The sequence below is a fragment of the Herbaspirillum sp. 1173 genome, assembly GCF_031455335.1.
In the GTDB taxonomy this organism is placed as follows: domain Bacteria; phylum Pseudomonadota; class Gammaproteobacteria; order Burkholderiales; family Burkholderiaceae_D; genus Herbaspirillum; species Herbaspirillum huttiense.
This window is the reverse complement of the sequence record NZ_JAVDSP010000014.1, coordinates 1-85,493: the sequence shown is the minus strand read 5'-3', so window position 1 is coordinate 85,493 and position 85,493 is coordinate 1. Positions and strand designations below refer to the sequence as shown.

The 85,493-nt window shown below is 59.5% G+C and carries 65 protein-coding genes, 1 tRNA gene and 2 pseudogenes; 31 read left to right on the top strand and 37 right to left on the bottom strand.

From position 1 onward, the window contains the following. Nucleotides 1-586: 586 nt before the first annotated feature. From J2X56_RS26290 to J2X56_RS26270, 5 genes are read left to right on the top strand one after another with little or no spacing between them, the layout of a single operon-like run. Entirely contained in the window at nucleotides 587-778 is a 192-nt protein-coding gene (locus J2X56_RS26290) for a hypothetical protein (RefSeq protein ID WP_310164068.1), read from the top strand. Continuing rightward, entirely contained in the window at nucleotides 775-3,171 is a 2,397-nt protein-coding gene (gene hsdR / locus J2X56_RS26285) for an EcoAI/FtnUII family type I restriction enzme subunit R (RefSeq protein ID WP_310164065.1), read from the top strand. The genes J2X56_RS26290 and hsdR overlap by 4 nt, the downstream gene beginning before the upstream one ends. A 23-nt stretch (nucleotides 3,172-3,194) precedes the next feature. Then, nucleotides 3,195-4,667 carry a class I SAM-dependent DNA methyltransferase gene (locus J2X56_RS26280; RefSeq protein ID WP_310164063.1) on the top strand — a complete coding sequence of 491 codons (1,473 nt, stop codon included), beginning with the start codon at nucleotides 3,195-3,197 and terminating at the stop codon, nucleotides 4,665-4,667. Continuing rightward, nucleotides 4,664-6,367 (top strand): restriction endonuclease subunit S, encoded by a 1,704-nt coding sequence (locus J2X56_RS26275; RefSeq protein WP_310164061.1) that lies wholly within the window; start codon nucleotides 4,664-4,666, stop codon nucleotides 6,365-6,367. Before J2X56_RS26280 ends, J2X56_RS26275 begins: the two co-directional genes overlap by 4 nt. A 9-nt stretch (nucleotides 6,368-6,376) precedes the next feature. Beyond that, nucleotides 6,377-8,263 carry an AAA family ATPase gene (locus J2X56_RS26270; RefSeq protein ID WP_310164059.1) on the top strand — a complete coding sequence of 629 codons (1,887 nt, stop codon included), beginning with the start codon at nucleotides 6,377-6,379 and terminating at the stop codon, nucleotides 8,261-8,263. A gap of 136 nt (nucleotides 8,264-8,399) precedes the next feature. Here J2X56_RS26270 and J2X56_RS26265 read toward each other — a convergent pair. The 11 genes and pseudogenes from J2X56_RS26265 to J2X56_RS26215 form a co-directional block, all read right to left on the bottom strand. Beyond that, a pseudogene (locus J2X56_RS26265) lies at nucleotides 8,400-8,531 on the bottom strand (IS3 family transposase); the annotation flags it as partial. An 841-nt stretch (nucleotides 8,532-9,372) separates the two neighbouring features. Then, entirely contained in the window at nucleotides 9,373-11,106 is a 1,734-nt protein-coding gene (locus J2X56_RS26260) for an ATP-dependent helicase (RefSeq protein WP_310164057.1), read from the bottom strand. Next, entirely contained in the window at nucleotides 11,103-12,917 is a 1,815-nt protein-coding gene (locus tag J2X56_RS26255) for an AAA family ATPase (protein WP_310164056.1), read from the bottom strand. The genes J2X56_RS26260 and J2X56_RS26255 overlap by 4 nt, the downstream gene beginning before the upstream one ends. Before the next feature lie 373 nt (nucleotides 12,918-13,290). Further along, nucleotides 13,291-14,652 carry a hypothetical protein gene (locus J2X56_RS26250; RefSeq protein ID WP_310164054.1) on the bottom strand — a complete coding sequence of 454 codons (1,362 nt, stop codon included), beginning with the start codon at nucleotides 14,650-14,652 and terminating at the stop codon, nucleotides 13,291-13,293. A 447-nt stretch (nucleotides 14,653-15,099) separates the two neighbouring features. Next, nucleotides 15,100-15,570 carry a DUF6527 family protein gene (locus J2X56_RS26245; protein WP_310164052.1) on the bottom strand — a complete coding sequence of 157 codons (471 nt, stop codon included), beginning with the start codon at nucleotides 15,568-15,570 and terminating at the stop codon, nucleotides 15,100-15,102. Next, the gene (locus tag J2X56_RS26240; protein ID WP_310164049.1) at nucleotides 15,570-16,739 is read right to left on the bottom strand and encodes a ThiF family adenylyltransferase; all 1,170 of its coding nucleotides are present in this window, start codon (nucleotides 16,737-16,739) and stop codon (nucleotides 15,570-15,572) included. The genes J2X56_RS26245 and J2X56_RS26240 overlap by 1 nt, the downstream gene beginning before the upstream one ends. Further along, nucleotides 16,714-17,430, bottom strand: a complete 717-nt coding sequence (locus J2X56_RS26235; RefSeq protein WP_310164046.1) for a multiubiquitin domain-containing protein — start codon at nucleotides 17,428-17,430, stop codon at nucleotides 16,714-16,716. Before J2X56_RS26235 ends, J2X56_RS26240 begins: the two co-directional genes overlap by 26 nt. A 129-nt stretch (nucleotides 17,431-17,559) precedes the next feature. Continuing rightward, on the bottom strand, nucleotides 17,560-18,099 hold the full coding sequence (locus J2X56_RS26230) for a helix-turn-helix domain-containing protein (RefSeq protein WP_310164043.1): 540 nt from the start codon (nucleotides 18,097-18,099) through the stop codon (nucleotides 17,560-17,562). 45 nt (nucleotides 18,100-18,144) lie between these two features. Then, the gene (locus J2X56_RS26225; RefSeq protein WP_310164042.1) at nucleotides 18,145-19,239 is read right to left on the bottom strand and encodes a hypothetical protein; all 1,095 of its coding nucleotides are present in this window, start codon (nucleotides 19,237-19,239) and stop codon (nucleotides 18,145-18,147) included. Nucleotides 19,240-19,374: 135 nt separating this feature from the next. Beyond that, nucleotides 19,375-20,079: a hypothetical protein gene (locus tag J2X56_RS26220; protein WP_310164039.1), complete on the bottom strand. Its 705-nt coding sequence runs from the start codon at nucleotides 20,077-20,079 to the stop codon at nucleotides 19,375-19,377. 628 nt (nucleotides 20,080-20,707) lie between these two features. Beyond that, nucleotides 20,708-21,055, bottom strand: a complete 348-nt coding sequence (locus J2X56_RS26215) for a helix-turn-helix transcriptional regulator (protein ID WP_310164035.1) — start codon at nucleotides 21,053-21,055, stop codon at nucleotides 20,708-20,710. 1,200 nt (nucleotides 21,056-22,255) lie between these two features. On the opposite strand from J2X56_RS26215, the gene J2X56_RS26210 reads away from it, so the two are divergent. The 5 genes and pseudogenes from J2X56_RS26210 (at nucleotide 22,256) to J2X56_RS26190 (ending at nucleotide 28,719) form a co-directional block, all read left to right on the top strand. Further along, a complete protein-coding gene (locus J2X56_RS26210) occupies nucleotides 22,256-23,563 on the top strand; it encodes a HipA domain-containing protein (RefSeq protein WP_310164033.1) in 1,308 nt (435 codons plus the stop codon). Nucleotides 23,564-24,015: 452 nt separating this feature from the next. Continuing rightward, nucleotides 24,016-24,360, top strand: a pseudogene (locus J2X56_RS26205) (type IV pilus secretin PilQ); the annotation flags it as partial. A 199-nt stretch (nucleotides 24,361-24,559) separates the two neighbouring features. Next, nucleotides 24,560-26,359 (top strand): bifunctional shikimate kinase/3-dehydroquinate synthase AroKB, encoded by a 1,800-nt coding sequence (gene aroKB, locus J2X56_RS26200; RefSeq protein WP_121040532.1) that lies wholly within the window; start codon nucleotides 24,560-24,562, stop codon nucleotides 26,357-26,359. Between the two features lies 1 nt (nucleotide 26,360). Beyond that, nucleotides 26,361-27,512, top strand: coding sequence for a deoxyguanosinetriphosphate triphosphohydrolase (locus tag J2X56_RS26195; RefSeq protein WP_121040534.1), 1,152 nt, complete (start codon nucleotides 26,361-26,363; stop codon nucleotides 27,510-27,512). Between the two features lie 451 nt (nucleotides 27,513-27,963). Continuing rightward, complete coding sequence (locus J2X56_RS26190; RefSeq protein ID WP_121040536.1) at nucleotides 27,964-28,719, top strand: DUF5610 domain-containing protein; 756 nt, start codon at nucleotides 27,964-27,966, stop codon at nucleotides 28,717-28,719. A gap of 161 nt (nucleotides 28,720-28,880) precedes the next feature. Here the strand turns inward: J2X56_RS26190 and J2X56_RS26185 are convergent, their stop codons facing one another. Further along, entirely contained in the window at nucleotides 28,881-31,232 is a 2,352-nt protein-coding gene (locus J2X56_RS26185) for a Tex family protein (RefSeq protein ID WP_034331269.1), read from the bottom strand. A gap of 242 nt (nucleotides 31,233-31,474) precedes the next feature. Between J2X56_RS26185 and pth the strand changes: the two genes are divergently transcribed. Further along, on the top strand, nucleotides 31,475-32,053 hold the full coding sequence (gene pth, locus J2X56_RS26180; protein ID WP_034331266.1) for an aminoacyl-tRNA hydrolase: 579 nt from the start codon (nucleotides 31,475-31,477) through the stop codon (nucleotides 32,051-32,053). Between the two features lie 74 nt (nucleotides 32,054-32,127). On the opposite strand, the gene J2X56_RS26175 is transcribed toward pth, so the two are convergent. Continuing rightward, a complete protein-coding gene (locus J2X56_RS26175) occupies nucleotides 32,128-32,895 on the bottom strand; it encodes a DsbC family protein (RefSeq protein ID WP_121040538.1) in 768 nt (255 codons plus the stop codon). Between the two features lie 181 nt (nucleotides 32,896-33,076). Further along, nucleotides 33,077-34,309 carry a UbiH/UbiF family hydroxylase gene (locus J2X56_RS26170; RefSeq protein ID WP_310164027.1) on the bottom strand — a complete coding sequence of 411 codons (1,233 nt, stop codon included), beginning with the start codon at nucleotides 34,307-34,309 and terminating at the stop codon, nucleotides 33,077-33,079. 85 nt (nucleotides 34,310-34,394) lie between these two features. Here J2X56_RS26170 and J2X56_RS26165 point away from each other — a divergent pair. The 3 genes from J2X56_RS26165 to J2X56_RS26155 all read left to right on the top strand — a co-directional run bounded on the left by J2X56_RS26165 (nucleotide 34,395) and on the right by J2X56_RS26155 (nucleotide 35,572). Next, nucleotides 34,395-34,470, top strand: a tRNA-Phe gene (locus J2X56_RS26165). A 302-nt stretch (nucleotides 34,471-34,772) separates the two neighbouring features. Then, a complete protein-coding gene (locus J2X56_RS26160) occupies nucleotides 34,773-35,204 on the top strand; it encodes an STM2901 family protein (protein ID WP_310164025.1) in 432 nt (143 codons plus the stop codon). 23 nt (nucleotides 35,205-35,227) lie between these two features. Beyond that, nucleotides 35,228-35,572 carry a DUF1493 family protein gene (locus J2X56_RS26155; protein ID WP_310164022.1) on the top strand — a complete coding sequence of 115 codons (345 nt, stop codon included), beginning with the start codon at nucleotides 35,228-35,230 and terminating at the stop codon, nucleotides 35,570-35,572. A gap of 90 nt (nucleotides 35,573-35,662) precedes the next feature. Here J2X56_RS26155 and J2X56_RS26150 read toward each other — a convergent pair whose 3' ends face one another. Next, on the bottom strand, nucleotides 35,663-36,427 hold the full coding sequence (locus tag J2X56_RS26150) for an OmpA family protein (protein WP_310164019.1): 765 nt from the start codon (nucleotides 36,425-36,427) through the stop codon (nucleotides 35,663-35,665). A 7-nt stretch (nucleotides 36,428-36,434) separates the two neighbouring features. Next, on the bottom strand, nucleotides 36,435-37,130 hold the full coding sequence (locus tag J2X56_RS26145; RefSeq protein ID WP_310164017.1) for a hypothetical protein: 696 nt from the start codon (nucleotides 37,128-37,130) through the stop codon (nucleotides 36,435-36,437). 204 nt (nucleotides 37,131-37,334) lie between these two features. Between J2X56_RS26145 and J2X56_RS26140 the strand changes: the two genes are divergently transcribed. Both J2X56_RS26140 and J2X56_RS26135 read left to right on the top strand, forming a co-directional pair. Next, on the top strand, nucleotides 37,335-40,691 hold the full coding sequence (locus tag J2X56_RS26140) for an autotransporter domain-containing protein (RefSeq protein WP_310164013.1): 3,357 nt from the start codon (nucleotides 37,335-37,337) through the stop codon (nucleotides 40,689-40,691). A 73-nt stretch (nucleotides 40,692-40,764) separates the two neighbouring features. Then, nucleotides 40,765-41,625: an alpha/beta hydrolase gene (locus J2X56_RS26135; protein WP_209569367.1), complete on the top strand. Its 861-nt coding sequence runs from the start codon at nucleotides 40,765-40,767 to the stop codon at nucleotides 41,623-41,625. Between the two features lie 101 nt (nucleotides 41,626-41,726). Here the strand turns inward: J2X56_RS26135 and mqo are convergent, their stop codons facing one another. Then, on the bottom strand, nucleotides 41,727-43,376 hold the full coding sequence (mqo, locus tag J2X56_RS26130; RefSeq protein WP_034341505.1) for a malate dehydrogenase (quinone): 1,650 nt from the start codon (nucleotides 43,374-43,376) through the stop codon (nucleotides 41,727-41,729). Nucleotides 43,377-43,878: 502 nt separating this feature from the next. Between mqo and cheD the strand changes: the two genes are divergently transcribed. Both cheD and J2X56_RS26120 read left to right on the top strand, forming a co-directional pair. Further along, on the top strand, nucleotides 43,879-44,490 hold the full coding sequence (gene cheD, locus J2X56_RS26125; RefSeq protein WP_310164006.1) for a chemoreceptor glutamine deamidase CheD: 612 nt from the start codon (nucleotides 43,879-43,881) through the stop codon (nucleotides 44,488-44,490). 132 nt (nucleotides 44,491-44,622) lie between these two features. Then, nucleotides 44,623-45,105: an addiction module antidote protein gene (locus J2X56_RS26120; protein ID WP_310164004.1), complete on the top strand. Its 483-nt coding sequence runs from the start codon at nucleotides 44,623-44,625 to the stop codon at nucleotides 45,103-45,105. A 91-nt stretch (nucleotides 45,106-45,196) separates the two neighbouring features. Here the strand turns inward: J2X56_RS26120 and otnI are convergent, their stop codons facing one another. The 6 genes from otnI to J2X56_RS26090 form a co-directional block, all read right to left on the bottom strand. Beyond that, a complete protein-coding gene (gene otnI, locus J2X56_RS26115) occupies nucleotides 45,197-46,000 on the bottom strand; it encodes a 2-oxo-tetronate isomerase (protein WP_008332711.1) in 804 nt (267 codons plus the stop codon). 129 nt (nucleotides 46,001-46,129) lie between these two features. Continuing rightward, nucleotides 46,130-47,443 carry an MFS transporter gene (locus tag J2X56_RS26110; RefSeq protein WP_204726991.1) on the bottom strand — a complete coding sequence of 438 codons (1,314 nt, stop codon included), beginning with the start codon at nucleotides 47,441-47,443 and terminating at the stop codon, nucleotides 46,130-46,132. Nucleotides 47,444-47,727: 284 nt separating this feature from the next. Next, nucleotides 47,728-48,375: an aldolase gene (locus J2X56_RS26105; protein ID WP_008332714.1), complete on the bottom strand. Its 648-nt coding sequence runs from the start codon at nucleotides 48,373-48,375 to the stop codon at nucleotides 47,728-47,730. Further along, nucleotides 48,372-49,658 carry a 3-oxo-tetronate kinase gene (otnK, locus tag J2X56_RS26100; RefSeq protein ID WP_121040561.1) on the bottom strand — a complete coding sequence of 429 codons (1,287 nt, stop codon included), beginning with the start codon at nucleotides 49,656-49,658 and terminating at the stop codon, nucleotides 48,372-48,374. The genes J2X56_RS26105 and otnK overlap by 4 nt, the downstream gene beginning before the upstream one ends. A 37-nt stretch (nucleotides 49,659-49,695) precedes the next feature. Then, on the bottom strand, nucleotides 49,696-50,592 hold the full coding sequence (gene ltnD / locus J2X56_RS26095; protein ID WP_121040563.1) for an L-threonate dehydrogenase: 897 nt from the start codon (nucleotides 50,590-50,592) through the stop codon (nucleotides 49,696-49,698). Nucleotides 50,593-50,772: 180 nt separating this feature from the next. Beyond that, nucleotides 50,773-51,474, bottom strand: coding sequence for a FadR/GntR family transcriptional regulator (locus tag J2X56_RS26090; RefSeq protein ID WP_121040565.1), 702 nt, complete (start codon nucleotides 51,472-51,474; stop codon nucleotides 50,773-50,775). A 250-nt stretch (nucleotides 51,475-51,724) separates the two neighbouring features. Between J2X56_RS26090 and J2X56_RS26085 the strand changes: the two genes are divergently transcribed. Then, nucleotides 51,725-52,666: a 5'-nucleotidase gene (locus J2X56_RS26085; RefSeq protein WP_121040567.1), complete on the top strand. Its 942-nt coding sequence runs from the start codon at nucleotides 51,725-51,727 to the stop codon at nucleotides 52,664-52,666. A gap of 240 nt (nucleotides 52,667-52,906) precedes the next feature. Here J2X56_RS26085 and J2X56_RS26080 read toward each other — a convergent pair whose 3' ends face one another. From J2X56_RS26080 to J2X56_RS26055, 6 genes are all read right to left on the bottom strand, one after another. Beyond that, complete coding sequence (locus J2X56_RS26080; RefSeq protein ID WP_310163994.1) at nucleotides 52,907-53,341, bottom strand: hypothetical protein; 435 nt, start codon at nucleotides 53,339-53,341, stop codon at nucleotides 52,907-52,909. Further along, nucleotides 53,338-54,306: a methyl-accepting chemotaxis protein gene (locus J2X56_RS26075; RefSeq protein ID WP_310163991.1), complete on the bottom strand. Its 969-nt coding sequence runs from the start codon at nucleotides 54,304-54,306 to the stop codon at nucleotides 53,338-53,340. The genes J2X56_RS26080 and J2X56_RS26075 overlap by 4 nt, the downstream gene beginning before the upstream one ends. Then, the gene (locus J2X56_RS26070) at nucleotides 54,303-54,932 is read right to left on the bottom strand and encodes an MCP four helix bundle domain-containing protein (RefSeq protein ID WP_310163989.1); all 630 of its coding nucleotides are present in this window, start codon (nucleotides 54,930-54,932) and stop codon (nucleotides 54,303-54,305) included. Before J2X56_RS26070 ends, J2X56_RS26075 begins: the two co-directional genes overlap by 4 nt. 319 nt (nucleotides 54,933-55,251) lie before the next feature. After that, nucleotides 55,252-56,226, bottom strand: coding sequence for a helix-turn-helix domain-containing protein (locus J2X56_RS26065; protein WP_134136975.1), 975 nt, complete (start codon nucleotides 56,224-56,226; stop codon nucleotides 55,252-55,254). 104 nt (nucleotides 56,227-56,330) lie between these two features. Further along, nucleotides 56,331-56,996, bottom strand: a complete 666-nt coding sequence (locus J2X56_RS26060; protein ID WP_310163984.1) for a ceramidase domain-containing protein — start codon at nucleotides 56,994-56,996, stop codon at nucleotides 56,331-56,333. 120 nt (nucleotides 56,997-57,116) lie between these two features. Then, nucleotides 57,117-58,316, bottom strand: a complete 1,200-nt coding sequence (locus J2X56_RS26055; protein WP_310163981.1) for an MFS transporter — start codon at nucleotides 58,314-58,316, stop codon at nucleotides 57,117-57,119. 122 nt (nucleotides 58,317-58,438) lie between these two features. Between J2X56_RS26055 and J2X56_RS26050 the strand changes: the two genes are divergently transcribed. Next, nucleotides 58,439-59,320, top strand: coding sequence for a helix-turn-helix transcriptional regulator (locus tag J2X56_RS26050; protein WP_310163978.1), 882 nt, complete (start codon nucleotides 58,439-58,441; stop codon nucleotides 59,318-59,320). Beyond that, nucleotides 59,305-60,861: a CYTH and CHAD domain-containing protein gene (locus J2X56_RS26045; RefSeq protein WP_134136981.1), complete on the top strand. Its 1,557-nt coding sequence runs from the start codon at nucleotides 59,305-59,307 to the stop codon at nucleotides 60,859-60,861. Before J2X56_RS26050 ends, J2X56_RS26045 begins: the two co-directional genes overlap by 16 nt. Nucleotides 60,862-60,894: 33 nt before the next feature. Here the strand turns inward: J2X56_RS26045 and pelG are convergent, their stop codons facing one another. From pelG to J2X56_RS26010, 7 genes are all read right to left on the bottom strand, one after another. Then, nucleotides 60,895-62,265 (bottom strand): exopolysaccharide Pel transporter PelG, encoded by a 1,371-nt coding sequence (gene pelG / locus J2X56_RS26040; RefSeq protein ID WP_134136983.1) that lies wholly within the window; start codon nucleotides 62,263-62,265, stop codon nucleotides 60,895-60,897. A gap of 11 nt (nucleotides 62,266-62,276) precedes the next feature. Next, nucleotides 62,277-63,902 carry a GT4 family glycosyltransferase PelF gene (gene pelF / locus J2X56_RS26035; RefSeq protein ID WP_409025232.1) on the bottom strand — a complete coding sequence of 542 codons (1,626 nt, stop codon included), beginning with the start codon at nucleotides 63,900-63,902 and terminating at the stop codon, nucleotides 62,277-62,279. Then, nucleotides 63,899-64,963 carry a hypothetical protein gene (locus J2X56_RS26030; protein ID WP_121040586.1) on the bottom strand — a complete coding sequence of 355 codons (1,065 nt, stop codon included), beginning with the start codon at nucleotides 64,961-64,963 and terminating at the stop codon, nucleotides 63,899-63,901. The genes pelF and J2X56_RS26030 overlap by 4 nt, the downstream gene beginning before the upstream one ends. Next, nucleotides 64,953-66,443, bottom strand: a complete 1,491-nt coding sequence (locus J2X56_RS26025) for a PelD GGDEF domain-containing protein (RefSeq protein WP_310163972.1) — start codon at nucleotides 66,441-66,443, stop codon at nucleotides 64,953-64,955. Before J2X56_RS26025 ends, J2X56_RS26030 begins: the two co-directional genes overlap by 11 nt. An 11-nt stretch (nucleotides 66,444-66,454) precedes the next feature. After that, nucleotides 66,455-67,084, bottom strand: coding sequence for a penicillin-binding protein activator LpoB (locus J2X56_RS26020; protein ID WP_227022773.1), 630 nt, complete (start codon nucleotides 67,082-67,084; stop codon nucleotides 66,455-66,457). Between the two features lie 140 nt (nucleotides 67,085-67,224). Further along, on the bottom strand, nucleotides 67,225-71,319 hold the full coding sequence (locus J2X56_RS26015) for a tetratricopeptide repeat protein (protein ID WP_310163968.1): 4,095 nt from the start codon (nucleotides 71,317-71,319) through the stop codon (nucleotides 67,225-67,227). Beyond that, complete coding sequence (locus J2X56_RS26010; protein ID WP_134136987.1) at nucleotides 71,249-74,233, bottom strand: bifunctional glycoside hydrolase 114/ polysaccharide deacetylase family protein; 2,985 nt, start codon at nucleotides 74,231-74,233, stop codon at nucleotides 71,249-71,251. The genes J2X56_RS26015 and J2X56_RS26010 overlap by 71 nt, the downstream gene beginning before the upstream one ends. Before the next feature lie 543 nt (nucleotides 74,234-74,776). On the opposite strand from J2X56_RS26010, the gene J2X56_RS26005 reads away from it, so the two are divergent. The 5 genes from J2X56_RS26005 (at nucleotide 74,777) to J2X56_RS25985 (ending at nucleotide 78,615) form a co-directional block, all read left to right on the top strand. Next, a complete protein-coding gene (locus J2X56_RS26005; protein ID WP_034334379.1) occupies nucleotides 74,777-75,523 on the top strand; it encodes a GntR family transcriptional regulator in 747 nt (248 codons plus the stop codon). 65 nt (nucleotides 75,524-75,588) lie between these two features. Beyond that, nucleotides 75,589-76,371, top strand: a complete 783-nt coding sequence (locus tag J2X56_RS26000; RefSeq protein WP_121040592.1) for a transporter substrate-binding domain-containing protein — start codon at nucleotides 75,589-75,591, stop codon at nucleotides 76,369-76,371. A 204-nt stretch (nucleotides 76,372-76,575) separates the two neighbouring features. Then, nucleotides 76,576-77,247 carry an amino acid ABC transporter permease gene (locus J2X56_RS25995; protein WP_034334375.1) on the top strand — a complete coding sequence of 224 codons (672 nt, stop codon included), beginning with the start codon at nucleotides 76,576-76,578 and terminating at the stop codon, nucleotides 77,245-77,247. Next, nucleotides 77,244-77,900: an amino acid ABC transporter permease gene (locus J2X56_RS25990; protein WP_034334373.1), complete on the top strand. Its 657-nt coding sequence runs from the start codon at nucleotides 77,244-77,246 to the stop codon at nucleotides 77,898-77,900. The genes J2X56_RS25995 and J2X56_RS25990 overlap by 4 nt, the downstream gene beginning before the upstream one ends. After that, nucleotides 77,881-78,615 (top strand): amino acid ABC transporter ATP-binding protein, encoded by a 735-nt coding sequence (locus J2X56_RS25985; protein WP_088755038.1) that lies wholly within the window; start codon nucleotides 77,881-77,883, stop codon nucleotides 78,613-78,615. The genes J2X56_RS25990 and J2X56_RS25985 overlap by 20 nt, the downstream gene beginning before the upstream one ends. A gap of 115 nt (nucleotides 78,616-78,730) precedes the next feature. Here the strand turns inward: J2X56_RS25985 and J2X56_RS25980 are convergent, their stop codons facing one another. After that, a complete protein-coding gene (locus J2X56_RS25980) occupies nucleotides 78,731-79,276 on the bottom strand; it encodes a hypothetical protein (protein ID WP_209569373.1) in 546 nt (181 codons plus the stop codon). A gap of 301 nt (nucleotides 79,277-79,577) precedes the next feature. Between J2X56_RS25980 and J2X56_RS25975 the strand changes: the two genes are divergently transcribed. The 5 genes from J2X56_RS25975 to puuE all read left to right on the top strand — a co-directional run bounded on the left by J2X56_RS25975 (nucleotide 79,578) and on the right by puuE (nucleotide 85,265). Further along, complete coding sequence (locus J2X56_RS25975; protein ID WP_134136988.1) at nucleotides 79,578-80,636, top strand: adenosine deaminase; 1,059 nt, start codon at nucleotides 79,578-79,580, stop codon at nucleotides 80,634-80,636. A gap of 442 nt (nucleotides 80,637-81,078) precedes the next feature. Then, on the top strand, nucleotides 81,079-81,819 hold the full coding sequence (locus J2X56_RS25970) for a GntR family transcriptional regulator (protein ID WP_034334381.1): 741 nt from the start codon (nucleotides 81,079-81,081) through the stop codon (nucleotides 81,817-81,819). A 223-nt stretch (nucleotides 81,820-82,042) separates the two neighbouring features. Beyond that, entirely contained in the window at nucleotides 82,043-83,494 is a 1,452-nt protein-coding gene (locus tag J2X56_RS25965) for an NCS1 family nucleobase:cation symporter-1 (RefSeq protein ID WP_121040597.1), read from the top strand. A gap of 39 nt (nucleotides 83,495-83,533) precedes the next feature. Next, a complete protein-coding gene (locus J2X56_RS25960; RefSeq protein WP_121040599.1) occupies nucleotides 83,534-84,268 on the top strand; it encodes an aspartate/glutamate racemase family protein in 735 nt (244 codons plus the stop codon). 64 nt (nucleotides 84,269-84,332) lie between these two features. Continuing rightward, nucleotides 84,333-85,265 carry an allantoinase PuuE gene (gene puuE / locus J2X56_RS25955; RefSeq protein WP_121040601.1) on the top strand — a complete coding sequence of 311 codons (933 nt, stop codon included), beginning with the start codon at nucleotides 84,333-84,335 and terminating at the stop codon, nucleotides 85,263-85,265. The last annotated feature ends 228 nt before the right edge of the window (nucleotides 85,266-85,493 follow it).

Genomic DNA, 85,493 nt, shown 5'->3' with positions numbered 1-85,493 from the left:
GCTCGCTGTCATGAGCAGGATTGTGGTCTAAACATGGGTCAACTTAGGATGCAAATTTCCTGAGAAAGTGGGTCAGATTTCAATGCAATTCAACACTTTACGCGTCCTTTTCTCACCTTGTTGACGAATTTAGTACTCGTACTCGCGCGGCTAGGCAAGAAAAAAAGGCAGTAACCATAGCTTCCCTGAAGAAGGAGCTTAAAGAACTTAGAAACTGGAATGCGCTACTCGCCCGTTCATGCATAGAACTAAAGCTTGCATTAACTCTACTTCAATCCAAATATCAACGTGACACGAAGCCCAAACGGAAGAGCGGCAAGAGTAAGTAGCAGTCCCTTAACTGACCTGCCACCGGAAGTTGGACAGTCTAGCGCCAGAGACGAGCGCTTCCGCCCCGCTTTTCTATACTTCTATAATGCCTGTAAACCAGTTCATTTATTTGTTCAGAATTGCCTTAGACAGCCCTGTAACATACTTTAGCTAGCAAAATTTCTGCTACGGCGTGGGTGCCCCTAGCTAGCCCGATCTCTATCATTTTTGTGCAAAATGCAGTACATTTGCAGCACATCATTGACGAGACGATGCCATGTCACGCTTGAAGGACGAAACCCTGTCTATCCGTACCTCTGCCGAGATCAAGCAGCTATTGCGCTTGGCGGCAGATCGCGAGCGCCGTTCGGTGGCTTCGATGATCGAAATCTTGGTGTTGGAGTACGCGCGAGTTCACGATTTGAAGGCCAGTTCCGCTGAGCACAAGCCGGAAGGAAATGGCGCATGAACAAGAAAGAGCTGTCAGAGCGCGACATCTGCACCAAGTTCATCACCCCCGCACTCGAGCAGGCGGGCTGGGATATTGCTACTCAGGTACGTGAAGAGTTTCCGCTCACCAAGGGGCGCATCATCGTCCGAGGCAAGCTGCACACTCGTGCTCAAAACAAACGCGCCGACTACGTCTTGTTCCACAAGCCCAACATGCCTATCGCAGTCATCGAGGCAAAGGACAACAAACACTCGATGGGCGATGGAATGCAACAGGGGCTGGGATATGCCGAAATGCTGCAAGTGCCCTTCGTTTTCAGTAGCAATGGTGACGGTTTTCTATTTCACAATAAAATTGCCAAAGACGGCGTCATCGAGCGCGAGTTGGCTCTGAACGAATTGCCGGGGCCGGATTTGCTTTGGCAATGGTGGGCAGAACACCTAGGCCTAAACCCAGCACAAAGCGAACTGGTTTCGCAGGACTATTACAGCGACGGCAGCAACAAAACACCGCGCTACTACCAGTTGCTGGCCATCAACAAGACCATTGAAGCCATCGCTCGCGGCCAGAACCGCCTGCTGTTGGTCATGGCCACCGGTACCGGCAAAACCTACACCGCCTTCCAGATCATTTGGCGCTTGTGGAAATCCAAAGCCAAAAAACGCATATTGTTCCTGGCCGACCGCAATATCCTGGTCGATCAGACCATGACCAACGATTTCAAGCCCTTCGGGTCGGCCATGACGAAAATCCAAAAGCGTCAGGCCAACAAGTCGTATGAAATCTATCTGTCGCTATATCAGGCCGTCACTGGCACGGAAGAAGAACGCAACATCTACAAACAGTTCAGCCGTGACTTCTTCGACTTGATCGTCATCGACGAGTGTCATCGTGGCAGCGCGGCAGCCGACTCGGCCTGGCGGGAGATTCTGGAATACTTCTCGTCGGCCACACAGATCGGCTTGACAGCCACCCCGAAGGAAACAAAAGAAGTATCCAACATCGATTACTTCGGTGAGCCGATTTACACCTACTCCCTGCGGCAGGGTATCGACGACGGCTTTCTTGCCCCCTACAAGGTGGTACGCATTGACCTGGATAAAGACCTCACCGGCTGGCGCCCCGACAAAGGCATGGTCGATAAACACGGCAATGAAATTGAGGATCGCATCTACAACCAGCGGGATTTTGATAAAAAACTCGTCCTGGAAAAGCGCACTACACTGGTTGCCAAAAAAATCAGTGACTTCCTAAAGCAAACCAATCGCTTCGATAAAACGATCGTTTTCTGCGACAACATCGATCACGCCGAGCGCATGCGCCAAGCCTTGGTCAACGAGAACGCCGATCTCGTTGCACAGAACAGCAAGTACGTGATGCGCATCACCGGCGACAACGAAGAGGGCAAGGCAGAGCTCGACAACTTCATCTTCCCGGAGTCTAGGTACCCCGTTATTGCCACCACCTCAAAGTTGATGACCACGGGTGTGGATGCGCAGACCTGCAAACTCATCGTTCTGGACCAGCGCATCCAGTCCATGACCGAGTTCAAGCAGATCATCGGTCGCGGCACGCGAATCAATGAGGATTACGACAAGTACTACTTCACTATCATTGATTTCAAGAAGGCAACGGAGCTATTTGCCGATCCTGATTTCGATGGCGACCCGGTGCAAATCTATGAGCCCAAGGGCGATGACTCGCCTGTACCGCCGGATGAGGGCGAGGGGTTACCGGCCCAAGATGGTTTCACCTATCCGCCGACAGAAGAGTCGCCGTGGTCGGGCGTCGCCGAACCTCGGCCCGGCGAGGAGGGCAGTAGCATCCGTCGCTACGTTGTCGCCAATGTAGAAGTCAAAGTGGCGTCCGAGCGGGTGCAGTATTTCGATGCCGCTGGCCGCCTGATCACAGAGTCACTGAAAGACTACACGCGCAAGGCGCTCGCCAGGGAGTTCAGGTCGCTCGATGATTTCTTGCGTCGCTGGAATGATGCTGAGAAAAAGCAAGTCATCATTGATGAGTTAGCCAACGAAGGCGTGTTCTTTGACGCGCTTGCCGAAGAAATCGGCCGCCAGTCAGGCAAGGACTTCGACCCTTTCGATCTGGTCTGCCACGTAGCCTGGGACCAGCCGCCGCTCACCCGAAAAGAGCGCGCCGAGCAGGTCAAAAAGCGCGACTACTTCACCCGCTATGGCGAGCAAGCGCAGCGCGTGCTGCAAGCCCTGCTGGACAAGTACGCTGATGAAGGCGTTGGCCCCATTGAGGAAACCCAGATCCTCACCATTGCCCCTTTCACCAGCTTCGGCACACCCATAGAGATCATCCGCGCTTTCGGCGGGCTGGATAGATACCAACGTGCCATTCACGAACTCGAACAAGCGCTCTACGGCTCATCACAGCTGCGCGCATAACAAAAAACACGGAATCCACAATCATGTCCATCGGTACCCTGATCAAAACCATCCAAGACATCATGCGCAAGGACGTCGGCGTAGATGGCGACGCCCAGCGCATCAGCCAGATCGTCTGGCTGCTGTTCCTCAAAATCTTCGACGACAAAGAGCAGGAATGGCAGCTCACTATTCCCGGCTACAAGTCGCCGCTGCAAAGTCGATTCCGCTGGAGCAACTGGGCCAAAGATGCCGAGGGCATCACTGGAGAAGAGCTGATTGACTTCGTCAACAACGAGCTCTTCCCATCGCTGAAAAGGCTGGCCAACTCCGCTGGCGTAACGCCGCACGGCAAAGTCGTTGGTTCGGTGTTCGAGGATGCCTACAATTACATGAAGTCCGGCACCCTGCTGCGGCAGGTCATCAACACGATTGAAGATGATGTCGATTTCAACTCATCCACCGACCGGCACCTGTTCAACGACATCTACGAAAAAATCCTGGCCGATCTGCAATCGGCAGGCAACGCGGGCGAGTACTACACGCCACGCGCCGTCACTCAGTTCATGGTGGACATACTCAACCCGCAGTTGGGCGAAAGCGTGCTGGACCCGGCCTGCGGCACTGGTGGCTTTTTGACCTGCACCATCGAACACCTGAAAGCACAAGTCAAAACAGCGGCAGACCGCATCACGCTGCAAGACAGCATCCATGGCGTAGAGAAAAAGCCGCTGCCCCATATGCTGGCCATGACCAACCTGATGCTGCACGGCATCGATGTGCCCAGCAACATCCGCCACGACAACACTCTGAGCCGTCCGCTGAAAGATTACGGCCCGAAAGACCGTGTCGACATCATCCTCACCAACCCGCCCTTTGGCGGCATGGAAGAAGACGGCATCGAGAACAACTTTCCGCGCAAGTATCAAACCCGCGAAACCGCCGATCTGTTCATGGCGCTGATCATGCACCTGCTCAAGCAGGACACAGGTCGCGCCGCCGTCGTGCTGCCGGATGGTTTCCTGTTCGGTGAAGGTGCCAAGACTACGCTCAAACGCGAACTACTCGAAGAGTTCAACCTGCACACCATCGTGCGCCTGCCCAAGGGTGTTTTTGCGCCCTACACCAGCATCGCCACCAATGTGCTGTTCTTCGAAAAGGGCGCGCCGACCAAGGACGTCTGGTTCTTTGAACACCAGTACCCGGATGGCTACAAGAGCTATTCACGCTCCAAGCCACTGACCATCGAGGAATTCGATCTCGAAAAAGCCTGGTGGGGTGGCCCTAGCCGCAAGGGTCGCAAGATAACGCAATACGCATGGAAAGTTTCTGCAAAAGAGATAGCCGACAAAAATTACAACCTGGATGCCGTTGGCAAGAACCCGCACTTGGTAGAAGTAGAGCATGGCAAGCCAGAAGACTTGATGCGCGAATATCAGGGAATCGTCGCCCAGCTCGAAACAGCGCAGGCTGCTTTGAAAGCCGAGCTGATGGCGTGTCTCGGGGGCAAGGCATGACTGACGCGACCCGCGATCTGCTCGAACAGCATTTCGACACTGCCTTTGCCGCGCTCGATGGCATTGCCAAGCTGCGCGAACTGATCTTGACGCTAGCCATGCAAGGCAAGCTTGTAGAACAAGACCCTACCGATCAGCCTGCCTCGGAATTGCTGAAAGACATCGACGCCGAAAAACAGCGGCTAGTGAAGGCGGGCAAAATCAAAGCGCCCAAACCGCTGCCGCCCATCAAGTCGGAAGAGGTGCCTTACGCATTGCCGCACGGGTGGGAGTGGGTGAGGCTGGGTGAGATAGGCGTTTGGAAATCCGGCTCCACTCCTAGCAGAACCAACTGCAATTATTACGGCGGGAATATCCCGTGGGTTAAATCGGGAGAGGTTAAACAAGGGCGAATTACCCAGACGGAAGAGACGATCACCGAGCTGGCACTGAACGAATGCTCTCTATCTTTGAATCCAAAAGGTTCGGTGCTAGTCGCCATGTATGGCGCCAACATCGGTGAAGTCGGAATTTTGGAGATCGATGCCACTACCAACCAAGCGATATGTGCATGTCAGACATTCACTGCATTTGATGAGCGATACCTTCTCAATCTTATTTCATCACTTAAGCCGTATTTCATCTCTCAAGGGGCCGGGGCTGCTCAGCCAAACATATCGAGGGAAAAGATCATTGCAACACCTTTCCCGTTGCCGCCAATTGTCGAACAACACCGAATCGTCGCCCGCATCGATCAGTTGATGGCGCGTTGTGATGCACTGGAAACCCTGCGTAAAGAACGGGAAGAAAAGCGGCTGGCCGTGCACGCCGCCGCCATCCAGCAACTGCTCTCCGCACCGAGCGGTTCGGCCTGGGACTTTATCCAGCAGCACTTCGGCGAGCTCTACAGCGTCAAGGCAAACGTCGCCGAACTGCGCAAAGCCATCCTCCAGCTCGCCGTGATGGGCCGTCTCGTGCCGCAAGACCCCACCGATCAACCGGCCTCGGAACTGTTGAAAGAAATCGACGCCGAGAAGCAGCGGTTGGTGAAGGCAGGCAAGATCAAACCGCACAAGCCTTTGCCGACTATCAAACCGGAGGAAGTGCCTTACCAACTGCCGCAGGGCTGGGAGTGGGTGAGGTTGGGCAATGTCGCCCTGTCAAGCGAGTCCGGCTGGAGTCCGCAGTGCAATTCTGAGCCTCGCACAGGCAATCAATGGGGCGTGCTCAAAGTCAGCGCTGTTTCATGGGGAGCCTTTAATCCCAATGAAAACAAAGCTCTTCCCATCTTGGCGCAGCCTCGGCCTGAATGTGAGGTCCAAAGCGGCGATTTCTTGATTTCTCGTGCGAACACAGATGAGCTTGTTGCTCGGAGTGTAATCGTTGGAAATACACCTCCACGCCTCATGTTGAGCGACAAAATTGTTCGATTCAATCTGAGCAGCCACGTCAACAAGTTTTTTATTAATCATGTCAATGGCGCAAATACTTCGCGCGCTCATTACACAAAAAATGCATCTGGCACTAGCAGCTCTATGAAAAATGTCAGCCGCGAAACAATGAGCTTGCTACCGATCCCGCTAGCACCAATTGCCGAACAATGCCGCATCGTCGCCCGCATCGACCAGTTGATGGCCCTGTGCGACACGCTGGAGCAGAAGATCAACGACGCGACGGACAAGCAGACCGAATTACTCAATGCCGTGATGGCGCAGGTGTAGGGAACTGCCATGCGCCTGAAATCACTCACCATCAGCCAGTACAAAAACCTCCGGGACTTCTCTCTGAGCTTCGACGGCAGCAGTTTTATCGACGTATTCGTTGGCAAGAACGGCAGCGGTAAATCCAATCTGTTCGAGGCCCTGCTTGAGATATTCCGTCACCTAGATCAACTTGGTCGCCCCGCCAATGACATCGCCTTTGATTACCTCCTGACTTACGAAATAGAAGGGAAAGAGACCGAGATTGAATGGACGGCGGGCAAGTTACGAATCAACAAAGACGAAGATCGTAAAACGCTTGGGCAAACACCATTTCCCGACAACGTCTTGATCTATTACTCTGGCCACAACACCACTGTTACCGACCTAGTTGTCGATTACGAACAGAAGTTTCGTGGACGTATTAAAGGTGCAAATCTCGACGAAAGCCGCCGCTTTGTCGGCGTTGGCCCAGAGTACAAGGCTCTGCTGCTATCCGTATTGCTGACACAGCCAGAGGGCGTCAAGGCGCGGCAGTTCGTGTGCCAGAAACTGGGAATACAAAGTATTGGCGCTGATCTGCAACTGGTGTTGCAGCGGCCGTCATATGCAGACGGGGCCCTTAAGAAGCTTGGCGTAGACAACATCGAGAACTTCGACCCTCGCACCCACTATTGGGGGGCAGATGGTATCACGCGTGATTTTCTGGACGAATTGGTCACATGCGTCAAGGGCGAGTTTAATCATGGCAATGTGTTTGATGGGGAGAAAGACCGCTATCAAATACCCGTCAACATCGAACTGTTTCAACAGCGCTTTGCTGATCAGTCGCTATCGGACATCTTCCGCCAATTCGATAACCTGAAGACACTGGGCATGCTGGCGGATGTATCGATCCCGCTCACGCTGACCAGTGGCCTGAATGCCACCATCGCTCACTTCAGCGACGGTCAATTCCAGTCGGTCTACATCTACTCGATCGTCGAACTCTTCAAAGACCGCAATTGCCTGATCCTGCTGGATGAGCCGGATGCTTTTCTTCATCCAGAATGGCAGTTTGATTTTTTGCGGCAGGTTTTCGATATCACGGATGCGGCAGCGAAAACCAGCCACGTTTTGATGAGCAGCCACAGCGCTGTGACGCTCATTCCCCACGACAAGAAAAAGATCAAGTTCTTTGACATCAAGAACAATCAGGCAAATTGCTACGATTTGCCGAAAGCGATAGCAATCAAGAAGCTGAGCTCGGATTTAATAAAGTATTCAGAACAGGAGCAGCTGCTCAGCATTATCAATGCAGTCCAGATCGAAAAGAAGCCCGTTCTTTTTACGGAGGGCAGCACCGACCCGATCATACTCAAGGAGGCTTGGTACAAGCTTTATGACGAGGAGATGCCCTTCATCCCGTTCTATGCCTTCAGCTGCACTTACATCAATCAGTTGCTGACCGACAACCGAATTCACGGCGAGATGGGCGGACTGCCTATTTTCGCCTTATTCGATTTTGATAAGGCGTATGACCAATGGAATGGCCTCAACGGAGAGGTGACAGCCAACGATCCATTCAAAGGCTTGATTAAGAAATGGGCCCATGGCGAGTCTTATGCAGTCATGCTGCCGGTCCCTGCCCATGCCGATATTCAGAAGCAGGTTATCCGAAACCCGGCAACTGGCGAAACCTTTGGCGGTGAGTCGTGCTGTGAAATCGAGCACCTTTTTTATGGGCAAGCGCCAACAGCAGACTATTACCATCAAGAACCCTGTGTTGGCGGCACCAAGGTTGTTTTCAAATCAGATAGAGATAAGACTGCTTTCGCCAAAGAGGTCGTGCCAACGCTCGATAAGTCATCCTTTGAGCCTTTCAAGCCAGTTTTTGAGTTCATCAAAGCAAAGTGCAACCCGGTTGCCGCTGCATGAATTGGCGTAGTAGACGACGCCCTCCACTTATAGGATTTACCAAGTGAGTTACCCCAAGCCCTGGAAGAGCTACTCGGACCAACTGGATCAGTTGATTGACCGAGGCATGGCCGTCTCCTATCCTGCGGGCTTACCACTTTCGGCCGAGCACATCCTTTAGCGCAGCGTTGTCCAGCAGGCTTTCTGCCAGCAGTTTCTTGAGCTTGGCATTCTCGGCCTCCAGCGCCTTTAGCCGCTGGGCCTCGGATACCTTGTGTTCGCCTCGCTTGCCTGCGCATTCGGACCATTCGTGAAAATGTGAACAGGCCCTAGACTTGGCTTGTTCAAACATGACCAAATCCGGAACGATGAACAAGTGGCCGGCGCGGTCTCTTGCAAGAATTTCTAACTCTGGTCTGCGCAAGTAATTTGAGTCAACAGTTAGAATTCTCTGCATCCTATTCTCCCAACATTGACAACCAGCATCACGTTCTCCTCCGCCGATGAGAATCATGTGTAAAGTATCTAGGAAGCCTTCCTGTCTAGCGGACAGCATGTTCAGGCTCCGTGCCCTTTAGAATAACCCGTTGGACGCATTACTTTGCACCGTTGCCCGTTTATCTTATCCGCCGAGTCTTGGTGCGACCGCTTAGTTAGAGGTTCCGAGTCACCGTCAAAGTATCAACCTCCTATTAGCCTTTTTTCTTTTCCGGAGCTATTTCCTATGCACGAGAGACAGGTAATCCAATTCGCACCCAAATGCGACAGGCAGTCCGTAAGTACAGTGATCTTGAGCAAGAAATCGGGGACCACATTGCCACGCGATTGGATTTAATTGGCGGCATATCGATCGGTGGCATTTTGGCGCCTTCCGTGGCGAGAGAATTACCAGCTCAGCGAATGGTGAATCTCTTCGAGATGCACGGAGAAGAGATTTTTATGCGCTGATTTAATCTGCTTAGCATCCTGCGCGCGCCAAACCATTTTGAAGCACAATTCTCTCAGCAAGCGGCTTAGTTTCTCGCTCAAGCTTGGTCCAGCCCGAGGGGTTTACTGCAGCTTTGACTCAACTACGCGTGCTAGTTGAGTCATAGGCCATAGATAGGGCACGGTCGGCTGCTGTAGTCTTCTCAAACTCCACCGCCGGCCTGTTGGAAACCAATTTCGTGAAGTCTCTTCTTAACCGCCTGGGTCAAAGTGCCATTTGGAATGGCGACCCATAGTAGGTCTCGCGCGCGAGTTACCGCTACATATCCAACTCGACCATCTTCCGTATCTACGCCATTTATCATTGCTTTAGCAGCCGCAGCTCCAGCGATATAAAGCACGGCATCGATACTTTCCCCTTTGACCTGGTGCACCGTCTCCGCCCGAATTCTCGGACCGTTCTGTGCTGCAAGATCTAGGCCGGCGTTCAGAGCCGCTTCTTTCAATTCTTTTACAGCCAAGCGACGGCCAACATTGTCCGCAATTTCATAATCGGTCTCTTCGCCGATCTCAGCCAGCACTCTCTTTGCGTTTATAACCATTTGTGGATGCCATGTGTTGCGTGCATTTAGCGCGCTATTAGGAAGACCTTTATTCGGATCCCGAACAAATTCCCAGACCTTTCGTCTTAGGACGCGAATGCTGTCATCATCACTAGCATTGGACAGTTTAGAAAGCAGGCCATTCGGAGCATTTGTGAGCAAGCTCACGATTACACGACACACTAAGCGATATGCTCCGAGATAATCTGCTTTTCCGTCTCTCAGTACCGCTGCACTCGCCATGGCTTTCGTAAGGCCGAGACCTCCGGCCTCTGCGGAGCCTGCAATTTTTGCTGTGTGCTTATTCGAACGGCACAAGATAGCAGCATTGCTATGATTGATTTTCTGTCTCACCACCTCAGCATGAAACATGTCCACCAGCTTGGGAATTTCGGCTTCGTCGTAACCGATGTAGTACGCACCCTTTGGAGCAGGCTCGGCGCCGCGTTTGGCCGTATCTCCTCGGCCGGATAGCGCATTCGCGATTGATACGATCACAGGGAGAGAGCGATAATTGGTGGTCAACGGTAGTTCTTTCACTCCTTCGCGCGCCTTGTAGGTTGCAAGGAATTGACCGTCAGCACCTGCAAATTCATATATGCCTTGATGAGGATCTCCAATCAGGGACACTTCAGCGCCGGCCTGAATGAGTAGTTCCAAGATCAGTTGATGCATCTGGCCGATGTCTTGGGCTTCATCTACCAGAATGTGTGGGTAGCGTCGGACAAGTGCTTTTAGTATCAGCTTCTGGGTGGCCAAGACACGGAAACACCAATATCGCCCTAAATCGTAGGTGTATGCACCTGTCTCGCCTAACCTTTCAATGCAGCTCTTTGCCTTACCTTCGTTCAATATTATTCGTGTGTTTTGAAATGAACGAAAGAATTCGAATTTGTCTCCGTTGATTCCAACTTTAATCTCACTGACTCCAATTGGGTATTCGCCGTTATTGCCCTTGTACGAATAATTTGCCAGAAAATCTTCATCACCAGTTACAAGGAAAGCGGAGCGCTTACTCTTCATGGTCCGATGAGCATGCGGTCTCAGAATGTGGGTAGCAATGAAGCCATCCAATGTATCGATATCCACTCGCTCGCGCGCGGGGCCTTGCGGCAATGTCTGTGAATGGACCCGGTAACCCTCCCGAAACGTATTCACCGCAACGTTGGAAAATGAAAGCAGCGCGACTCTTCCTCGTGCATCACCAAGATCCTTCCGCATTTTAACGACACGTCGTATTGCCGTTGCCGTCTTGCCGCTACCTGCACAGGCAATGACAGAGAGAGGTTTCAATGGAGCATCAATGATTGCGTTCTGCTCTATAGAGGGCGTCATTTTTCCTCCGCATCCGCTGCTGCAGCATCGGCAGCAGGTGCGACCTCGGGTGCCGGCTTTGGATCTGGACCCGCATCGGGACAAACATGTTTGATTGCTTGCTCAATGTAGGCTGGCACGGTGCATTTGTTGTTTTTTCGGATCAGGTAGGCCAGGGTCTGCCCGAAGCGCCCCTTCTGAACATTTGTACGTCCTGCAGGGCGCTCAAACATGCCGCTGAACAGCGTTCGTGCTTTTTCTTCCTCGCCCGCACCGTCGACGTCCTTTCCCAATGCCTCCGCGATTTTTGGATGCATTTCCTTCAAGGCTTCCAGCATTGCAGTTCGATTGTCAGCATGAAGCGCTAAATCATATTCGAGCGTTTTCATCCCGCAGAAAACCTTGATGTATTCATCTTCCAGTTTTTTCAGCGCCTGAGCATTGGCTGAAAGTGCAACTTTATCCACCAGAGCCGGATAAACGGGGACCTTCGGCCCGTCTTCTTCGTCCTCAGCTGCGGCTGGGTCTGCATCTGTCAGGACCGCTACGGGTATCTTCAGCGCATTCTTGCCGAACAATGGGAGAAAGCAGTCAAAGTTCAAGCCCTCTACGCTGATAAGACTTACGCCATGATCTCGAAGGTCACGTTCCATGTGCTTGGCCAGTGCATCAACCAACATGAGCTCGGCGGCACCTTCCACAAAAATAACGCGTTTGGCAAAGAAGAGCTCCGCTTTAGTGACATCGAGATAGCGTTCAAGCTTTTCCTTTTTTGTATCTTCGAATTTGGCTTCCCGTGGAAAAAAGGCTTGCACATGGCCTTCGTCTTCAAAGAGACAGGTCAAGGCATCAAGGTTGGCTGTGCTTGCAAAGTTGGGCGAGTGACTCGTCACAAAAAGCTGCACCGGCTTTTCTTCGCCGGCGGCGTGCAAGCTCGCCAAGTACTTGAGTAGGACGGCCTGCAACTGGGGATGTAAATGTGCCTCCGGCTCCTCAACGATAAGACCGCGATAGGCCGCGTCCGGATTTTTGGAAAGTTCGCTAAGCACAACCGCCATGAAAATGAGGTTGTTAAATCCAAGGCCATTTTGTTCGATCTCGAATTTGTCGACTTCGAGCGAGAGTCGAGAGGATAATTTTTGGAAATCGTTGCCCGCGAATCCAATTTCTAGGATTTGCTTGAACTGGTTGCCGAGCATGGCATCATGTCGAACGTCGATTGTCGATTGCGTATCGGCAATGCTAGGCAGTTTTTTTAATTCATCGTCCAGTTGGGCCAACTTGTCATCGATTCGCTGTCTTCCGTCCTTATCGGTTAGACGGTGTAGCAGTCGAGACAATTGACTGTTCCGACTTGGTCGCAGGCTCTGTGAGGCATCTCGTAGCGGTTGCAGATACACACCGCGCAAGTTCTCCATCATGTCAGATGTCAGGGGGACGTCATTGTGGTCTCCGCTCCAACGCTTCACCTTAAAGCGGCCAGTGTTGTCAGGCTCGACGTACTCCACGTGAATATGGGCTTCCAACTTGCCATCCGCTCCCGGCTTTAACGCTGCCAAGAAGTCAGCTTCATCATCTAGCTTTAGATCTCGGAAGACATAATGAAAGCTGATGTCGCCTTCAGGTTTTCCGCCTTTCGGGCTGTGCCGGTCCTCGATCGCAAGCCTCGGATAGGGTTCATCGTGGCCGGCCAAGAGGGCTCGTAGTGCATCGACGACAGCGCTCTTTCCAACATTGTTTGCACCAACCAATACATTGAGTCCAGGTTGGAACTTGAGCGTCACCTCACGCAATTTACGGAAATTTCGGATGGTCAGTTCGGCCAGATACATTTTCTCCCCGTTTAATTTTTTAATTCATTCCGATGTCCGCCTGCGCATTTTCGTCTTTGCTTGTGCGTAGCGATGCTGTTGCCTTCGACGCAACGCGACCAGCTGCGAATTTCCCAGGATTGCCCCCTCAGGCAACGGCTATTGTTGATTACTTTACATGACTATTTGATTTTTGCTCAAGTAGGTTCCGGCGCAAACAGCGCAACTCATGTCATCCAAACATTTAGACACTGGCATCCGCAGCGGGCTTGTCAGGCTATACCAAGGAAGATCTCACACACCGCCGGAACAATTCGCACACTAATCAGGTGGCTATTGTTGTTCTAAACTTCACTCACAAGCCCCACCCAAATCAGGAATCGGACAGCATAGATCACACGTCAGCAGGACAGACTGCAGCTCCAGTGTTAGCTACACGTAAAAACTCTGCTTCAAGTTTCACTACGATCCCCGGCAAAGACGCCTTCGCCGACTCTGTCATCTCGTAACGTCGCTCCACTTCCGATGGGTGTAAGTACTTCGAGACGAAATTATCGTCGTCGCCCTGAGCCACCTCCTTTACCCAATCGAGAGCAGCAAACGGGAATAACTCAGACGAATCGGTTTTGTAAGCGTACGATTTCAGAGGGTAAATATCGACAATCTCGATCAGTTTTTTGTCGCAAGTAAGAAACGACGGGAAAAAATAGCGTGCATGCGTTCGGTCTTCTTGGGGTAATTTTTCATCTATGGTAACCATAGCCTCAACGGATCTGATATGCCAAAAGTCCCAGGCCATACCCTTCAATTTTCCGAGCTTGTCAGGCAATTTCTCTGCGGTAGTCTTTTGGATCGCACCGAAGAATTTGAGGTCTTGACCACGGGTGAAGTATTCCTTCGCAACGATTGTTTCTCGTGCACAAATTGTATGAAGCTCTTTATCTTGGAACTCCATAAACTCAACTAGCTTCGACTTCAAGCTTCTTTTCGGATTCGCGAGCTGGATGATGGCCATCTTCAAAAGCAAGCAATACATTATGTGGATACGTTGGGTTAGACCCGTCATCAATTCAATCTGAGTCGAATTGCGAAGCATGCGTTCTAGATGTCCATTCACACTGTCCAGAAATGCGACATCATCAAGTTGCGAACGTACTTTTCCAGTTTCCTTAAAGTATTTGCAGTCGAGCGTGCGAAGCCGCTCGTATCCAATCAATTTCTTTTTAATTGCCTCGACATTTTCCTTATTCTGAATGTTGGGCAGGTTTTCCAACATGTATGGCAACGCATCCACAAAGACATCGTCTCTGGCGATAAACGAAAATATCTCGTGAATATCCTTGGGTAATTTCGTTAGATTTCCTTCAAGATAAGGCGCCAAGTAGCTGGTCATTTGGGTATCTAGCGATATGGAATAGTCTGTTGCAAAGGTTGAAGATCCCATCGTATTCATCTCATTGAGAACTTGAGGATCAAGAACAAAAATTCGCTCGGTCGCAAATAGCCCTCGGACTACAGATCCATCGCTGAATTCACGATGAACCGACAATCCCGGACTCGCACCCTTCGCGGAAGCAAACACAAATTTCCAATCTGGTACCAAGGCATAGCAATGCTCATAGGCGAACTTTGCTTCCTCCACTGTATCTGCGTTCGCGATGCAAGCGACCACCATCTTTTCCATTTTTGGGAACGAAGATTGTGCCTTGGCCATATTGAGCATCTCAGGATACCTTCTTGTGATCTGCGCGATCATGAATATCTCCTGTCCCAATTTCTCAATCAACTTTTCCAACATCTATATCTCCGCAAAATAAAGTGATATCTAGACATTCATCCAGCCGCTCTAAATGTCTAGCGCTAGGCAGTAGTAAGCGGTATTGCTCAGAGGCTGGTATCTAGCCTATGTCAGCTATTTCTTGGGCACTTGCTCTGTTATGCGTTGCCTGCACGAGCGCTGAGAATGCGGTCGCTGTATATTTAACGTGAGTGTCCCGGTACGTGCTCAACACAATTTGCACGTCCTATCAGCGATATCGCTACCAGCAGGACGGCACCGATCACGGTGTCTTAGTCGCAGCTGGCTTGGTCTTGTTGAGCAGGACGTTGGCAGATTTAATCAATGTACTGTCTGCCATACCCGCATTGATACGGATCTACTACGACAACGCAACAAGGAAGCAATCAAATACCATTGTCGATCCTAATATTTGCCATTTAGCCAATTAAGAATTTTGGTTAGCAGCGATGGCGGCGTTGCAGTAGGTGCCTTAATTGAACTTGTCCGCGGATCACTAACAGGCTTTGTATGGTCTCGAGATTTAGTTTCAGACTGATAATATGTTCGCTTACGCTCTTGCTCATTTTTTACGGCGGCCTTTATCTGAGAATTGTTCCATGGCCCCGCTTCGATCGCCTGATTTGCCTTGATGATGTAATGCGAACGGCATGGTAAATTCCAATTTCCTACTGACGGCCAAAGTGATGCACTCACGCCGTTGTAGGTTATTGTCCAATCGTTTGGTGTGAGCGGCGTCACAACCTCATGGCCACACCCACAGCAGCAGCTGTGGACAACTGTGCCGTATTCCATAGATACGTAGAGAATTCCCTTTTCAAGCTCTCTAGGAATGCCTTTGACAAATCGCGGCTCTAAGGTGATATGTTGCAACATCACATCTCCCCATTCACCAACATATTTCCATCAGTGGTGTAGGAACTGTGATGTTCCTTTTCCAAGTCACGATAGAAGTCGCGATATTTTTTCCACTTAATCACCGCTAGGCATGCGTTTAACGCGTTGAGATCTGCCACTTGGATATTGGATGCATAGAGGTCATTGACACCTTGAGCATCGAAAGGAATCTTGGAGCGTGCAGTAGCCCTATTTTCAGGCGAACTGAACGTGACACGCAAAATGCCCCCCAGTGATCCATGAGTGAGTTCTAAACCCATCCCCACATCGATAAAAGGAATTCCGCGGCCTTCGAGTTCGCTCACAGCCAATTCCTTTTCTCCCCCCGCATCCATACAGAGGAAGGCGAACGTAATTCCCTCAAGGAGATGGAGTTGGTCTGGGCCAAACTTCACTTCATGACCAGCGATATGGCGATGCATTTTCGAATAGATTCTCGAAAAGTAGCTAACCTTCTTAGGAACATCGCGGAGCTCCTCAATTGACGGTGCACCAGGTGCACGAAATGCGTTGTGCTGTAAAAAATCATCATCATCCACAAGGCGAATTTCTGCGACGGGTGTTTTGGACACCAGATCGAGGACATATCCACCTGTGCCACCAGTACCCAGAATAAGGACACGTTCATCAGAAAACTTCGCGCTGAGCGCACCGATACCGGCCCTATCCGATGCAGTCTCGATATAGTTGAAGACGCACGGTTCGTCATCTGATGGCGCCCAGACCTTACGTGGGCTTGTACCCGGCTCGACCACGCTTGCCGGCCCCGAAATGATAGTCGCGTAGGTTGACATTTTTTGGAAGTAGTCAGCGTAGCCCTGATCATTGGGCTTGCTCGATAGCATGTAGCTGCTAATTGCCATCGGATCCGGTGGATTAGCATTTCCAGCCGAAATGCTAAGGAGTACCTTTCCGTTTGCATCGCAGGGGAAGCTCCCCTCGAAATGCACGACATGCGTGTCAGGCTTTAAAGTTGTATCGCCGGCCAAGCAAAGGCTGGAACGAATTCTTCCACGGCGAACCTCCCCTCGCGCATTTACATACGGGACATCAAGCATCACCAGAGAGCCCGCCTCCACTTTGACTATGTAGCCACCCTCTCGAAGTTGCTTAAGATCAGAATTACGACTGAACAGTGCGGCCGACATTGAATACGCTCCCATTTTGAATTTCAACGAAGCCGCCGGCACCGAGTTCACCCTGGTGCGGGAGCGAAGCGACCTTGCGATACGTAATCGAATAAGTGATGTTTGGCGTCGGTTCATCACCAGGGTAGGCCAGCTTCACCAGATCTTCGAACGTCAGCTGCTTCTGATGGACAACGGTTTCATGGCCATTAATGACAATCTCATATGTGTGATCACGCTTCGGCGCATTCTCAAAGCGCTCAACTCCTGGCGCGGACAGGTCTACGTCTGCTTCGATCAAAATCTCACGATCTTCGCCACCACGAATGACTAGAAATACCGCCTCATCAGTAGTAGGCTTAGCAAGAGAGTAGAGATCGCGCCCCGAAATTGTCTGTTTCCCCCAAGTTACCTGGGCACCGTTTACCACCAGCTTGAAAAGGCGGTCTGCGGAGAAAGCGACGAATTTTTTTGGCACGCTGCCACGCAAGTCGACGGTTTCGTCTTGGCGGATGTCTTCGAAGTCACCGTTGGCAAGAATGTTGAATAAGCTGTAGTCCTTGTTCGGATTCAGTCCTGCTGTGATCAAAAGCTGGCGTCCCGTATCGATAGGATCTGCAATCTTCAGCTCGGTAAAGTCGAGATTTTCGAAAGCAAAAAGTACGCGGAGGAGCGGTTCGCAATCCAGCTCGGGAGAGATGCGGGTATTCATAAAGAAGATTCCATAAAATATTTTATCTGCTTAAATTATTCCGTTTAACATGGGATGGAATTATCCGTCGCAGACTTGATTTGAATTTTACGGACCGATTCTGATTAAATCAAGCTGTTTATTCAGAAATTATTGTATTGCCGAATAGACATATTCAAGACCGCCGGTGTCCGCAGTTTGTTCTTTCCTTAAGAGATAGCCCTCAGCGACCAGTCTCTTCAAGCGGGTGCTTGCATTCGGAACCGAAATAGAAAGATCGGCGGCTACCTGTACCGTGCTAACTTGACGTTTTGATAAAACGTAGTTGAGAAGTTCTGCCGCGGACTCAGTCATTTCCGGACCGATGACCTCGTATGAGCCATCGTCATTCCAGATAACTAGCGGCTGCTCCTTCGCCATAGCAGCGTACTTCCAATTGTCGATTAGATCTCGGTTGGTAATTTTCGACAAAAAGAAATGGTATTGACCACGGTAGTAACGAGCAGCCGATATCACACTTTCCCGCGGGAAAGACGCATCGGTTGCAACGATACCTTCGAGGGAGATATTAAATACGGTGGTGTCTTTTGCAGCTTCAACAATCTCACAAAGCTGAAGGAAGACTTTCTTGCCTTGAAGATTACCGAACGGGCGGTTGTCGTCGGTTAAATCGTTAAGACAGATGGTCATAGGAGATCCTGTCTGATTCATCGGCGTAATTTAACGAGAATAGCATCAGTTGGTCAAGAACATATGAAAACATATGTGAGTGCCGAGAAGTTTATGCAGGTTAAGACGATGTGCGAACGTGATACGGTCAGAGTGCAGATGTATCGTTACTTCGAACGTATCCTGACGAACAGTGATACTCCCATTTACGTTACTGTTCAATTTGTTGGCAAGATCACCAGCTCTCTTTAGACCGAGTCCGCGTCCCTGGTTGCTCGTGTTTAGGCGGCTCAATTTCCCATGAGAGAAAATTCTCTCGATGAGCGCCACGCGTAAATCTTTCTCGCTATTTCGGATTTCATCTAGCTGTTCTCGGCTTAGCGTTGGCATTAGCGTTCCAACGATGCCTGCACCACTATCCGAAAAAACCGTCCGAATAGAAGGCTTACGTCCCTTCACGTAAGTTTGTAGAGCTGCAAAGCCAGGAATCGGGGAGCTGGAGTGCTCATGTATGTTATCGAAAAGTTCGCCAAGAATCGTATTTGCGCGGACGTAGTGTTCGATATCTATGACGCACTCAAATCGGTCCCGTAAGTTTTTAAGAATGGCATCATCTCGCTGGTCAAGATTGATCGCAACAACTTCCACCATCGTATCGCTATTATTGCGGTGAACTGATGCCGAAGACGTTGAGGGACGGCGCGGAAATACCCTTACTTCAGCGTCGAGGTGCTCAAAAAAACCTACCCTATCTAGGTAGGTGCGAGTTGATCGGCAATCGGACAGATCCAGCACCACATCTTTTCCTGCAGCGATTAGCTGATTGCATAACGCGAGAAGGCGCGCGATGGTATCGATCAGAAGCGATGTTTGTTGCCCAAACTGGAAAAGGATGAGCGAATGGCCAGAATCAAGAGGTGAGTCATCGGCACTGAGTGTCGTTTCAAACTGGCTCGTGGTAAGCCATTGCTGATCAGGCAAGTGCACCGTCAGCATCTGGTCTTTGAGATACCACCGATGCTGGTTGTCTTTCTCAAATTGAGCTTTTCTTGCGTGTAGTAGCGCGCTGACTCGTTCTCTCTCGACGCCTAACTTGGAAGCGATGTCCTTTGCTTTAAGCGGCTGCTCCCTATCGAGTAATTGTTTTATTTGATCTTCCATAGGTACAACTTAAACTCTGTTTCCGCCACAATTAATTGCTGAACATGCAAATATTATAAGCGACAAGCAATCGTAAAATTACGCAAATAGTACGTCGTGAATGACAATAAAGATGTACCAGCCATCGCAGGGGGGCTACTCCCATTTTTCGTGGTAGTCATAATACGGATAGTGACTCAGTTTTCGTTCAGAGGGCATTAGCAAGAAGTAGATTGTAGCCACCGTTCCGAGGACGTTTGCGAAGAAATCTGGGAAGGTTGAATCAAACGAACCTTCATGCATGAATTCGTTCCGAACCCGTTTAATTTCTATCAACCTTTTTGCCGCGTATGCAGGAACACCAGAACCCGGACGATTGAAAGGCTTGGCGAAACCAATGCGTGCCGCGTTGACAGTCGCCCTGTCCTTGGGATTCATGTCGCCATAAACTTTGTGATGCCAAGCTTGGCGCGCGGTAAGGTACGTTGGATTCACGATCTTAACAAGCTCGTCCCCGTAGCCTTCAAGCAGCGTGAAAATGTATGCCGCCGAGGCTGCCTCATATGGAAACGCTTGGAGTTCTTGGGGAACGTCTCCTGGATTAAGATCTTCTTCCGAATAGATAAAACCACCGTCACCTTCGTCAAAATGGACAAGATTGCTGCGTGTCGCCTTAATGCCAACACCCTTCAGCGGGTAGGTGATGTGTAGCAATGCCTCCAACTCTCTCCACTTGATGACGGCATCATCATGGATGAATTTCTGCGCACTGAACGAAACATGAAAACGCAGCAACACGTCCAATAGGTTAGTAGTTTTTTGGTGAATAGCATTGCGTTGTTCTGAGGTTAGTCTAGGCATGTTGACCTGCGTAGGTAATTTGTAGCCAATCAAGCAGTGAGTCGGTTGTCGATCATAGTCGATTCCAACCAGGCTCGACGGACCGTGGCTGGAGGTTGGTACCGATGTGCGCTGTGCGTGTATATTTCGTCCCCTCGTGGACACCGGTCTGAGCTGGACATTCACTTCGGAATTAACTGAACAGCGTGCCGGCGAGCTGGACACGCTGCAGGTAACGCGACAGTCCGATCAAGTCTTTGATTCAGGTTCAAGGCAGCAGGCACTCACGGGCGAATAAACATTAGCTCAGAGATTCATCTGAAGCCAGTCGAACGTTGACCCCTGATTTGGCGCCAAGCGCTCCCACTGACAGGCGAAGATCCTTCAGACTACCGCTCTTCAATGTTCTGTGCGTCGGGGGCATATCGATAGTTCACGATCTCACCATTGATCAGCATGTTGGTTGCTGCTTCAATGAAGCCATCGATGGCTTTTGCTCGCCAGGAGCTGGTATCCTGCAATGGCAAAATGACCGTCAAAGGCGCCTTGGGATAGAGTCAGGGCGTGCGCATATCTAAGAATATTTACGCATATCATGGAATTTCACACATGAAAAATCCAATCACGCGAACAAAAATCTCCTGAAATGTCAGTCTGATTGCAGATCGCCTCTTTCTCCGAGAGCCTCTCTCAAATATGAGGTCAATTTTTTCAAATCATCCTTCGTAAGCCTCGCGGCTAAGAGAATAAATTCGGCCAATTGTTCATTTGGCTCGAAAAGGTAACTGAGCGGCACATTCAAGGCCTTCGCTAAGCGGAGGGAGGTTCCCTGATCAGGTATATGAACTCCCCGCTCGTACTGATTGATCCTCGGGCTTGCAGAATACTCATCTATACCAGCCGACACTCCCAAACCAAATTGGGTGAGACCAGCAGCCTGCCTAGCGCTCTTAAGCCGCCGCGGAAAAACGCCAGAATTGTCTTTTCTCGAACTCATCCTAAGAGTGTCTTAGGATGCTATTGACGTTGTACTAAGACTTACTTAGTATCCGTTCTTCCATTCTTCCATGAAGAATATAGAGCGTCCTGATTTTCCTGTGACTCCCAGTTAGCCATATTGTCTGATTACTGTACCCAATGAACGTCTGTGATATTCGGCCACTTTCAACTTACATCGGAGTTGGCGGTGCCTCTAAGAAAGTTAAATCCATCTCTATGAAGGTCGATGGTAGTTTGACGGTGGAGTGGCGTCGAGCACCTGGAAACCGAAACAATCGCAACATTCCGCTGCGAGGAAGTGAACCAATAGAGCAATTTGCGCATTGGGCAAAATTGCTAATTGACACATGGTCTCATGACTTGGAGCATTACCTTTTTGAATCTGCCATGGCTACTCCGCATCGGATCATTGGGGATGTGACAACAGAATTCGCAATTCCTCCCTCCTTGTCTGTGACCGAGCTTTGAGCACTATTGCCATTGACGTCGATGGAGTCCTGCTGAACTATAGCGCCGCGTACGCTGTTGCTTGGCAGCGTGCATTCGGTGTCCTCCCAGATCTAAAAAATCCTGATGCCTATTGGCCCAGAGAGCGGTGGCGTGTAGAACATCTTACCGGCTCCAGCTTGGAGTATTTTCGTTCATATTTCGATGAATCATTTTGGAGTTCTTTGCCGGCCTGTGATGGTGCAATCGATGCATGTTTGCGATTAAAAAATGCAGGATTCAACCTAGTCTGTGTGAGCGCCATAGATCCCTGCTTTAGACAAGCCCGGGAAAGAAACCTACATGACCTAGGTTTTCCTATTGATCGAGTATTCTGCACCGAGGGAATTGATGGCCCAGTTAGTCCAAAAGCTTCAGCGCTAAATGAAATAGCACCTGTAGCTTTCGTTGACGACTATTTGCCCTTCCTGCGGGGAATTCCATCGCAGATTCATACTGCCTTAATTTCACGTGATTCTTCAGGCAGCCCAAACGTCGGTGACGATCTAGGTCTAGTGGATTCGAAGCATGCGTGTTTTGCCGAATTTGCTGATTGGTGGTTAGCACGTCGCATCTATCTTTAGAGATAGCTAATGTGGCTGGCACTGATACCGCCATCGACTCCGGCCACATTGTTTAATATAGACATCAAAATCTCAATCTGCATGCTGTTCTTTCAGGGCCTCATCAGATTCAAATTTCCGGATTCACGTTGATTAAGACACTATCGCCTCGCTATCTGGAGATATGGCTTCAAAGTGTGCATGTTGGTTGGCTCTGCGAGCTTGAGGGAGCTTGCAGATTCATCGCCACCGAGGAATATTTGGATGACAGGCATCGAGCCACCTTATCAGCGTCTATCGTAATGCCTGGTGATGACGCACTTTCTCGTGGCTCAGTATATAGCCATGCGGATCCAACCCTATATCGCGAACGTAAGCAAATGCCTCCCTTTTTCGCAGGGTTAATGTCCGAGGGGGCATTGCGTTTTAGGCTAGCAGCAACGCGTAGGGAGGATAGAGACAAAGATGACTTTGGAATATTGGCCGCCGCAGGTCAAGACTTGCCGGGAGCGGTAATCGCAGGCCCAGCAGATCTCACTAAGCTGCCGCCATCAATCTCAAAAATGGAAATTGATGGCTACTCCAATGTATGGGCCCCGATCGCTCCGGAGGGCGCTACTGCTGGAGGAGCCTTGCTTTCTGGAGTTCAAGATAAGCTTGCACTTTTCTACTCTCACGATGACCAGCTTTATCGAATGCCTCGGACAGGAGAACTTTCGAACGTTGTCGCGAAGTTACCAAAGGTTGAAGACGATTCGCAGGTAAGAAACGAGTATCTGTGCATGACATTGGCTCGTTTAGCAGAAATAAACGTCGCCCAATGCCGACTGGTTCCCATGAGCAAAATAGTCGGATTGCCTGATTTGGTCCGGCAACTTGGACCGAATACGCATTTCCTTGCAGTGGACCGTTTTGATCGTAGCCCGGAAGGACCGGTGCATATCGAAGATGCGTGTCAATTCCTTGGAATGATGCCTGGTCAGAAGTATGCAGGTGTCAAAAAATTTGTTCTGTTCCTTCAGATGCTAAATCGACTCGGCACAAAAGGTATCTTCGATATTCAGCAGTTCTTTATGCGTCAGGCCGTCAACACGCTCATTGGAAATTCTGACGCACATTTGAAAAACCATAGCGTTCTATATCGACACGGTATTTTTCCAGAACTCTCTCCGGCCTACGACATTGTTTGCTTATCTGCCCTTCCAAATTTCAGGTCGCTACACACTAACGTTGCGATAGACAAATTTCAACGCGAGGAAACGTTGGATTTATATTGTGCCATAGCTCAAGAGGCCGGAATCGCTCAATTGGCTGTGAAGGTAGCGGTAAAGCGCGCAGTGGAGTTGGCGCTCGATCGCTGGCCCACGGCGCTTCAAACTTCGGGTGTTCCAGATAGGCTCAGAAATGAGATTCTCGCCCGCTTGCGCACATTGCCATTGGCTCTCAGCCTCAATTAACCAAAGGTGGGACGGGCGGATGGCATCTGCGAATTTTCGAGATGCGGAAATTGCATATTTCGAAGTCTCGTGGACTCAGTTCGGCCTAAGTTGAACATTCGGATCGGAACATCCTGCACAGCGCAACTGCAAACATACCTCAACGGATTAGGCGCAAATAGTTCGCGCACAAAAATCTGGACACGCTCCGATCTCAATACGTTCGCTATCCGCGAATTGACTATTTCGATTGCGTCACGAAGTTTCTCATAAGCAATTTTTCAAACGATCGTAGATGCGACTTATGTAAGCACGCTCAGAGCTTCACTTCAAAAACTCTACTCTTCGCTTGAAATTTCAGAACCATAAGTAGCCCCAAAACATTTTAAAAGATTAGCGGGAAACTGACTTCAAATGGCTCCGGGTACTCGAAAAAACTTCATTTGTAGACAAAGTTATTGACTCCTAACAGCAAGAAGGCCAACCTCAAGCTGGAGGTCACGCCCCAGATCACCCCGGACGGCAACGTGATCCTCGACGTCGACGTCAACAAGGACAGCCGGGGCAGCGTCACGCCGGGCGGGCTGGCCATCAACACCAAGCACATCAAGACCAAGGTCCAGGTCGAGGATGGCGGCACGGTGGTCATCGGCGGCATCTACACCCAGACCGACAACGACCACGAGACGCGGGTACCGCTGCTGGGCGACCTCCCGGTCCTGGGGGCGCTGTTTCGCAGCCAGAGCAAGGTGCGGGACAAGACCGAGCTGCTGATCTTCCTGACCCCGCGCATCGTCGCCGGGCCGCGCCCGTATTGAGCCGGAAGGCCCCGGCCACGGGATTTTTCCCCGGTGGCGGGCCAAAGAACGGTAAAATCGCTGTTCCAGGCCCGCTGCGCCGGGCGCAAGCCCGCCAGCGGCGGGCAACACAGCCGTCCACCGGGCGGCAGGCGACCGTGCCGGCAGACGTGCGGCGCCATGACATTGGCCAGTAGCGCAAAGCGCAGAATTCTTAGATATGACGGGAAGCATTTTCCTTGTCGGCCTGATGGGAGCCGGCAAGACCACCATAGGCCGGGCCCTGGCCAAAAAGCTGAACAAGCGCTTCGTCGATTCGGACCACGAGATCGAAGCGCGGACCGGTGCCACCATCCCGGTGATCTTCGAGATCGAGGGCGAGGAGAACTTCCGTCGCCGCGAAGCCGAGATCATCCGCGAGCTCGCGGCCCAGCCCGACATCGTGCTGGCCACCGGCGGCGGCGCCGTCCTGCGTGCCGAGAATCGCGAGAACCTCAAGAAGGGCGGCACCGTCGTCTACCTGCGCGCCAGCATCAACCAGATCCTGCAACGTACCGGCCGCGACAAGAACCGCCCGCTGCTGCAGACCGCCGATCCGCGCCGCAAGCTCGAAGAGCTGTCGCGCCAGCGCGATCCGCTGTATCGCGAAGTGGCCGATTTCGTGGTCGAGACCAACCGGCCCAACGTGCAATTCCTGGTGCAGACCATCATCAGCCATCTGGAACTCTCGCCCAAGGACGGTTCCTGGCTGGCCGAACCGGAACCTGACGAAACCGTCGTATTCGAGAGTCACAGCGCGGTCCTGACGCAAGGCGCGGACGGCAGCACCACGCTGTCCCGCAGTCATTCCACCCAGATCTTCCATGGTGCCGCCAGCACCGAACCGAATCTTCGCAGCATGAACCAGAACATCGCTCCCGCCGCTACCACGATTGCCTCGCTGACCCTCAACGTCGACCTCGGCGAACGCAGCTATCCCATCCACATCGGCCGCGGCCTGCTGGATGACGCCACGCTTTTGCCGCAATACGTCAAGGGCAAGCGCGTGGCCATCGTCACCAATGACAAGGTCGGTCCGCTCTACCTCGACAAGGTGGCGCAAGCGCTACGCGCGGCAGGCAAGCAGGTCACCGAGATCGTGCTGCCCGATGGCGAGGAAGAGAAGAACTGGGCCAGCCTGATGAAGATCTTCGATCGTCTGCTGGCCGACAAGTGCGACCGCAAGACCACCCTCATCGCCCTGGGCGGCGGCGTGATCGGCGACCTGACCGGCTTTGCGGCCGCCTCCTACATGCGCGGTGTGCCCTTCGTGCAAGTGCCCACGACCTTGCTGTCGCAGGTGGATTCCTCGGTGGGCGGCAAGACCGGCATCAACCATCCGCTGGGCAAGAACATGATCGGCGCCTTCTACCAGCCGCAGGCCGTGATCGCCGATACCGCTACCCTGCACACCCTGCCCCCGCGCGAACTGGCGGCCGGCATTGCCGAAGTCATCAAGCACGGTGCCATCATTGATGCACCCTTCTTCGACTGGATCGAAACCAATATGGCGCGCCTGGTCTCCAAGGATGACGCCGCCCTGGCTTATGCCATCCAGCGCTCCTGCGAGATCAAGGCCGAGGTGGTGCGCCAGGACGAACGCGAAGGTGGCCTGCGCGCCATCCTCAACTTCGGCCACACCTTCGGCCATGCGATCGAGAATGGCCTGGGCTACGGCCAGTGGCTGCATGGCGAGGCCGTCGGTTGCGGCATGGTGATGGCGGCCGATTTGTCGCAGCGCCTGGGCTATATCGATGGCGCCACGCGCGAGCGCATCCGCGCCGTGACCGCCGCGGCCGGCCTGCCGACGGTGGCTCCGAATCTGGGCACCGAACGCTGGCTGGACCTGATGGAAGTGGACAAGAAAAACGAAGGCGGTGCGATCAAGTTCATCCTGATCAAGCCGCTGGGCAGTCCCCTGATTACCAACGCGCCGCAGGAACTGCTCCTGCAAACCCTGGCGGCCTGTACCGGAGAATGACATGCACACTGAAGCGCCCGACCATCTCGCCCCCTATGCCGCCCACTCGGCAAGTTCGCGAGGCCGGCGCTTCAGTGAAACGCCACCGGGCTCGCGCAGCGAATTCCAGCGCGACCGTGACCGCATCGTCCACTCCACCGCCTTCCGCCGTCTCGAATACAAGACGCAGGTCTTCGTCAATCATGAAGGCGACCTGTTCCGCACCCGCCTGACCCACAGCATCGAAGTCGCCCAGATCGCCCGCTCCTGCGCGCGCAACCTGCAACTGAACGAAGACCTGGTGGAAGCCATCTCGCTGGCCCACGACCTCGGCCACACGCCTTTCGGCCATGCCGGGCAGGACGAGCTCAACCACTGCATGAAGCATCACGGCGGCTTCGAACACAACCTGCAGAGCCTGCGCGTGGTCGATGAGCTGGAGCAGCACTACGCTGCCTTCGATGGCCTCAATCTCACCTTCGAGACGCGCGAAGGCATCCTCAAGCACTGCTCCCTGCACAATGCGCGCCAGTTGGGCGAGATCGGCGTGCGCTTCCTGGAAAAGAAGCAGCCCTCGCTGGAAGCGCAGCTGGCCAACCTGGCCGATGAGATCGCCTACAACAATCACGACATCGACGATGGCCTGCGCTCCGGCCTGTTGACCATGGAGCTGATGAGCGAAGTCGATTTCTTCGCACGCCATCTGCGCGAAGTCGAACAGGCCTATCCCGGCATCACCGGACGCCGCGTCATCCATGAGACCGTGCGCCGCATGATCAATGCGCTCATCGTCGACCTGAACCAGACCTCGCGCAGCCGCATCGCCGAGATCGCCCCGCGCGACATCGAGGATGTGCGCAATGCGCCGCAGCTCATCGCCTTCTCCGATGCGATGGCCGCCGAAGCCGCGATACTGAAAAAATTCCTGCGCGAGAAGCTCTACCGCCACTATCAGGTCAATCGCATGACGGCCAAGGCACGCCGCATCATCGCCGAGATGTTCGAGGCCTTCACCTCTCAGCCCAGCCTGCTGCCGCCGGACTATCAGGTCAAGGGCATCACGGACGAAACCCAGCGTCTCGACAAGCAGGCGCGCAAAGTCGCCGACTACATCGCCGGCATGACCGATCGCTATGCCATTCGCGAGCATCGGCGCTTGTTCGTGATGGAGTGAGGATTGATGGAGCGGGTGCAACGCCCGCGTTGAACGCCGCGTATCGATACGCGGCGTTTTCATTCAGCGCATCCGTGCGCCCTCATTGTCGTGCTGCCAGCGCGATTTCATTACCCCAATGCAATTGAAATCCCGCTGCCAGCATCTCGCGCACATTTCGTTACATTTTTTCTTGATCGCCTGCGTCCGTCGCGGTCAGCCCGACGGCACGCACGGTATCGCCGCAAACCCGCTTCCAGCAAGGCTTTTCCAAAGATTGCGCGGGTGCAATGCAGACTTGTCAACGAAGTCCCCCAGAAACTGACAGGTGTAAATTTCTGTCAATATCAAGTCCGCTTTGAACAGGCCGTTATGCAGGAATGGAGTGGATGCGCATGGTGCGCAGTTTCGCCTCCGTGGATCCGTCTCCCCCTCTGATGCCCGGATCCCCTTTCATTTTCAGGAGACCGTCATGGCTATCGGCAACACCAGCGGCGTGGACAACAAGTCCCTGCTGCCCGTCACCCCTTCTTCCACTTCGTCGACCTCTGCCGCAGCGTCAGACAACGACAAGCTGCCCGCCACCGCCGGCGACAGCAGCGGCGGCGACAAGATCGCCCAGGCCAAGCAAGCCAACCTGCTCACCGTGAGCGGCGCCAAGGCCCAGTTCAATCTCTCCATCGTGCAATCCTCGCTGGAGGTATCGCTGCAGACGCAGAACGATCCGCTGTCGCTGGTCTACAAGACCGCCATCGAGAACATCAACGATATCCTGCGTCCGCAGCTGGGCGACAACGCCATCCAGACCGCATCGACCCAGGACAATTCGCCGGAGGCAACGGCCGGCCGTATCGTCTCCTTCATCACCAACATGTTCGAGCTCTACAAGCAGAACAATCCGGACAAGGAAGATGCCAGCAACATCGACGACTACATGAACCTGATCTTCAAGGGTGTCGACCAGGGCTTCAAGGAAGCACGCGGCATCCTGGAGAGCCTGAACGTGCTGCAAGGCGATATTGCCAGCAACATCGACAAGACCTATGACCTGGTGCAGAAGGCGCTGGGCGACTTCATCAACAAGGTCAAGGGCGGCAAGCAGGAGGGTGAGGACGGATCGGGCAGCGAAGGCAATGCGGATGGCCAGGGCGGTACGCTGGTGGCCAGCGAGACGACTGTCAGTATTTCAGTGTCGGTGAGCCAGACGCGGATCAGCACCAGTGCGTAATCGCACCTTGCAGTCGCGCTGAGCTGCAAAAGCCAATTCGCAAAAACTAATAAAAAAGAGGCTGTCTCTCTTGGGAGACAGCCTCTTTTTACTTATTTTTCATGACATCGAAAGGCGTGAGAAAGACCGCCCTCGACATCACAAACCATCACAAAAAAACATCACCCACGCAACTTCGCAAACGCCGCCGCCATCGCATTGTTGGCCGGTGCCTGCTCACGGCCGCGCTGGTTCTGGTGTTGCGACAAACGGCGCGAATCGGTACGGTCACCGCGCTGTTCATTGCGCGCACCCGGGGCCGGGGCTGTGTCGTTCAGGCGCATGGTCAGGGCGATGCGCTTGCGCTTCTCGTCCACTTCCAGCACCTTGACCTTGACCACCTGGCCGGCCTTGACCACGGTGTGCGGATCCTTCACATAGCTGTTGGACAGCGCCGAAATGTGGACCAAGCCATCCTGGTGCACGCCGATGTCGACGAAGGCACCGAAGGCCGCCACGTTGGTGACCACGCCTTCGAGGATCATGTCCACGCGCAGGTCCTTGATCTCTTCCACGCCTTCCTTGAAGGTGGCGGTGGTGAACTCGGGACGCGGGTCACGGCCTGGCTTGTCGAGTTCCTTCAAGATGTCGGTGACGGTGGGCACACCGAACTTCTCATCGGCATACTTGGCCGGCGACAGGCCCTTCAACAGCGAGGTCTGGCCCAGCACGCTCTTCACATCCTTCTTGATGTCGGCCAGGATCTTTTCCACCAGCGGATAGGATTCCGGGTGCACCGCCGAGGCATCCAGCGGGTTCTCACCATTCATCACGCGCAGGAAGCCGGCGGCTTGCTCGAAGGTCTTGTCGCCCAGGCGCGGCACCTCACGCAGCGCTGCGCGGGAATTGAACATACCCTTCATATCCCGGTAGGACACGATGCTCTGCGCCACGCTGGCGTTGAGCCCGGAGACGCGCGCCAGCAGCGGTGCGGAAGCGGTGTTCACATCGACCCCCACCGCGTTGACGCAGTCCTCGACCACGGCATCCAGCGAGCGCGCCAGTTGCGACTGGCTCACATCGTGCTGGTACTGGCCCACGCCGATGGACTTGGGATCGATCTTGACCAGCTCGGCCAGCGGGTCCTGCAGGCGGCGCGCAATCGAGACCGCGCCGCGCAGCGACACGTCCAGATCCGGCAATTCCTTGGAAGCGAATTCGGAGGCCGAATACACCGACGCGCCCGCTTCGGAGACCACGATCTTGGTGAGCTTGAGTTCGGGACGCAGTTTGATGAGGTCCTGGGCCAGCTTGTCAGTCTCACGCGAGGCGGTGCCGTTGCCAATCGAGATCAGCGAGACATTGTGCTTCTCGGCCAGTTGCGAGAGGGTATGCAGCGAACCGTTCCAGTCATTGCGCGGCTGGTGAGGATAGATGGTATCGGTGGCGACGACCTTGCCGGTGGCGTCCACGATGGCGACCTTCACGCCGGTACGCAGGCCCGGATCCAGGCCCATGGTGGCACGCGGGCCGGCCGGTGCCGCCAGCAGCAGGTCCTTCAGGTTGCGGGCGAAGACGTTGATGGCTTCAGCCTCGGCCTTCTCGCGCAGGTTGGTCATCAGCTCGGTTTCGAGGTGCATGAAGACTTTCACGCGCCAGGCCCAGCGCACCGTGTCGGAGAGCCACTTGTCGGCCGGACGGCCCTTGTTGGACACACCGAAACGTGAAGCAATGCGACCTTCGCAGGGATTGTGCGGGGCATCCCACTTCGGCTTCTCTTCTTCGGTATCCAGGCGCAGGATGACGTTCAACATCTCTTCGCGGCGGCCACGGAACAGTGCCAGGGCGCGGTGCGAGGGAATGGTGGAATAGGTTTCGGAGTAATCGAAATAGTCGGCGAATTTTTCACCGGCATCCTGCTTGCCCTCGATCACCTTGGATTCGACCACGCCGTGCTCGGTGAGGTATTCGCGCAGGCTCTGCAGCAGCTCGGCATCTTCCGAGAAACGCTCCATGAGGATCTGGCGCGCGCCATCCAGGGCGGCCTTGGTATCGGGCACGCCGGGGTTGTCGCCGTTGTCGGTGGTGAAGGCGGGCTTGATGAACTTGGCCGCTTCTTCTTCCGGGTTCAAGGCCGGGTCATTCAGGAGCGCATCGGCCAGCTCGGTCAGGCCGGCTTCGGCGGCGATCTGGGCCTTGGTGCGGCGCTTGGGCTTGTAGGGCAGGTAGAGGTCTTCCAGGCGGGTCTTGTCTTCCGCGTGGGTGATGGCGTCCAGCAGCACGGGCGTCATCTTGCCCTGCTCTTCGATGGAGGCGATGATCGCGGCGCGGCGGCTTTCCAGCTCGCGCAGGTAACGCAGGCGTTCTTCCAGCAGACGTAGTTGGACATCGTCCAGGCCGCCGGTGACTTCCTTGCGGTAGCGGGCGATGAAGGGAACGGTGGCACCTTCGTCCAGCAAGGCGATGGCGGCAGCGACCTGAACCGGCTTGGCGGCGAGTTCGAGGGCGAGTCGTTGTTCGATAGAAGGCAGCATGGTGAAACCCAGTCAACAGTTGAGCAATTAAGCGGTTAAGCGTTTATGCAGTGAAGAAAAACAAGCGTTGGATGATACGCAATTCAGGCAGCCAAGCCAATCTTGACATTGTGCGATTGCACGCCAAAGTGCCTTGGCGCGGGCCTCGCCGGTGCCTGCACGGCTGCACGCGGATTGGACGCGCAGCCGCAAAGCCGGGATAATCGGCGCTTTCGCATTGCGCGTCCTCGTCCTTCAGCACCATGTCCATCCGTCTCATCGTCGGCCTCGGCAACCCCGGCCCGGAATACGAACAAACCCGCCACAACGCCGGCTTCTGGCTGGTCGACAATCTCGCCGGTCCGGTGCGCCTGGCACGCGAGCAGCGTTTCAACGCCTTGGCGGGCAAGACCAGCATCGCCGGCAATGAGGTCTGGCTGCTGGAACCGCAGACCTACATGAACCGGTCCGGCCAGTCGGTCGGTGCACTGGCGCGCTTCTACAAGATCAATCCGGATGAAGTGCTGGTGGTGCATGACGAACTGGACCTGCCGCCGGGCGCGGCCAAGATCAAGAAAGGCGGTTCCTCGGGCGGACACAACGGCTTGAAGGACATCACTGCGGCCCTGGGCACGCAAGACTACTGGCGCCTGCGGCTGGGCATCGGCCATCCGCGCACGCTGGGGCTGCAACAGCCGGTGGCCGACTTCGTGCTGCACCGGCCGCGCAAGGAAGAACAGGCGCTGATCAACGAGGCGCTGGACAAGAGCCTCAACGTCATCCCCCTGCTGGTGCAGGGCAAGTTCGAACAGGCCATGATGGAATTGCATACCGGGAAGTAATCCCCTGCCGGGGAAAAACCAAGGCAGATGAACGAAGGGCGCTCGACATGCGAGCGCCCTTTTTGTTGATCCGCTTACTTCAGCGAAGACAGTTTCTGTTCCAGTCCCTTGGCATCGACCGCGCCAGGAATGCGCGAGCCATCGGCAAAGAAAATGGTCGGCGTGCCGGTGACCTTGAGCTTCTTGCCCAGGGCCAGCACCTCTTCATGCGGGGCGTTGCAGGAGGCGGCAGCGGCCGGTGCTTCCTTGCCGCTCACCATCCACTCGTTCCAGGCCTTGCTCGGATTGGGTGCGCACCAGATGTTGCGCGACTTCACGATGGAATCCGGCGAGAGAATGTTGTACTGGAAGGTGTAGTAGGTGATGTTGTCCACTTCCTGCAGAGTCTTGTGCAGGCGCTTGCAGTAGATGCAGTTGGGATCCTCGAAGATGGCGATCACGCGCTTGCCGTTGCCCTTGACGGTCTTGATGGCCTTGTCCAGCGGCAGGGCCGAGAACGGCGTCTGGTTCAGCGAATCGATCTTTTCCTTGGTGTAGTCGCGATAGGTCTGCGAATCGACCACGCGGCCGATGAAGAGATACTGGGCCTTGGCATCGGTGTAGATGACGTCGCCATCGATCTGGATTTCATAGAGACCGGCATAGGGCGTCTTGGTGACGGCATCGACCTTGGCATCCTTGCCCAGGCGCGGCTCGATGAGCTTCTTGATGGTGGCCTCGGTGCTGTCGGCGGCCTCGGCTTGCGCATGGGCGCTCACGCCCACGACGGTGGAAGCCAGCAGCACTGCCGCCATGCTCAGATGGCGCAAGGAGCTCGCACCTGCGGTCAAAAATTTTTTCATACTCGTCCTGATTCAAATCAAACGCGCGCCCAATCTTCGGAACGTCGGCCGCAAAGCCGCGCCGGGACTGGGTTCGCACATGTCTTTCAACAATGTAGGGGGAAGGTGTTGCGCTGGCGAAGACAGGCATCGTACCGCCGCGCTTCGCCAGAGGCCCTACCTTACCTGAAATCACCGTCCCTTACTGCCCCAGCGCATGGGCAATGAGGCGGCGTTTCAGGATGGGCAGATGGTTGACCAGGCTCATGCCGAGGTTGCGCACCAGGCGCACCGGCTCGGCCTCGGTGGAGAAGAGGCGATGCAGGCCGTCTGTTGCGATCTGCATCAGCAGCACTTCTTCCTTGCGGGCGCGGGCATAGCGGCGCAGCACGCGCTCGTCGCCGCAGTCGTACTGCGGTTCACGCTTGAGCAGGATGTCGATCAACGCGGCCACATCGCCGAAGCCCAGGTTCATGCCGTGGCCGGCCATGGGGTGCACGACGTGGGCGGCGTCGCCGATCAGGGCCACGCGCGGGGCGATCATCGCGTGCGGCTTGATCAGGCGCAGCGGGAAGGCCTTGGCCACTTCGGGCTGCAGCGGCGTGAGCGTGCCCAGCACAGGAGCGGCCCACTGGGCCAGGCGTTCGGCCAGGGCCGACAACGGCAGCTGCAGCAATTGATCGGCCAGCGCTTGCGGCGCGGACCAGACCAGCGAGACGCGGTTGCCCGGCAGCGGCAGCAGGGCGATCACGCCTTCGGTCGGGCTGAACCACTGATAGGCCACGCCGCGATGGGGCAGCTCGCAGGAGAAATTGGTGACGATGGCATTCTGGCCGTAGGCGCGGTAATCGAGGCCGATATCGCACTGGCCGCGCACCCAGGAGTTGGCGCCGTCGGCACCGACCACCAGCGCGGCCGACAGCGACTGGCCGGATTCCAGCGTCAGGGTGGCGCTTTCACCGGCCACTGCCAGCGCGGTGGCGCGGCCGTGCAGCACGCGCACGTTGGGGGCGAAGCGCAGGGCGGCGTCGAGCGCCTGGTCGAGGTTGCGGTCCTCGACGATCCAGGCCAGGGCATCGGTGCGGGCGGCATAGGCATCGAAGGAAAGCAGGCCGGGGCGGGCTTTCTCGGGCAGGCCATCGCCATGCACGGTCATGTTGTCCACCGGCGCGATGCGGGCGGCATCCATGGCGTCCCAGACGCGCACCGAGGACAGCAGGCGGTGCGCGGTATGGTTGAGGGCGTAGACGCGCACGTCCCAGCTGGCGGGGTCGGGCGTGGCGGACGCAGGCGGAGGGGCCAGCAGGGTCACCTTGAAGCCCGCCTGGGCCAGCCCCAGCGCCGCCGTCTTGCCGACCGCGCCGTCGCCGACGATACAAATGTCAGTGCCAGACGCAGCCGGCGAAGAAGTATGGGTGTGTGCTTGGGTAGTCATGCTGGCGATTATAAACGGGGTGGCGAAAACTATTTTTCAAAAAGGACTTGCATAATTTTTTAAAGTGTCTATACTTGTCCGTCTTGGCCTGGTAGCTCAGTTGGTAGAGCAGAGGATTGAAAATCCTTGTGTCGGTGGTTCGATTCCGCCCCGGGCCACCAAGTTACAAGAAAAACGCCAACCTTCGGGTTGGCGTTTTTCGTTTCTGCACCAACTTTCTTTGGCTCACTCGGGCTTGCTCCTTCTCCGGCCCACATCCCCACCCATCTCGCAAGCAGCGAACTGATTCGTTGCCGGCATAGACTCCGGCAACCGAGTCAAGCCTGGCATCGGTGCATAGAACCAGTACAACTCACGAGATGGAGTCTGCCGATACTCGCTTGCCTCTTGATGCAGATTCCAGAACTCAGTCGTTTGCACTCAGTCTGATCGCGGTTCCCCTTAACACGCGAAAACGACAATCATGGACAATACCTACAGCTTTGGCCTGCATACCCAACTTTCCCCTAACGAGCTGCTCTTCTACGTCTTCATCGATGAAACGTGCAAAGAGTTTGGCGTAGACGATGTCAGTGCCGCGGCCGCTGCTCTCGCCGGTCGACATCGGATTCCCGGCAGAACCAAGCCTTCCGGCGCCACGAAACAGACATCGGTGGCGTCCATCGTGGGACGCAGATCTCTCAACGGCGACTTGAAAAGGAAGATTCTTCCCACGCTCAACAACCAAAGCATCAAAGCGCTGAACACGCTGATGACAAAGAATATCGGCAAGTGCGTCGGTCGTGCCCTTCCCCTGATTGGGTATGCGGTGTCGGCCCATAACGTCGCGTCGATCAAGAGCCGTTCCGTTGCGAACTATAATCGCCGGGTCAGAACGGAAGACAAGGTCTTGTGATACGCGCTATCGCTTGGGAAAGATTGGAAGCTTGGGTCCGCAAGGAAAATGCCACTAGCCCTAAAAAGCGACTGACTCGGGATACTCAACTTGACGACGATCTGGATGTTACCGGCGATGAGGCTGACGATTTCATGGAGCACTTCTTTGAAGAATTCTCCATCGACTACGGGGACTACAATTTTGATCATTATTTTGTCCCCGAAGGCTTCAGCCCGCTCGAGATTTTCCTGCTCATGATCTCGAAGAAAAAGCGAGCTTCCTACGACAGGCCACCCATCACCCTCGGCATGCTCTATCAAGCAGCCCTTGATGGCCGATGGGATTGCGCCCGCCTGGATTCACTGTCATCACTTTCGCAGGCTTGAATCAACGCAACCCATCACACCAGCTGATAACACAAAAACAGAAAAACAAAACCGAATTGATCGCAACGTGCGCAACGTCACGACCTCCGATCAATTCCTCTCCCCCCCATTGACGAACCGCACCTCCACCCGCCGGTTGCGTTCATCACTGGCCGTCAATCCCTGCAGCGGCTGCGAATCCCCATACCCCGCCACGATCACGCGGCGCGCTGCTTCCGGCGCACTGCGTCCGATCAGCAGCAAACGCGCCTCGCGCGCACGCGCGGCCGACAGCGTGAAGTTGTCATCGTAGACCGTGCAATACGCGCGTACATCGGTCACCGGTGCCTTCACCGGCTTGTCATCCGTGTGGCCTTCCACATAGATGCGGCCCGCCGGATGCTGCTGCAAATATTCCGCAATGCGCTCCTCGACCTGTGCAAACGCGGCCCGCGCTTCCGGCTCCACGCAAGCACTGCCGCGACGGAACGCGCCCTCTTTCAAGGTGATCTTCCCCGCCTCGGTATCCACCGCCACCAGGTTGGAAGCGCCCTGCTGCGCAAACACCGTCTGCACCTGGCGCAACACGACCGTCAATCCCGGTCCGTCGGATTCGCGCCGGGCCGTCGTCGGCGCGGCCGGCGGTGGTGCAGCTTCAGCCGCTGCAGGCGCCGGTGGGGTGGGTGCTGCAGCAGGCAAGGGGGCAGCCGGTGCCGGTGCCGGCGTCGAAGCGGATGCCACCTGCGGTGCCTCCGCACGCAGCTGCGCAATCTCGGGACCACCCGCCCGGCTCACCGCCAGCAGGACGATCAATACCCCCGCCAGCGCCGCCATCAGCCCGGTAGCCGCGACCCATTCGTGATCGGATTGACTCATCGCCGCCTCAGGAAGAACGTCCGGACTGGCGCTGCATCACTTCCAGCCACTCGCCATGGCGCAGATGCGCGCGCTGCGCCTCGGCCTGTTGTGCCGCCAGCAGGGCTTGTCCGCTTTGCTTGATGGCGTCGACCAGACGTTGCTGTTCTTCTGCATGTTGCACCGCCTGCGCTTGCGCAGCCGCAGTGGCCACGTCCCTGAGAATGCCGATGCTCCACGCCAGCCGCGCCTGCTCATGCCCGCGCAAGATCATCCAGGACTTCAGAATCAGAAACGCCAGCATGCTCCACGCGGCAATCTTGAACTTGCTGCCCAGCGCATCGATTACCGCTCCCAGCGCACCCGGTGCAGCCTGTGGTCCAAGCACGCCGGCCGTCGCCGTCAAGGCCAGGCCCAGGCCGATGAAGGTCCCCAGCAAACCCAGCATCAGGATCAAGCCCGGCATCGCGGCAGCCCAACGTTCCGGCGCAGTGGCCACGGCCTGGCTCAGTTCGTCCGGAGTGGTCGTCGCAGGCAGAGGCCCGCGCTCACCGGTCAGCGCTTGCCACCGCGCCTGCCACTGTGCAGGCCGGGCGCTGCGTGAAAGCAGCAGCGGCAGTGCGATCACCAGCAACAGCAACACCAGCGCAAACACCCACTGCAGGCCGCCATAGGCCGTGCCATCCCATTGCGGCAGCAGGAAACTCCACAGCGATTTATCCATGAACAGCCCCTGTCTGCATGACGAACCTTCCCATCCTTGCTCCCCCTCTTCTTTACATTGTCAGCGTCTTGTCACGACAGGAGATTATCAGAAAGACCACACTGAGGGACGAAAAGCCCCGCGCAGCCGACCGATGTAATGGTCCGGTCACAAGTTGTCAGCAAACTTTCAGTTCTTGACAACTTGCTACCAATTTCTTTGCACATGGCCCGCTCTTCTTTACCTCTTCGCCTGCTTCCGCTGGCCCTGGCCCTGCAAGCCATCCATGCCCCTGCCCAGGCGGCCAACTACACGGTGGCCAACGGCACGACCGACACCAGCGCCAAGACCCTGACCAAGAACGGTGCCGATACCATCACCGTCAATGCCGGCGGCACCCTGGCTTCCGGCAGCGCGGCCACCATCCGCACCTCGCAGGACAACGACAACCTCAGCACCGTCACCATCAACAACGCCGGCACCATCGGCCAGAACAGCGGCCTGACAGCCATCAGCATCAACCACAAGAAGGTCAACCTGATCCTCAACAACGCCGCTGGCGGCGTCATCACCAGCTCCTCCAGCAGCGCCAAGACACCGACCATCCTGATCGGCAAGGGCAGCGATACCTTCTCCATCGTCAACCTCGGCACCATCTCGCAGACCGGCCCCACGCCCACCAATGCGGACAACGGCAAGAACTACGCCATCAATGCCAACGGCGACTACTCCACCGCCGGCAATACCATCGTCAACGGCTCGGCCAGCAACAGCAGCGCCACCATCAGTTCGTCGAGTTCGAGCGCGATCAAGATGGGCTCCAACATTCTGCTGACCAACTACGGACGCATCTTCACTACCAGCCCGGTCAACACCTCCTGTCCGGATTACCTGTCGGCCTGTGCCAGCGGCTCGCCTCCGAAAGCGGCCGATGGCATCTCCATCGACGACGGCATCCGCAATGCGGTCATCGTCAACTACGGCAGCATCACCGGTGCGCGCCACGGCATCGATGGCGGTAATCCGGTGGCCGCCACACCAGACAGCAATCTCGCCAATGCCATCCAGCTCACGCCGCGCCTGAGCGCCACCGGCATCACCTTCGACGCCACCTATGCCGATGGCAGCACGCGCAGCAACGTGACCATCAGCAACAACGTGGTGATCAACCAGGCCGGCGGCGTCATCACCGGCAACAATGGCTCAGGCGTGGGCTTCGACAGCCATGGCGTGGTCTTCAACTACGGCACCATCATCGGCAACTACGCCGGCAGCGGACGCGTGTATGACGTGCTCGGCAATGGCGCTACCACCAGCAATGGCGACGGCGACGGCGTCGATATCGACGGCACCGCCTATATCGAAAACTGGGGGACCATCCGTGGCAATGGCGCAGGCGGCCTCGATTCCACCGGCCAGCCAAACGGTGCCGATGGCATCGCCGCCGGCGGTGGCACCATCATCAACCACGCGGGCGCGGTGATCTATGGCGATGCCCACGGCATCCTCATCGACGATGGCAATGACTGGTCCAAGGACCCGAGCAATCCGCGCATCACCTACAACAACGGCAACACCACCGGGCGCGGCACCGGCGGGGCCAGTGGCGTCAGTGGTGCCAAGGCGTATATCGTCAACGACGGCAGCATCACCGGCAACAAGGGCATCGCCATCGGTCTGGTCGGCAATTACGATGACACGCTCATCAACAACGCCAGCGGCGTCATCACCGGCGGCGCCCAGGCCACGCTCACCGGCCAGGGTGGCAGCACCGTACCGGGCGCGGCGGTGCAGATGGGCGGCGGCAACGATACGCTGATCAACTACGGCCGCATCGAAGGCAAGAATGGTCTGGCCATCGACATGGGCGACGGCGACGATTCACTGCAACTGCTGGGTGGCACCGTGATCGGCACCATCAATGGCGGCGCAGGCATCGACACGCTCACCACCGGCGGCACGCAAACCTTTGCGGCCGGGGTGCTGTCGGGCTTCGAAAACTACGTCGTGCGCGACGGCGTCACGCGCTTCAATTACGACCTCGGCACCGTCAGCAACATGACCGTCAACCAGGGTGCGGTACTGCAGGTCAATGGCGCCTTCGGCACCAGCGGCAACCTCGCCATCAATGGCGTATTCCAGGCGGCGGAGGGTACGGCCACGCGCACCGTCAACGTCGGCGGCAATCTCTCCGTGGGCAGCAACGGGACCCTGCAGGTGGCCGTGGCGGGACCGCAGGCCGATCGGATCAATGCAGCCGGCAGCGCCACGCTGGCCAACGGTGCGACCCTGCAGCCGGTGGTCAAGACCTATGTCCCCAATACCGCACGCTGGACCATCCTCTCGGCCGCAAGCGGCCTGTCGGTCGATGTGTCGACGATCCAGCTGGCCGACACCGCCACGCTGGACTACGGTCTGCAAGTCTCGGGCAATGACCTGATCCTCACCGCCCGGCGCACCGCCAGCGTGAGCGACGTCAGCGGCAGCCCGCTGGGCCGCGCGCTCGACGCGCTCGGCAACAACAGCAGCAACGCCCAGGTGCAGAACCTGCTGGCCTCGCTGGATGCCTTGCCCACGGCCGCCGCCTATCGCAGCGCGGTGCGCCAGTTGCAACCGGAAACCAATCGCGCCAGCCAGCAGGCGGCGCAGGTCTCCATGGGCAGCGTCTTCTCGGCCGTGGCCGGACGCGTGGACAGCGCACGCGGCGATGCGCCCGTGGCCAGCCAGGGTGGCAGCGGCGTGGCCACCGGCGAAGCCGCCGCACGCGGCCGTGTCTGGCTGCAAGGTCTCGGTGCCTGGGGCCGACAGCAGGCTCGCGCCGGCGCTGATGGCTATGATGTCAGCGCCTACGGCATGGCCGCCGGCATGGAGACCGACCTCTCCGCCCGCGAAGTGGCCGGCCTCACGCTCGGCTACACGCGTGCCGGCACGCGTGGCAGCGACAACGCCAGCGGCAATGACGTCAACGTCGATGCGGTGCATGTGGGCGGCTACGTTGGCCTGGACATGGATGGCTGGACGCTCGACGGCGCGCTCATGGTGGGCGGCAATCATTACAGCAGCCAGCGTGCCATCAGCTTCCTCGGCCAGACCGTCAGCGGCAGCTACAACGGCTGGCAGGTCGGTGCCCGCGTGGAAGCCGGCCTGCCCTTCGCCCTCAGCCAGCGCTGGTCGGGCCGCTGGCTGGCCGGCCTGCGGCTGTCGCACCTGAGCAATGAGGGCTACACCGAAAGCGGCAATGCGGCGCTGGCGCAGAACGTGGAGTCCAGCCGTGCCAATTCGGTACAGCCGACCCTGGGCGTGGAATTCAATCGCCTGAGCGACAACGGCGACCGCCTGCAACTGCGTGCACGCTACCTGCACGAGCTGGCGGGCAACCCGGATGTCACCGCCAGCTTCGTGGCCGGCGGCCCCAGCTTCACCACCGCCAGCACCGCACCCAATCGCGATGCCGTGCAACTGGGCGTGAGCTATCGCTTCAACGGGGCCCAGGGCAGCTATGGCACGCTCGGCTATGACGCCGAAGTCCGCGACCGCTCGCTGATGCATCAACTGACCGCACGTGTGGGCTGGCTGTTCTGATGCTGACCTGCCCATGAAACAAGGCCCGCAGCTTGCGCTTGCGGGCCTTTTTCACTCCGGCGACAATCGCCCGATGCGCTCCTCTTTCCTCTCCCGGTTCCGGCTACCCCGCCCTGCCCTGGCCCTCGCCAGCCTCGCCCTGCTGGCCGGCTGCGCCAGCGATCCCGATCTCGTGCAACGTGCCGATGCCCTGGTCGCACCTGCCGGCCTGCAACGCGAGGAAGTCCGCGGCGGCCCCTTCGTGCTGACGGCCTACGTGCACGCGCGCCCGAAAGCCCCGCTGTTGCGCGTGTATCTGGAAGGCGATGGCCGTGCCTGGATCACGCGCAATCAGGTCTCGCCCGATCCGACGCCCCATACCGCCATGGGCCTGCGCCTGGCCGCCAGCGATGGCGGCGACGTGGTGTATCTGGCGCGGCCCTGCCAGTTCACGCCGATGGCGCGCAATCCGATCTGCCAGCCGGAGTACTGGGCCGGCCTGCGCTATTCCCCGCTGGTGGTGAGTGCCATGGATGAGGCCCTGAGCCGCTATGTGGCGCGGCTGCAGCCGGCCCGGCTGGAGCTGGTGGGATTCTCGGGCGGCGGTGCCATCGCCGTGCTGCTGGCGGCGCGGCGCAAGGATGTGAGCGCCATCCGCACGGTGGCCGGCAACCTCGATCACGTGGCCGTCAATCAATGGCACAAGGTCTCGCAGATGCCAGGCTCGCTCAATCCCATCGATGTGGCGGCGCAGGTGGAGCGCATCCCGCAACTGCATGTGAGCGGTGCCGAGGATACCGTCATCCCCACTGCCATCACGCACAGTTTCGTCGACCAGGTCGGCCGCTGCGCCGGACTGGTGACCGTGCAGGGCATGGCGCACCAGAGCGAATGGGATCAACTCTGGCCCAGGCTGCTGGCAGTGCCCCTGCCTTGTGCGGCCAAGCGTTCCTGACCGATCCGCCATAAAAAATGGGTAGCCGGGAAAATCCGGGCTACCCATTTTTCTAACAAAACTTCATATCGTGATTGCCTGAAAAACAGGCAATCACGCCATCACAGCGCCATATCGGCCGATGCGTTGGCTTTTGGCTTTTCCATGCTGCCAGCCTTGCCGGTCTGGCCGGCCGCCTTGGGCGCGATCACCGGCGGCGGCATCAGTTGCAGCACGTCGGCGGTGTAGGCCCACTCCTTGGCGACCTGGTCCGGGTGGTCATTGAGCTTGGTGCCATAGCTGGGCACGATCTGGCGCACCTTCTGCTGCCATTCGGGCGTAGCCAGCTTGTCCTTGAAGACCTTCTGCAGCACGGTCAGCATGATCGGCGCGGCGGTCGAGGCACCGGGCGAGGCACCCAGCAGACCGGCGATGCTGCCATCGGCCGAGGCCACGATTTCGGTGCCCAGCTTCAGCACGCCACCCTTGGCCTCATCACGCTTGATGATCTGCACGCGCTGGCCGGCTTGCCACAGACGCCAGTCTTCCTTTTTGGCGTTGGGGAAGTATTCCTTGAGCGCGGCGAAACGCTGATCGTCGGACTGCATCAGCTGGCCGGCCAGGTATTCCACCAGCGGGTATTCATCGATACCGACACGGGCCATCGGCCAGACGTTGTGCGTGGTGGTCGCCGAGAACAGGTCCCACAGCGAGCCCTGCTTCAGGAACTTGGTCGAGAAGGTGGCGAAGGGGCCAAACAGGATCACGCGCTTGCCATCCAGCACACGGGTATCCAGGTGCGGCACCGACATCGGCGGCGCGCCCACGGAGGCCTTGCCATAGGCCTTGGCCAGGTGGCGCAGGGCGATGTCCTGGTTGTCGGTGATGAGGAAGGAGCCACCGACCGGGAAGGCCGCGTAGTCGCGTGCCTCGGGGATGCCGGACTTCTGCAGCAGCTTCAGGGCACCGCCACCGGCACCGATGAAGACGAACTTGGCATCGGTCTCGGTAGTGCTGCCATCCTTGAGGTTCTTGTAGACCACGCGCCAGGTGCCATCACCGTTGCGGGTGATGTCGCGCACTTCGCTGGAGAGCTTCAGGCCGAAGTTGGGACGCGTCTGCAGGTAGGCTGCGAACTGGCGGGTGATTTCGCCGAAGTTGACGTCGGTACCCAGCGGGGTCCAGGTGGCGGCCAGCTTCTGGTTGGGGTCGCGGCCTTCCATCATCAGCGGCACCCACTTCTTGATCTGCTCGTGGTCTTCCGAATACTGCATGCCGGCAAACAGCGGGCTGGCCTGCAGGGCTTCGTAGCGCTTCTTCAGGTAGGCGACATTGTCATCGCCCCAGATGAAGCTCATGTGCGGGGTGGAATTGATGAAGGAGCGCGGATTCTTCAGCACGCCGCTCTTGACCTGCCACGACCAGAACTGGCGCGAGATCTGGAAGGCTTCGTTGATCTCGATGGCCTTGGCGATCTGGATCTTGCCGTCCTTGTCTTCGGGCGTGTAGTTCAGTTCGGCCAGGGCCGAATGGCCGGTGCCGGCGTTGTTCCAGCCGTTGGAGCTTTCTTCGGCCACGCCATCGAGGCGTTCGACCATTTCCATCGACCAGCCCGGTTCCAGCTCATTGAGCCAGACCGCCAGGGTGGTGCTCATGATGCCGCCGCCGACCAGCAGCACGTCGACCTTCTTGACGTCCGCCGCCTGCGAAGCGGGCGTGACGACCAGCGCAACTACGAATCCCAGCAGGGCCAGGAAGGATTTTTTCAACATTGTCTAATCCATTTGTGATGAGAGAGGGCTGCCTCCCCTGCACAGTGGCGGGGAGTCGGACAACCGGTGCATGTCACAGGCCACAGCGCCTGCCGTGGAGGGCGGGCGCGAAAGCGCTGCGTCATGTGGGCCTTGCAGATCAATGCAAGCCCGGCCGGGCGTGGCCGCGCGGGGCCACGGCGCACGTACAGGCCTGTAGCCTGGGTGGTGCCTGCCGGTTTCAACTGCCTGTCCGATACCTGTCTCCGGCATTTGGGGAATGCCTGTACAAATCGTCTCCGTCAGAGCGGACCGGGATCGGGTCATGTCGAGGGGGCGCAGCGTACCACGGGACGGGAGCCCAAGGCGATTGCGGATATCCCCTATTAACGATGGTGCACAAGCATGCTCCGGGCTAGGGAATTCCCCGATATCGTGTGGGCCGTGCCTGACTGACAATGCATGGACCGCCAACACTCACCGTCCCTCATCGGGGCGCACACAAGAACGATCAGGGGCCCGTATGCAAACCGTCATCAACAAGCCGGAAAATTTCGCGTCGTATCGGTATCACGACCGGGCCTTCAATTGCGACACTGCCAAGATCCTGCCGGGCGAATATTTCTATACCGGCGAGGACATGATGATCGTGACCGTGCTGGGTTCCTGCGTCTCGGCCTGCCTGCGCGACCGCGTCAGCGGCGTGGGCGGGATGAACCATTTCATGCTGCCTGATGGCGGCGGCGAAGCCGACAGCCCGGTCTCGGCCTCGATGCGCTACGGCACCTATGCCATGGAAGTCTTGATCAACGACGTGCTCAAGGCCGGTGCCCGGCGCGAGAACCTGGAATGCAAGGTCTTCGGCGGTGGCGCGGTGCTGCGCGGCATGAACGCCATGAACGTGGGCGAACGCAATGCCGCCTTCGTCAAGAATTACCTGTCGGCCGAGAAAATCCGCGTGGTGGCCGAAGACCTCAACGACATCTGGCCGCGCAAGGTTCACTTCTTCCCGCGCACGGGCAAGGTGCTGGTCAAGAAGATCAGGGATGCCGCTGCCGATCTGGCCAGCCGTGAACGTGAATATGCGTCCAAGCTGCAGGCAAAGCCGGTGGGTGGGGAAATCGATTTGTTCTGATTCGCTCGGGACCGAGACGCGCCACTGCTGCCCCTTTCGTACATTCACGAAATTCGTCCAAGGAAATCATCGGCGTATGGTCGTCTGTATCCACGTGGATACAATGATTGCTCTCTCTAAAGGAGGGCTTCAGTGACTCACCGAAAAATCGATGGAAAAGAAGTGCGCATCTCCAACTTTGATCCGGCGAACTATCTCGACAGCAAAGAGACCATGGCAGCCTATCTGCAGACTGCGCTCGAAGAGAACGATCCTGACTTCCTGATGGCCGCACTCAATGACGTCATCCGCGCGCAGGGTATCGCGGAGGTGGCCGGCAAAGCAGGCTTGGGGCGTGAAAGCCTCTACAAGACCCTCAAGCCGGGTGCGGAGCCCAGGCTGGGCACCGTCCTTCGCTTGCTCGGAGCACTCGACCTGCGCTTGAGCATTGCCGCACCTCAGGGGGGGCGCAAAGCCAAACGATCCGGCACCGTAAAAACATCATCAGCCCAGGCTCCTGCAACAAAGAAACCGGCACCACGACGCGCCGCCATCACCAAGATGATACCGGTGAAAAAGCCCGGCACGACGCGTGCCACCAAGAGCGGAAAACAAGGCAACCCTATCTGCGCTTGAGCCCTGCGCAATCAAAGAAAATGCCGTCCGGCTCAACACCGGACGGCATTCTCACATCTCAGCCAGCTCCGGTTCCGGAGCCGTCAAGCCATCACTTCTTGAGCGTGGTCAGGCCTTGCTCAGCCAGCGCCTTCAACCACCCCAGTCCCGCCGAGGTCGCTCCCGCCGGGTTGTATTCGCAACCGATCCAGCCCTGGTAACCCAGGCTGTCGATCAGCTTGAGCAGATACGGATAGTTCAGCTCACCCACATCCGGCTCATGGCGCTCGGGCACACCGGCAATCTGGATGTGGCCAATGCCGGGCATGTCGCGCTTCAACTTCACGGCCACGTCACCTTCGACGATCTGGCAGTGGTAGCAGTCGAATTGCACCTTCAGGTTGGGCGCGCCCACTTCGGCACAGATGGCCTGGGCATCGTCCTGGCGATTCAGGAAGAAGCCCGGAATGTTGCGGGTGTTGATCGGCTCGATCACCACGGTCAGGCCGGCGGATTCGGCCTGGTGTGCCGCATACGACAGGTTGTCCAGATACACCGCACGGTGACGCGCGCGATCCTGCTCGGGCTTGATCAGGCCGGCCATCACGTGCAGGGTCTTGTTGCCGATGACGGAAGCGTACTTCAGCGCAGTCTCGATGCTGCGCTTGAATTCGTCTTCGCGGCCGGGCAGCGAGGCAATGCCGCGCTCGCCGGCGGCCCAGTCGCCCGGGGGCGCATTGAACAGCGCCTGGGTCAGGCCATTGGCCTCCAGGCGCGACTTGATCTCTTCAGGCTGATAGTCGTAGGGGAACAGGAACTCGACGCCGGAGAAGCCATCCTTGGCGGCGGCGGCGAAGCGGTCCAGGAAATCGTGTTCCACATACATCATGCTCAGGTTGGCGGCAAAACGCAGCATCGGATTCTCCTTGGTAACGAAGGGGCCAGTGTAGCGCGAACACTCTTGCGCGCGTCCACACAGGCAGAAGGTGCAGAAAACGTCAAAGCCCGCAGGCACAGGCATGCGGGCTTTGAACGGGACATCACATTACTTGTTGACCATGCCCGGCTTGGTGGCCAGCGTGGCAATCGAACCCACCACCAGCATCACTGCCAGCATGTACATGCCGGTAGCGTTGTTGTGGGTCAGGTCCTTCAGGTAGCCGATCAGGTAGGGGCTGACGAAACCGGCCAGGTTGCCCACCGAGTTGATGGCGGCAATACCGACAGCCGCCGCAGCTCCCGACAGGAAGGCGGTCGGGAGCGACCAGAACAGCGGTGCGCAGGTCAGCACGCCGGCCGCGGCCAGCGACAGCGATGCGATCGAGACCGCGGTGTTGTCGGCGAACAGCGCCGCACCCACGAAGCCCACGCCACCCATCAGGGCCGGGATCACCAGGTGCCAGCGACGCTCACGCATGCGGTCGGCGCTGCGGCCGATCAGGTTCATGGCGATGATGGCGCAGCCAAACGGAATGGCCGACAGCAAGCCGATTTCCAGGTTGCCCTTCACACCGGTGGCCTTGACCAGCGTCGGCATCCACAGTGTCAGGCCGTATTGACCCATGACGAAGGAGAAGTAGATCAGACACATCAGCCAGACACGCGCATCCTTCACGATGGCGCCGAAGCCGTGCTTGCTTTCCTTGCCCTTGGCATCGCCGTCGATGTCGGCTTGCAGGCTGGCCTTCTCTTCATCGGAGAGCCACTTGGCGCTCTTGACGTCGTTGTCCAGATACATCACCGTGGCCACGCCGATCAGGACCGCCGGAATGGCTTCGATCAGGAACATCCACTGCCAGCCTTCCAGGCCGCCATTGTTGTGGAACGCATCCATGATCCAGCCCGACAGCGGGTTGCCCAGGATGCCGGCCACCGGAATGCCGGACATGAAGACCGCGATCACCTTGGCACGGCGGTGCGAAGGGAACCAGTAGGTCAGGTACAGGATGATGCCGGGATAGAAACCGGCTTCGGCCAAGCCCAGCAGGAAGCGCAGGACGTAGAACTGGGTCGCGTTCTGCACGAACATGAAGGCCGCCGAGAGGATGCCCCAGGTGATCATGATGCGGGCGATCCAGATGCGCGCGCCGACCTTGTGCATCAGGATGTTGCTGGGCACTTCAAAGAGGAAGTAGCCGATGAAGAACAGGCCAGCGCCGAGACCGAAGACGGTCTCGGAAAAACCCAGGTCCTGCGACATCTGCAGCTTGGCGAAGCCGACGTTGACGCGATCCAGATACGCGATCACGTAGCACAGCATCAGGAACGGCATGATGCGCCAGAAGACTTTCTTGTACAGTCCGTCCTTGGATTTGTCGTTGACGTCGAGTCCGACGCCGGAAGTGCTTGCGGTGGTCATGGTGTTACATCTCCCTAAGAGTGTCGCGGCTGTCTATGCACGGCCGCTGGTTGCTTGGTGCCCGTGGTCTGACGGGCAATTTATGGATTCAATCGGACCCGCGTGCCGCTCCTTGCGGAACGGCACACAGGCCGGCATTGATTGGCCGGTCTTGTGCCGGCTTGACTGCCACTTGCACCCACCACCTTCCGTTGGGCGCAAGCGGGGCATGGCGGACTGGCTGCGTCCGCCATGACGTGTTGTTGCTATGGGTTGCTGAAGCTGCCTGAGCGCTACCGTTACTGCTACCAGCGCGCCTTGAAGGTGTCGCGCAAGTCCTGCAGCGCGGGCTCTTCCAGCGGCGTGGCACGGCCACCGGCCAGGTGCCACAGCTTGGCGGTTTCTTCCAGTTCTTCCAGGGCAAAGGCGGCTTTGGAGACCGAGCTTTCCCACACCACCGGACCGAGCCGCTCCAGCAGCACGCCACGCACTTGCGTGGCGATCTTCGCCACCTGCTCGGCCACTTCCGGCGCACCCGGACGGGCATAGCGGATCAGCGGGATGTGGCCGACCTTCATCACGTAATACGGGGTGATGGGCGGCAAGACATCCTGCTCGCTGTAGACACCATTGATGGTCAGCGATACCAGATGCGTGGAGTGCGTATGCACCACCGCATGCATCTCGGGATTGTTGTCGTAGATGGCGCGATGCAGGACCAGGGTCTTGGAGGGCTTGTCGCCCGAGACCCATTCCCCTGCCGCATTGACCTTCGCAATGGCCGCCGGATCGAGGAAACCGAGGCAGGCGTCGGTCGGCGTGATCAGCCAGCCGTCATCGAGACGTGCGCTGATGTTGCCGGCCGACCCGACGGTATAGCCACGCTGATAGAGCGAAGCGCCGATGCGGCAGATCTCTTCGCGCAGCGCGCTTTCGTTGGTGTTGCGGCTCATGCCGTCTTCCCGTCGAGATAGCGCAGTGCCTTCTCGAAGAAATCGACGCTGCCGAAATTGCCCGACTTCAATGCCAGCGCAACCGGCTGTTCATCCAGCGTGGCAGTGGCCGGCACGCCCGGATCGATCTGCGGGCCGATGCGCAGGGCGCGCACATCCAGCGCCTGCACCACCGCACCCGAGGTCTCGCCACCGGCCACCACGAACTGGCGCACGCCACGTTGCTTCAAGCCAGCGGCGATCGATGCCAGCGCCTGTTCGACCAGGTGACCGGCCTTGGCGACGCCCAGTTCTTTCTGCACGGCCTTGACTTCATCGGGCGTGGCGGTCGCGTAAATCAGTACCGGCTCGTTCTTGATGCGTTCATCGGCAAAGGCCAGCGCCTGTGCCACCACGTCTTCGCCACGGGCCAGGGCCAGCGGGTCGATGCGGAAGGCGGGACGCTTGGCCTTCCATTCGGCCACTTGCGCATTGGTCGCCTTGGAGGCGGAACCGGCCAGCACTACCGACAGGCCATCGACCTTGGGCAGTTGCGCGGCTTCACCGGCAGCAGTCAGCAAACCGGCACGGCGGAAGTTCTCGGGCAGGCCCAGGGCCACGCCGGAACCACCGGTGATGAGCTTCAGTTCGGCGCAGGCTTCGCCCAGCGTGAACAAGTCCTTGTCGGAGACGGCATCGGCGATGGCCATCTTGACGCCTTCGCCGCGCAGGGCGGTGAAGCGTTCCTGCGTGGCGGCCGCGCCGCGTGCCACGGTGTCGTAGCGCACCAGGCCGACCTTGGATTCGGTCTGGCGCTGCAGGACGCGCACCAGGTTGGCATCGGTCATCGGGGTCAGCGGATGGTTTTCCATGCCCGATTCATTCAACAGCGCATCGGCCACGAACAGGTAGCCGCGATAGATGGTGCGGCCGTTTTCCGGGAAGGCCGGGCAGGCGATGGTGAAGTCCTCGCCCAGTTCCTTCATCAGCGCATCGGTCACCGGACCGATGTTGCCTTCGTCGGTGGAATCGAAGGTGGAGCAGTACTTGAAGAAGAACTGCGTGCAGCCCTGCTGCTGCAGCCAGCGCAGTGCGGCCAACGATTGCTCGATGGCTTCGGCAGCGGGAATGGTGCGCGACTTCAGTGCGATCACCAGCGCGTCAGCCGCCACGGCCGGCATTTCGCTGGGCACGCCGATGGTCTGCACGGTGCGCATGCCGCCGCGCACCAGCATGTTGGCCAGGTCAGTCGCGCCGGTGAAATCGTCGGCGATACAACCGAGCAAGGGACGGGATGTGGACATGAAAACTCCTCGATTCAGATGCAGGGACGACGCTGGATTACTTGGCCTTGGCCGGCGGCAGGTCGATGCCGGGGAAGATCTTGATGACGGCCGAATCATCCTCGCCGCCATGACCAGCGGTGGAAGCCATCATGAACATCTGATGTGCAGCGGCCGACAGCGGCAGCGGGAATTTGCTGCGGCGGGCGGTATCGAGCACCAGGCCCAGGTCCTTGACGAAGATGTCCACGGCCGACAGCGGGGTGTAGTCGCCGTTGAGGATGTGCGGTACGCGGTTTTCGAACATCCAGGAATTGCCGGCGCTGTGGGTGATGACGTCATACAGTGCATCCGGATTGACGCCTTCGCGCAGGCCCAGGGCCATGGCTTCAGCGGAGGCGGCGATGTGCACGCCGGCCAGCAGCTGGTTGATGATCTTGACCTTGGAGCCGATGCCGTGGGTGTCGCCCAGGCGATAGACCTTGCCGGCCATGCCGGCCAGCACGTCTTCGATCTTGGCGTAGACGTCGGCGGGACCCGAAGTCATCATGGTCATCTCGCCGGAAGCGGCGCGCGCGGCACCACCGGAGACCGGTGCGTCCAGCAGCAGCAGGTTCTTTTCTGCCAGGCGCTTGCCCAGCTCGACGGCGAAGTCGGGCGCCACGGTGGCGCTGGAGATGACGACGCTGCCCGGCTTCATGGCGGAGACGGCACCGTTTTCACCGAAGAGCACCATCTCGGTCTGGGCGGCATTGACCACCAGGGTGATGACCACATCGACTTTCGCGGCCAGCTCGGCCGGGTTGGCACAGGCCACGCCACCGGCGGCGGCGAACTTGTCCAGGACTTCCTTGCGCACGTCGCAGGCATGCACATTAAAACCGGCACGCAACAGCGAGCTGGCCACGCCATAACCCATGGCTCCCAAACCGATCACACCTACATTCTTGGACATAATTGCCTCCGCATTGATGACGCCGCTGCCGCTCTTGACGGGCAGGACATTGCGCCGGGTTGATGATGCAACGCCGGCAAAGGCCGGCGTCAGAATTTCAAATTTCGTAAAACTTATAAACCGTTTAAATCGTTTAAAACATTCAAATCATTTGCTGCCGTTCAAGCCGGGACACTCTCTTCAGGACTGTCCCTGGCTCAAGCGCCGTGCCGCGTTGAACATGTGGGTCTGGGCGGCATTGCGGGCCGCCATTTCATCACCGGCGCGAATGGCTGCGACGATCGCCTCATGCTCTTCGCGCACCTGGCGCGAGAAATCCTCATACCGCGCTTCATTGCCACGCGTCACCGCCGTGGCCGCTTCCAGATACTGGGAAAGGAACTCCAGCGTCTTGATGAAGTACGGATTGCGCGTGGCCTGGGCCAGTGCGCGATGGAAGGCCACATCGGCGGCCACGCCATCACCGCCTGCGGCCACATCGGCCCCGATCTGCACCAGCGCCGCGTCAATCGCCTGCAGGTCTTCCGCACTGCGGCGCTTGGCCGCCTGGGCGGCGACTTCGGCCTCGATGGCACGGCGCAGCTCGACGATCTGCAGCACCGCCTCGGGCGAACTGACCTCGGTGTAATCGATGCGCAGCGGCTTGATGCCGGCCTGCTCGGTCACGAAGACGCCGCTACCCTGGCGCGGTTCGACCACGCCTTCATGTTTCAGGCGCGCGATGGCTTCGCGCACCACCGTGCGGCTCACACCGAACTGCTGCGCCAGCACCGCCTCGGTGGGCAGCTTGCTGCCCCGGGGGAAGGCACCGGCGTCGATGTTTTCCAGCAATTGCCTGGCCACAGTGTCGCTGAGCGCCTGTGCGGGGATCTTCTGAAACATGCTGTCTCGCGGTCGTTATCGTAAAGTTATCCGGTCATCATACAAATTTATTTTGAACGGGGCAATCCGATTTTTTCTCTTTACCGGGAGTAACACCCCCGTTTGGCAAACAATATGCGCAGTTGACGGAACTTGACGTGATATATGCAGCAGTTCGCTCCAGACATCAAGAATACGAATATCTCTGCCAAGGCTGCGCCAGCAGGCCGGGGGCTCTACAATCAGGGCTTTCCTGCCACGGATGTGCCGCATGCCCTACGATCTCTCGGACAAGCTCGTCATTGGAATCTCTTCCCGCGCCCTCTTCGATCTCGAAGTGGAGAACGCCATCTACGACCAGCAGGGTGTGGATGCTTATGCGCAGTACCAGCGTGATCACGAGAATGATCCGCTGCAGCCGGGCACGGCCTTCCCGCTGGTCAAGGCGCTGCTGCAGCTCAATGAACTGATTCCGGAACGCCGTCTGGTGGAAGTGGTGGTCATCTCGCGCAACACGCCCGACACCGGCCTGCGCGCCTTCAATGCCATTGCCGCCCACAAGCTCGACATCAGCCGTGCGGCCTTCACCGGTGGCGGACCGACTGCGCCCTATCTGCAGGCCTTCAAGATCGACCTGTTCCTCTCGCGCGATACCGGCGACGTGCAGGAAGCCATCGATGCCGGCGTGGCGGCGGCCCAGTTGTATGCCGCGCCGCTGGACTACAGTGCGCCGGACAAGCAGATTCGGATTGCCTTTGACGGCGATGCCGTGCTGTTTTCGGCGGAGTCCGAGCGCATCTTTGCGGAGAAGGGATTGGAGGCCTTTGCGCGGCATGAACAGCGCCATCGCAAGAAGGCCATGAAGGAAGGTCCGTTCGCCAAATTGCTGCTGGCCTTGTCGGCGATCCAGAAACAGTTTCCGCCCAAGCAGTGCCCGGTGCGCATCGCCATCGTCACGGCACGCAACAGCCCGGCGCACCAGCGCGTCATCCATACCTTGCGGACCTGGAATGTGACGGTGGATGAAGCTTTCTTCCTGGGCGGGCTGAACAAGGCGGAAGTACTGCAGGCCTTCGGCGCGCACATGTTCTTTGATGACCAGGAGGGGCATGTGCAGAAGGCGGCCGTGGTGGTGCCGTCGGGGCGGGTGCCTTACAAGGGCGGCACGCTGGAAGGGGCACGTGCGGCGCGGGGGCGGGCGGCCAAGGGCTGAAGAAGAGAGGCGAGGGAAAGAGAAACCAACGATCTCATCCCGCCTCGCACGCGGACAATGCCGCCGATCACAATTGCGCTGACACCTCTCCACACCTGCGGATCCATCTCAGGCAAGGCTGTCTCAAAAAATCGGATGGATCGCAATCATCGCGGATGATGTTCCGAAAACGTCCATTTCCTCGTCATCGCCCACCTGCAGTCTCGCCCTGCAGGCCAGCGCCGCCGAACGATGACAGAATCAGCCATCAGGCCCGCCCTGCTTGAGCCGCAGCAGCGCCCCATGTGCATTGCGCATCAGGATCTCCGGGTATCTCTCGACCAGAACATTGAGGCTGGGTACGATCCTCTGCAACGAGGTGGCAATGGCCATCTCCGTCACGTCCTCGCTCCACAAGATCTTTTGTATGAAAAGAACGGCACCGATCTCTCCGACCAGATCGACACAGGTCTGAAACTCGAACGCATCCTGCGCTTCGCCGTAGCACCGCTTGATCACATCATTCAGTTCTTGCGCCAGCGCATGCGCTGCCGGCGAGTCAGCCTGGCCAACGGCCGATTCAAAAACCGCACAGAGCCGATCCAGTTCTTCGGCCAGCCTGATGGTGCTGTTGACGACTTTGCGCAGGTCTTCCAGCGACAGCGCTGTCCGGGGTGGCTTGTCATCCTTGCTCATTGCGCCTGCCCCTCCGGCGCAAGCACCGCCACGCTCGGATCGGCCGGAAGTCGAAAACGGCCTACCAATGTCGATAACAGACCAGCCTGGTCCTGCAGCCCCTGCGACGCCGCTGCGGCTTGCTCTACCAGGGCCGCATTCTGCTGAGTTACCCCATCCATCTGTCCGATCGCAAAGTTGATCTCCGTGATGCCTTTGCTCTGATCGTCGCTGGCGCGCGCAATCTCGGCAACGATGGCGGTAACCTGCTCGACGCTGCCGACCACGCTCCTCATCGTCTCTCCCGCTTGCTGGACCAGCAGGCTGCCGACCCCTACTTGCTCTACCGTATCGTCGATCAGCCCCTTGATCTCTCTTGCCGCGGTCGCAGAGCGTTGTGCCAGATTGCGCACTTCCGCTGCCACCACGGCAAACCCCCTTCCCTCGTCACCCGCACGAGCCGCCTCTACCGCAGCATTGAGCGCAAGGATATTGGTCTGGAACGCGATCCCGTCGATGACGGCGATGATTTCGACGATACGCGTCGAGGCCTGTTTGATTGCCGACATGGTCGTGACCACTTCAGTGACGACCTGTCCCGCCTCTCCCGCCACGGTTGAAGCATTCACAGCCAGCGCATCTGCCTGGCGCGAATGGGCACTGGCCTGCACGATGCTGCTGGTGATCTGCTCCATGGCCGCCGCCGTCTGCTGCAACGAACTGGCCTGCTCCTCCGTGCGCGAAGACAGATCGATGTTGCCGCTGGCAATCTGACGTGATGCCGTGGCTACATTCTCGGCACCTGACTTGACGCCATTGAGAATCAGCCGAAGCTCCTCGTTCATATGCCGCAGAGCGGCGATCACCTGTCCCGTTTCATCGTTGCCGGACAACGCAATCTCGGTGCACAGGTCGCCCGCAGCGACCGTATTGGCGATCCTCGCTGCGAGGATGAGCGGCTGCGAGATGGCCCGCGCGACGATCATCGCGAGCCCCCCCCGATCAGGAGTACGGTCAGCAGCGCAACGCAGATCAAGGTCTGCGACTCCCCATAGATACGATTTGTGTCAGCGGCGGACTGATCGCCACCTCGCCGATTGACGTTCGCCAACGTATCAACATCCTTGAGCAGCGAGAAATAGATGTCCGAAGATTCGCCCGCAAAGATGGTGCTGGCCAGATCGAGGCGACCGTCTGCCAGCGCCGCCATGAAGGCAGCGTGGTGCTGCAGCAATCGTTTGATCCGCAGACTGGCCTCCGGATAGACGTCCTTCTCTTCGGGCTCGGAGATCTGCCCCTCGTAGGTGTTGAGCGCAGTCTTTAGATCATTGAGGATATCCAGTGTGCGCCCGGTGAGTTTCTTGGCCTGAACGTGATCGCCTGCATACACGATCAGTTGCGCTTCATTGCTGCGCAGGCGCGCCAGCAGCAGCTTGATCTCACCTAGTGTCTTGATGCTGGGCAGCCAGTTGGTCGCCAGTTCGTTGGCCGATGCATTGACACGATGCAGCTGCCAGATGGAAAACAGACCGATACTCGTCGTGAACAACAAGATCAGACTGAACGAGATGACGAGCTTCTTGGCGATCTTGAGATCACGAAATTTCTTCACACTACCCCCGAATTATTGATGAATGGCCAAATCGGGACTGATTCACTTGAGGCGGGCGACCGATCGCACCAGCTCGCGATGCCGCATTTCCATCGCTTCCTTTCTCACGGAAGCCCAGAGAGAAACGGCAAGACTCTCATCTGCAACAGACAATGTTGACCTATCCTTCCGGGCCGCACGAGGAGACACTCGCTTCAGGGAGAAGAGCCCCCGAACAAGGTAGCAGCTGTCGTTCGCAATCCTTGCCCGAGAGCGCATCAGCATTGACGTACAGCGCAGTCACATCACAAGATGACAATAAATGACGGTGGCCCGCACATTACTCGCCGCTCGGTGTGCGCGCCACCGCACGACGCACTTCATTGGGCGTCTGGCCGAACGCCGCCTTGAACACCCGGCAGAAATGGCTGATGGAAGCGAAGCCCTTGCTATAGGCGATTTCCGAAATACGCAGATGATTGAAAGCGGGATCGGACAGCATTTTCTGACAGGCCTCAAGCCGCCTCTGGAGAATGAAGCGTGAGACCGGCATGTCCTCCTGCTGAAAAAGAGAATGCAGGTGGCGTACGGAGATGCGATGGGCCGCAGCGATGGTACCGGGATCAAGCCTCTCGTCATGCAAATGGCGAAGAATGTATTCCCGAATCAATTGCAGTTTGACGGACGCATTATCGAGTGCCGCGCGGGTATCGTGATGAAGCAGGGCATTGACCAGTTCGAGCAGGGAACGACTGGCAGCACCGGCCACACGAGGATCGAGATGCATGAGCTCACTGGCCATCGCGCGCATCTGATTGACCAGGAGGTAGCCGATCCCATGACGCCCCTCACGCAGCCCGCCCGCAGGAGGTTCCTTGTGCTCGGGAAAACGATCTCTCAACAGACGCCATGGCAGCATCAGCGTCACCTTGTGCAAGGTCTGGATCACCTCGAACCGCGTCGCATCGGCGGTAGTCCATACGATCAGATCACCCGCGCCCACCTGCAGACGCTGACCTGCTGTATCGAAGCGTTCAGCACCACTCTCTGCAAGCTGGATACCGATATAGAGATCGTCATCCCTCCTGAGCGTTTGGTAATCGCGTTCGCCCTCGCACGGACCGCAGATCGTATTGATGAGCAAGAGCTCATTGAATTCATGTCTGACAAGGTGTGCACGAAACTCGGGAGAAACGGGCTTGGTCAGCGTCCATTCCCGGTAGGATCGGCGCAGCTCCGCTTGCCAGGCGTCCGTTCTTTCAGCAGGAGGAATCTCTTCGCTGAGCCAGGATTGCGTCTTCCTTTTGCGATACATGGCGAGCTCCTTTCACTTCCATGCTCGCATCTGATGCTGACAAAAGAATGACGAATGACGACGCCGCAAAAGCGGCGGAGGGCTGGATGAAATTGCCTGTCTTGCTACCTCCGCGGACCGCTTGTCTGCAAGATGAAAGCCCGCGTGGTGAGATACAGCACCACCCCATTGAGCAAATGCCAGAACATGTGTGTCCCGATGCTCACGTACTGACAAGCCACCATGTCCAGCGACCGCAACACCAGCGACAGCGTAAATACACCGGTGGCCAGCAGCAGGATCCCTGGCTCCACCTTGCGCATGCGCCAGTGATACACGCCCAGCCCGCCAATGAACAGCCACGCCGATCCATACGACGCCACCGAACCATTGAGCCACTGATCCGGCAGCATGCCGACGCCATACGTGACGACAAAGAAGAACAGCACCCAGCCCATCGTCACCAGCCAGCTGCAGCGCGCCACTTGGCGCACATAGAAGGCCAGGAACAGCACCTGATAGACCGAAATCGGAATGACATCGGCGAACAAGGCCCAGCGTTGCGCAAAGGTGTGGAAAAGAAAACTGCCCACGCCGATCACGGCCACCATCAGCGTCAGGATCCGTGACATCACCACGCCACCGCGTTCCTGCGGCAACGGCAAGCGCCACAGGAAATACGCCGCAAGCAGGAAGGCGAGATTGGAAAGGGCATTGACGGGCTCGGCCCAGAAAGCGGTGCTGAGGCGTTCGCAATACAGGTCTACCGGGGAAAGAAGCGATGCGGTCATGGTGTGTGTCGCGCTGGTCGTCGCAGATCAAGGGGGAATCGTAACCGGCGATCAAGAAGCCACCTGTTCACGATGCAGCCGCCATGATCCGCGAAGCCGCAGAATTTTTCCAGTCGCGCTTTACTGTCCTTGCGTGTCCGCCCCGATCACCCTGCCCGGCCGCCCCGCCAGCCAGCCCAGTACGCCCATCAGTACTGCACCGCCGGCACACAGCGCCAGCACCAGCGTCCATCCCCCGCTGGCATCATGCAGTCGCCCCATGAGGATGGGCCCGGCGGCCGCCAGCAGATAGCCCACGCTTTGCGCCATGGCCGACAGTACAGCAGCCTGTGGTGGTGTCGATACGCGCGTACCGACAAAGGCCAGCCCCAGGATCAGCACCGCGCCCGTCCCGAATCCGAACAGCGGCACCCAGATGATGGACGCCTGCGGCCACGCAATGAGGCCGATGAGGCTCAGGACAGTCGCAGCCGACATGCTCACCGCCACCGGGCGATGATCGCGCATGCGCGGACCCAGCGGCACCAGCAGCAAGCCCGGCAAGGCCGAGGCCAGCTGCATCAGGCCATGCAGGTTGCCCGCCTCCACCGCACTGTGCCCATTGGCCGCGAGGATGGAAGGCAACCATGCCGTCACCACGTAATACACCAGCGAATTGGTCCCGAGAAAAAAGGTCACCTGCCACGCCAGTGGCTGCCGCCACATCGAGGCCGCGCGCGCAGGCGCCGTGGCCGGGCGCGTATCACGCCGCAATTGCGGCAGCCAGACCAGTACCGTCACCACCGGCAATGCAATGAACGAAGCCAGCGCCCACGCCCAGCCCAGGCCCGCCGCCAGCGGCACCGCACAGACCGAGCCGAGCGCCGACGCACCGCCCATGGTGAGCGCATAGATGGCCGTCATGCGCGTGAGGTCATCGGGAAAATCGCGCTTGAGCAAGCTGGGCAAGAGCACGTTGCCGCCGGCAATCCCGCAGCCGATCACGCAGGTCCCGGCCAGCAAGGCCGCCACCGATCCCGAAGAGCGCAGCACGATACCGCCCGCAATCAACAGCAAGGCCAGCAGGAGCGTGCGCTCCAATCCGAGGCTGCGCGCCACGCGGGCCGCCAGCGGCGAGACCAGCGCAAAGCACAGCAGTGGCAAGGTCAGCATCAGCCCGGCGGCACCGGCCGAGAGGGCGAAGGTCTGTTGCAGCAGCCCCATCACCGGCCCCACGGCCGTGACCGGTGCGCGCAGATTGGCGGCGATCAGCAGGATGCCTGCAATTAGCCAGACACTGCGATGAACAGGGCGAACGTGAGGAGGATGCGTGGCGTGCATGGCGGGCGTGATGAAGGCAATGATTGATCGAAAGCAGCGAGCGCCCAGCTTAGCCAATCGCAGCCTGTACGAATTTGGCTACAATGCCAGACTATTGCTAAAAACGGTCAACCCTGCTCACGATGGCCTCTCTCTACGCCAGCTTGGTCGAACACGATCCGGACCGCCTCGACGCCGCGGTCACGGCCCTGCGCGTGCATACCAGCCAGAGCGAGCGCGAGACACCTTTCCACAGCCATCGCAAGGGCCAGCTGGTGGTGGCCCTGCGCGGCGCGGTCACTTGCGAGACGGCGCAGGGCATGTGGATCGTGCCGCCGCAGTCGGCGGTCTGGATTCCGCCGGGGGTGCCGCACAGCAACCGCGTCACGCTGGACGGCCAGCTGTGCTTCCTCTTCATCGCGCCACATGCAGCCAGCATGCCGGACCAGTGCTGCACGCTGGCGCTGTCGCCCCTGCTGGTGCAGATGATCTGCCACCTCGCCGAGCAGCGCCAGGACTACGCCCCGCACGAGCGCACCGCGCGCCTGGCCTCGGTACTGGTGGAAGAACTGGAACACAGCCAGCGCCACGCCCTGCCCCTGCACCTGCCCGTGCCGCAGCATTCGCGCTTGCGTGCGATTGCTCGCCACCTGGCCGAACAACCGGCCGACCGCAGCACGGTGGCCGAATGGGGCCAGCTCCATGCGATGAGCGAGCGGACTTTTGCGCGCTTCGTGCAGGCCGAAACCGGCATGAGCTTCGGCCGCTGGCGGCGGCAGATCCACCTGATGCTGGCCCTGCAATGGCTGGCCTCGGGCAGTTCGGTGCAGCGCGTCTCGCAGGACCTTGGCTATGAATCGGTGAGTGCCTTCATCACCATGTTCCGCAATACCCTGGGCAAGCCACCCGCACGCTACATGGCGCAGCGCCAGGCACCGCTGGCCCGCCCCGCTTCTTCCCCACCGGCCAGCCCGGCGGCCCCCTACTTCCAACCGACACGGAACGCCTCATGGAAACCGAACTGAAACTGCTGCTCGCCCCCGAGCACACCAAGGCCTTCATCCGTCATCCGCTCATCAAGCGCTACGCCCAGGCCGCGCCACGCATCAAGGACCAGACCGGCACCTACTTCGATACGCCCGAGCTGCTGCTGCGCCAGAACGAAGCCGGACTGCGGGTGCGTCGGACCGGAAATGAATATATCCAGACCCTCAAGGCAGGCGGTGGCGTCAGTGGCGGCCTGCACCAGCGCAATGAATGGGAGTCGCTGGTCGAAGGTGAACAACCTGACCTGCCGGTGCTGCGCGAGCTGGCGGCCTCCGACGAAGCCTGGGCCAGGAAGGTGTTCTCCGACAAGACCGCTGCGCAGTTGACGCCCATCTTCAGCACCCGCATCCAGCGCATGGTGTGGGACCTGGACCTGCCGGATGGCAGCGAGGTCGAATGCGTGCTCGACCAGGGCACGGTAGAACATGGTGACCTGAAGGTGGAAGTGTGCGAGATCGAACTGGAACTCAAGCAGGGCGAAGCCAGTGCCCTCTTCGACTTCGCCCTGCAACTGCTGCAGACCCTGCCGCTGCGCATCGGCATCCAGAGCAAGGCGCAGCGCGGCTATGGATTGTTCCACCAGGCGCGCCGTGCGCAGCAGGGCATCGCTGCGACCTCGTCGGCCAGCCGCGCCAAGCCGCTGCAGCTGACCCGCAAGATGCCGGTGGAGCAGGCTTTCCTGGCGGTGGTCAACAATTGCGTGGAGCAGATCCAGGCTAACGACATCGCTGATCAGGACAGCGGCGATATCGAACGCCTGCACCAGATGCGCGTGGGCCTGCGCCGCCTGCGCTCGGCCTTCACGCTGTTCGAGCCCGTCATTGCCCTGCCCGCTGCCCTGGCCGCTGAATTCGACTGGGTCTCGCAAGCCATCGGCCATGCACGTGACTGGGATGTACTGGCCACGCAAACACTGACCACACTGCCACCGCACGCCATCGGTGCCATCGACCTGGAACGGGTGCGCCATGCCGCGCTGGTGGAAGCCGGCAAGGAACATGCACTGGCGGTACAGGCCGTGGCTTCGCCGCGCTATACCGCGCTGGTCCTGCAGTTCAGCCGCTGGCTGCTGACCTCTGGCTGGCGCGATGGCCTCGGCGAGGCGGGACAGGAAGCCCTCTCGCAAGCGCTTTTCCGCTATGCACGGCAGATGCTGCGGCGGGATGAGAAACGCCTCAACAAGCGCGGTGCGCATCTCGAAGAAAACGACCGCGCCCGCCACCGTACCCGCATCGCTGCCAAGAAGATGCGCTACGACATCGAGTTCTTCCAGGCGCTGTATGGCGAGAAGAGCAGCCGCCCCTACCTGAAAGCCTTGTCACGCCTGCAGGAGCAACTGGGCGTGCAGAACGACCTGGTGGTGGCCGATGCCCTGCTGCAGCAACTGCAGCAGAAGCAGGTACGCCTGGCCCCGAGCATCGCCTATGCGCGCGGCTTCCTGGCCGGCCAGGTCAAGGATGGCCACGAACGCATGCATCGCCTGTGGAAAAAATGGAAGGCGCAGGAGTTGCCTCAGTGAGTACCGCAATGAGTGCTGCAATGAGCGCCGCGCTCATTGCAGCATGAAGGTCTCGTACTCCAGCAGTTCCAGCTTGCGGGTGAGCAGCACGAAACCGGCCAGCACCACCACGAACACCGCCAGCGCAAATCCGAAACCGTAGAAGGTCGGACCCAGGTGCAGCGAGAGCGCGGTGAGCGCGAAGTTGAGCACCACCAGTCCCCCGCACAGGCCCAGCACGATGCGGCGCTTGTCGAGATAGAAGAAGACGTTGAGGATGCCCAGCAGCACCACCTGCAGGCTGGCCGCGATGACGTCGATGTAGAGCAGCGGCAGGTAGAGCGTGGAAATGCCCAGCCACTTCAGGATGGACTCACCCGTCACCATCAGCAGCAAAGTGGTGATGGCCTGGATCTTGATGATTTCCAGCAGGCCCAGGCGCACCGTTTCCACCATGCCGTTGCGGTGCTTCTCGATGGTTTCGAGCGAGGCACCGGTGCGCACGGCCTCGTAGAAGGCATCGTAGTCCTCGACGAAATCGGTCTCCATGCGCAGCAGGAAAATGGCCATGCCCGGAATGATCGAAAGGTAAGCCAGGAACACCGGCAGGTCATAGATCACCGAGGCGCGCAGCGGACCGATGATGGCCTGGCTGGTCTCGGGCGTGTACCAGAACATGGCCTTGTCGATCCAGATCGCGGTGTTGTAGAGCAGGCCGATGGCCATGAGCGAGGGATAGAGTTTCTTGCGCTCATAAAACTCGAAGGAGATGAAGCGGTCCGACGGAAAATTGCGCAGGATCAGCGCCATCATCGCCATCAGCAGCACCGCCTGGCCGATCACGAATCCGCCCATCAAACCCTCCAGCCCCAGCGGACGCAACAGCAGCGCCGCCACCACCGTGATGGCATAGCCGAGCGCATAGATCCAGAAGATGGCCTTGTACTGCTTCATCCCCGACAGGAAGATGGTGGCGATCCAGATGTTGCACATGATGATGAAGGCCGCCAGCAACAGCAGCCGGTACAGCGCACTCTGCTGCGGGAACAGGAAGGCCACCGCCAGCAGGCCCAGCACGCCCCCCACCACCGTCACCGCCATCGACACCGAATGGAAATTGGGCAGAATGGCGTGATTGTCCTTCTCGAACAGACGGTCCGCTGCGAAGCGCGTCAAGGCCAGCTGGAAAATGCCGGTGAAGATCAGCGACAGCGAAATCACGTAGGTGATGCTGACCTGGAATTGCACGATGGCCAGCTTGGGCATGTTCACCGTATAGCTCACCAAACCGATGACCAGGATGCCGACGATGGACATGATCCACGGCCCCGAACTGATCAGGGCCGCATAGGAATACGCCTGCATCAGCGAGAGCAGGCTGTCGCGCTTCAATATCTTGCGCAGTTCAAAACCGATACCGGCCATGGCGGTCCTCGTCAGTGCCGCACCGGGCAGCGCAACGGCTGTCCGGATGCGGCGTCGCTGTCCGGCCCACCCTGCGCCAGCGAACGCTGGTACAGCTCACGGTAGGCACCGAACATCATGTCCTGGGTGTAATAACGCTCCACGCGCGCAATGCCTGCGGCCTGGGCCGCGTGCCAGCGCTGCGGATCGGTCAGCAGTTTCAATGCCGCGTAGGCCAGCGCCTGGGGCTGGGCGATGCCGACCACATCCCCCGCTGCGCCCAGTGCCTGGTCTTCTTCCGACAGTCCATACAGCAGCTGGTGGCACGATCCCACATCGGTGGCAACGGCCGGCACACCGGCCGCAAAACCTTCCAGCAGCACCAGTGGCAAGGCCTCGCTGATGCTGGAGAGCACCACCAGTCCGATCTTGGGCATGAGCTCGTCGATCTTCTGAAAACCGAGGAACTTGACCTTGTCGGTCAGGCCCAGGCCATCGGCAATCGCATGGCACTCACCGGCATAGGCCGGGTCTTCATCTTCCGGTCCGGCGATCCAGGCTTCGGCCTCCGGATACTGGTTGACCACGGTACGCATGGCACGGATGAAGGTCTTCACATCCTTGATCGGCACCACCCGGCCCAGCAGGCAAAGCACCGGCGGAATCTTCTCGCTGCGCAATGCGCGCAGCTTGGACAGGCGCGGCAGGTCGATGCCGTTGGGGATATTGCGCGTGCGCTCGGCCGGTGCGCCGTCATGGATCTGGCGCAGGCGGTTGGTCTCGTAGAGCGCGACGATGTCGTTGGACGCCTGGTAGCACAGCCGGCCCAGCGCCTCGAAGAAGCGGATCCACATCTCGCGGAAGTAGGGGATCTGCGAGGCATCCTTTTCGAAGACGTTGCGGTTGTCGCGGATCCACTCGCTCTGGAACAGGTCGATCTTGCGTTCCTTGGTGTAGATGCCGTGTTCGGAAAGGATCAGCGGACGGCCGGTCTGCATCTTCATCAGCGCCCCGAGGAAGCCCGCGTAACCGGTGGAGATGGTGTGATAGCAGCGCGCCGGGATCAGCTGGCGCGCCACGCGGGCCAGGGTCCATACCGGCTGGTGCATGATGCGCACGGTCCAGAAGTAATCGACGAAGGACGGATCAGTGCAGAAGATGCGGTATTGCGAAGCGAGGTAATCCCAGGAACGCTTGCTGAAGAGGAAGGTGTCCTGGTCCATCTTGCCCCCATCTTCCATCATCGGAATCAGCTCACCCAGTTGCGCCACCAGCGCCGAATGCGAGGTGGCATCGGTGCGATCGTAGGCGCGGAACATGGCATGCAGTTCGTCGATGCGCTCGAAGGCGGCTGCATCGCCGCGCGAACGCACCACCTGCGTCGCCGAGAGATGTTCGTGGATGAAGTGCGTTTCCAGATGGACCACGTTGTCCGGCAGTGCGTACTTGGGGGTGCCGTAATCCTCGGGCCGACTGCCGATGAAGCACAGGCCGAAACGGATCTCGGGAAAACCCCGGATGATCTGGTTGACCCAACTTGACACGCCACCGCTCACATACGGGAAGGTCCCTTCCAGCAGCAGCATGACGTCGCAGTCCTTGGCGCGGCGCTGGTAGGACGCATCGCCGGCGACCGGTTTGACGACAGGCGCATTCATCGGCGGCCTCCGCCAGGACGGCCCGCAGGCGCGGGACTGAAGGTGTCAGGCCGGTTGGCAATGGTGCGCCGGCCATGGCGCCAGTAACGGTGCAGCTGCGGCTGCGAGGACACGCTGGGATCGTATTGCATTTCGATGAAGAGCTTGCGCACTTGTTCGTAGTCGTGTTCGAGGAAGCTGAGTTCGGCCAGGTAAGGCAGGAGACGCACGCGCGAAAAACCATATTCATGGGCGCGCTGCATGGCCTCGGCGGCGTCGGCCACGTTGCGGTTGGCCAGCTCCATGCGCGCCAGCATGAACCACAGGCCCGGCTGGGCGGCATCGATCTGCAGCGCCGCCCGGGCGTGCTCGCGCATCTGGGTGTAGGAGTAGTTCAGCAGGTCGCCCTGCACCAGGTTCTGGTAGATCAGTTCCTGATAGAGCTCGGCCACCTGCTGATGCAGGATGCTCAGGGTCTCGGGGTCGGAGACGGTCTTGAGGTGGTTGCGCATGTCGACGATGCGCTGGGTGATCTTCTTTTCCTTGCCATCCAGGATGCCGTAGGCCAGCAGCCGCACGTCGTCCGCCGGATCGCCCAGCAGGCTGCGCAGCGAAGCGCCGCTGGCGCGCGTGGGCGTGCTCTGGATCGCCACCAGTGCATTGAGCCGCTTGTCCACGGGCGTGGCGACGTTGCCCAGCTGCGCCCGCACGCGGTTGCCGGAAAAACCGCTGCCCTCGCGCCTGCGCGCAGTGACGAAGGCCGGCGCCTGGCTGGTATCGAAATGGTCTTCCGGTTTGTCCTTGGGCCAAAGCACGGCCACCAGCAGCGCCACCACGGCACACAGCACGCCGCCGATGGGAATGAAGAAATTGAAGAAGAACAAATACAGCAGCAAGGCCGTGCGCGGACGCCGGTACTGCGGCGGGGCCACCTGCGCGATGGCCAGCGCGAACAGCGCCGAGGAGGCCAGGTGCAGCAGCAGATAACCGGAGAGTACGCCCAGCCCGTTGCCGCCCTGCAGCAGCAGGGCCACGGAGGCGGTCTCGAAACTCAGACCGGCAGCGGAGAGTTTAAGCAGCACAGCGTTCCACCAGGTTGATCAAGAGGCGCATCGGCTCATCGCTGCCCAGCGCAGCGGTGTGCGCAGCGGCGAAGTTGGCCAGGGACTTGTTGTCGAACTGCGCGTGCGAAGCGGTCTCGATGCGCATCAGGTAGCCATCCACCGCTGCCGGTCCGGCCAGCGGCAGCAAGGTCATCAACACGTTGCGGCCACCGGCCTTGTAGGTCCAGATCACATCGGCGGCGCGCTTCAAACGGCGTACCTGATCGTACATGTCGCGCGAGAGTTCGTCGTCACCGAACACCAGCGCCACCAGCGAGGAATCGATGTCGGTGCTGCGCTTGAGACGATGCAGGCGCACCAGGTCCACCGCCAGTTCCGGCGGGCAGGTCGGCAGCTGCTGCAGGATGGCGCGGGCGCTGTCGCCCATCTCGATGCCGTCGGCGTAGTAGTCGATGAGCACCGACATCAGTTGCAGCGTGTCTTCGTTGAGGGCCAGGAAGGGCAACTGCTCCACCACCAGCAAACCGAACTGGCGGCCCTCGTAGTTGCGCAAGGGCGCACAGACCAGATAGCGGCTCTGGTTGCGCAGGGTCTGGTTCAGGCTCTCGGTCTGGATATGGCCCAGCTTCTGCTGCGTCAGGCAATAGCGCACCAGCGGATCGTCGGCCGCCAGCGGCGTGACCTTGCCCACGCTGGCCACCGCCTCAGGCAGGACGTGGCCGTGGACATCGCAGGCAAATACCGAGGCCGACTCCACCTGGCAGCTCTGCACCAGGATCTGCAGGAAGGCATCCGGTGCCGGCATGCGTCCCGGGTCCAGCAGGTATTGCGTGAGCGTGAGGGCGCGCATGCGGTCCAGCGATTCACGCAGGGTCAGCGGCTTGGATAGCAGGTCCTGTTCCAGCCGCTCATGCGACAGGCGCAGCAGGAAGTGATTCTTGGTGAGCATGGTCAGGCGCTCTTCCAGGTAGGCATTCACCCCGCGCAGGCGGCGGCTGCGCGCATTCCACACTTCGGCGAACTGGCCGCACAGCAGCGTCAGCACCAGCCCGCCCAGGAAATAGGCTTGCGGAAAGGCCTGCGCCGCCGACACCACGGCCTGCGCCTCATCCTCATGATGGCCATGCATGAGCAGATACCAGCCCCCCAGCATGGTGGCCACCGCCACCACGCCCAGCGTGCTGCCGTAGCGCATGGCAAGGATGGCCGGCATCAGCCACAGCCAGGGGAATTGCGCCTCCAGCCCGAACGGATCCTCCGGCGCCAGCCACCAGGCCACACCCAGCGCGGCGGCCACCAGCGCAATGGTCTCGACGATGCGCAGGGCCGCCTTGCGCGGTGATCCGCTGTCGGTATCGAAGCGCGTAAACAGGCGTGACCAGAACTTCTGGCGCTTCTGCGCCGCCGTCGGTGCCGGACGCGGACTGGCCGCCCACGGCTGGCCGCCGCCGGGACGTCCGGAGACCGGTGGTGCAGTGGGCCGTTGGCTGTCGTTCACGTTCTCTCCCATCAGGGGCGCTGCATCTCGGGTGTGGCGGACTCGGCCTGCGCAGCAGCATCCGCGGCATTGGCCGCATTGACGGCCGCCGAGGTCCGCGCCAGCGCGCGCAAGGGCGACAGCAGGCTGCGCATGAGTTTCTGCGCCACGGCCGACAAGGCTTCGCGGCTCCAGCCACTCTTCGCGCCGGCCGCTGCCCAGACCACCTTGCCACTGGAGACCTCGATCAGCTGCAGCGTCAGGCCCACCGCCGGCTCGCCATCGATGCCGACCTTGTAGCGCCATTCATCGACGCTGCCGGAGAGTGCATAGGTGATGTTCTCGCTGCGTGCCCAGTCGAGGGCGGCATCGAGCTGCTTGCGGTCCATCGGTTCGAACAGGGTTTCATTGTTGAGCGACGCCGGATAGCGGCGCAGCTCGGCCAGGCCATTGGCGCGCAGGATGCTTTCCGAGATCGACTCGGCACGCAGTCCGGCCTGCGGGGTCTCGGTGTGATTGGCAAAGGGCAGCAAGCCCCAGCGCGCATCGGCCGGCACCACCGGCGCGCGGCCGATGTCGGTGGTGGAGCAGGCGGCCAGGCCCAGGGCCAGTACGGCAGCGCTGCCGAGTTTCAACAGCGTGGAGCGGATCTTGTTTGTCATGGTGGTCACCTTGGAGCAATACGCGGCCTTTCGCGGCCATAGATTAATGAGGACTGATTCATCGATTTCATTGATCAATCAATGTCGACACGGTACGGACAGCGAGGCCTTCACCTGCGGTTTCAATTTCAGATTCATATTCAGTAGAACCATTTGTAGAGCACATTCAATTCAAACCCGCGCTGCGGCGTGTTGGGCGTGGCGCTGGTGCTCTGCGCCGCCACCGACAGCACGTCCTGTCCCAGCACGCTGCCGGCCACCCCGGCGCGCAGGTTGCGGCCCCAGCCGATGTCGGAAGTGCGGGTCAGGCCGAACTCCGCATAAGGACGCCAGGCGCGCGTGTAGGCATTTTCGATGACGGTGCCGGCCCCCAGTGCCACACCCCACGAGCGCGCATCCAGCGGCATGTAGCGGAAGCCGGCCGGATCGTTGCCGGCCGGGACCAGGCGCGCGATCTGGCTATCGCTGGCACCACGGTCACTGAACCTGGCATCGTTGACGAAGCCGCGCAGGGTCAGGTTGGGATACTCCACGCGCAAGTGCGTCCCGATTTCGGCATTGAGGGTGCGGCCATTGCCGAGCGCCGTGCCGGATTGCGTCTGGTAGCGCTGCAGGCCGCCGCCCAGGCGCAGGTATTCGGTACGGCTCAATTGCAGATTCAGGTTCAGTTCGCCGCCGCTGCGCCGTCCGCCCACGCGGATCAAGGCCGAATCGATGGCCGCCAGGTTCAGCCCGCCATTGCCGGAGAGCGTGAGCTTGGGCGTGAGCTGCTGCGAGAATTCCAGGCGCAGGCCATTGAAGGAAGTCATCGCATCGCGGTGCTGCAGGCTGGCGCTGACGAAGCCATCCTCGATGCGACGGCGCAGGGTGAATTCGAAGAGCCGGTCCACCGCCGGCACATCACCCAGCAGAGTCGTGTCGTCCACGGTCTGGTGCCGTTCGGTGTAGCCGAAGGAGAAGCGCGTGCCCGGCGTGAGCGCCACGCCGGTGTTGAGCGTGAACAGCTTGGTGGCCAGCGGGAATTCGCGCGTGGCGGTGTAGCCCGCCGAGAAGCGCGGCGGCTCATCGGTCACCAGGCCGGTCAGCCGTCCGTGCAGTTCATCGTCAGCGGGCAGGCGTTCGAGCTGGTCGAAGGCCAGCGTCTGTGCCAGGCCGACGCGTCCGGCCACGCGTGCCGCTTCGACGCGGTCATACATGGGCAGCCAGTCGGCCAGGTTGTCCAGCATGGCATTCAAGCGCTGGCGATCATCGTTGCCCAGGGCCATGGCCAGCTCGCCCCACAGCGGCTTGTCGAGCTGTCTGGCAAAGCGCGTGGCCAGCCAGGTGCGGGCCAGGTCGGACTGGTTCTGGTTCATCGCATAGGCCAGCGCCAGTTCGCGTGCACCGGATGACAAGCGGGCATCATCGCCCGGGCGCTGGCCGGTGTCGGTGGTAGGCGCAAACAGTGCTGCCGGCCCCTCGGCCAGTTGCGCTGATCGCACCTCATCCTGGCTGCGCTGGACGGCATCGCTGCGCGCGGCTTGCTGCATGTCCTTGAGCAGGGCCGGGCCGTTGGCGGGGTTGGACTGGCCGTCCGGCCGCGGTGGCAGCGTCACATCGCTGCGCAACAGTGCGCGCATGACGCGGGCGCTGTCATCGGCACTCATGAACAGCGGTGCCAGCGCCGCCAGACGATCGCGCCATTCATGCAATTGCCCGGGCGGGACATTGCGCAGCAGTTGCGGATTGCGCACTTCCAGCCAGGCATGGCGGCGGATGCGCCAGGCCAGGTCGGGCTGGCCGGTGGCATCCAGCGCCTCGGCATAACTCATCAGCCACAGGTAATCGTCGTGCGGGAAGCCGGATTTGCGGAACCAGTGCAGCGCCTGGTTCTGCCGGTTCAGCGACATGTTCGCGGCCGCGTACGGTCCCCACAGTTGCGGCGTGGTCTCGGCATCATGGGCCCACATCGTCATGGCGCGATTGAGCAGTGCGGCATCGCGCGTGGCGATCAGTACCCAGAGGGTCTCGGCGCGCACATCGGCCGCGCGCGGTGCCAGCGACAGCGCCAGGCGCATGTCGGCACGCGCGCCCTCGAGATCGCGCTGCAATTGCTTGACCGAGGAACGCACGCTGAGGAAAGGAACGTATTTTTCCAATGCCGCATTCTGCTGCGGAGTCAGGCTGGCGAGGAAGCTGCGCGCGCCCTCCAGGTCATTGAGACGCAGGCGATAGGTCAGCGCCTGCACCGCGAAATTGGGAACGCCGGTGCGGTGGAAACCGAACTCGGCCAGCTCGGCGGCGGCGCGTGGTTCGCGGTCCTGGATCACCACCATCATGTTGCTCATGTCGCCTTCGGCGGCCTGGTCTGCGGCCAGCAGGCGGTCATAGCCGATGCGCGCCTCTTCATTCAGACCCATGTAGCGCGCCACTTCCGCATAGGTGCGCCAGAAGTCGGCATTACCGTCCGGTGCCACCCTGGCGGCAGCGCGCAGCACTTCCAGCGCATCGTCCAGGCGGCCACGCAGATACAGGGGATTGGCGGTCATCAGGGCGTTCGCGGCGGAAGGGCCGAACTCCTCGCGCTGGCGGCGCAAGGTCGCCAGCGCAGCATCATCGCGGCCCATGCGCAGATACAGCTTGGCCAGCGCTTCCATCGTGCCGTTGCGCTCGGTGGCGGCGTCGGGAGTGGGGGCCGGCTTGCCGCGCAGACGCTCTTCCAGCAAGGCGGCGGCGCGTTCGGGCTGGCCGATGTTTTCGTATTGCGCCACCAGCAGGTTGACCCACTGCGCATTGCCGGGCTCGACCTGCATCTTGTGCTGCAGGGCCTCGACCAGCATGTCTTGTTCAAAGGTCCCGGCGGCGGCACGCAGGACGTTGTCCCATGCCGCCTCGTCACCCGACAGGCGCGCATAGGCCAGCCATTGCGGCGTGGCCTGTTCCGGCACACCGCTCCATTCGGAGACCTCGGCCAGGCGCTTGCGCCAGGCCGCGTCATCGGGGCGCTGGCGCACCGCCGATTGCGCCAGCAGGCGCGCATCGATCAGGTTGCGATTGGCCAGGAAGACGTTGTAGGCCAGCGTGTAGATCTCCTCATCGAAGGGCAGCCTGGCCAGCGCGCGGCTGGAAGCCACATCGGCCGCCGAGGGCTGGTTCTCCCCGGCCACAGGCAGCAGGCGGCCCTGCTGCATCGCGCGCTGCAGTTCATTGTGCAGGCGCCGAGGATGGTGCAGCAGCGATTGCATCTGCTGCAGCGACTGCCGGAAGTCCTGCATGGACACGGCCACCACGCCCCCCTGCCCGGCCCGCGCAGCCGCCAGCGGCGACGGCGCACGCGCCATCGACAATTGCAGCAACTGCTTCACGTAACGTTCGGCGGCATCCGGGCGATTGGCCGCCTGGGCCAGCCGCGTCAGGTACAGCAGCACGGTCTTGTCATTGGCCAGCGGACCGAGGTTGGCCTCGGCGGCGGCCAGCGCTTCCTGGTAGAAGCCGCCGGCCTGCAGGGTCCGCATCGCATCGAGGAAATTCTCGCGGCGCGCCGCCAGCGATCCGGCATGTTGCATGGCCAGCAGGTAGAAGGCCGCGCTGCTGTGATAATCGCCCACGCCCAGACTCTGCTGGCCCAGGCGCACCGCTTCGGTGTAGGACATGTCGGCCGTGCTGCGATCGGCCAGCAGGCGCGCGAAGGCAGCGCGTGCGGACTCGCCGTCACCGAGTGCCAGCGCATCCTGCGACAGCGTCAGCCATTGCTGCGCAGTGAGCGGATAGGTCATCAGCACATTGAGCTGTTCGCGCAACTGCGCCAGCAAGAACGTGCGCTCGGGCGCATCCTTGGGCAGAGCGAAGACTTCCTGCTGGCGGATGCGATATTCCAGCCAGGCCGCCGACAGGCGCGCCGCGGCGCTGCTGTCCAGCTGCAGCAAGGCCAGTTGCGCGCGCGCCTCACCGAACTGGCCGAGGTCGATCATCTGCTTGACCAGCTCGGCACGCAGCGCCGCATTGCCGGGCTGGGCCTTGAGGAAGACCTTGATGTACTCGACCGTCAGCTGGTCGGATTTGCCGCTGGCATTGGCCACTTCCAGCCGCTGCTGCAGCGAGACCTTGGGATAGACCAGGGCGAGCACCGTCCCGACTGCCAGCGCGAAGCCGGCGATCGTCCAGGGCGAGAACAGCCTGGCCCGTTCATAAGGTGCATTGAACGAGTACCAGGTGCCGTGTTGTCGCGAGCGGGGCGGTTGCGGAGCCGATGTCATATTGATGAACTGCAGTCTTGCCGGTGAAATTGCGGTACCACGTCTGGCCGGTGATGCTGACCGACTTGCCCTTGGCCAGCGCCACGCCATTGGCGGTGGCAGTACAGGCGCGCGCGCCGCTGACGCTGAAGGTCGTCACGCCATTGGCGGTGAGCGAAAAACGCAGCTCGGCCTTGTTGCCGTTGATGCTGCGCTGGAAATCACCGACCTGGCCGGCCGCTTCCAGCAGCATGGGCAAGGCCGGCGACGCATCGGATGGCTCGCTGCTGCTGCGCTGGCGGATGCGCACTTCGCCGGCCGACGTGATCAGGTAACGGCCACTCGGGCCCGGCGCGATCCCGGCGATGCCGGGCTGTGACAAATCCACGTCAGGCGCATCGGCCGGGATGCGCAGCGTGCGCAGATACTCGCCGGTGCGATACACCAGCGTGCCATCGGCGGTGCGGGCGATGCTGGTGTTTTCGAAATCGATGACCTTGCGGATGTACTGCGAGACGTACAGCCGCGTGAACGGCTGCGCCTCGGCCCAGCGGTGGATCTTGTGCAGGGCCGCCACCGAGGCGGGCTTGGTGCCGGCGTAGAAGTGGTAGTAGATGTCCACCGCCTTGAAGCGGACCGGCTCGCCGGTCAGTTCATAACTTTCTATGGCGCGCTCGAAACCGTAGAAGGGACCGGTCCAGTTGCCGGTGTAGACATTCTCGTCCTGGTTGGGCGCGAAGACCTGGTACCAGCCCTGCTTGCGCACCCCCTGCGCGGCGATGTCGGTCCAGGTGTTGCGGCTCCTGGTGATCATGGTGTCGCCGCCGTTCATGTTGAGGAAACCGTCCAGATAGGTCTGGGCGATGGCCTCGGGCGGCGGCACGCAGTTGCCGGTCCAGAGGAAGACTTCGGCCTTCTTGCCCGGGGGCAGCAGGGTCTTGTTGATGTAGTCCATCGACCCCTTGATCTCTCGCTGCAGGTTGAATTTGTAGTTGGGGATGTCCAGCGTGCGCGAGGCATCGCCATCCATCTGGTTGATGTCCGCGGTACGCGTGTCATACATCGCATCGGCCCAGTTGAAGGGATGCGAGAAGGAATGGCTGGCCGGCTCAACATAAGGCAACGTGAACATCTTGCGCGCCAGCGCCGTGGTCTGCGCCGAGAGCTGCGGATAGACGCCCTGCGGGCTCAGCTCGCCCTCCACCACCGAGACCGTCACGGGAAAGCGGTAACGGTCCCAGATCTCCCGCTGCAGCACTTCGACCGCAAAGGGCGAGCCCGGATATTCGGCCTTGGAGGGAAACCCATCACCATCGAGGTGGCTGGTCTGGATGCGGCGGCCGCCCTCGGTGGTCACGTCCGGCACCGGAATGGCGGGCAGGCGCAGCGCGCGTTTGAGGAACAGCATGGGCTGCAGCACCCAGCGCGGCGGGTCCATCACCTGCAGCGTGGTGGTAGCGAACGGGGCCAGGGCGAAACCACCCCAGGGCATGATGGCGGCGGCATCGTAGATGTTGTTGCGGCCATCCTTCATGCGCAGCAGCGACTTGGCGGCAGGATCGGTCAGGCGCACCAGCTCCAGCTGCGTGCGGTCCACGCGCGGCTTGGTCTCGAAACCCATCAGTTCGGGATCGGCTTGTGTGACCTCCAGCTGTTCCGGCGCAGGGGCGGAAAAACTGGTCAGCCCCAGCATGCCGGCGCTGAGTTTGGTCATCTGGAAACCGAAGGCATTGAAGATGGCCACCGGCACACCTTCCTTGATGCGCTGCCCGATCCACGGGCCCAGGCGCTGGTGATCGGTACCGCTGCGGAACCAGGTCACCACGCCCGCATAGCGTCCGGCCAGTGGCTCGGTGGGCAGGCCCTCGCGGCCGACTTCACGGAATTCATAGCGCAAGCCGAGGTGATTCAGCTGGATGCCGAGGAAGCGCTGGGCCTCGGTGGTATGCAGGTCATCGCCCTTGGCCACATCCAGCAGCACCAGCACATTGCGCGGCACCAGTTCGACACTGGACACGCCCATGGACATCAGCGTGCCATCGGCCACCCAGGGCAGGAAGCCGTCGGCGCTGATCTTTTTGGCCGTCTCGCGCGCCAGGGCGCGGGCACCGGGCTGGAACGGGTCGACGTAATCGATGGCGATGGCCGGCAGGCGATAGCGGTCGCGGATGGTGCGCAGCTGGCCGGAGAGCCAGGCGCGGTCATTGTCGGTGACGGCACCATAGCTGCGGCGGCCGGCGTCGTAGCCGCGATAGAGCGATTCGGCAGCCACCGCATACGTCAGCGGTGCCACATCGGGGAACAGTTCGAAGCCGCGATTGAGAATCAGCTTCGCCTCCGGATAGCGGCGCTTGAATTCGCGCAACGTGGCGATCATGGCCTGCGTCTGGGCGGCGCGTTCGGCATCGGTCTTGGCAAAGAGCTGGTAGGAATCCAGCGTGTCGAGGAAGAAACCGCGCCAGCCCTGCGCCCACAAGGGCGCCACGATCTTGTCGAGGAAGAAGTCGCGCCAGCCGGGCGCGGTCTGGTCGATCACGCGGCTGCCCCAGGCGGCGTTGTCGCCCTTGAGCAGGCCGGGCGGCATCTGCTTGTAGTAAGGCCGGGAAGGCTGGACCTCGCCCAGCGAGACATAGGCAAACAGCTGGTGCGCCCCGTTGGCCGCACTGCGCGTGCGTGCGGCCGGGTCGCGCACGAAGGCCGGTTCCACCACGGCCACGTCAAAGGCCTGCAGGTCAGCCAGCGGGGGATTGGGGCCGTAATAGAAGGCGATCGAGGTGGGCGCGGCCGCCGTGGCCGCCGCCGGGTTCTGGGCCGGCGCTGCACCGGTCACCAGCGCCGCCGCGCTGGCGGCCAGGGTCCAGGCCAGCGCCCGCAAGGCGCGCCAGGTCCGGCCGGCTGTTTGTTGTATGGCTTGGCTTGCTGCAGAGCGCGGCACGGGCTCTCCCTGATGGATTTGTTATCAATTTGGCAGGCCGTATGAAACCACGGCTGCGGCATTGCGGAAATCCGGAAAATCCTGACATGGATGAGCTTCCATCCTTGTTCTTGTTAAATTTGCCGGATTTTCCCTGTGTGCTTGTTAGCAATTTGTATCAGATTCTAACTAGATTCAACTGCAAGTTTATTACTTGAAGGGAATTTCGATGTCTCTTGATGTGAATATTTTGACGCCCATCCAAGATAATCCGCTGCCTGAAAACGCCAATGCATTCATATTCGACAATGCGGCGCACAAAAGCAGGGCAGTCCAAACCCGCGTGTGGCAGGCTCAAGCGCACCAAAAGCAGGCAAGCCCTGCGCCCACTCCTTCATTTCGCCCATTTTGCGCCGCATCACCCGCCCTCCCGCCAGCGTGACCGCATTGCGACACCCCGCGCAAACCCTTGCCACACCGGCGTCTGGCCGCCAATAATCGTCGCGGCTTGTTGTATGCCAATCTTGTATATCAGCGTGGCACACAACTTGCTGATGAGGGGATATGAACACCGATCCTTCCGCCAAGTCGTCGTCGCAGATTGCGGTCCGCATCACCGAGGCCATCCTCGCCAAGCAACTGGCACCGGGGACGCGCTTGGGCGAGCAGCAGCTGGCCGACCTGTTCGGCGTCTCGCGCACCCAGGTGCGCGAAGCGCTGACCCGGCTCATGGCGCGTGGCATCGTCACCGTCAGTGCCCGGCGCGGCTGGTTCGTCATCGAGCCGACTGCTGAACAGGCGCGCGAAGCCTTCGAGGCACGCCGCGTGATCGAACTGGGGCTGTTGCGCCAGGCGCGGGTGCGGCCGATCAGCGCGCAGGCCATCGGCCAGCTGCGCGATCACATCGCACGTGAAGAGGCGGCCATCGCCGGGGCCGATGTGGGGGCGCGCAGCTATCTGCTGGGGGACTTCCATGTCTGTCTGTGCGAATGCCTGGGCAACTCGCTGCTGTCGGAAACGCTGCGCGACCTGACCGCGCGCACCACCTTGACGGCCATGCTGCACCAGTCGTCGGAGCAGGCTGAGGATTCGTGTTCGGAACATGTATTGATCGTCGAAGCGCTGGAACGCGGCGATCTGGAACGGGCAGAGCAACTGATGCAGGACCACCTGCAGCATGTGGAATCAGGGCTCACCCAGGTGCGCAGCAGCGATCCGCTGGAACCGCTGCGGCAGGCGCTGGCATCGGTGTCGCGGCAGGGGGCTGCGGGCGAGACCGGACTGCCACGCCAGGAAAGCAAACGGCCTTGAGCAGCACAGTACAGCACAGGCCACTCATCAACGTAGTCAACGACGTCAACCCAAGGGAAACTGCTATGAAACTGACCAAACTCCTGCTCGGCCTGATGGCCGGCGCCATGATGTTCTCCGCTTCGGCTGCCCGCGCCGACGCCCTGGACGATATCCAGAAGCACGGCACGCTGCGCGTGGCGGTGCCGGCCGACTTCCCGCCGTTCGGCTCGGTCGACAGCGACCTCAAGCCGCTGGGCTTCGACATCGACGTGGCCAACCTGATCGCCAAGAAGATCGGCGTGAAGGTCGAACTGATTCCCGTCTCCAGCGCCAACCGCATTCCCTACCTGACCACGAAGAAAGTCGACCTGGTCATCTCCAGCATGGGCAAGAACGCCGAGCGTGAGAAGGTGATCGACTTCAGCGCTGCCTATGCGCCCTTCTTCAATGGCGTGTTCGGCCCCGCCGACCTGCCGGTCAAGAGCGCCGCCGACCTGGCCGGCAAGACCATTGCCGTCACCCGTGGCTCGGTGGAAGACCTGGAACTGACCAAGATCGTGCCGGCCTCGGCCACCGTGAAGCGCTACGAAGACAACAACAGCACCATCAGCTCCTTCCTCTCCGGCCAGGTGCAGTTGGTGGCGACCGGCAACGTGGTGGCCGCCGCCATCATCGCCAAGAACCCGCCCAAGAAGCCCGAGACCAAGTTCCTGATCAAGGATTCGCCCTGCTTCATCGGCCTGAACAAGGGTGAGAAGAAGCTGCAGGACAAGGTCGACGCCATCCTGGCCGACGCCAAGAAGGACGGCAGCCTCAACGCCATCTCCCAGAAGTGGCTGGGCCTGCCGCTGCCGGCTGGCCTGTAATTTGCTGGTGTGACCGCACACCTTCGTGGTGTGCGGCATGACAGTTGCGGAAATCCACCAGTACAGTAGCAAGGCGACGGCAATACGGTCGCCCTAGAGCACCAATACAGTACCAATACGGCAGCAAACCAGTTTCACCCCGGCAGCAGGCAGGCGGACAACCCGGCAAACGCAGCATTTTCGAGGCAGGGCAGACACGACATCATGGCTTATCAATTCGATTTTCTTTCCACGCTCGACTACACCGACGTCATCGTCAAGGGTGTGGCGACCACCGCCGAGCTCATCGCCATCGGCGGCGTGCTGGGCGTGGCCGTGGGCATCTTCGGTGCCTGGGCACGCACGCAGGGGCCGGGCTGGCTCAAACCCATCGTCAGCGGCTATGTGGAGATCATCCGCAACACGCCCTTCCTGGTGCAGCTGTTCTTCATCTTCTTCGGCCTGCCTTCGCTGAACATCCACATCAGTGAAATCACCGCTGCCATCCTGGCCATGGTGATCAACCTGGGTGCCTACAGCACCGAGATCATCCGCGCCGGCGTACAAGCAATTCCGCGCGGGCAGATCGAGGCGGCGCAATCGCTGTCGATGTCGCGCGGGCAGATCTTCCGCCACATCATCCTGCGTCCGGCGCTGCAGAAGATCTGGCCGGCACTGTCTTCGCAGGTGGTCATCGTCATGCTGGGCTCGGCAGTGTGTTCGCAGATCGCGGTGGAAGAATTGTCCTTCGCGGCCAACTACATCCAGGGCCGCAACTTCCGCGCCTTCGAAGCCTACATCGTCGCCACCGCCATCTACCTGGTGCTGGCCATCCTGTTGCGCCAGTTGCTGCGCCTGATCGGCAACCACTTCATCACCGCCCGGAGGACCGCATGATCACGTTCACCACCTGGGACATCGTCCGCAACCTGATGCTGGCGTGGCGCTGGACCATCGTCCTGTCGCTGGTCACCTTCGTGCTCGGTGGCGCACTGGGCCTGATCATCCTGTTCATGCGCACTTCGCGCCAAAACTGGCTGCGACAAGTCGCCCGGCTCTACATCGAACTGTTCCAGGGCACGCCGCTGCTGATGCAGTTGTTCCTGGTCTTCTTCGGCATTGCGCTGTTCGGCATCGAAGTGCCGGCCTGGCTGGCGGCGGGACTGGCGCTGATGTGCTGGAGCGCGTCGTATCTCGCCGAGATCTGGCGCGGCTGCGTGGAAGCCATTCCCAAGGGGCAGTGGGAAGCCTCATCGGTGCTGGCCATGGGCTACTTCCAGCAGATGCGCTACATCGTGCTGCCGCAGGCTTTCCGTATCGCGATTGCACCGACGGTGGGATTTGGCGTGCAGATCATCAAGTCGACGGCGGTGACCTCCATCATCGGCTTCATCGAATTGTCCAAGGCCGGCACCGTCATCACCAATGCCACCTTCCGCCCCTTCACGGTGTTTGCCATCGTGGGTGCCTTCTACTTCGTGCTTTGCTGGCCGCTGTCCAAGTACAGCCAGTCTTTAGAAAGGAAATACAATGCCGCTCATCGCCATTGACAACGTCAAGAAACGCTTCGGCGACAACGAAGTCCTCAAGGGCATCAGCCTGGACGTCGAGCCCGGTGAAGTGATCGCCATCATCGGCAAGAGCGGTTCGGGCAAGTCCACGCTGCTGCGCTGTATCAACGGCCTGGAGAGCATCGACGAGGGCAACATCAGCGTGGCCGGTGCCAAGCTGGGTGCGAGCGAACTGGAGCTGCGCAACCTGCGGCTGAAGGTCGGCATGATCTTCCAGCAGTTCAACCTGTTCCCGCATCTCTCGGTGGGCCGCAACGTGATGATTGCGCCGATGATCGTGAAGGGCACGAGCGAAGCCGAGGCGATGGCCACGGCCAAGGCCAATCTGGAGAAGGTCGGGCTGGGTCACAAGTTTGATGCATTTCCGGACCAACTCTCCGGCGGCCAGCAGCAGCGCGTGGCGATTGCGCGCGCGCTGTCGATGAATCCGCAGGCGCTGCTGTGCGACGAGATCACCTCGGCGCTGGATCCGGAACTGGTCAACGAAGTGCTGACCGTCATGCGCGGCCTGGCCAAGGAAGGCATGACGCTGTTGATGGTGACGCACGAGATGCGCTTTGCGCGTGAGGTCTGCAACCGGCTGGTGTTCATGCACCAGGGCAAGGTGCATGAGATCGGACCGCCGGAGGAATTGTTCGGCAATCCGAAGACGCCGGAATTGCAGCAGTTCATCGGGATGACGCAGGGGGCTTGAAGCCGCCATATGTCAGACGGAGTCAGAAATGAAAAAGCCGAAGGTGCTCTCGCCTTCGGCTTTTTTTCGTTCAGGTCCTGCACGGATGTGGCTGACCATTGGGCCAGCCTGGGCGTTACCGCTCCACTTCACACACCTTCCGGTCATTCTCATAAAACACCACCGGCCCCGTCGTGAACCGTTCCTTGGGAATGGCCACCATCAGGTAATCCTTGATGCGATACGAAGCGCCGGAAGCCGGTGCGCGATAGAGATAGTTCAGACGCAGGGTGCCGTCGCGCAGACGCAGCGACAAGGGCGTGAAGACATGGGGACGTTCCGCCGCATCCGGCGCGGACATGCTGCGCGCCACCACCAGATATTGCTTGCGTTCAAAATGATCGGCCGAAGGACCGAAGGGACGCTTGTCGTTCATCACCGGAGCCGGCTGCATCCAGCGGTCCCACTCGGCTCGGCTGCGGATCAGGGCACAGAAAACCGGCTGGCGCTGCTCATCCCAGTTCTTCAGGAAACCCTGGTAGGAACCGCTCAGGACCGTCTTGTACGGTACCACCGTCGGATCCTCGGCTTCCGTCCACGGCATCATGGAACACCCCGACATGGCCACCAGTACGGTGCCACCCACGATCCACTGCATGCTTTCCCTGATCGACTTGCGCATTCGTTTCCCCCAAGAAGCTTAGCATTTAAACATGGCTTGCCCGATGCTGGCGAGATTTAGTTGCATCCCTGCCAAAGTCCCGCCCGGCGAGAGGCCGCAGCACTGCTGCTCAGAACTCACGCAGCCTCTTTGGTTCAGCGGCATACCGGCTTTTACCTTTGTGGAGCCAGGGCTGCGATTTGCGTGATAATGCGGGGTCCGGAAGGCGGCTATGCTGGCGCGGCGAAGTGTCGCGCGGCGCCCACGGGTCTGTTCCCGCGCCCGCCTTCCCTGTTTCTGCCATTTTTGAAGGGTCGTTTCCATGAGCTCAGCTGTCATTTCTTCCTCCGCTACCGGCGCCGCGCTGGACGGTTTCATCGCCGGCCTGCCGAAAACCGAACTGCACCTGCACATCGAAGGCACGCTAGAACCCGAGCTGATGTTCGCCCTGGCCCAGCGCAACAACGTCGCCCTGCCCTACGCTTCGGTCGAGGACCTGCGCGCGGCCTACAACTTCAGCGACCTGCAGTCCTTCCTCGATCTCTACTACGCCGGCGCCAACGTGCTGCGCACCGAGCAGGACTTCTACGACATGACCGCCGCCTACATTGCCCGCGCGCAAGCCGACAACGTGCGCCATGCCGAGATCTTCTTCGATCCGCAAACCCACACCGAGCGCGGCATTCCGATCGCTACCGTGTTCGCCGGCATCGCCGCCGCCCTGCGCGATGCGCGCCGTCGCGACGGCTTCGGCAGCGTGATGATCATGTCTTTCCTGCGCCATCTTTCCGAAGAAGATGCCTTCGCCACGCTGGAAGCGGCACTGCCGCTGCGCGAGCAGTACGCCGACCTGTGGCTGGGCATCGGCCTGGATTCCTCCGAACGCGGCAATCCGCCGGAGAAGTTCGAACGCGTCTACGCCCGCTGCCGTGAACTCGGCTTCCGCCTGGTGGCCCACGCCGGTGAAGAAGGTCCGGCCGCCTACGTGATCGGCGCGCTGGACGTGCTGCACGTCGAACGCATCGACCACGGCGTGCGCAGCGAGGAAGACCCGGCCCTGATGCAGCGCCTGGCGCAACAGCGCACCCCGCTGACGGTGTGCCCGCTGTCCAACCTGAAGCTGTGCGTGGTCAAGGACATGGCCGAGCACAACCTGGCGCGCCTGCTCGATGCCGGCCTGGCCGTCACCGTCAACTCCGACGACCCGGCCTATTTCGGCGGCTACATGAACGCCAACTACCACGCTGTCGCCCGCTCGCTGAACCTCTCGCGCGAGCAGGTGCTGCAGCTGGCCCGCAATGGCATCGACGCCTGCTTCCTGTCCGAAGAAGACAAGGCCACCCTGCACCAGGAGCTGGAACAGTACGCCGCCAGCCACTAGACCTGCCGCAGCTCGCAACATCGCGCCCGGCCATGTGCTGGGCGTTTTCATATCCCTTGCGGTCAAGCACGCTTCTTGCATAGGAGTTACAGGGGATTGGCGACGGTCCGGCCCGTCTTTTGCAGCGCGCCACCGGCACCATTGACCACCCGTTTTTGCCGCAATCGAACGCACGAATTGACAACAATTTTTGAAATCAAGATTACGCCATGCAGCATGCGGTACGCCATTGTTCACAAGGGAAGTTTGCCCCATCGGCGCTGCGCCGCAGCATCGAAAGTCGCGTCGGCGGTGACCCAAAGAGGGTCACAGGGCATTCTTTTTGGTGCAGAATGAGCCCCGTTTTGTTGCAAATCCATTTTCAGATTGTTGACGATCCATGCGCCTCGTTGTTGACCGGCAAGACCTTCCAGACAGTCATTCCAGCCAGAGCATGAGCATCATGAACAAAGCCAGCAAAACCGCACGCCCCCCTGCCGCCCCGGCCCGCGCCAGTGCGCGCGAGCGCGAAAGCACGGGAGCGGTCGAGGAAAGGATGTACCAGGACATCTATGACGCGATCATGGAACACCGCCTGCCGCCGCGTACCAAGCTGACCGAGCAGACCCTGTGCCAGATCTACGACACGGCCCGCCACACGGTGCGCAAGGTGCTCTCGCGCCTGGCCTCGGAGGGCATGGTGGATCTGGAAGCCAACCGGGGCGCTTTCATCGCCAGCCCTTCGCATGCGGAGGTGCGCGACATGTTCGAGTTGCGCAACATCCTCGAACATGCGGTGCTGGAGAAGGTGGGGCGCGAGGCGGGCACGCGCCAGATCGCCGGTTTGCGGCGCATGGTGGAGGAAGAGCGGGATTGCTATCTGAACGGTGACCGGCCGCGCTGGATCCGGCTTTCCGCCCAGTTCCACCTGGCGCTGGCGGAGCTGACCGGCAATGCGCTGCTGGTGGAGACGCTGCGCAAGCTGGTCTCGCGCACCACACTGATGATTGCCAAGACGGAGGCGCCGGGCCACAACGCCTGCTCCTTCGATGAACACGAGACCGTGCTGGAAGCGCTGGAAAAAGGCGATGTTGCCGCAGCCCAGTCGCATATGGCACATCACTTGCATTTGTGCGAGGACCGGGTACGGCCGGATGCGGATGATCAGTTCGATCTGCGTGCCGTGCTCGGCAAGGGACTGTGACCCACGGGCCGGCGCGCACACCCTGATTTTCCCGCCAGGGAGGATCAGGAAGATGGAAGAAGGAAGTGAGAAACAAACAGGGCCACGTCGCGCGGCCGAATGCAATACCGACCGTGTGACCACCACCATGCCGACAAGAGCATGCAGGAAGTCCGTTGAACAGCCCGGCTGCGGCCGGGCGTGATTCGTTTCACCCAACCTTTCTCTCTGATGGAGACCGGCCATGACTACCGACGCTTCCCCCTCCGCTGCACCCGGCGCCTATCTCGCCGGCGCCGACGATGCGCGCCTGACCAATGAAGACCTTGCCCCCCTGAAGAAACAGACCTGGGGTTCCTACAACATCTTTGCCTTCTGGATGTCCGACGTGCACAGCGTGGGCGGCTACGTGTTTGCCGGCAGCCTGTTCGCCCTGGGCCTCACCAGCTGGCAGGTGCTGATCTCGCTGCTGATCGGCATCAGCATCGTCTACCTGCTGTGCAACCTGGTGGCGCGTCCCAGCCAGGCGCATGGCGTGCCCTATCCGGTGATGAGCCGCCTGTCCTTTGGCGTGCTGGGTGCCAACGTCCCCGCGATGATCCGCGGCCTGATCGCGGTGGCCTGGTACGGCATCCAGACCTACCTGGCCTCGGCCGCCTTCGTGGTGGTGGTGCTGAAGTTCTTCCCGGAACTGAAGCCTTATGCCGATGTTCATGTGCACTCCTTCGCCGGCCTCTCCACGCTGGGCTGGGGCGGTTTCCTGCTGCTGTGGGTGCTGCAGGCGCTGGTGTTCTGGAACGGCATGGAGACCATCAAGAAGTTCATCGACTTTGCCGGTCCGGCGGTCTATGTGGTCATGTTCATCCTGGCGGGCTGGATGATCTACAAGGCCGGCTGGCAGAATGTCGGCCTGAACCTGGGCGAGATCAAGTACAGCGGCTGGGCGGCGGTCTCGGTGATGATCACGGCGATCTCGCTGGTGGTGTCCTACTTCTCGGGGCCGATGCTCAACTTCGGCGACTTCTCCCGCTACTGCCATACTTTCGCCGATGTGAAGCGTGGCAACTTCTGGGGCCTGCCGGTCAACTTCCTGGCCTTCTCGATAGTCACGGTGGTGACTACTTCGGCCACCATTGCCGTGTTTGGCGAACTGATCACCGACCCGGTGGAAACCGTCTCGCGCATCGACAGCACGACTGCTGCCGTGATCGGCGCGCTGACCTTCCTGACGGCCACCATCGGCATCAACATCGTGGCCAATTTCGTCTCGGCCGCGTTCGACTTTTCCAACCTCTCGCCCAGCCGCATCAGTTGGCGCGCCGGCGGCATGATCGCCGCCACGGCCTCGATCTTCATCACGCCCTGGAACCTGTTCGGCAATCCGGAAGTGATCCACTACACGCTGGATGTACTGGGCGGCTTCATCGGCCCGCTGTACGGCATCCTGCTGTCGGACTACTACCTGGTCAAGCAACGCCAGGTGAAGGTCGAGGATCTCTACACCATGCGTCCCGAAGGCCGTTACTGGTACACCAATGGCGTGAACCGTGATGCGGTCAAGGCGCTGGTGCTGGCTGCTGCCGTGTGCGTGGCCTGCGTGATGCTGCCGCAGCTGCGCAAAGCGGCGGACTTCTCCTGGTTCATCGGTGCGGCGCTGGGCGCGGTGTTCTACCTGATGTTCGCGCGCAAGCGTTGAGCGTCGCCGACCTGGACTTCATTGCATCAAGGAACAAGCATGCGCATCAAGCTGATCAATCCCAACACCACCATGAGCATGACCGAGGCCATGACTGCCTGCGCGCGTCAGGTGGCGGCACCCGGCACCGAGATCACGGGCGTGAGTCCGCAGATGGGGCCGGCCTCGATCGAGAGCCACTACGACGAGGCGTTGGCCGTGCCGGGCCTGCTGCAGGAAATCGAGCAGGGCGAGCGCGAGGGTGTGGATGCCTACGTGATTGCCTGTTTCGGCGACCCTGGCTTGTCGGCCGCGCGCGAGCTGGCGCGGGGACCGGTGATCGGGATTGCCGAAGCGGCGATGCACATGGCCAGTCTGGTCGCCCCGTCCTTCTCGGTGGTGACCACGCTGGCGCGCACCAGCGGCATGGCCTGGCATCTGGCCGAGCGTTACGGCATGCAGCGTTTTTGCCGTAACGTGCGCGCCTGCGAGATTGCGGTGCTGGAGTTGGAGAATCCGGCTTCCGATGCGCGGGCGCGCATTACCGACGAGTGCCGGCGTGCGCTGGCTGAAGACGGGGCCGAGGCCATCGTGCTGGGGTGTGCCGGCATGGCCGACCTGTGTGCGGCCATTGGCCGTGACATTGGTGCACCGGTGATCGACGGCGTGACCGCAGCGGTCAAGCTGGCGGAGTCGCTGGTGGCGCTGGGGCTGGGCACGGCCAAGGGTGGTGAGTGGGCGCGGCCCTTGCCCAAGGCTTATCATGGATTGCTCAGCGGTTTTGCACGTGTGTGATTTTTCCTGCGGCGCTGTGGTCGGGCGCTGCGATTTCCTTTCTTGACAGCCAAACGAAGAACTTATGTCACAGCAACAAACTTACCCTCGCGACCTGGCCGGCTACGGCCGCAACCCGCCGCACGCGCGCTGGCCCGGCCAGGCGCGGGTGGCTTTGCAATTCGTGCTGAATTATGAAGAAGGCGGCGAGAACTGCGTCTTGCATGGCGATCCGGCGTCGGAGCAATTCCTGTCCGAGATCGTGGGGGCGGCGGCTTATCCGGCGCGGCACATGTCGATGGAATCGATTTACGAATATGGGTCGCGGGTGGGGGTGTGGCGCATCCTGCGCGAGTTCGAGAAGCGCGGTCTGCCGATGACGATCTTTGGCGTGGCCACGGCCTTGCAGCGTTCGCCTGATGTGACTCAGGCGTTCCAGGAGCTGGGGCATGAGATTGCTTGCCATGGCTTGAAGTGGATTCATTATCAGAACATGGATATCGAGACCGAGCGGGCGCACATGCAGGAGGCGGTGCAGATCTTCCGTGAGCTCACCGGGAGCGCGCCGCTGGGCTGGTATACGGGGCGGGATTCGCCCAATACGCGGCAGCTGGTGGTGGAGCACGGGGGCTTTGCCTATGACTCCGATTACTACGGGGATGATCTGCCGTTCTGGACTGAAGTCGAGACCAGCGGTGGCGTGAAGGCACCACATCTGGTGGTGCCTTATACGCTGGATTCCAATGACATGCGGTTTGCTACGCCTCAGGGGTTCAATACCAGCGAGCACTTCTACCAGTACCTCAAGGATAGTTTCGACGTGCTCTATGAAGAGGGTGAAGACGCGCCGAAGATGCTGTCCATCGGGATGCATTGCCGCTTGCTCGGACGGCCTGGACGGTTCCGTGCCCTGCAGCGCTTCCTGGATTATGTGCAGTCACACGACAAAGTCTGGATCTGCCGGCGTATCGATATCGCTGAACACTGGAAGAAGACGCATCCATTTTCGGAGCGCTGATTTATTCTTTTTTGGAATTATTCTGTGCCGCCCTTGGGTTTTCTCCTTGGGCGGTATTTTTTTTGGTGTTGGTTTTACGGTTTGGGGTAGTCTGCACGGAATTTCTTCCTGCGCTCTAGCTTAATTATTTTCTCTCTCCGGTCGGAAGAACGCGCCGGGAGCGGCCCGGCAGCCGCTCACTTTTCTTGTCTCGCCAAGAAAAGTAAGCAAAAGAAGGCGACCGCAACT

What these genes read in the sequence shown, in the direction of transcription:
- J2X56_RS25970 (WP_034334381.1), top strand. Translation starts at nt 81,079, where the DNA reads ATGAACAAAGCCAGCAAAACCGCACGCCCCCCTGCCGCCCCGGCCCGC.
- J2X56_RS26060 (WP_310163984.1), bottom strand. Translation starts at nt 56,996, where the DNA reads ATGACCGCATCGCTTCTTTCCCCGGTAGACCTGTATTGCGAACGCCTC.
- J2X56_RS26230 (WP_310164043.1), bottom strand. Translation starts at nt 18,099, where the DNA reads ATGACCATCTGTCTTAACGATTTAACCGACGACAACCGCCCGTTCGGT.
- J2X56_RS26215 (WP_310164035.1), bottom strand. Translation starts at nt 21,055, where the DNA reads ATGAGTTCGAGAAAAGACAATTCTGGCGTTTTTCCGCGGCGGCTTAAG.
- J2X56_RS25980 (WP_209569373.1), bottom strand. Translation starts at nt 79,276, where the DNA reads ATGCGCAAGTCGATCAGGGAAAGCATGCAGTGGATCGTGGGTGGCACC.
- J2X56_RS26160 (WP_310164025.1), top strand. Translation starts at nt 34,773, where the DNA reads ATGGACAATACCTACAGCTTTGGCCTGCATACCCAACTTTCCCCTAAC.
- cheD (WP_310164006.1), top strand. Translation starts at nt 43,879, where the DNA reads ATGCAAACCGTCATCAACAAGCCGGAAAATTTCGCGTCGTATCGGTAT.
- J2X56_RS26255 (WP_310164056.1), bottom strand. Translation starts at nt 12,917, where the DNA reads ATGTATCTGGCCGAACTGACCATCCGAAATTTCCGTAAATTGCGTGAG.
- J2X56_RS26270 (WP_310164059.1), top strand. Translation starts at nt 6,377, where the DNA reads ATGCGCCTGAAATCACTCACCATCAGCCAGTACAAAAACCTCCGGGAC.
- pelG (WP_134136983.1), bottom strand. Translation starts at nt 62,265, where the DNA reads ATGGCCGGTATCGGTTTTGAACTGCGCAAGATATTGAAGCGCGACAGC.
- J2X56_RS26150 (WP_310164019.1), bottom strand. Translation starts at nt 36,427, where the DNA reads ATGAGTCAATCCGATCACGAATGGGTCGCGGCTACCGGGCTGATGGCG.
- J2X56_RS26050 (WP_310163978.1), top strand. Translation starts at nt 58,439, where the DNA reads ATGGCCTCTCTCTACGCCAGCTTGGTCGAACACGATCCGGACCGCCTC.
- J2X56_RS26225 (WP_310164042.1), bottom strand. Translation starts at nt 19,239, where the DNA reads ATGGAAGATCAAATAAAACAATTACTCGATAGGGAGCAGCCGCTTAAA.
- J2X56_RS26075 (WP_310163991.1), bottom strand. Translation starts at nt 54,306, where the DNA reads ATGATCGTCGCGCGGGCCATCTCGCAGCCGCTCATCCTCGCAGCGAGG.
- J2X56_RS26170 (WP_310164027.1), bottom strand. Translation starts at nt 34,309, where the DNA reads ATGACTACCCAAGCACACACCCATACTTCTTCGCCGGCTGCGTCTGGC.
- J2X56_RS25985 (WP_088755038.1), top strand. Translation starts at nt 77,881, where the DNA reads ATGCCGCTCATCGCCATTGACAACGTCAAGAAACGCTTCGGCGACAAC.
- J2X56_RS26005 (WP_034334379.1), top strand. Translation starts at nt 74,777, where the DNA reads ATGAACACCGATCCTTCCGCCAAGTCGTCGTCGCAGATTGCGGTCCGC.
- J2X56_RS26145 (WP_310164017.1), bottom strand. Translation starts at nt 37,130, where the DNA reads ATGGATAAATCGCTGTGGAGTTTCCTGCTGCCGCAATGGGATGGCACG.
- J2X56_RS26080 (WP_310163994.1), bottom strand. Translation starts at nt 53,341, where the DNA reads ATGAGCAAGGATGACAAGCCACCCCGGACAGCGCTGTCGCTGGAAGAC.
- J2X56_RS26085 (WP_121040567.1), top strand. Translation starts at nt 51,725, where the DNA reads ATGCCCTACGATCTCTCGGACAAGCTCGTCATTGGAATCTCTTCCCGC.
- otnI (WP_008332711.1), bottom strand. Translation starts at nt 46,000, where the DNA reads ATGCTGCGTTTTGCCGCCAACCTGAGCATGATGTATGTGGAACACGAT.
- J2X56_RS25960 (WP_121040599.1), top strand. Translation starts at nt 83,534, where the DNA reads ATGCGCATCAAGCTGATCAATCCCAACACCACCATGAGCATGACCGAG.
- J2X56_RS26015 (WP_310163968.1), bottom strand. Translation starts at nt 71,319, where the DNA reads ATGACATCGGCTCCGCAACCGCCCCGCTCGCGACAACACGGCACCTGG.
- J2X56_RS26185 (WP_034331269.1), bottom strand. Translation starts at nt 31,232, where the DNA reads ATGCTGCCTTCTATCGAACAACGACTCGCCCTCGAACTCGCCGCCAAG.
- J2X56_RS26055 (WP_310163981.1), bottom strand. Translation starts at nt 58,316, where the DNA reads ATGCACGCCACGCATCCTCCTCACGTTCGCCCTGTTCATCGCAGTGTC.
- J2X56_RS26195 (WP_121040534.1), top strand. Translation starts at nt 26,361, where the DNA reads ATGCACACTGAAGCGCCCGACCATCTCGCCCCCTATGCCGCCCACTCG.
- J2X56_RS26245 (WP_310164052.1), bottom strand. Translation starts at nt 15,570, where the DNA reads ATGTTGCAACATATCACCTTAGAGCCGCGATTTGTCAAAGGCATTCCT.
- ltnD (WP_121040563.1), bottom strand. Translation starts at nt 50,592, where the DNA reads ATGTCCAAGAATGTAGGTGTGATCGGTTTGGGAGCCATGGGTTATGGC.
- hsdR (WP_310164065.1), top strand. Translation starts at nt 775, where the DNA reads ATGAACAAGAAAGAGCTGTCAGAGCGCGACATCTGCACCAAGTTCATC.
- J2X56_RS25975 (WP_134136988.1), top strand. Translation starts at nt 79,578, where the DNA reads ATGAGCTCAGCTGTCATTTCTTCCTCCGCTACCGGCGCCGCGCTGGAC.
- J2X56_RS26280 (WP_310164063.1), top strand. Translation starts at nt 3,195, where the DNA reads ATGTCCATCGGTACCCTGATCAAAACCATCCAAGACATCATGCGCAAG.
- J2X56_RS26110 (WP_204726991.1), bottom strand. Translation starts at nt 47,443, where the DNA reads ATGACCACCGCAAGCACTTCCGGCGTCGGACTCGACGTCAACGACAAA.
- J2X56_RS26135 (WP_209569367.1), top strand. Translation starts at nt 40,765, where the DNA reads ATGCGCTCCTCTTTCCTCTCCCGGTTCCGGCTACCCCGCCCTGCCCTG.
- J2X56_RS26000 (WP_121040592.1), top strand. Translation starts at nt 75,589, where the DNA reads ATGAAACTGACCAAACTCCTGCTCGGCCTGATGGCCGGCGCCATGATG.
- mqo (WP_034341505.1), bottom strand. Translation starts at nt 43,376, where the DNA reads ATGTTGAAAAAATCCTTCCTGGCCCTGCTGGGATTCGTAGTTGCGCTG.
- puuE (WP_121040601.1), top strand. Translation starts at nt 84,333, where the DNA reads ATGTCACAGCAACAAACTTACCCTCGCGACCTGGCCGGCTACGGCCGC.
- otnK (WP_121040561.1), bottom strand. Translation starts at nt 49,658, where the DNA reads ATGTCCACATCCCGTCCCTTGCTCGGTTGTATCGCCGACGATTTCACC.
- J2X56_RS25990 (WP_034334373.1), top strand. Translation starts at nt 77,244, where the DNA reads ATGATCACGTTCACCACCTGGGACATCGTCCGCAACCTGATGCTGGCG.
- J2X56_RS26045 (WP_134136981.1), top strand. Translation starts at nt 59,305, where the DNA reads ATGGAAACCGAACTGAAACTGCTGCTCGCCCCCGAGCACACCAAGGCC.
- J2X56_RS26090 (WP_121040565.1), bottom strand. Translation starts at nt 51,474, where the DNA reads ATGTTTCAGAAGATCCCCGCACAGGCGCTCAGCGACACTGTGGCCAGG.
- J2X56_RS26020 (WP_227022773.1), bottom strand. Translation starts at nt 67,084, where the DNA reads ATGACAAACAAGATCCGCTCCACGCTGTTGAAACTCGGCAGCGCTGCC.
- J2X56_RS25965 (WP_121040597.1), top strand. Translation starts at nt 82,043, where the DNA reads ATGACTACCGACGCTTCCCCCTCCGCTGCACCCGGCGCCTATCTCGCC.
- J2X56_RS26290 (WP_310164068.1), top strand. Translation starts at nt 587, where the DNA reads ATGTCACGCTTGAAGGACGAAACCCTGTCTATCCGTACCTCTGCCGAG.
- pth (WP_034331266.1), top strand. Translation starts at nt 31,475, where the DNA reads ATGTCCATCCGTCTCATCGTCGGCCTCGGCAACCCCGGCCCGGAATAC.
- J2X56_RS26140 (WP_310164013.1), top strand. Translation starts at nt 37,335, where the DNA reads ATGGCCCGCTCTTCTTTACCTCTTCGCCTGCTTCCGCTGGCCCTGGCC.
- J2X56_RS26240 (WP_310164049.1), bottom strand. Translation starts at nt 16,739, where the DNA reads ATGTCGGCCGCACTGTTCAGTCGTAATTCTGATCTTAAGCAACTTCGA.
- J2X56_RS26190 (WP_121040536.1), top strand. Translation starts at nt 27,964, where the DNA reads ATGGCTATCGGCAACACCAGCGGCGTGGACAACAAGTCCCTGCTGCCC.
- J2X56_RS25995 (WP_034334375.1), top strand. Translation starts at nt 76,576, where the DNA reads ATGGCTTATCAATTCGATTTTCTTTCCACGCTCGACTACACCGACGTC.
- aroKB (WP_121040532.1), top strand. Translation starts at nt 24,560, where the DNA reads ATGACGGGAAGCATTTTCCTTGTCGGCCTGATGGGAGCCGGCAAGACC.
- J2X56_RS26250 (WP_310164054.1), bottom strand. Translation starts at nt 14,652, where the DNA reads ATGATCGCGCAGATCACAAGAAGGTATCCTGAGATGCTCAATATGGCC.
- J2X56_RS26235 (WP_310164046.1), bottom strand. Translation starts at nt 17,430, where the DNA reads ATGAATACCCGCATCTCTCCCGAGCTGGATTGCGAACCGCTCCTCCGC.
- J2X56_RS26105 (WP_008332714.1), bottom strand. Translation starts at nt 48,375, where the DNA reads ATGAGCCGCAACACCAACGAAAGCGCGCTGCGCGAAGAGATCTGCCGC.
- J2X56_RS26275 (WP_310164061.1), top strand. Translation starts at nt 4,664, where the DNA reads ATGACTGACGCGACCCGCGATCTGCTCGAACAGCATTTCGACACTGCC.
- J2X56_RS26260 (WP_310164057.1), bottom strand. Translation starts at nt 11,106, where the DNA reads ATGACGCCCTCTATAGAGCAGAACGCAATCATTGATGCTCCATTGAAA.
- pelF (WP_409025232.1), bottom strand. Translation starts at nt 63,902, where the DNA reads ATGAATGCGCCTGTCGTCAAACCGGTCGCCGGCGATGCGTCCTACCAG.
- J2X56_RS26175 (WP_121040538.1), bottom strand. Translation starts at nt 32,895, where the DNA reads ATGAAAAAATTTTTGACCGCAGGTGCGAGCTCCTTGCGCCATCTGAGC.
- J2X56_RS26065 (WP_134136975.1), bottom strand. Translation starts at nt 56,226, where the DNA reads ATGTATCGCAAAAGGAAGACGCAATCCTGGCTCAGCGAAGAGATTCCT.
- J2X56_RS26220 (WP_310164039.1), bottom strand. Translation starts at nt 20,079, where the DNA reads ATGCCTAGACTAACCTCAGAACAACGCAATGCTATTCACCAAAAAACT.